The sequence below is a fragment of the Streptomyces sp. NBC_01298 genome, assembly GCF_035978755.1.
Classification (GTDB): Bacteria; Actinomycetota; Actinomycetes; order Streptomycetales; family Streptomycetaceae; genus Streptomyces.
On sequence record NZ_CP108414.1, the window covers coordinates 6,263,598 to 6,373,924 of the forward strand.

The 110,327-nt window shown below is 72.5% G+C and carries 107 protein-coding genes, 1 tRNA gene, 1 other RNA gene, 2 pseudogenes and 1 riboswitch (2 of these 112 cut by a window edge); of the genes and pseudogenes, 53 read left to right on the forward strand and 58 right to left on the reverse strand.

The window, feature by feature from the left end; translation table 11 throughout:
- On the forward strand, positions 1–266 hold the 3' end of the coding sequence (locus OG730_RS28430; protein WP_327306900.1) for a pirin family protein. 406 nt of this gene lie to the left of the window's left edge; only the last 266 of its 672 coding nucleotides appear in the window; its start codon lies off the left edge, out of view; its stop codon occupies positions 264–266.
- Positions 267–317: 51 nt separating this feature from the next.
- On the opposite strand, the gene OG730_RS28435 is transcribed toward OG730_RS28430, so the two are convergent.
- Positions 318–1,145 (reverse strand): serine hydrolase domain-containing protein, encoded by an 828-nt coding sequence (locus OG730_RS28435; RefSeq protein ID WP_327306901.1) that lies wholly within the window; start codon positions 1,143–1,145, stop codon positions 318–320.
- A 51-nt stretch (positions 1,146–1,196) separates the two neighbouring features.
- Between OG730_RS28435 and OG730_RS28440 the strand changes: the two genes are divergently transcribed.
- Positions 1,197–1,613, forward strand: coding sequence for a MerR family transcriptional regulator (locus OG730_RS28440; protein WP_327306902.1), 417 nt, complete (start codon positions 1,197–1,199; stop codon positions 1,611–1,613).
- Positions 1,610–2,644, forward strand: a complete 1,035-nt coding sequence (locus OG730_RS28445; RefSeq protein WP_327306903.1) for an aldo/keto reductase — start codon at positions 1,610–1,612, stop codon at positions 2,642–2,644. The genes OG730_RS28440 and OG730_RS28445 overlap by 4 nt, the downstream gene beginning before the upstream one ends.
- Before the next feature lie 111 nt (positions 2,645–2,755).
- On the opposite strand, the gene OG730_RS28450 is transcribed toward OG730_RS28445, so the two are convergent.
- The 3 genes from OG730_RS28450 to OG730_RS28460 all read right to left on the reverse strand — a co-directional run bounded on the left by OG730_RS28450 (position 2,756) and on the right by OG730_RS28460 (position 5,750).
- Positions 2,756–3,601, reverse strand: a complete 846-nt coding sequence (locus OG730_RS28450) for a DUF4429 domain-containing protein (RefSeq protein WP_327306904.1) — start codon at positions 3,599–3,601, stop codon at positions 2,756–2,758.
- A 73-nt stretch (positions 3,602–3,674) separates the two neighbouring features.
- Positions 3,675–4,826 (reverse strand): alpha/beta hydrolase, encoded by a 1,152-nt coding sequence (locus OG730_RS28455; protein WP_442815216.1) that lies wholly within the window; start codon positions 4,824–4,826, stop codon positions 3,675–3,677.
- A gap of 264 nt (positions 4,827–5,090) precedes the next feature.
- On the reverse strand, positions 5,091–5,750 hold the full coding sequence (locus tag OG730_RS28460; protein WP_327309453.1) for a TetR/AcrR family transcriptional regulator: 660 nt from the start codon (positions 5,748–5,750) through the stop codon (positions 5,091–5,093).
- A 90-nt stretch (positions 5,751–5,840) separates the two neighbouring features.
- Between OG730_RS28460 and OG730_RS28465 the strand changes: the two genes are divergently transcribed.
- Both OG730_RS28465 and OG730_RS28470 read left to right on the forward strand, forming a co-directional pair.
- Entirely contained in the window at positions 5,841–7,457 is a 1,617-nt protein-coding gene (locus OG730_RS28465) for an MFS transporter (RefSeq protein WP_327306905.1), read from the forward strand.
- A 262-nt stretch (positions 7,458–7,719) separates the two neighbouring features.
- The gene (locus tag OG730_RS28470) at positions 7,720–8,241 is read left to right on the forward strand and encodes a peptidase inhibitor family I36 protein (protein WP_327306906.1); all 522 of its coding nucleotides are present in this window, start codon (positions 7,720–7,722) and stop codon (positions 8,239–8,241) included.
- On the opposite strand, the gene OG730_RS28475 is transcribed toward OG730_RS28470, so the two are convergent.
- Positions 8,222–9,091, reverse strand: coding sequence for a potassium channel family protein (locus OG730_RS28475; protein WP_327306907.1), 870 nt, complete (start codon positions 9,089–9,091; stop codon positions 8,222–8,224). The genes OG730_RS28470 and OG730_RS28475 overlap by 20 nt on opposite strands.
- 71 nt (positions 9,092–9,162) lie before the next feature.
- On the reverse strand, positions 9,163–11,895 hold the full coding sequence (aceE, locus tag OG730_RS28480; protein WP_327306908.1) for a pyruvate dehydrogenase (acetyl-transferring), homodimeric type: 2,733 nt from the start codon (positions 11,893–11,895) through the stop codon (positions 9,163–9,165).
- Positions 11,896–12,331: 436 nt separating this feature from the next.
- Between aceE and OG730_RS28485 the strand changes: the two genes are divergently transcribed.
- The 6 genes from OG730_RS28485 to OG730_RS28510 all read left to right on the forward strand — a co-directional run bounded on the left by OG730_RS28485 (position 12,332) and on the right by OG730_RS28510 (position 16,935).
- Positions 12,332–12,757: a DUF3052 domain-containing protein gene (locus OG730_RS28485; RefSeq protein WP_327306909.1), complete on the forward strand. Its 426-nt coding sequence runs from the start codon at positions 12,332–12,334 to the stop codon at positions 12,755–12,757.
- 183 nt (positions 12,758–12,940) lie between these two features.
- Positions 12,941–13,399 carry a peroxiredoxin gene (locus tag OG730_RS28490; protein WP_327306910.1) on the forward strand — a complete coding sequence of 153 codons (459 nt, stop codon included), beginning with the start codon at positions 12,941–12,943 and terminating at the stop codon, positions 13,397–13,399.
- Between the two features lie 161 nt (positions 13,400–13,560).
- Positions 13,561–14,136: a TerD family protein gene (locus tag OG730_RS28495; RefSeq protein ID WP_254385430.1), complete on the forward strand. Its 576-nt coding sequence runs from the start codon at positions 13,561–13,563 to the stop codon at positions 14,134–14,136.
- Positions 14,137–14,332: 196 nt separating this feature from the next.
- Positions 14,333–14,908 carry a TerD family protein gene (locus OG730_RS28500; RefSeq protein ID WP_327306911.1) on the forward strand — a complete coding sequence of 192 codons (576 nt, stop codon included), beginning with the start codon at positions 14,333–14,335 and terminating at the stop codon, positions 14,906–14,908.
- A 25-nt stretch (positions 14,909–14,933) separates the two neighbouring features.
- A complete protein-coding gene (locus OG730_RS28505; protein ID WP_327309454.1) occupies positions 14,934–16,049 on the forward strand; it encodes a DUF475 domain-containing protein in 1,116 nt (371 codons plus the stop codon).
- 145 nt (positions 16,050–16,194) lie between these two features.
- Positions 16,195–16,935 carry a TerD family protein gene (locus OG730_RS28510; RefSeq protein ID WP_267039314.1) on the forward strand — a complete coding sequence of 247 codons (741 nt, stop codon included), beginning with the start codon at positions 16,195–16,197 and terminating at the stop codon, positions 16,933–16,935.
- 36 nt (positions 16,936–16,971) lie between these two features.
- Here OG730_RS28510 and OG730_RS28515 read toward each other — a convergent pair whose 3' ends face one another.
- Positions 16,972–17,751 carry a TerD family protein gene (locus OG730_RS28515; protein ID WP_327309455.1) on the reverse strand — a complete coding sequence of 260 codons (780 nt, stop codon included), beginning with the start codon at positions 17,749–17,751 and terminating at the stop codon, positions 16,972–16,974.
- Between the two features lie 193 nt (positions 17,752–17,944).
- Here OG730_RS28515 and OG730_RS28520 point away from each other — a divergent pair, with 193 nt between their 5' ends.
- From OG730_RS28520 to OG730_RS28535, 4 genes are read left to right on the forward strand one after another with little or no spacing between them, the layout of a single operon-like run.
- Positions 17,945–19,111, forward strand: a complete 1,167-nt coding sequence (locus OG730_RS28520; RefSeq protein WP_327306912.1) for an HpcH/HpaI aldolase/citrate lyase family protein — start codon at positions 17,945–17,947, stop codon at positions 19,109–19,111.
- Positions 19,112–19,119: 8 nt separating this feature from the next.
- The gene (locus OG730_RS28525; protein ID WP_442815039.1) at positions 19,120–21,741 is read left to right on the forward strand and encodes a phosphoribosyltransferase; all 2,622 of its coding nucleotides are present in this window, start codon (positions 19,120–19,122) and stop codon (positions 21,739–21,741) included.
- Complete coding sequence (locus OG730_RS28530; RefSeq protein ID WP_327306914.1) at positions 21,738–22,568, forward strand: HAD family hydrolase; 831 nt, start codon at positions 21,738–21,740, stop codon at positions 22,566–22,568. The genes OG730_RS28525 and OG730_RS28530 overlap by 4 nt, the downstream gene beginning before the upstream one ends.
- 19 nt (positions 22,569–22,587) lie before the next feature.
- Positions 22,588–23,247, forward strand: a complete 660-nt coding sequence (locus tag OG730_RS28535; protein WP_327306915.1) for an O-methyltransferase — start codon at positions 22,588–22,590, stop codon at positions 23,245–23,247.
- Positions 23,248–23,250: 3 nt separating this feature from the next.
- Here OG730_RS28535 and OG730_RS28540 read toward each other — a convergent pair whose 3' ends face one another.
- From OG730_RS28540 to OG730_RS28560, 5 genes and pseudogenes are all read right to left on the reverse strand, one after another.
- Positions 23,251–23,463, reverse strand: a complete 213-nt coding sequence (locus tag OG730_RS28540) for an FmdB family zinc ribbon protein (protein WP_327306916.1) — start codon at positions 23,461–23,463, stop codon at positions 23,251–23,253.
- A 325-nt stretch (positions 23,464–23,788) separates the two neighbouring features.
- The gene (locus OG730_RS28545; RefSeq protein WP_442815040.1) at positions 23,789–24,790 is read right to left on the reverse strand and encodes a sugar kinase; all 1,002 of its coding nucleotides are present in this window, start codon (positions 24,788–24,790) and stop codon (positions 23,789–23,791) included.
- Positions 24,787–25,404 carry a bifunctional 4-hydroxy-2-oxoglutarate aldolase/2-dehydro-3-deoxy-phosphogluconate aldolase gene (locus tag OG730_RS28550; protein WP_327306917.1) on the reverse strand — a complete coding sequence of 206 codons (618 nt, stop codon included), beginning with the start codon at positions 25,402–25,404 and terminating at the stop codon, positions 24,787–24,789. The genes OG730_RS28545 and OG730_RS28550 overlap by 4 nt, the downstream gene beginning before the upstream one ends.
- 65 nt (positions 25,405–25,469) lie before the next feature.
- Positions 25,470–26,382: pseudogene (locus OG730_RS28555) on the reverse strand (enolase C-terminal domain-like protein).
- A 164-nt stretch (positions 26,383–26,546) separates the two neighbouring features.
- Positions 26,547–27,239 (reverse strand): FadR/GntR family transcriptional regulator, encoded by a 693-nt coding sequence (locus OG730_RS28560; RefSeq protein ID WP_327306918.1) that lies wholly within the window; start codon positions 27,237–27,239, stop codon positions 26,547–26,549.
- A 90-nt stretch (positions 27,240–27,329) separates the two neighbouring features.
- On the opposite strand from OG730_RS28560, the gene OG730_RS28565 reads away from it, so the two are divergent.
- Both OG730_RS28565 and OG730_RS28570 read left to right on the forward strand, forming a co-directional pair.
- Entirely contained in the window at positions 27,330–27,722 is a 393-nt protein-coding gene (locus OG730_RS28565; RefSeq protein ID WP_327309457.1) for an MFS transporter, read from the forward strand.
- Positions 27,707–28,210 (forward strand): MFS transporter, encoded by a 504-nt coding sequence (locus OG730_RS28570; RefSeq protein ID WP_327306919.1) that lies wholly within the window; start codon positions 27,707–27,709, stop codon positions 28,208–28,210. The genes OG730_RS28565 and OG730_RS28570 overlap by 16 nt, the downstream gene beginning before the upstream one ends.
- A 9-nt stretch (positions 28,211–28,219) precedes the next feature.
- Here the strand turns inward: OG730_RS28570 and OG730_RS28575 are convergent, their stop codons facing one another.
- Together OG730_RS28575 and OG730_RS28580 are read right to left on the reverse strand one after the other, a co-directional pair.
- The gene (locus OG730_RS28575; protein ID WP_327309458.1) at positions 28,220–28,768 is read right to left on the reverse strand and encodes a DUF4383 domain-containing protein; all 549 of its coding nucleotides are present in this window, start codon (positions 28,766–28,768) and stop codon (positions 28,220–28,222) included.
- A 258-nt stretch (positions 28,769–29,026) separates the two neighbouring features.
- A complete protein-coding gene (locus OG730_RS28580) occupies positions 29,027–30,274 on the reverse strand; it encodes a hypothetical protein (protein ID WP_327306920.1) in 1,248 nt (415 codons plus the stop codon).
- A 116-nt stretch (positions 30,275–30,390) separates the two neighbouring features.
- Here OG730_RS28580 and OG730_RS28585 point away from each other — a divergent pair.
- Positions 30,391–30,465, forward strand: a tRNA-Val gene (locus OG730_RS28585).
- A 55-nt stretch (positions 30,466–30,520) separates the two neighbouring features.
- Here OG730_RS28585 and OG730_RS28590 read toward each other — a convergent pair.
- Entirely contained in the window at positions 30,521–30,661 is a 141-nt protein-coding gene (locus OG730_RS28590; RefSeq protein ID WP_327306921.1) for an integrase, read from the reverse strand.
- A gap of 138 nt (positions 30,662–30,799) precedes the next feature.
- Here OG730_RS28590 and OG730_RS44350 point away from each other — a divergent pair, with 138 nt between their 5' ends.
- Complete coding sequence (locus OG730_RS44350) at positions 30,800–31,078, forward strand: YrhB domain-containing protein (RefSeq protein ID WP_442815217.1); 279 nt, start codon at positions 30,800–30,802, stop codon at positions 31,076–31,078.
- A gap of 56 nt (positions 31,079–31,134) precedes the next feature.
- Here OG730_RS44350 and OG730_RS28595 read toward each other — a convergent pair whose 3' ends face one another.
- The gene (locus OG730_RS28595) at positions 31,135–31,494 is read right to left on the reverse strand and encodes a hypothetical protein (protein ID WP_327309459.1); all 360 of its coding nucleotides are present in this window, start codon (positions 31,492–31,494) and stop codon (positions 31,135–31,137) included.
- 850 nt (positions 31,495–32,344) lie between these two features.
- Positions 32,345–32,908, reverse strand: a complete 564-nt coding sequence (locus OG730_RS28600; RefSeq protein WP_327306922.1) for a hypothetical protein — start codon at positions 32,906–32,908, stop codon at positions 32,345–32,347.
- Positions 32,909–33,470: 562 nt separating this feature from the next.
- Here OG730_RS28600 and OG730_RS28605 point away from each other — a divergent pair.
- Together OG730_RS28605 and OG730_RS28610 are read left to right on the forward strand one after the other, a co-directional pair.
- Entirely contained in the window at positions 33,471–34,193 is a 723-nt protein-coding gene (locus OG730_RS28605) for a hypothetical protein (RefSeq protein ID WP_327306923.1), read from the forward strand.
- Between the two features lie 427 nt (positions 34,194–34,620).
- Positions 34,621–34,854, forward strand: coding sequence for a DUF2277 domain-containing protein (locus OG730_RS28610; RefSeq protein ID WP_327306924.1), 234 nt, complete (start codon positions 34,621–34,623; stop codon positions 34,852–34,854).
- A 16-nt stretch (positions 34,855–34,870) separates the two neighbouring features.
- Here OG730_RS28610 and OG730_RS28615 read toward each other — a convergent pair whose 3' ends face one another.
- The 6 genes from OG730_RS28615 to OG730_RS28640 form a co-directional block, all read right to left on the reverse strand.
- On the reverse strand, positions 34,871–35,776 hold the full coding sequence (locus tag OG730_RS28615; RefSeq protein ID WP_327306925.1) for a universal stress protein: 906 nt from the start codon (positions 35,774–35,776) through the stop codon (positions 34,871–34,873).
- Between the two features lie 143 nt (positions 35,777–35,919).
- Entirely contained in the window at positions 35,920–36,444 is a 525-nt protein-coding gene (locus tag OG730_RS28620) for a hypothetical protein (protein ID WP_327306926.1), read from the reverse strand.
- 655 nt (positions 36,445–37,099) lie between these two features.
- Positions 37,100–37,714 (reverse strand): DedA family protein, encoded by a 615-nt coding sequence (locus OG730_RS28625; protein WP_327306927.1) that lies wholly within the window; start codon positions 37,712–37,714, stop codon positions 37,100–37,102.
- Between the two features lie 160 nt (positions 37,715–37,874).
- Entirely contained in the window at positions 37,875–39,527 is a 1,653-nt protein-coding gene (locus OG730_RS28630; protein WP_327306928.1) for an alkaline phosphatase D family protein, read from the reverse strand.
- Between the two features lie 144 nt (positions 39,528–39,671).
- Positions 39,672–40,334 (reverse strand): HNH endonuclease family protein, encoded by a 663-nt coding sequence (locus tag OG730_RS28635; RefSeq protein ID WP_327306929.1) that lies wholly within the window; start codon positions 40,332–40,334, stop codon positions 39,672–39,674.
- Between the two features lie 329 nt (positions 40,335–40,663).
- Complete coding sequence (locus tag OG730_RS28640) at positions 40,664–40,870, reverse strand: hypothetical protein (protein ID WP_327306930.1); 207 nt, start codon at positions 40,868–40,870, stop codon at positions 40,664–40,666.
- Positions 40,871–40,975: 105 nt separating this feature from the next.
- Here OG730_RS28640 and OG730_RS28645 point away from each other — a divergent pair, with 105 nt between their 5' ends.
- Positions 40,976–41,428 (forward strand): VOC family protein, encoded by a 453-nt coding sequence (locus tag OG730_RS28645; protein ID WP_327306931.1) that lies wholly within the window; start codon positions 40,976–40,978, stop codon positions 41,426–41,428.
- 534 nt (positions 41,429–41,962) lie between these two features.
- On the opposite strand, the gene OG730_RS28650 is transcribed toward OG730_RS28645, so the two are convergent.
- Together OG730_RS28650 and OG730_RS28655 are read right to left on the reverse strand one after the other, a co-directional pair.
- Positions 41,963–42,649, reverse strand: a complete 687-nt coding sequence (locus tag OG730_RS28650; protein ID WP_327306932.1) for an HAD-IA family hydrolase — start codon at positions 42,647–42,649, stop codon at positions 41,963–41,965.
- 132 nt (positions 42,650–42,781) lie between these two features.
- The gene (locus OG730_RS28655; protein WP_327306933.1) at positions 42,782–44,098 is read right to left on the reverse strand and encodes a peptidoglycan-binding protein; all 1,317 of its coding nucleotides are present in this window, start codon (positions 44,096–44,098) and stop codon (positions 42,782–42,784) included.
- Positions 44,099–44,298: 200 nt separating this feature from the next.
- Here OG730_RS28655 and OG730_RS28660 point away from each other — a divergent pair, with 200 nt between their 5' ends.
- Positions 44,299–46,359 carry an MDR family MFS transporter gene (locus OG730_RS28660; RefSeq protein WP_327306934.1) on the forward strand — a complete coding sequence of 687 codons (2,061 nt, stop codon included), beginning with the start codon at positions 44,299–44,301 and terminating at the stop codon, positions 46,357–46,359.
- Between the two features lie 21 nt (positions 46,360–46,380).
- Here the strand turns inward: OG730_RS28660 and OG730_RS28665 are convergent, their stop codons facing one another.
- Positions 46,381–46,968, reverse strand: coding sequence for a GNAT family N-acetyltransferase (locus tag OG730_RS28665; RefSeq protein ID WP_327306935.1), 588 nt, complete (start codon positions 46,966–46,968; stop codon positions 46,381–46,383).
- A gap of 105 nt (positions 46,969–47,073) precedes the next feature.
- Between OG730_RS28665 and OG730_RS28670 the strand changes: the two genes are divergently transcribed.
- A complete protein-coding gene (locus OG730_RS28670) occupies positions 47,074–47,469 on the forward strand; it encodes a nuclear transport factor 2 family protein (protein ID WP_327306936.1) in 396 nt (131 codons plus the stop codon).
- 91 nt (positions 47,470–47,560) lie between these two features.
- On the opposite strand, the gene OG730_RS28675 is transcribed toward OG730_RS28670, so the two are convergent.
- Positions 47,561–47,965 carry an antibiotic biosynthesis monooxygenase family protein gene (locus tag OG730_RS28675; RefSeq protein ID WP_327306937.1) on the reverse strand — a complete coding sequence of 135 codons (405 nt, stop codon included), beginning with the start codon at positions 47,963–47,965 and terminating at the stop codon, positions 47,561–47,563.
- Between the two features lie 221 nt (positions 47,966–48,186).
- Between OG730_RS28675 and OG730_RS28680 the strand changes: the two genes are divergently transcribed.
- Positions 48,187–50,145, forward strand: a complete 1,959-nt coding sequence (locus tag OG730_RS28680; RefSeq protein ID WP_327306938.1) for a bifunctional glycosyltransferase 87/phosphatase PAP2 family protein — start codon at positions 48,187–48,189, stop codon at positions 50,143–50,145.
- 425 nt (positions 50,146–50,570) lie between these two features.
- Here OG730_RS28680 and OG730_RS28685 read toward each other — a convergent pair whose 3' ends face one another.
- Both OG730_RS28685 and OG730_RS28690 read right to left on the reverse strand, forming a co-directional pair.
- The gene (locus OG730_RS28685; protein WP_327306939.1) at positions 50,571–50,921 is read right to left on the reverse strand and encodes a DUF6193 family natural product biosynthesis protein; all 351 of its coding nucleotides are present in this window, start codon (positions 50,919–50,921) and stop codon (positions 50,571–50,573) included.
- Between the two features lie 158 nt (positions 50,922–51,079).
- Entirely contained in the window at positions 51,080–52,324 is a 1,245-nt protein-coding gene (locus tag OG730_RS28690; protein ID WP_327306940.1) for a cytochrome P450, read from the reverse strand.
- A 275-nt stretch (positions 52,325–52,599) separates the two neighbouring features.
- Here OG730_RS28690 and OG730_RS28695 point away from each other — a divergent pair, with 275 nt between their 5' ends.
- A complete protein-coding gene (locus OG730_RS28695) occupies positions 52,600–53,769 on the forward strand; it encodes a steroid 3-ketoacyl-CoA thiolase (RefSeq protein WP_327306941.1) in 1,170 nt (389 codons plus the stop codon).
- Positions 53,770–53,910: 141 nt separating this feature from the next.
- On the opposite strand, the gene OG730_RS28700 is transcribed toward OG730_RS28695, so the two are convergent.
- The 7 genes from OG730_RS28700 to OG730_RS28735 all read right to left on the reverse strand — a co-directional run bounded on the left by OG730_RS28700 (position 53,911) and on the right by OG730_RS28735 (position 62,135).
- Complete coding sequence (locus OG730_RS28700) at positions 53,911–54,315, reverse strand: aggregation-promoting factor C-terminal-like domain-containing protein (protein ID WP_327302285.1); 405 nt, start codon at positions 54,313–54,315, stop codon at positions 53,911–53,913.
- A gap of 363 nt (positions 54,316–54,678) precedes the next feature.
- Positions 54,679–55,527, reverse strand: coding sequence for an ECF transporter S component (locus tag OG730_RS28705; protein ID WP_327306942.1), 849 nt, complete (start codon positions 55,525–55,527; stop codon positions 54,679–54,681).
- The gene (locus tag OG730_RS28710) at positions 55,524–57,449 is read right to left on the reverse strand and encodes an ATP-binding cassette domain-containing protein (RefSeq protein WP_327306943.1); all 1,926 of its coding nucleotides are present in this window, start codon (positions 57,447–57,449) and stop codon (positions 55,524–55,526) included. The genes OG730_RS28705 and OG730_RS28710 overlap by 4 nt, the downstream gene beginning before the upstream one ends.
- 7 nt (positions 57,450–57,456) lie before the next feature.
- The gene (locus tag OG730_RS28715; protein WP_327309460.1) at positions 57,457–58,581 is read right to left on the reverse strand and encodes an energy-coupling factor transporter transmembrane component T; all 1,125 of its coding nucleotides are present in this window, start codon (positions 58,579–58,581) and stop codon (positions 57,457–57,459) included.
- 251 nt (positions 58,582–58,832) lie between these two features.
- On the reverse strand, positions 58,833–59,513 hold the full coding sequence (locus tag OG730_RS28725) for an SCO2322 family protein (protein WP_442815041.1): 681 nt from the start codon (positions 59,511–59,513) through the stop codon (positions 58,833–58,835).
- Positions 59,513–60,769, reverse strand: coding sequence for an SCO2321 family membrane protein (locus tag OG730_RS28730; RefSeq protein ID WP_327306944.1), 1,257 nt, complete (start codon positions 60,767–60,769; stop codon positions 59,513–59,515). Before OG730_RS28730 ends, OG730_RS28725 begins: the two co-directional genes overlap by 1 nt.
- A gap of 158 nt (positions 60,770–60,927) precedes the next feature.
- A riboswitch (cobalamin riboswitch) is annotated at positions 60,928–61,039 on the reverse strand.
- Between the two features lie 31 nt (positions 61,040–61,070).
- Positions 61,071–62,135 (reverse strand): Strvi_7410 family MBL fold metallo-hydrolase, encoded by a 1,065-nt coding sequence (locus OG730_RS28735; RefSeq protein WP_327306945.1) that lies wholly within the window; start codon positions 62,133–62,135, stop codon positions 61,071–61,073.
- Positions 62,136–62,400: 265 nt separating this feature from the next.
- Between OG730_RS28735 and OG730_RS28740 the strand changes: the two genes are divergently transcribed.
- From OG730_RS28740 to OG730_RS28750, 3 genes are all read left to right on the forward strand, one after another.
- A complete protein-coding gene (locus tag OG730_RS28740; protein ID WP_327306946.1) occupies positions 62,401–63,879 on the forward strand; it encodes an aldehyde dehydrogenase in 1,479 nt (492 codons plus the stop codon).
- Entirely contained in the window at positions 63,879–64,112 is a 234-nt protein-coding gene (locus tag OG730_RS28745) for a ferredoxin (RefSeq protein WP_327306947.1), read from the forward strand. The genes OG730_RS28740 and OG730_RS28745 overlap by 1 nt, the downstream gene beginning before the upstream one ends.
- A 153-nt stretch (positions 64,113–64,265) precedes the next feature.
- Positions 64,266–64,850 (forward strand): hypothetical protein, encoded by a 585-nt coding sequence (locus OG730_RS28750; protein WP_327306948.1) that lies wholly within the window; start codon positions 64,266–64,268, stop codon positions 64,848–64,850.
- Between the two features lie 38 nt (positions 64,851–64,888).
- Here OG730_RS28750 and OG730_RS28755 read toward each other — a convergent pair whose 3' ends face one another.
- Positions 64,889–65,557 (reverse strand): TetR family transcriptional regulator, encoded by a 669-nt coding sequence (locus OG730_RS28755; protein ID WP_327306949.1) that lies wholly within the window; start codon positions 65,555–65,557, stop codon positions 64,889–64,891.
- A gap of 260 nt (positions 65,558–65,817) precedes the next feature.
- Here OG730_RS28755 and OG730_RS28760 point away from each other — a divergent pair, with 260 nt between their 5' ends.
- The 3 genes from OG730_RS28760 to OG730_RS28770 all read left to right on the forward strand — a co-directional run bounded on the left by OG730_RS28760 (position 65,818) and on the right by OG730_RS28770 (position 69,066).
- Complete coding sequence (locus OG730_RS28760) at positions 65,818–67,185, forward strand: glycosyltransferase family 4 protein (protein WP_327306950.1); 1,368 nt, start codon at positions 65,818–65,820, stop codon at positions 67,183–67,185.
- Between the two features lie 61 nt (positions 67,186–67,246).
- Positions 67,247–67,981, forward strand: a complete 735-nt coding sequence (locus OG730_RS28765; RefSeq protein ID WP_327306951.1) for a class I SAM-dependent methyltransferase — start codon at positions 67,247–67,249, stop codon at positions 67,979–67,981.
- Positions 67,978–69,066 (forward strand): prenyltransferase, encoded by a 1,089-nt coding sequence (locus tag OG730_RS28770; RefSeq protein ID WP_327306952.1) that lies wholly within the window; start codon positions 67,978–67,980, stop codon positions 69,064–69,066. Before OG730_RS28765 ends, OG730_RS28770 begins: the two co-directional genes overlap by 4 nt.
- A 75-nt stretch (positions 69,067–69,141) precedes the next feature.
- Here OG730_RS28770 and OG730_RS28775 read toward each other — a convergent pair whose 3' ends face one another.
- On the reverse strand, positions 69,142–69,315 hold the full coding sequence (locus OG730_RS28775; protein WP_327306953.1) for a hypothetical protein: 174 nt from the start codon (positions 69,313–69,315) through the stop codon (positions 69,142–69,144).
- 102 nt (positions 69,316–69,417) lie between these two features.
- Positions 69,418–69,720 (reverse strand): hypothetical protein, encoded by a 303-nt coding sequence (locus tag OG730_RS28780; RefSeq protein ID WP_327306954.1) that lies wholly within the window; start codon positions 69,718–69,720, stop codon positions 69,418–69,420.
- 127 nt (positions 69,721–69,847) lie between these two features.
- On the opposite strand from OG730_RS28780, the gene OG730_RS28785 reads away from it, so the two are divergent.
- Positions 69,848–70,492, forward strand: coding sequence for a hypothetical protein (locus OG730_RS28785; protein ID WP_327306955.1), 645 nt, complete (start codon positions 69,848–69,850; stop codon positions 70,490–70,492).
- Positions 70,493–70,567: 75 nt separating this feature from the next.
- The gene (locus tag OG730_RS28790; RefSeq protein WP_327306956.1) at positions 70,568–70,996 is read left to right on the forward strand and encodes a hypothetical protein; all 429 of its coding nucleotides are present in this window, start codon (positions 70,568–70,570) and stop codon (positions 70,994–70,996) included.
- On the opposite strand, the gene OG730_RS28795 is transcribed toward OG730_RS28790, so the two are convergent.
- The 4 genes from OG730_RS28795 to OG730_RS28810 all read right to left on the reverse strand — a co-directional run bounded on the left by OG730_RS28795 (position 70,993) and on the right by OG730_RS28810 (position 74,908).
- On the reverse strand, positions 70,993–72,003 hold the full coding sequence (locus tag OG730_RS28795) for an LLM class F420-dependent oxidoreductase (RefSeq protein ID WP_327306957.1): 1,011 nt from the start codon (positions 72,001–72,003) through the stop codon (positions 70,993–70,995). The genes OG730_RS28790 and OG730_RS28795 overlap by 4 nt on opposite strands.
- Before the next feature lie 103 nt (positions 72,004–72,106).
- Positions 72,107–72,937, reverse strand: coding sequence for a hypothetical protein (locus tag OG730_RS28800; protein WP_327306958.1), 831 nt, complete (start codon positions 72,935–72,937; stop codon positions 72,107–72,109).
- Between the two features lie 148 nt (positions 72,938–73,085).
- Positions 73,086–74,090: an N-acetylmuramoyl-L-alanine amidase gene (locus tag OG730_RS28805; protein WP_327306959.1), complete on the reverse strand. Its 1,005-nt coding sequence runs from the start codon at positions 74,088–74,090 to the stop codon at positions 73,086–73,088.
- Positions 74,091–74,266: 176 nt separating this feature from the next.
- Complete coding sequence (locus OG730_RS28810; protein ID WP_327306960.1) at positions 74,267–74,908, reverse strand: class I SAM-dependent methyltransferase; 642 nt, start codon at positions 74,906–74,908, stop codon at positions 74,267–74,269.
- Positions 74,909–75,118: 210 nt separating this feature from the next.
- Here OG730_RS28810 and OG730_RS28815 point away from each other — a divergent pair, with 210 nt between their 5' ends.
- The gene (locus OG730_RS28815) at positions 75,119–75,742 is read left to right on the forward strand and encodes a hypothetical protein (RefSeq protein WP_327306961.1); all 624 of its coding nucleotides are present in this window, start codon (positions 75,119–75,121) and stop codon (positions 75,740–75,742) included.
- A 12-nt stretch (positions 75,743–75,754) separates the two neighbouring features.
- Here OG730_RS28815 and OG730_RS28820 read toward each other — a convergent pair whose 3' ends face one another.
- Both OG730_RS28820 and OG730_RS28825 read right to left on the reverse strand, forming a co-directional pair.
- On the reverse strand, positions 75,755–77,644 hold the full coding sequence (locus OG730_RS28820; protein ID WP_327306962.1) for a serine/threonine-protein kinase: 1,890 nt from the start codon (positions 77,642–77,644) through the stop codon (positions 75,755–75,757).
- Between the two features lie 86 nt (positions 77,645–77,730).
- Positions 77,731–78,615 carry a LysR family transcriptional regulator gene (locus OG730_RS28825; protein WP_327306963.1) on the reverse strand — a complete coding sequence of 295 codons (885 nt, stop codon included), beginning with the start codon at positions 78,613–78,615 and terminating at the stop codon, positions 77,731–77,733.
- Positions 78,616–78,692: 77 nt separating this feature from the next.
- Here OG730_RS28825 and OG730_RS28830 point away from each other — a divergent pair, with 77 nt between their 5' ends.
- Both OG730_RS28830 and OG730_RS28835 read left to right on the forward strand, forming a co-directional pair.
- Complete coding sequence (locus tag OG730_RS28830) at positions 78,693–79,418, forward strand: CTP synthase C-terminal region-related (seleno)protein (RefSeq protein WP_327306964.1); 726 nt, start codon at positions 78,693–78,695, stop codon at positions 79,416–79,418.
- Between the two features lie 85 nt (positions 79,419–79,503).
- Positions 79,504–80,499 (forward strand): hypothetical protein, encoded by a 996-nt coding sequence (locus OG730_RS28835; protein ID WP_327306965.1) that lies wholly within the window; start codon positions 79,504–79,506, stop codon positions 80,497–80,499.
- On the opposite strand, the gene OG730_RS28840 is transcribed toward OG730_RS28835, so the two are convergent.
- Positions 80,484–80,930 carry an ATP-binding protein gene (locus tag OG730_RS28840; RefSeq protein ID WP_327306966.1) on the reverse strand — a complete coding sequence of 149 codons (447 nt, stop codon included), beginning with the start codon at positions 80,928–80,930 and terminating at the stop codon, positions 80,484–80,486. The genes OG730_RS28835 and OG730_RS28840 overlap by 16 nt on opposite strands.
- Positions 80,931–81,014: 84 nt before the next feature.
- Here OG730_RS28840 and OG730_RS28845 point away from each other — a divergent pair, with 84 nt between their 5' ends.
- Together OG730_RS28845 and OG730_RS28850 are read left to right on the forward strand one after the other, a co-directional pair.
- On the forward strand, positions 81,015–81,863 hold the full coding sequence (locus tag OG730_RS28845) for a helix-turn-helix domain-containing protein (protein ID WP_327306967.1): 849 nt from the start codon (positions 81,015–81,017) through the stop codon (positions 81,861–81,863).
- Positions 81,823–82,083: a DUF397 domain-containing protein gene (locus OG730_RS28850; RefSeq protein ID WP_327306968.1), complete on the forward strand. Its 261-nt coding sequence runs from the start codon at positions 81,823–81,825 to the stop codon at positions 82,081–82,083. The genes OG730_RS28845 and OG730_RS28850 overlap by 41 nt, the downstream gene beginning before the upstream one ends.
- 19 nt (positions 82,084–82,102) lie before the next feature.
- Here OG730_RS28850 and OG730_RS28855 read toward each other — a convergent pair whose 3' ends face one another.
- Positions 82,103–82,489 carry a hypothetical protein gene (locus tag OG730_RS28855; RefSeq protein ID WP_327306969.1) on the reverse strand — a complete coding sequence of 129 codons (387 nt, stop codon included), beginning with the start codon at positions 82,487–82,489 and terminating at the stop codon, positions 82,103–82,105.
- Positions 82,490–82,823: 334 nt separating this feature from the next.
- Here OG730_RS28855 and OG730_RS28860 point away from each other — a divergent pair, with 334 nt between their 5' ends.
- Entirely contained in the window at positions 82,824–84,842 is a 2,019-nt protein-coding gene (locus tag OG730_RS28860; RefSeq protein ID WP_327306970.1) for a serine/threonine-protein kinase, read from the forward strand.
- Positions 84,843–84,873: 31 nt separating this feature from the next.
- Here OG730_RS28860 and OG730_RS28865 read toward each other — a convergent pair whose 3' ends face one another.
- Positions 84,874–85,419: a hypothetical protein gene (locus tag OG730_RS28865; RefSeq protein WP_327306971.1), complete on the reverse strand. Its 546-nt coding sequence runs from the start codon at positions 85,417–85,419 to the stop codon at positions 84,874–84,876.
- A gap of 143 nt (positions 85,420–85,562) precedes the next feature.
- Between OG730_RS28865 and OG730_RS28870 the strand changes: the two genes are divergently transcribed.
- Positions 85,563–87,689 carry an acyl-CoA dehydrogenase family protein gene (locus tag OG730_RS28870; RefSeq protein WP_327306972.1) on the forward strand — a complete coding sequence of 709 codons (2,127 nt, stop codon included), beginning with the start codon at positions 85,563–85,565 and terminating at the stop codon, positions 87,687–87,689.
- A 48-nt stretch (positions 87,690–87,737) separates the two neighbouring features.
- Positions 87,738–88,925, forward strand: a complete 1,188-nt coding sequence (locus OG730_RS28875) for a thiolase C-terminal domain-containing protein (RefSeq protein ID WP_327306973.1) — start codon at positions 87,738–87,740, stop codon at positions 88,923–88,925.
- A gap of 570 nt (positions 88,926–89,495) precedes the next feature.
- Here the strand turns inward: OG730_RS28875 and OG730_RS28880 are convergent.
- Positions 89,496–90,749: an amidohydrolase family protein gene (locus OG730_RS28880; RefSeq protein WP_327306974.1), complete on the reverse strand. Its 1,254-nt coding sequence runs from the start codon at positions 90,747–90,749 to the stop codon at positions 89,496–89,498.
- Between the two features lie 180 nt (positions 90,750–90,929).
- Here OG730_RS28880 and OG730_RS28885 point away from each other — a divergent pair, with 180 nt between their 5' ends.
- Entirely contained in the window at positions 90,930–92,240 is a 1,311-nt protein-coding gene (locus tag OG730_RS28885) for a cytochrome P450 family protein (protein ID WP_442815042.1), read from the forward strand.
- A 92-nt stretch (positions 92,241–92,332) separates the two neighbouring features.
- On the opposite strand, the gene OG730_RS28890 is transcribed toward OG730_RS28885, so the two are convergent.
- Positions 92,333–92,710 carry a response regulator gene (locus OG730_RS28890; protein WP_327309462.1) on the reverse strand — a complete coding sequence of 126 codons (378 nt, stop codon included), beginning with the start codon at positions 92,708–92,710 and terminating at the stop codon, positions 92,333–92,335.
- A 312-nt stretch (positions 92,711–93,022) separates the two neighbouring features.
- Between OG730_RS28890 and OG730_RS28895 the strand changes: the two genes are divergently transcribed.
- From OG730_RS28895 to OG730_RS28905, 3 genes are read left to right on the forward strand one after another with little or no spacing between them, the layout of a single operon-like run.
- Positions 93,023–93,895, forward strand: a complete 873-nt coding sequence (locus OG730_RS28895) for an enoyl-CoA hydratase ChsH3 (RefSeq protein WP_327306975.1) — start codon at positions 93,023–93,025, stop codon at positions 93,893–93,895.
- 48 nt (positions 93,896–93,943) lie between these two features.
- Complete coding sequence (locus OG730_RS28900) at positions 93,944–95,020, forward strand: Zn-dependent alcohol dehydrogenase (protein WP_243330408.1); 1,077 nt, start codon at positions 93,944–93,946, stop codon at positions 95,018–95,020.
- A gap of 24 nt (positions 95,021–95,044) precedes the next feature.
- A complete protein-coding gene (locus OG730_RS28905; protein WP_327306976.1) occupies positions 95,045–95,989 on the forward strand; it encodes a 3-oxoacyl-ACP reductase in 945 nt (314 codons plus the stop codon).
- A gap of 58 nt (positions 95,990–96,047) precedes the next feature.
- Here OG730_RS28905 and OG730_RS28910 read toward each other — a convergent pair.
- Positions 96,048–96,341, reverse strand: a pseudogene (locus tag OG730_RS28910) (HAD-IA family hydrolase); the annotation flags it as partial.
- A 138-nt stretch (positions 96,342–96,479) separates the two neighbouring features.
- A complete protein-coding gene (locus OG730_RS28915) occupies positions 96,480–97,625 on the reverse strand; it encodes a hypothetical protein (RefSeq protein WP_327306977.1) in 1,146 nt (381 codons plus the stop codon).
- Between the two features lie 611 nt (positions 97,626–98,236).
- On the opposite strand from OG730_RS28915, the gene OG730_RS28920 reads away from it, so the two are divergent.
- The 4 genes from OG730_RS28920 (at position 98,237) to OG730_RS28935 (ending at position 101,919) form a co-directional block, all read left to right on the forward strand.
- Positions 98,237–99,118 (forward strand): Nif3-like dinuclear metal center hexameric protein, encoded by an 882-nt coding sequence (locus OG730_RS28920; protein ID WP_327306978.1) that lies wholly within the window; start codon positions 98,237–98,239, stop codon positions 99,116–99,118.
- Entirely contained in the window at positions 99,115–99,858 is a 744-nt protein-coding gene (locus tag OG730_RS28925) for a zinc ribbon domain-containing protein (protein ID WP_327309463.1), read from the forward strand. Before OG730_RS28920 ends, OG730_RS28925 begins: the two co-directional genes overlap by 4 nt.
- The gene (locus OG730_RS28930) at positions 99,858–101,330 is read left to right on the forward strand and encodes a bifunctional RNase H/acid phosphatase (protein ID WP_327306979.1); all 1,473 of its coding nucleotides are present in this window, start codon (positions 99,858–99,860) and stop codon (positions 101,328–101,330) included. The genes OG730_RS28925 and OG730_RS28930 overlap by 1 nt, the downstream gene beginning before the upstream one ends.
- Before the next feature lie 205 nt (positions 101,331–101,535).
- A complete protein-coding gene (locus OG730_RS28935) occupies positions 101,536–101,919 on the forward strand; it encodes a hypothetical protein (RefSeq protein WP_327306980.1) in 384 nt (127 codons plus the stop codon).
- Between the two features lie 67 nt (positions 101,920–101,986).
- On the opposite strand, the gene rnpB is transcribed toward OG730_RS28935, so the two are convergent.
- Positions 101,987–102,396, reverse strand: an RNA gene (rnpB, locus tag OG730_RS28940) — RNase P RNA component class A.
- 76 nt (positions 102,397–102,472) lie between these two features.
- Here rnpB and OG730_RS28945 point away from each other — a divergent pair.
- Both OG730_RS28945 and OG730_RS28950 read left to right on the forward strand, forming a co-directional pair.
- Complete coding sequence (locus tag OG730_RS28945) at positions 102,473–103,285, forward strand: MerR family transcriptional regulator (protein ID WP_327306981.1); 813 nt, start codon at positions 102,473–102,475, stop codon at positions 103,283–103,285.
- Positions 103,282–104,118 (forward strand): hypothetical protein, encoded by an 837-nt coding sequence (locus tag OG730_RS28950; RefSeq protein WP_327306982.1) that lies wholly within the window; start codon positions 103,282–103,284, stop codon positions 104,116–104,118. The genes OG730_RS28945 and OG730_RS28950 overlap by 4 nt, the downstream gene beginning before the upstream one ends.
- Before the next feature lie 90 nt (positions 104,119–104,208).
- Here OG730_RS28950 and OG730_RS28955 read toward each other — a convergent pair whose 3' ends face one another.
- The 5 genes from OG730_RS28955 to OG730_RS28975 all read right to left on the reverse strand — a co-directional run bounded on the left by OG730_RS28955 (position 104,209) and on the right by OG730_RS28975 (position 108,843).
- The gene (locus OG730_RS28955) at positions 104,209–104,808 is read right to left on the reverse strand and encodes a hypothetical protein (protein ID WP_327306983.1); all 600 of its coding nucleotides are present in this window, start codon (positions 104,806–104,808) and stop codon (positions 104,209–104,211) included.
- Positions 104,805–105,977, reverse strand: a complete 1,173-nt coding sequence (locus OG730_RS28960; protein ID WP_327306984.1) for an MAB_1171c family putative transporter — start codon at positions 105,975–105,977, stop codon at positions 104,805–104,807. The genes OG730_RS28955 and OG730_RS28960 overlap by 4 nt, the downstream gene beginning before the upstream one ends.
- A gap of 1 nt (position 105,978) precedes the next feature.
- Positions 105,979–106,680 carry a hypothetical protein gene (locus OG730_RS28965; RefSeq protein WP_327306985.1) on the reverse strand — a complete coding sequence of 234 codons (702 nt, stop codon included), beginning with the start codon at positions 106,678–106,680 and terminating at the stop codon, positions 105,979–105,981.
- A gap of 162 nt (positions 106,681–106,842) precedes the next feature.
- A complete protein-coding gene (locus OG730_RS28970; protein ID WP_327306986.1) occupies positions 106,843–107,355 on the reverse strand; it encodes an XRE family transcriptional regulator in 513 nt (170 codons plus the stop codon).
- 582 nt (positions 107,356–107,937) lie between these two features.
- Positions 107,938–108,843 (reverse strand): helix-turn-helix domain-containing protein, encoded by a 906-nt coding sequence (locus tag OG730_RS28975; protein ID WP_327306987.1) that lies wholly within the window; start codon positions 108,841–108,843, stop codon positions 107,938–107,940.
- Between the two features lie 92 nt (positions 108,844–108,935).
- Between OG730_RS28975 and OG730_RS28980 the strand changes: the two genes are divergently transcribed.
- Positions 108,936–110,327, forward strand: the 5' portion of a protein-coding gene (locus OG730_RS28980; RefSeq protein ID WP_327306988.1) for a TerD family protein. It continues 54 nt past the right edge of the window; 1,392 of the gene's 1,446 nt are visible here — the first part of the coding sequence; the start codon lies at positions 108,936–108,938; its stop codon lies beyond the right edge, outside the window.

Here is a 110,327-nt window from a genome sequence, read left to right on the forward strand (position 1 = left end):
GGATCGCCGACGGCACGCCCTACGCCGTGCCGGCCGCCGGGGCCGTCCTGCACGTACGGCGTCCCGGCGCGGGCGAGCGGGTGGCCGTACCGGCCGCCGGGCGGGTGTACCTGCACGTCGTACGGGGAGACCTGCGGCTGGACGGCGGATCCGCGGACGGCGCCGAGGAACTCAGCCCCGGGGACTCGGTGCGGATCACCGGCGAGCCGGAGCTGGAACTGGTCGCCGGCTCGCCGGCCGAGGTGCTGATCTGGGAGTTCGCGTAGACGTGGCCCGTAGGCGCAGGTCCCGCATTTCCCGTAGGACCCGCAGGGGCCTCAGCGGGTCCTGAGCTCGGCGAGCACCGCGTCGGTGAACGGCGGCCAGGCCTCGACCGCCCAGGGCCCGAAGGCGCGGTCGGTCAGCGCCACGCAGGCGGCGCGGGCGTCCGGGTCCACCCACAGGAAGGTCCCGGACTGCCCGAAGTGCCCGAAGGTGCGCGGCGAGGACCCGGCGCCCGTCCAGTGCGGGGCCTTCCCGTCGCGGATCTCCAGGCCGAGACCCCAGTCGTTGGGGGACTGGTGGCCGTAGCCGGGCAGCACGCCCTTGAGCCCGGGGTGGACCACGGAGGTGGCCTCCGCGACGGTGCGGACGTCCAGCAGCCGGGGCTGCTGGAGTTCGGCGGCGAAGCGCAGCAGGTCGGAGACGGTGGAGACGCCGTCCTTGGCGGGCGAGCCCTCCAGGCTGCTCGACCCCATGCCCAGCGGCTCGAAGACGGCCTCGGCCAGGTACGCGGCGAAGGGGATCCCGGTGGCCTTCGCGATGTGGTCGCCGAGCTCCTCGAAACCGGCGTTCGAGTACAGCCGGCGCTCCCCGGGAGGGGCCGTCACCCGGTGCTCGTCGAAGGCCAGGCCGCTGGTGTGGGCGAGCAGGTGGCGCACGGTGGAGCCCACGGGCCCTGCCGGTTCGTCCAGCTCGATCGCGCCCTCCTCGTAGGCGACGAGGGCGGCGTAGGCGGTGAGCGGCTTGGTGACGGAGGCCAGCGGGAAGCGGTGGTCCACCGGGCCGTGCGTACCGAGCACGGTCCCGTCGGAGTCGACCACGGCCGCGGCAGCGGTCGGAACCGGCCAGTTCTCGATGATGCGCAGACTCTGCAAGCTCTCCATGCGGCCGAGGGTACTTGCTTGGAGTGCACTCCAAGGATTTAGCGTGGAGTCATGAGCCTGACCCAGACCCCCCTGCAGACGCGGACGCGGTACACGATCAGCGAGGTCGAGGCACGGACCGGTCTGACCCAGCACACCTTGCGCTGGTACGAGCGGATCGGCCTGATGCCGCACGTGGACCGCTCGCACTCGGGGCAGCGGCGGTTCACCGACAAGGATCTCGAATGGCTGGGTTTCGTCGGGAAGTTGCGCACCACCGGAATGTCGGTGGCGGACATGGTCCGGTACGCGGAACTCGTCCGCGAGGGCCCGCACACCGCCGACGACCGGCGGGAGCTGCTGGAGCGCACGCGCGACGAGGTGCGGACGCGGATCGCGGAACTGACCGACGCGCTCGCGGTACTGGACTACAAGATCGATACGTATGCGATGTGCACCACCGTCGCGGGAGAGGCAGACCGGACATGACCGGAAACACGGCAGGCGACACGGCACGGATCGAGCAGGTCGAACTGGGCGCGGGCGGACCGCTGGTGGGCGTCCAGGGGCTCGGCTGCATGGGCATGAGCGAGTTCTACGGGGAGACGGACGAGGCGGCGGCCCGGCAGACCCTGGACGCGGCACTGGACGCCGGGGTCACGCTCTTCGACACCGCCGACATCTACGGGCGGGGCGCCAACGAGGAGTTCCTCGCGCCGTTCGTGGCCGCGCACCGCGACCGGATCACCCTCGCCACGAAGTTCGCCATAGAACGGACGGACGACCCGCAGTACCGGGCGGTCCGCAACGACCGCGCCTACATCCGCGGCGCTGTGGAGGACAGCCTGCGCAGGCTGGGCACCGAGGTGATCGACCTCTACTACATGCACCGGCGCGACCCGGCCGTCCCGTTCGCCGAGTCGGTGGGCGCGATGGCGGAGCTGGTGAAGGAGGGCAAGGTGCTCCACCTCGGGCTCAGCGAGGTGACCGGCGCCGAGCTGCGCGAGGCGCACGCGGTGCACCCGATCGCGGCGCTCCAGTCGGAGTGGTCGCTGTTCAGCCGGGACGTGGAGCGCAGCGCGGTGGGCGCGGCGGCGGAGCTGGGCGTGGCCTTCGTGCCGTACTCCCCGCTCGGGCGCGGCTTCCTGACCGGGTCCTTCGCGGACGCGTCGGCGGATCTGACGGCCGATGACTTCCGCAAGTACCAGCCCCGGTTCACCGGTGACAACGCGAAGACGAACGGGGAGCTCCTGACCCCCGTCCGGGAGATCGCGGCGGCCCGCGGGGCCACGCCGGCGCAGATCGCCCTGGCGTGGGTGCAGCAGCGGGCGGCGGTGCACGGCCTGACGGTCGTCCCGATCCCGGGCACCCGCAAGCCCTCCCGCCTCGCGGAGAACACGGCGGCGACCCGCATCACCCTGACGACGGCGGAACTCGCCCTGCTGGAACCGATCGCGGCCCAGGTCGCGGGCGACCGCTACCCGGACATGAGCGCGACCTCGGTGGCGCGCGAGGGGTAGGTCTTTCAGCCGTCCGGCGTTTGAGGACCGGGGTCTGGGGCGGAGCCCCGGGGAACGGGCGAAGGGCGGGTTGGGGACAGCCCCGCAGGGCCGGGCCGATGTCCCGTGGGGTCAGGCCCCGGCCGTGAACCGGTCCCGCAGGGCCCGGTACTCCGCGTCCGTGAGGAGCCCCGCACTGTGCAGCTCGGCGAGATGCTGGATCCGCTCCCAGGACCGCGGCCCGGACACCCCCGCGCCGGAGGCGACAACGGCCCGCGCCCGCAGAGCCGCCAGCACGGCCGCCGCGAACGGCAGCGACTCGTGCACGCCCCCGTACCCGACACCGAACACCGCGGAGGCGAGATCGTGGTCGGGCCGCGGATCACCGGCGCCCTCGCGGGGCAACAGCCGCAGGTGGCCTCCGGGCCGTTCCGGGGAGTGCCAGACCAGCCCGGCCAGGGCGGCCAGCGGATACCGCTGGTCGCCCGCCTTCCACTTGGCGCTCGTGGCCCCGGTGCGCGACCAGCGGAGGGTGACGGCGCCGCCGTCGAAGGAGAGCCGGGCGTCGTACGCCTTCAGCGTGGCCGGCGGCTCCGGGGCGCGGACGAGGAACCGTTCGGCCGGCTCGGCGGGTCCCAGCCGTTCGCGCAGGGCCTCGGTGAAGGCGGCGGCACGGCCGGCCTCGCCCCCGCCACCCGGCAGCACCAGCCGGTACGGATCGCAGACCTCCCGCAATTGCCCGGCCGCGGCCTCCATCAGCGGGTCCGCTCCCACCCGTACGCGGGCGTGCAGCACCAGGGTGTCCCGCCGCCCCACGGTCAGGTCCACCCCGGACAACGCCTCCAGGGGAATCCGGCGTTCTCCCAGGGCGTGCCAGAGTCTGGGCGTTCGAATCCCCCGTGCGAAGCGGATGATGAGCGAGTCCGTGGTGCGGTCGAACTCCCAGACGGCATGGTTTCCGGCCAGTACGTCACCCATGCGGCACATCGTAAAGGGGCGCACCCCCGTGCGTCCCCCCGCTGCGCGGTCCGATTTCGGGTCGGCCGAGCGGTCAGGCGCCGTCGGAACCGGAAGTTCCGCGTCGGCAGGAGTCGTCCCCGGCGGCGCACACGGTAGAACCGAACGCACCGGTTCCGATATTGGCGAAGTTGTCCAGGGATTCGGTCCCTGGCTCGAAGTAGCCGGTGTGGCTCTTGGCTCCGGCCGCCGACAGGACCCGCGCGCCGAACTCCCCGGAGACCGGATCCACGCCGTGGCCCAGGCCGCCGAACTCCAGGTGGGGCACGTCGGCGATCCAGTCACCGGCATCGCGCATCGCCCACACCCGCGCGGAGGTGCCCAGCTCGGCGGCGTTCCCGGCGCGCATGCCGGGGCTGCCGGCCACCACGATGTCCGTGACCCGGGGCGGCAGTTCGTGCGCCGCCACCCCGCACACCACCGAGCCGTAGCTGTGGCAGAACAGCGCCACGCTCGCCCGTCCCGGCAGCCCGGAGGTCAGTGAGCGCAGCCTGGCCGCGCCGTCCACGGCCAGTCGCCCGGTCGCCGCGTCCATACCGACGCCGGTCGGGGCGGTGTAGCCGGCCCAGGCGATGACCGCGGTCCGGCCGCCGGGGGCGGCCGCGCGCTCGGCCTCGTACAGGGACTCGGCCATGCCGACCGGTGCGGTCAGCCGGCGCACCGAGCGTTCGAAGGTGAGCGCGTCGGTGTCGACCCCGGGGACGACCACCGAGACCCGGCGGGCCTCGCCGAGGTCGCCGAAGACCTCCGCGACGAGGGCGCCGCCGGTGGGGTCGAAGACGAGGATCTGCCGGCCGGGCTCGGCGAGGGACTCGAAGCGGTGGGAGCGCCGGGCTGCGACGGCACGGTCGGAGGGGGCCAGCGTGATGTCGCGGGCACGGGTGTCCTCGACCCGCGCGGCCTGCTTCAGGGCCATTCGGTTGGCCCGGTAGCGGACGTCGGGCGGCACGCCGTCGAGATTGCCGACCACCAGCGGATGGCCCTCGGTGAGCCGGGCGCGCTGGGCGCCGTCGAAACTCCTGAAGAAACGTGCCACCACGGGCGCCGGGGCGTCCGCGGCGGGCAGGGCCCGGCCTTCGAAGTGCGCGTGCGCCCAGGACGCGAGCGCGGCCTGGCGCGGGGACGGGTCGTCCGCGGTCCGGTAGACGGCCGTCCAGCCGGTGGTCGCGAGCATCAGGAAGACCACCGTCAGCGCGAGCAGCGCGCGCAGGGCGGCCGGGCGCGCGGGGGCGTCGGCGGAGAGGGCGTGGGCGGGGCCGGGCAGGTTCACTGCCTCCACCCTAGGAGACCGTCGCGGGTGGCTGCGCGCCGGGTGACGGGAGTCACGGCCGATCGTGGGACACCCGCCTGCGGGTGCTCCCGTACGGGACCGCGCGCGGGCGACCGGGCCCGTACGGGTGTTCGCCGTACCCCTACGGGTCTTCGCCCGGCCGGGTGCGAACCGCCCAGGTCAGGCGGGCCGGCGCCAGTCGGAGGTCAGCGCCGGGCCGATCTGGTCGAGGTAGACCTCGGTCATCCGCCGGATGGCGGCCACGCTGGTGTCCTCGCCCTGCCCCCAGAGGCGGCCGGTGACGCGCATCACGCCCGTGAACGCGGCGACGGCCACCCGCGGGCGCGGGTCGGCGTCCACGTCCAGGCCCTCGCGCTCGGCCAGCAGCCGGGCGATCCGCTCCTCCAGCTCGGTGGAGCGGCGCAGGTGCACGGCGAGCAGGGCCGGGGTGGACTCGATCAGCTGATAGCTGCGCATGTACAGGTCGATGGGGACCAGGTCCGAAATGGCCTCGTCGACGGTGTCCCAGGCGGCGAGCACGGCCGAGCGCATCGCCTCGAAGGGGCCCTCGGCGGGCGGGCGGGAGTCCAGCGCCGCGACGAAGTGCGATTCGACCAGGTCCTGGACGGCGAAGGCGACCTCTTCCTTGTTGGCGAAGTACCGGAAGAAGGTGCGCTGGGAGACGTCCACGGCGTCGGTGATCTCGTCGACGGTCGTCTCCTCGTACCCCTGGGCGATGAAGAGGAGGAGGGCCGCGCGCAGCAGTGCGTCGCGCGTGCGCTGTTTCTTGCGCTCGCGCAGTCCGGCCGGCGGTGCGGACGCGGGCCGCTGATCGGTCATCACGGCCGTCAGGCTACCTGTGACCGACCTGACAGTGCTGTCTGACGAACCGCCCTGTGAAGTGTCAGTCGCTGTCACTAATCTGTCCGCATGACTAGTCAGATCACCGTCGACGGCGGGGACGCACGCTCGCTCACCAAGGAACCGGGCCCCTCGCCGGCCCGTACGGGCCTCCGGGGCCACCCGTGGCTCACCCTGTTCGCCGTCGCGATCGGCGTCATGATGGTCACCCTCGACGGCACGATCGTCGCCGTCGCCAACCCGGCCATCCAGAAGGACCTCGGGGCCTCGCTGGCCGACGTCCAGTGGATCACCAACGGCTACCTGCTCGCCCTCGCGGTCTCCCTCATCACCGCGGGCAAGCTCGGCGACCGCTTCGGCCACCGGCAGACCTTCCTCATAGGCATCGCCGGCTTCGCCGTCTCCTCGGCGGCCATCGGGCTCTCCAGCGGAGTCGAGCTGGTCATCGGCTTCCGCGTCGCGCAGGGCGTCTTCGGAGCGCTGCTGATGCCCGCCGCGCTGGGCCTGCTGCGCGCGACCTTCCCGGCCGAGAAGCTCAACATGGCCATCGGCATCTGGGGCATGGTCATCGGCGCCTCCACCGCCGCCGGGCCGATCGTCGGCGGCCTGCTCGTCGAGAACGTGAGCTGGCAGTCCGTCTTCTTCATCAACGTGCCCGTCGGCATCCTCGCGCTCGCCTTCGGCCTGTTCATCCTGGTCGACCACCGGGCGGAGAACGCCCCGCGCTCCTTCGACGTCCTGGGCATCCTGCTGCTGTCGACGGGGATGTTCTCGCTGATCTGGGCACTGATCAAGGCCTCCGAGTGGGGCTGGGGAGACACCAAGACCCTGGCCTTCCTCGGCGGGTCCGTCCTGTGCTTCGTGGCCTTCGCCCTCTGGGAGAACCACGTCGCCGAGCCGCTGATCCCGCTCGGGATGTTCCGGTCGCTGCCGCTGTCCGCGGGCACGGTGCTGATGGTCCTGATGGCCTTCGCCTTCATGGGCGGGCTGTTCTTCGTCACCTTCTACCTGCAGAACGTCCACGGCATGAGCCCCGTCGACAGCGGCCTGCACCTGCTGCCGCTGACCGGGATGATGATCATCGGGTCGCCGCTGGCGGGCATCGCCATCACCAAGGTCGGCCCGCGGCCGCCGCTCGTCGCCGGCATGATCGCCACCGCCGTCGCCTGCTTCGGGATGGCCCAGCTGACCCCCGGCACCTCCACCCCCACCATGTCGCTCTGGTTCGCCCTGATGGGCCTCGGGCTGGCGCCCGTCATGGTCGGCGCCACCGAGGTCATCGTCGGCAACGCCCCGCTGGAGCTCTCGGGCGTCGCCGGCGGGCTCCAGCAGGCCGCCATGCAGGTCGGCGGCAGCCTGGGCACGGCCGTGCTCGGCGCGGTCATGGCGAGCAAGGTCGGCGGCGTCTTCGAGGACAACTGGGCCGGGGCCGGGCTGCCGCCGCTCACCCCGGAGCAGGCGGACCTCGCGGAGAAGGGCATCCAGGTCGGCATCGCCCCGATCCCGCCGGAGGCACCGCAGCAGCTCGCGGCGACCATCACGGGGGTCGCCCACGACACGTTCGTGGCAGGGATGAGCACCGCCTTCACCGTCGCGGGCGTGGTCGCGGTCCTCGCCGCGGTCGTGGCCGGCTTCACGAAGCGCGGCGAGAACGCGGCGGCGGGCGCGGGCGCGGCCCACATCTAGCCCCGCCCGGCGGCCCGCCGGTGCACGGTGTCCCGCTGGCACCGTGCGGCGGGCCGCGCGGTGGCGGAGGTCCCGGAGGCCGCGCAGGCGTCAACTCCGGGGCCGCGAGAGCCCCGCCGGACGGTTCCGGCGGGGCTGTCGCCTATCCGGGTGGACCCGCTCGCGGCCCCTTCCGCCGGGACGTCCGCGCAGGTCAGCGTGGTGCCGACGGAGCCTTCGGAAACGGTCCGGGGCCCGTACGTCCACCAGGAGTTGACCCGTCATGCGTACGTGGAGCACCAGTTTCTCCAGTTTCTCCGGGCGCACCGCCGCCACGGCCACCGCACTCGCCGCCACCCTGCTGATCCCCGGCACGGCGGAATCCGCCCACGCGGCGGCCCGCACCCCGAGCCTCACCCCGACGCAGGCCCAGGCCCAGGCCCAAGCCCAAGCCCGTGCCGATGGTCCGGCCGTCACCCGGGGTTCCGGTCGGCCGCGGGGGCGGGCCGCCGGGCCGCCGGCGCTCGGGGCCTGCGCCACCGGGCAGTTGTGCCTGTGGGCGAAGCCGGAGTTCAAGGGCGCCCGGACGACCCACGAGCTCAGCACCCTCGACATCAACAGCTGCACCGCCCTGCCCGCCGGGACCACCGCCCAGTCCCTCACGAACCGGACCGGCCGCCCGGTCACCACCTACCAGTCCGCCGAATGCGCCGAGACCGGCGAGTTCCAGACCTACCCGGGTGACGGGGTGTGGCTGCCCCAGTCGCCCTACCAGGTCAGGGCGTTCAAGGTGTGGGAGCGCTGACGGCGGCGCCGTCGCCGGCCTGGACCGGCCCGCCCTGGACGCCGACCCCGGCGCCCGGGGCGGGCTCCAGGGCGGGCCCGGGCTCCCGGGCGGCCCAGGGGGCATCCGCGACCCGGCCCGCCCCCGGGCCCCCGCCGAGCAGCGCGACCTCCGCGCGCAGCGCCCGTACCTCCGCCGTCAGTTCGGAGATCGCCGCCGTCTGGGCGCGCTCGACCAGGTCGTCGCGTTCGAAGCGGGAGATGAACCAGGCCGCGATGTTGGCAGTCACCACACCCAGCAGCGCGATGCCGGACAGCATCAGCCCGACCGCCAGCAGCCGTCCGAGGCCGGTGGTGGGGGAGTGGTCCCCGTAGCCGACCGTCGTCATCGTGGTCACCGACCACCACAGCGCGTCCCCGAGGTTCTTGATGTTGCCGTCGGGGGCGTCCCGCTCCACGCTCAGCACCGCCAGCGAGCCGAACATCAGCAGCCCGACCACCGAGCCCGCCACGTAGGTGGTCAGCCGGATCTGCGGGGCCATCCGGGCCCGCCGCCCCACCAGCATCAGGGTGGAGACCACCCGCAGCAGCCGCAGCGGCTGGATCATCGGCAGCACCACCGCCATCAGGTCCAGCCAGTGGGTCCGTACGAAGGCCCTCTTCGAGTGCGCCAGGCCCAGCCGCACCAGGTAGTCGGCGGCGAAGGCGGCCCACACCACCCACTCGGCGTGCTTGCAGGCGCCGTGCACCGCCGGGCTCGCGTCGGGCAGCACGATGGGCACCGCGTAGGCCACGGCGAATCCCAGGGCGAGCACCAGCAGCGGCATCTGCGTCCGGCGTTCCCACCGGGCCTGGGGGGAGGGTTGCTTCATGCGGAGCATCGTAAAGAACGCGTAAGGGGCGCCGGGACAGGTGTCCCGGCGCCCCTACGGAAGAGTGACGGCTACGCGTCGCCCCCGGCCGCGCCCGGGTCGGCCGCCCGGACGTCCAGCAGCTGGTACCGGTCGATCGCCTGCTTCAGCGCCGAACGGTCGATCTTGCCCTCCTTGGCCAGCTCGGTCAGCACCGAGAGGACCACCGACTGCGCGTCGATGTGGAAGAAGCGCCGGGCCGCGCCCCGCGTGTCCGCGAAGCCGAAGCCGTCCGCGCCCAGCGAGGTGTACGGGCCCGGGACCCAGCGCGAGATCTGGTCCGGGACCGCCCGCATCCAGTCGGAGACCGCCACGAACGGACCCTCCGCGCCGGACAGCTTGCTCGTCACGTACGGGACGCGCTGCTCCTCCTCCGGGTGGAGCAGGTTGTGCTCCTCCACGGCGACCGCGTCGCGGCGCAGCTCGTTCCAGGAGGTCGCCGACCAGACGTCCGCCTTGACGTTCCACTCGGCGGCGAGGATCCGCTGCGCCTCCAGCGCCCACGGCACCGCCACGCCCGAGGCCATGATCTGCGCCCCGATCGCTCCCGTGGTGCCCTCGGAGATCCGGTGGATGCCCTTGAGGATCCCGTCCACGTCCACGCCGGCCGGCTCGGCCGGGTGCTGGATGGGCTCGTTGTAGACCGTCAGGTAGTAGAAGACGTCCTCGGCGTCGGGGCCGTACATGCGCCGCAGGCCGTCCCTGACGATGTGCGCGATCTCGTACCCGTACGCCGGGTCGTACGCCACACAGCCCGGGTTCGTCGAGGCCAGCAGCTGGGAGTGGCCGTCGGCGTGCTGCAGGCCCTCACCCGTCAGGGTGGTCCGGCCGGCGGTCGCGCCGAGGACGAAACCGCGGGCCAGCTGGTCCGCCATCTGCCAGAACTGGTCACCCGTGCGCTGGAAACCGAACATCGAGTAGAAGACGTAGACCGGGATCAGCGGCTCGCCGTGCGTCGCGTACGCCGAACCCGCGGCGATCAGCGAGGCCGTGCAGCCCGCCTCCGAGATGCCGTCGTGCAGCATCTGGCCGGTCGGCGACTCCTTGTACGCGAGCAGCAGGTCGCGGTCGACCGCCTCGTACTGCTGGCCCAGCGGGTTGTAGATCTTGGCGCTCGGGAAGAACGCGTCCATGCCGAAGGTGCGGTACTCGTCGGGGGCGATCAGCACGAAGCGCTTGCCGATCTCCTTGTCCCGCATGAGGTCCTTCAGGATGCGGACGAAGGCCATGGTGGTGGCGATCGACTGCTGTCCCGAGCCCTTCTTGGCGGCCGCGTAGGTGGCGTCGCCCGGCAGCTGGAGCGGCTTCGCGCGCACCACGCGGGTCGGCACGTAGCCGCCGAGGGCGCTGCGGCGGTCGTGCATGTACTGGATCTCGGGGGAGTTGCGGCCCGGGTGGTAGTACGGCGGCGCGCCGTCCTCCAGCTGGGCGTCCGTGATCGGGATGTGCAGCCGGTCGCGGAAGCGCTTGAGGTCGTCGGCCGTCAGCTTCTTCATCTGGTGGGTCGCGTTGCGGCCCTCGAAGTTCGGGCCGAGCGTCCAGCCCTTGACCGTCTGCGCCAGGATCACCGTCGGCTGGCCCTTGTGGGCCTTGGCCGCCGCGTAGGCCGCGTAGACCTTCTTGTGGTCGTGGCCGCCGCGGCCCAGGTGCTGGATCTGCTGGTCGGTCATGTTCTCGACCATGGCCCGCAGCCGGTGGTCGCCGCCGAAGAAGTGGTCGCGGATGTACGCGCCCGTCTCGGTGGCGTACGTCTGGAACTGGCCGTCCGGGGTCGTGTTCAGCTTGTTGACCAGGATGCCGTCGCGGTCCTGGGCCAGCAGCGGGTCCCAGGAGCGGTCCCAGATCAGCTTGATGACGTTCCAGCCGGCGCCGCGGAACTGCGACTCCAGCTCCTGCATGATCTTGCCGTTGCCGCGGACCGGGCCGTCGAGGCGCTGCAGGTTGCAGTTGACGACGAAGGTCAGGTTGTCGAGGTGCTCGCGGGCCGCGATCGAGAGCTGGCCGAGCGACTCGGGCTCGTCCATCTCGCCGTCGCCCAGGTACGCCCAAACGTGTGACTTGGAAGTGTCCGCGATCCCGCGGGCCTCCATGTACCGGTTCATCCGGGCCTGGTAGATCGCACCGAGCGGACCGAGGCCCATCGAGACGGTCGGGAACTCCCAGAAGTCCGGCATGAGCCGTGGGTGCGGGTAGCTGGAGAGGCCGTACGGGGCCTTCGACTTCTCCTGGCGGAACGCGTCGAGCTGCTGCTCGGAGAGCCGGTCCAGGAGGTAGGCGCGGGCGTAGATGCCGGGCGAGGCATGGCCCTGGAAGAAGATCTGGTCGCCGCCGTCGCCCTCGTCCTTGCCCCGGAAGAAGTGGTTGAAGCCCACGTCGTAGAGGGAGGCGGAGGAGGCGAAGGTGGCGATGTGACCGCCGACGCCGATGCCCGGGCGCTGGGCGCGCGAGACCATGACGGCCGCGTTCCACCGGGTGGCGTTGAGGACCTTGCGCTCGATCTCCTCGTTGCCGGGGAAGAAGGGCTCGTCCTTGGTGGCGATCGTGTTGACGTAATCCGTGGAGCGCATCTCGGGCACGGCCACGCGCTTCTCGCGGGCCCGCTCCATCAGCCGCAGCATCAGGTAGCGGGCGCGCTCACGGCCCCGCTCGTCGACCGCGGCGTCCAGGGAGTCGAGCCATTCCTGCGTCTCTTCCGGATCGAAGTCCGGTACCTGACTCGGCAGGCCACCAATGATGATCGGATTGCGATCGGATGCGGAAGCCACGCTGTTCCTTCGCTGTCGGGGGAGTCGTGCCTTGAGTCTCGCCGCCTCCCATGGTCTTACGCTCGGAAGAAATCGTCATCTTTACCGCTGGGTAATCCCTGGAGTCTGGGGGGATTGTGCCTGCCGCGCTGACGACAACGCCCAAACCGCAACCTTACGCCCATGTCGATCACCCTCTTCGCAAGGCCGTTCGTCCCTCAAACAGGTGCGAAAGTCCCCGGGTCGTGCCGAATGAGGTGGAATGGTGTGGGATGAATCACCAGGGGTACATGCGGAAGGGCTGAAAGTTGCGGCGAGACGGCCGCAATCGTCACCGTTTCGACGGTCTCGGCGGCCGGGTACTTGCGCGATCCGCCGCGCCCGTGTGGACTACGCCCATGCTGCGCGTACGCGCGCCGCCGAAGAACATTCACCGAACATGAGCAGGAGGCACCCCGTGAGCGCGACCGCGGACCACGCGGAGAACCTGGCCGCCAGGCTGGGTTTCCAGTCCGAACAGGTGGTCCAGGAAATCGGCTTCGACGACGACGTCGATCAGGAATTCCGTGATGCCGTAGAGGGTCACGTCACCGAACTCGTCGATGAGGACTACGACGATGTCGCAGACGCGGTTCTGCTGTGGTTCCGGGAGGACGACGGCGACCTGACGGACGCCCTGGTCGACGCGACCGAGCTGGTCGAGGACGGCGCACTGATCCTGCTGGTGACCCCCAAGACCGGCAAGGACGGTTTTGTCGAGGCCAGTGACATCAGCGAGGCCGCCGAGACCGCCGGCCTTTCGCTGGCGAAGGGTCTCCCCGTCGGCAAGGAGTGGACCGCCACCAAGCTGGCGACTCCGAAGACGGCCAAGTCCAAGCGCTGAGCCGCGCCCCGCAGTCATGCGGACACACGCACCCCGCCCGCCGGAAGCTTCCCGGTGGGCGGGGTGCGTGCGTTTCACGGCGGGCCGGGCGGGGCCGGATCCGCGGCGGACCCATAAGCTGAGATCACCCGAACAGCCCAACGCAGGGATGCGGGACGAACGCGGGACGAAGGGATGCGACAGATGGCGATCGAGGTCGGCAGCAAGGCCCCGGACTTCGAGCTCAAGGACAACCACGGCAGGGCCGTGCGGCTCTCCGACTTCCGGGGGGAGAAGGCCGTCGTGCTGCTCTTCTACCCCTTCGCCTTCACCGGCGTCTGCACCGGCGAGCTCTGTGAGCTGCGCGATCAGCTGCCGCGCTTCCAGAACGACGACGTGCAGCTCCTCGCCGTCTCCAACGACTCCGTACCGACCCTGCGCGTCTTCGGCGAGCAGGAGGGGCTGGAGTACCCGCTGCTGTCGGACTTCTGGCCGCACGGGGAGGCCTCGCGCGCCTACGGCGTCTTCGACGAGGAGAAGGGCTGCGCGGTGCGCGGCACCTTCGTCATCGACCGGGACGGCATCGTGCGCTGGACCGTCGTCAACGGGCTGCCCGACGCGCGTGACCTGAACGAGTACATCAAGGCCCTCGACAGCCTCTGAGTCGGTACCGCAGGCTCTTGGGCGCGGTGCCGACAGGCACGCGGGCCCGTTCGCCTGGAATAAGCCCGTACAGGCGGGAACCCGTCACTAGGATCGAAACGTTGATCCGATAGCAATCGCACGACGGGGCCCCGCCCCACACAAAACCTTATGGAGGACCCGTGGGAGTCAGCCTCAGCAAGGGCGGCAACGTCTCGCTGTCCAAGGCCGCGCCGAACCTGACCGCGGTCATCGTCGGTCTGGGCTGGGACGCTCGCACCACCACCGGTGTCGACTTCGACCTGGACGCCAGCGCGATCCTGACCAACGACCAGGGCAAGGTCGCCAGCGACGCGAACTTCGTCTTCTTCAACAACCTGAAGAGCCCCGACGGCTCGGTCGAGCACACCGGTGACAACACCACCGGTGAGGGCGAGGGCGACGACGAGGCGATCAAGGTCAACCTCGCCGGCGTGCCCGCCGACGTGGCCAAGATCGTCTTCCCGGTCTCGATCTACGAGGCCGAGAGCCGCCAGCAGAGCTTCGGCCAGGTCCGCAACGCGTACATCCGCGTCGTGAACCAGGCCGACAACGCCGAGCTCGCCCGCTACGACCTGTCGGAGGACGCCTCGACGGAGACCGCCATGGTCTTCGGCGAGCTCTACCGCAACGGCGCGGAGTGGAAGTTCCGCGCCATCGGCCAGGGCTACGCCTCGGGCCTGCGCGGCATCGCGCAGGACTTCGGCGTCAACGTCTGAGCCTGCTCGACGCGAGCAGTCGTTCCATCGTCCGTCCGGCGCCGTGCACTCGTGTGTACGGCGCCGGACCGGCTTTACGGCCCTACCGCCGTACCGTCACGCCGCCTTACCGCCTCACCGACCGTACGGTCACACCGCCTTACCGCCGTACCGTCACTTCGCCACACCGCCACCGTCGTCCGGGGAGGACCACAACATGGGCGTCACACTCGCCAAGGGGGGCAATGTCTCCCTCTCCAAAGCCGCACCGAACCTCACCCGGGTTCTGGTGGGCCTCGGATGGGACGCGCGCTCGACCACGGGCGCGGACTTCGACCTCGATGCCAGCGCACTCCTGTGCAGCAACGGCCGGGTGCTCGGGGACGAGTACTTCGTCTTCTACAACAACCTGAAGAGCCCCGAGGGCTCCGTCGAACACACGGGGGACAATCTCACCGGCGAGGGTGAAGGCGACGACGAGTCGATCATCATCGACCTGAGCAAGGTCCCGGCCGGCGTGGACAAGATCGTCTTCCCGGTCTCGATCCACGAGGCCGAGGCCCGCCGGCAGAGCTTCGGCCAGGTCAGCAATGCCTTCATCCGCGTGGTGAACGAGGCGGACGGCCAGGAACTCGCCCGCTACGACCTCTCCGAGGACGCTTCCAGCGAGACCGCGATGATCTTCGGCGAGGTCTACCGGTACGGGGGCGAATGGAAGTTCCGTGCGGTGGGGCAGGGGTACGCGTCGGGGCTCCGCGGCATCGCTCTAGACTTCGGGGTCAACGTTTCGTAAAGCCGTACAACACGATGGGATGCCAGTGGTTCTGAAAACCTTCGGCTGGTCGTTCGCAGTCACTGCGCTCGGACTGGTCGCAGCGGTGCTCTACGGGGGGTGGGAGGCCTTCGGGGTCGTTGCGATCCTGACCATCCTTGAGATCTCGCTGTCCTTCGACAACGCGGTGGTCAACGCCGGAATCCTGAAGAAGATGAATGCCTTCTGGCAGAAGATCTTCCTCACCGTCGGTGTTCTCATCGCCGTGTTCGGCATGCGCCTGGTCTTCCCGATCGTGATCGTGGCGATCAGTGCCAAGATCGGGCCGATCGACGCCGTCGAACTCGCGGTGCGCGACCAGGACAGGTACAAGCAGCTCGTCACGGACGCCCACCCGTCCATTGCCGCCTTCGGCGGAATGTTCCTGCTGATGATCTTCCTCGACTTCATTTTCGAGGACCGGGACATCAAGTGGCTCGCCTGGCTGGAGCGTCCGCTCGCCAAGCTCGGCAAGATCGACATGCTGTCGGCGTGCATCGCGCTGATCGTCCTGGTCATCACCGCGATGACCTTCGCCGTCAACGCCCACCAGCACGGCGGCGTGCACGTGGACAAGGCGCAGACCGTCTTGATCTCCGGCATCCTCGGCCTGATCACCTACATGATCGTCGGCGGCCTCTCCGGCTACTTCGAGAACAAGCTGGAGGAAGAGGAGGAGCACGAACACGAGCTGGAGGAAGAGGCGAAGAAGAGCGGCAAACCCGTCTCGGTCGTCGCCATGGCCGGCAAGGCCGCGTTCTTCATGTTCCTCTACCTCGAAGTCCTCGACGCCTCCTTCTCCTTCGACGGGGTCATCGGCGCCTTCGCCATCACCAGCGACATCGTGATCATGGCGCTCGGCCTCGGCATCGGTGCCATGTACGTCCGGTCGCTGACGGTCTACCTGGTCCGCCAGGGCACCCTCGACGACTACGTCTACCTGGAGCACGGCGCGCACTACGCCATCGGCGCGCTCGCCGTGATCCTGCTCGTCACCATCCAGTACGAGATCAACGAGGTCATCACCGGTCTCGTCGGCGTCGTGCTGATCGGATGGTCCTTCTGGTCCTCGGTGCGCCGCAACAAGCGCCTGGAGCTGGAGGGTTCCACCGCCGAGGCATGATCACGGCGGTAATGCGGAACGCTCAAGTGCGGGGCGGTCCGGCGGGTCCACGGACCCACCGGGCCGCCCCGTCCGCATGCCGGCACCGGATGCCGGCATGCCTGCGGGGGGCCAAGCGGGCCAAGGGAGCAGGGGGGTTGTGGGGATGGGATTCTTCGACGGCATCAGGGGCAGCCGCGGCACGCAGTTCCAGTCGGGCAGTGCCTCGTCGAACGCGATCGAGCTGACCAAACGCCATCCGACGGTATCGCTCACCAAACAGGGGGCGGTGCACGGCAATCTGCGCGTGAACCTCTCCTGGCGGATGCGCACCTCGGACATAGGCGGCCGCAGCACCGGCCAGAGCGGGCAGCTCTTCCGGCATCCGTTCAAGCTGTTCAAGCCGGACATGGTGCAGGCGCACACCCAGGGCATGGTCAATGTAGACCTCGACATCGGCTGCCTCTACGAACTGACCGACGGCACCCGGGGCGTCGTCCAGCCGCTCGGGAACCTGCACGGGGACATCAACAGCCCGCCGTACGTGAAGCTCAGCGGGGACGACCGGTTCGGGGCGCCCTCCGGCGAGACGATCTTCGTCAATCTCGACCACGCCGAGGAGATCAAGCGGCTGCTGGTCTTCGTGTACATCTACGACCAGACCCCGGCCTTCGACCGGACGCACGCCCTGGTCACCCTCTACCCGATCACCGGGCCGCGCATCGAGATCCCGCTGGAGGAGCGCCACCCGCACGCCCGCTCCTGCGCCGTCGTCTCCCTGGAGAACGTCAAGGGGGAGCTGATCGTGCGGCGCGAGGTCACCTTCGTGTACGGGTTCCAGGCCGAGCTCGACCGGCTGTACGGGTGGGGGCTCCAGTGGGGCCGGGGCTACAAAACCAAGACCTGACGGGGCCGCCGGGGCGGCCCCGCCCGGCCGCGCCGGTCACCGGCGGATGAACTGCGGGCCCTGCGCGGGCAGCCGGAAGGACGGGTCCCCGCCCGGAGCCGGCACCGGGGCCTGGGCCACCGGCTGCGGGTAGCCGTAGGCCGGCTGGGAGACCGGCGGAGCCTGGGTGGGGGGCGCCAGGGCCGTCGTGGCGGCCTGCGCCGGGGGCTGGGGCTGACTCTGGGCCTGGGCCTGCGCCTGTCCCTGTGCCTGTTCCTGGGCCTCGGCGGCGTTCTCGTCCACGGAGATCCCGTGGTCGGTGGCCAGGCCGACGAGCCCGTTGGAGTACCCCTCGCCCAGCGCGCGGAACTTCCACGCGTCGGCCCGCCGGTACAGCTCGCCGCAGATCAGGGCCGTCTCGGCGCCCGTCTCCGGCCGCACGTCGAAGTAGGCCAGCGGTTCGGCGCCGCCGGTCGCGGTGGCGTCGTAGAGCAGGATCCGCAGGTCGTGGACCCGCTCGAAGGGGACGTCCTCGGCGGAGGCGACGACCAGGATCCGGTCCACGGCCGGTGTGACGGCCCGCAGGTCCGCCTGTACGGCATCGGTGATCCCGTCGCCCAGCTGCTTCTTCCCGAGCCGCCAGACGGCCCCCGAGGGGTGCCGGGGCTGGTTGTAGAAGACGAAGTCCTCGTCCGAGCGCACGCGCCCGTCCGCCCCGACGAGCAGCGCGGAGGCGTCCACGTCGGGCACGTCGGGCCCCCCGGTCCAGCGCAGCACCGCGCGGACCGCCAAGGCGGCCACGGGGATGTTGGAGCCCTTCTGCATCGCGTGCGTCATGGCGGTCATCCTGCCCTCCCGGGCGGGAGCGGGACAATGCGGCCCCCCGTAGACCTTGTCCGGATCGCGAGACCTGGGCATGGTGCAAGAGGGTTACCTGGATTTCATGTGCTTGAGGAATTTTTGACTCACGTTCGTACGTACTATTACCGGCCACGCCAGATCGGCCGCCGAGCCTGTACGGGGGAAGCACATGCGTCACTTCGGGCATATTTCGCCCACCGTCCGCAAGGACCTCTTCCACCAGGAGCCGGCAGAGTTCAGCGCCGCCTCCCCCGCCGCCACGCTCGCGGCCGCGCTGGGAGCCACGCTCTACAGCCCGGCCACCCGGCCCCAGCTCGCCCGTGACATCCGCAAGCAGTCCGGCCTCGGGGTCGTCTCCATGGTCCTCTGCCTGGAGGATTCCATCAGCGACGCGGACGTCGTCGGGGGCGAGGAGAACCTCGTCCGACAGTTCGCCGCCCTCCACGAGGACCCGGCGGAGCTCCCGCTGCTCTTCATCCGCGTCCGGGAGCCCGAGCAGATTCCCGACCTCGTGCACCGGCTCGGCGGCTCGGCGGCGCGACTGGCCGGATTCGTCCTTCCCAAGTTCAGCGAGAGCCGGGGGGTCGCCTTCCTCGACGCCGTCGCGCAGGCGGAAGCCGCGAGCGGACTGCCCCGCCTGTACGCGATGCCCGTCCTGGAGACCCCCGAGCTGCTCCACCTGGAGACCCGGGTCGAGGCCCTCGCCGGGATCTCCCGCACGGTCAACAAGTACCGCGAGCGGGTCCTGGCGCTGCGCCTCGGCGTGACCGACTTCTGCTCCGCGTACGGGCTGCGCCGCACCCCCGACATGACGGCCTACGACGTCCAGATCGTCGCCGGGGTGATCGCCGACGTGGTCAACGTGCTCAGCCGCGCCGACGGCACCGGCTTCACCGTCACCGGCCCCGTGTGGGAGTACTTCCGCAGCCAGCAGCGCCTCTTCAAGCCGCAGCTGCGCCGCAGCCCCTTCCTGGAGGAGGGCGTCGAGGAGCTGCGCACCGCGCTGATCGAGCACGACCTGGACGGGCTGCTGCGCGAGATCGAGCTCGACCGGGCCAACGGGCTGCTGGGCAAGACCTGCATCCACCCCGCCCACGTCACGCCGGTCCACGCGCTCTCGGTGGTGTCGCACGAGGAGTTCAGCGATGCTCAAGACATCCTGCGCCCCGAGAGCGGAGGCGGCGGAGTGATGCGTTCCGCCTACACGAACAAGATGAACGAAGTGAAGCCCCACCGGGCCTGGGCCGAGCGGACCATGCTGCGCGCCGAGGTCTTCGGTGTGGCGAAGGAGGAGGTCGGCTTCGTCGATCTCCTCACGGCCGGGCTCCAGGTGTGAGCGGGCCGTTGACTGCGAAGAAGGGCAAGAAGATCGAAGCGGTGTGGTCGGGAACGTGGGTCGCGGACCGGCTGGGCGTGAGCCTGGCGGACGGGACGGGTGACGGCCCGCGGCTGGACGAACTGCTCGGGCTGGCGCTGCGGCGCAACCCCAAGCGGGCGCACCTGCTGGTCTCGCGGGTGCTGGGCAAGCACGTCCCGCAGTCCCCGGCGGCCGTGTACGCGGCCGGGTACGGGCTCGGCGAGCGGGTCCGGGAGCTGCTGGGCGAGGAGGCGGCCTCGGCCGTGGTCCTGGGCTACGCGGAGACCGCGACCGGGCTCGGGCACTGCGTGGCCGACGGCCTGGGCAGCGCCCCGTACCTGCACTCCACCCGACGCCCCGTGCCCGGCGTGGAGGCCGCCGGAGGCTTCGAGGAGGCGCATTCGCACGCCACCTCGCACCTGCTGCTGCCCGAGGACCCGAAGCTGCTGGCGGGCCCCGGCCCGCTGGTCCTCGTCGACGACGAGTTCTCCACCGGCAACACCGTCCTGAACACCATCGCCGACCTCCACGCCCGCCACCCGCGCGGTCACTACGTGGTCGTCGCCCTGGTCGACATGCGCTCCCCGGCCGACCGCGACCGCCTCGTCGCGTTCGCGGAGCGGCTGGGCGCCCGAGTGGACCTCATATCCCTGGCCTCGGGCACGGTCTCCCTCCCGGAGGGGGTGCTGGAGAAGGGCCAGGCGCTGGTCGAGCAGTACGAGGCCTTGGCTGCCTCGGCTGCCTTGGCCGCCTCGGCGGCTGCGGGCGCTTCGGGCGAGGAGCAGGCCGCGACGCTCGCTGATCCGCAAGCCGGGGGAGGGCAAGATCAGCCCCTGCGGCGTGTGAGCAGCGGGGTCCGGGGCGGCGCCCCGGCAGACGACCCGCACCCGATCACCCGCGTGGAACTGGACTGGCCGGCCCGAATACCCGACGGCGGCCGCCACGGCTTCACCCCGGCGCACCGTGCGGCCCTGGAGGCGGCGCTGCCCGCCATGGCTACCCGGCTCAAGGCCGCGCTCGGCGACGGCCCCACGCGGGTCCTCGTACTCGGCAACGAGGAGCTGATGTACGCCCCGCTGCGCCTCGCGCAGGCCCTGGAGGCGTCCGGCGACGCGGCGGCGCCGGTCGAGGTGCGCTTCTCCACCACCACCCGCTCTCCGGTGCTCGCCGTGGACGACCCCGGCTACGCGATCCGCACCCGGCTCGTCTTCCCCGCCCACGACGACCCCGCCGACGGCCCCGGAGACCGGTACGCCTACAACGTCGCCGCCGGCACGGCGGGCGCCGGCTTCGACGCCGTGGTCGTCGTCGTGGACTCGGCCGGGGACACCGCGGAACTCCGTACCGGCCTGCTCGCCGCCCTCGCGCCGCACACCGGCCGGGTCGTGCTGGCGGTCATACCTTCGTACGTACCCGACCGGCAGGAGCCGATCATGACCGAGCCCCCGCGCGAAGCGCCGGGCGGACCTCTGGGCGAACCGCTGCGCGGGCCCGCCTTCTCCTCCTACGCCGCCGAGGACGTGGGCTGGCTCCTCCAGGACCTCTCCGACGTCGAGCTCGAGGCCCCGACCGAGGAGCGCGAGGAGGCCATCCAGGCGGGCGGCGCGCACTACGCGGAGTCCCTGCCGGTGGAGTTCCAGCCGTCCCCGGAGTACCAGCAGCTCTACCAGAGCGCGCTGACCGCCTCCGCCGCCCGGATGGCCCGCGCCGTCGGCACCGTCACCGAGACGGTCCTCGCCGAGCGCTCGCCCTCCCCGGTCCTGGTCTCCCTGGCCCGCGCCGGCACCCCCGTGGGCGTGCTGATGCGGCGCTGGGCGCAGGCCCGGCACGGCCTGGACCTGCCGCACTACGCCGTCTCCATCGTGCGCGGCCGCGGCATCGACGCCAACGCGCTGCGCTGGCTGGCCGCCCACCACGACCCGGCCGACATCGTCTTCGTCGACGGCTGGACCGGCAAGGGCGCCATCACCCGCGAACTGCGCGAGGCCCTGGGCGAGTTCGAGGGCTTCAACCCGGAGATCGTGGTCCTCGCCGACCCCGGCTCGTGCGTGGAGACGTACGGCACCCGCGAGGACTTCCTGATCCCCTCCGCCTGTCTCAATTCCACCGTTTCCGGGCTGGTCTCGCGTACGGTTCTCAGGTCCGACCTGGTCGGGCCCGCCGATTTCCACGGCGCGAAGTTCTACCGCGAGCTCGCCGGGGCCGATGTCTCCGTCGCGTTCGTCGACACCGTCTCCGCGCACTTCGAGGAGGTGGCCGAGGCCGTGGACGCCGAGGTCAAGGAGCTCCTCGCCGCCGACCGCACGCCGACCTGGGTCGGCTGGCAGGCCGTCGAGCGGATCAGCGAGGAGTACGGGATCCACGACGTGAACCTGGTGAAGCCCGGCGTCGGCGAGACGACGCGGGTGCTGCTGCGCCGGGTGCCGTGGAAGATCCTCGCGCAGCGCGGCGCCGGAGCCGACCTGGACCACGTACGCCTCCTCGCGGAGCAGCGGGGGGTGCCGGTGGAAGAGGTCGACGGCCTGCCGTACAGCTGCGTAGGACTCATTCATCCCCGATTCACGCGCGGCGCCACGGGCGCCGACGGAAAGGCTGTGGCCACCAAGTGACCGTTCTCGTAGCCAGTGACCTCGACCGTACGCTCATCTACTCGGCGGCCGCTCTCGGCCTGACCATGCCCGACCCGGTGGCCCCGCGGCTGCTGTGCGTGGAGGTGCACGAGAGCAAGCCGCTGTCGTACATGACGGAGACGGCGGCGGGGCTGCTGGCGGAGCTGTCCGCCGACCCGGGCGCGGTGTTCGTGCCGACCACCACCCGGACCCGCAAGCAGTACCAGCGCATCCGCTTCCCCGGACGGCCGGCGAAGTACGCGATCTGCGCCAACGGCGGCCAGCTGCTGGTGGACGGGGTCCCGGACCGGGACTGGCGCCGCCAGGTCGCGGCTCGGCTGGCTGCGGAGTCCGTTCCGCTGGAGGAGATGCACGCGCACCTGATGTCGGTCACCGACCCGGCGTGGCTGCGCAAGGCGCGGGTGGCGGAGGACCTGTTCGCGTACCTGGTCGTGGAACGCGCGCTGGTCCCCGCCGAGTGGATCAAGGCGCTGACGGAATGGTCCGAGGCGCGCGGCTGGACGGTCTCACTCCAGGGCCGGAAGATCTACGCCGTCCCGCGGCCGCTGACCAAGAGCGCGGCCATGCACGAGGTGGCCCGGCGCACGGGGGCCACGAGCACCCTGGCCGCCGGCGACTCGCTGCTGGACGCGGACCTGCTGCTCGCGGCGGACACGGCCTGGCGGCCGGGCCACGGAGAGCTGGCCGACGCCGGCTGGACGGCGCCGCACGTGACCGCGCTGACCCAGGCGGGCGTCCTGGCCGGCGAGGAGATCGTGCGCGCGTTCACCCGCGAAGTCGCGCGACTCGCCCCGCCCGCCGCCTGACCTTGGGCACACTGGCCCCATGACCAAGGGCAACAGCACGAAGATCACAGACGAGCTCTACCAGTACGTGCTCGCGCACAACCCCCCGCTGGACGAGGTCCAGCGGGGGCTGGTGGCGACCACGTACGAGGTGTTCCCGGACTCGGCCGGAATGCAGTCGGCGCAGGAGCAGGGGCCGCTGCTGGCCTTCCTGGTCCGGCTGACCGGCGCCCGGCACATCGTGGAGATCGGCACCTTCACCGGCTTCTCCTCCCTGTCGATGGCGCAGGCCATGCCCGCGGACGGACGCCTCATCGCGTGCGACGTCTCGGAGGAGTGGACCGCGTACGCGCGCGAGGCCTGGGCGAAGGCCGGGGTCGCGGACCGCATCGACCTGCGGATCGCACCCGCGATCGAGACGCTGCGCGCGATGCCGGCGGAGCCGCACATCGACCTGGCGTACATGGACGCGGACAAGCAGAGCCAGATCGCCTACTGGGAGGAGCTCGTGCCCCGGCTGCGCCCGGGCGCGCTGCTCGTCACGGACAACACGCTGTTCCACGGCTCGGTGCTGGACCCGGAGGCGACCGGCGGAGCGGCGGGGGTCCAGGCCTACAACGAGCACGTCGTCGCGGACCCCCGCATGGAATCGGTGCTGCTGGCGATCTCCGACGGCATCACCCTGTCCCGCAAGCGCTGACCGCTACCCGCAGCCGCCCCCACCACAGCAGCCTCCGCCACCGCCCATGGGCGCGGCGGGGGCCGCACTGGTCCCGCCGACGGCGACGGCGGAGAGCAGCCTGACGGTATCGGCGTGCCCGGCGGGGCAGTCGGCGGGCGCGGAGGAATCGGCCATGGGACGGCTGACCTCGAAGGTGTCTTCGCAGGTCCGGCAGCGGAATTCATAACGGGGCATGCGGTACAGGCTACGCAGGTGTGGCGGGCCTCCGGAATCCCCGGGCTTCGGATCGGGGGCGCGGGCGGCGGGTGGTGCGCGGGTGCGGTTGGGTCGGCCCTGCGGGGCGAGGTCCCCTACCCGCCCTTCCACCGTTCCCCGGGGCTCCGCCCCGGACCCCGTTCCTTTCAGCCCGTCCGGCGTTTGAGGACCGGGGTCCGGGCAGGGCCCGGGGAACGGTGGAAGGGCGGGTAGGGGACAGCCCCGCGCGGCGCCACCCACCCCGGGACCGGCGGGGCCGGGGCACACCCCCGTGTCACCCCGGCTCCGCCGGCGGATCAAGGGCTCAGCGGACCACCGTGCCCGCCGGGGCGGACAGGAGCCCGAGCTCCGCTCGGGTGGGGGCGCCCTCCCAGTCGCCGCGGGAGGCCACCGCGAAGGCGCCCGTCGTGACCGCGCGGTCCAGACGGGCCTCCGGGGTGGACCCGTCGAGGAACGCCGAGAGGTAGCCCGCGACGAAGGCGTCCCCCGCGCCGACCGTGTCGACCGCGCGGACCGGCCGGGCGGGGGCGTGGACCTCCGAGCCGTCGTCCCCGTAGGCCGTCGCGCCGGCCGCGCCGAGCTTGACCACGACCTCGCCGACCCCGAGGGCGAGCAGTTCCTTCGCCTGGAGGGCCGGGTCGGCCGGGGCGTCGGAAGGCAGGCACAGGGGGAGCTCGTCGTCCGAGGCGATGAGGACGTCCACCGAAGGCACCCACGCGCGGAGCACCGCCGCCGCCTCCTCGGAGGACCACAGCCGGGACCGGAAGTTCACGTCCAGGCAGACCAGCGCCGAGTGCTCGGCGGCGAGGCGCAGCGCGAGGGCGCAGGCCGAGCGGGCGGAGCGGGAGAGGGCCGGGGTGATCCCCGTCAGGTGCAGGACCTTCGGCGGGGCCGCGGTGAAGGCCCGCTCCAGGGAACACGCCTTGAGGCGGGAGCCCGCCGAGCCCGCGCGGTAGTGGTGCACCCGCGTGACCTCCGGCAGCCTGGGCTCCGCGAGCATCAGGCCGGTCGGGGCCCCGCCGTCGTCGCGGGAGGCTCCGCAGACGTCGACGCCCTCGGCGCGCAGGGTCCGTAGGACCAGCTCACCGGCTTCGTCCTCGCCGACCGCACCCGCCCAGCGGACCGCGTGCCCCAGCCGGGCCAGGCCGATCGCGACGTTCGACTCGGCGCCCGCGACGGAGACGTCCATGCTTCCGCCCAGCCGCAGCGGGCCGCTGCCGCGCAGGGCGAGCATCGTCTCCCCGAAGGTGAGCACCTCGGGGGCGGTGCCGGGGGCGGCTTCGGGAGTGATGTCGGGCCCGGTCACGCGCAGACCGCCTTGAACTCCGCCGCCCGGCGCCGCAGCGCGAGCAGGTCGCCGCCGTCGGCCGCGTCCCCGATCAGCGGGGAGCCGACGCCGACCGCCACCGCGCCGGAGGACAGGTACTCGGCCGCGGCGGCCGCGTCCACCCCGCCGACGGGTACGAACGGCAGGTCGGGGAAGGGGGCGCGCAGGGCCCGCAGGTACGCCGGTCCGCCGATCGAGCCCGGGAACAGCTTGAGCGCGGCAGCCCCCGCCGCGTCGGCCGCCATGACCTCGGTCGGGGTGATGACCCCGGCCAGTACCGGCAGTCCCTGCCGGACGGACTCGTCCACGCCGGCGCCGAGGCCCGGGGTGACCATCAGGTTGGCGCCGGCCTCGGCGGCCCGCTGGGCGTCCTCGGCGGTGAGGACCGTACCGGCCCCCAGCCAGGCCCCGTCACCGAGTTCCTTTCGGGCCCGGCCGATGACGTCCAGCGCGTCGGTCCCGCTGAGGGAGACCTCGATGAGCGGGACGCCCTCCTCGACGAGGGCCATGACGGTGCGGAAGGACGCCTCCGCGTCCCGTCCGCGGACGATGGCGACGAGCCGCTCCTGTCGCAGCGCTGCGCCGAACTCCATGGGAATGCCTGCCTTCTGAGGTGAGGGGGGGAGGGGAGGGGATGTCGCCGGGTGGTGGTGGGGGCTCACCACTCGGCGAAGGAATCGTCTTCGTGGCGCCACACCGGATTGCGCCAGGCGTGGCCCTTCTTGTCGGCGGCCCGGACGGCCGCCTCGTCGACCTCGACACCGAGGCCCGGCCGCTCGGTGCGGACCAGGGAGCCCGCGTCGAAGCGGAACGGCTCGGGGTCGGTGACGTAGTCGAGGAGCTCGGCGCCCTGGTTGTGGTGGATGCCGATGGACTGTTCCTGGATGAGGAAGTTCGGGGTGGTGAAGGCGACTTGGAGGCTGGCCGCCAGGGCGACCGGCCCCAGCGGGCAGTGCGGCGCGATCTGGGCTCCGTAGACCTCGGCGAGGGAGGCGATGCGGCGCAGCTCCGAGATGCCGCCGGCGTGGGAGATGTCGGGCTGCAGGATCGCGACGCCGGCCTGTAGCGGCGCGAGGAACTCCCTTCGGGACAAGAGCCGTTCGCCCAGCGCGATGGGGATGTTGGAGGCGTTCACCAGATCGGGGACGGCCTGCGTGTACTCGGAGAGGACCGGCTCCTCGACGAACATCGGGTCGTACGGGGCCAGCAGGGGCAGGATCCGGCGGGCGTTGGCGGGGGAGACCCGGCCGTGGAAGTCGAGCCCGAAGTCGCGGTCGGTACGCCTTGCCCTTGATGTCCCACAGCGCCTGGTCGAGCCCGGCGACGGCGGAGGACAGGACGGGGCCGCCGCGGTAGAAGCCGCCCTTGGTCATGACCTGCCAGTGGTCCTCGATCCGCATCGGGTCCTGGCCGATCAGGTACTCGGACAGCACCTCCACGGCCGCGCGCACCGGCTCGGCACGCCCTTCGACCACGGGTTCGCCCCAGCCGACGACGCCCTCGTCGGTCTCTGCGCGCACGAACATCCAGCGCGGTGGGGCCATGAACGTTTCGATGCGGGTGATCTTCACGGCTGACGGTGTCCTCTCCTGGTGGGGGCGGCAGGACGGTGTCTGCGGGTATGACGGGTATTGCGGGTACTACGGGGGCTACGGGCCGGTCTGCGGGGCGGCCTGCGGGCTTGGACTACGGGTTCTACGGGGTTGGTCTGCGGGTTCTACGGGTTCTACGGGTTCTACGGGTGGTCGCGCTGCGCCATGTCGAGGAGGTCGAGCACGGCCCGGTGCGCCCCGTCCGGGTCCCCGGTCCGGACCCGGTCGACCACGGCCCGGTGGATCGCGTGCGGGTGCTCGAAGTCCGCCTTGTGCACCGTGCGGTCGCGTTCCACGAGGGCCGGGATGATCACGCGGTACATCTGCGCGAAGAACAGGTTGTGCGAGGCGGTCAGCAGCGCCAGGTGGAACGAGGCGTCCGCCCGTACGTGCAGCACCGGGTCGGAGTCGCTCGCCGCCATCGCGGTCAGCGCCGCGTCCAGTGCGGCCAGGTCCTGCTCGGTGGCCCGTACGGCGGCCAGCGCGGCGGCGGCCGGCTCGATCGAGCGGCGCAGTTCGAGCAGGTCCGAGAAGAAGCAGTCGGGCGCGCCGGCCGCGAGCTTCCAGCGCAGCACGTCGGCGTCGAAGAGGTTCCAGTCGGCGCGCGGGCGCACGAAGGTGCCGCGCTTCTGGCGTGCGTCGAGCAGCCCCTTGGCCATGAGCACCTTGATGGACTCGCGGAGCACCGTCTGGCTGACGTCGAGCTCCTCCATGAGGCGGGGGAGGTCGAGCGTGGATTCCTCGTCGTAGGCGCCGTCGAAGATCCTGCGGGCCAGCTCCTCGACGGCGGCCTTGTGGATCCCGCGGCCGGCGTAGGCGGCTTCGCTGCTGCTCATTCCGGTTTCCCTCTCCCTGCCAGGGCTTTCGTACCTACTTGCCGCCCCGGCAAGGCATAGATTTGCACAAGTAATCGTTAATTAGCAATTATTGCGTCGCGTTACCGGAACACCTGGTTCCGGCAGGGCGCCGCACCGCCAGGCGCTGCTCCACGCTTCTTCTCGGGCTTCGCCTGGACCTACGCCCTCGCCCAGATCCCAGGCGGCCGCCTCGTCGACACGTTCGGGCCGCGCCTCGTCCACGCCTGGGCGCTGATCGGCTGGTCGGTCATGACCGCCCTCGGCTCGCTCGCCAAGGGCTTCGGCTTCCTCTTCGCCAGCCGGATGGGCCTGGGCCTCTTCGAAGCCCCCGCCTTCCCCTGCAACGGGCGCGTCGCCGCCTCCTGGTTCCCGCGCGCGGAACGCGGCCGGGCGGTCGCCGGCTACACCTCGGGGCCGCTTGAAGGAGGAGGGGTATCGGCCTTGGCGTGGCCTTCCCGCTGATCGCGTGGATGGCCGCCACCCTCGGCTGGCGCCATGTCTTCTGGATCCTCGGCGGCATGGGCATCGCCTGGGCGCTGGTGTGGGTGAAGGTCATCCGCAACCGCCCCGAACAGCACCCCAAGGTCGGCGAGTGCGAACTCGTCCACATCACCGAGGACGAGGCCACGCCCGACAGCTCCGCCCGGGCGCGGGAGACGGGCGCCTTCCGCCGGGACATGGGCTTCCTGCTCCGCCGGCGCCGCATCTGGGGCGTCTTCCTCGGCCAGTTCGCCATCGCCTCGACGCTGTACTTCTTCCTGACCTGGTTCCCGACCTACCTCACCAACGAGCGCGGACTGAGCCTCGGCAGGGGCGGCCTGACCGGAGCCCGTCTTCGGCAACCTCGCCGGCATCGTCATCCCGATCGTCATCGGCGGCGCCCCGTCCTTCCTCTTCCTGGTGGACAAGGTCGAACGCATCGAGGCGTAGGCCGCCGTCGGCCGCCGTAGGCCGCTCTCCTACGCCGGCCTGCCGACGGGCCTCCCGCCCGTCCGTGCGCCCGCCCGTGCCCGCTGCTCCCGAGCCGCCTGCTCGGGGTGGCGGGCACGCCAGTACGGGTTGTCGTGCGGCAGGGCGCTGCCCACCCGCCCGTACATCCCGAACCACATCAGCATCACGCCGACCACGAAGCTGAACAGCACGTTGGGGATGTGGAAGGCCAGGAAGTTCGCCTTCGTGTCGAGCAGCGCGAGGTTCACGAACCCGCTCGCGATGAACAGCACACCCAGCACGATGTTGAGGGTCGAGGCGAAGCTGCCGCCGATGACCATCCCGGCGAACAGCAGCAGCCCGAAGCAGATGGACAGCACGCTCAGCGCGCCGTTGGTGTTCAGCGCCAGCACCGTGTCCCCGCCGGTGTCGAAGAAGCCGATCCGGTCGATGAGCCCCAGGATCCCGAAGACCACCAGCAGCAGTCCGGTCAGGCCGGCGCCGACCCGGTAGACCTTGCTGAGGCGGTGATCGCTGGGCAGGTGCTCGTCGAGGCTCGCGTTCACGGGACGCATCATGCGGTGCAGGATCCCGGGCGAGCTCCGGGGCGGCGGCGCGGTCCCGTACGGCTCGTGGGCCACGTAGGGCGCGTAGTGCTCATGGGGTTCGTGACACCCGTAGAGCGCATGGGGCGCGTGGGGCGAGTGCGGCTCCTGCGACTCCTGCGGTGTGTGTGAAGGCTGGGCGGCCATGGCGCACTCCTCTGCTCCGGTTGGCCCCTCCAGCATCCGCCGATGCCCTCACCCGGACAAGTCAGGCCTTCCGGCCATATCGGATCAGCCGTGGCCGCGCTCGGTCCGGATGTCCGTCACGCCCCGCTGCACGGACGACCGTACGGCCTCCATCTCCTGGAGGAAGGCCCAGTAGTCGGGGTGGCGGTCCTCCAGCGCGGCCAGCGCCCGCGCCACCCGCGCCACCGCGTCGTCCAGCGGGCGCGCGTGCCGGTCCTCGGGCACCGTACGGCCCTCCATCACCAGTCGCTGCGCGTCCCGGATCGCGAACCGGGTCCGCTGCACCTCCGCCTGCGGATCCCGCGCCACCGCCTCCAGCCGCGTCAGCCGGTCCTGCGCCGCCGACACCGCCTCGTCGGTGGCGTCCAGCGCGGCCCGTACCGCCTCGACCAGGGCCGCTACGACGGCCCACTGCTGCTGGTCGCGCGCCCGGCCGGCCTCCGCGAGCCGCTCCTCGGCCCGCGCCACGTCCCGTACCGCCTGCTCCGGGACGTGCTGAAGGTCCTGCCAGCAGGCCGCGCTGAACCGCCGGCGCAGCTCGCTGAGCACCGGATCCACCCGGTCCGCCCGGTTGCGCAGCGCCTGCGCCCGGGTCCGCAGGCTCACCAGCCGCCGGTCGATCTCCGCGGCCCGCTCCGGGAGCCGCGCCGCCTCGGCCCGTATCGCCTCGGCATCACGCAGGATCCGCTCCGCCCGCTGCACGGTCTCCTGCACACCGTGCTGCGCGGCGCCCTGGTTCAGCTTGGTCAGCTCCGGCCCGAGCGCGGCCAGCCGGGCGGCCAGGTCATCGGCCTGCAAGCCCTTCCCGCGCACCTCGTCCAGCGCCGTGCTCGCCGCGAGCAGCGCGGCCCTGGCCCGCTCCCGGGCGGGCGCCACCCGCGCCAGCTGCGTCTCGGCCCGGTCCAGCAGCGGCTGCAGCCCGAGCGCGAACCGGTCGAGCTCGCCCTTGACCCGGACCAGCTCCTCCTTGGCCCGCGTCAGCTCCTCCCGGGCCCGCGTCGCGGCGGACGCCTCCAGCTCCACCCGATCGAGATCGTGCGCGTCGACGGCATTGATGTAGACGTGACTCACCTGGTCGATGCGCTGCCCGAGCGCGGCGAACCCCTCACCCACCCGGCGCGCCTCCGGCGAGCCGTCCGCGGCCGCGATCGTCTCGATCGAGATCCGCAGATCCCGCTGCGCGGTGTCCAGCTCGTAGAACGCCGCCGCCGCGGCGTCCTTCGCCGCCTGAGCATCCGCCCGCCGACTCTCGTCCCGCCCGCCGCCGAACCACCGCCGGGGTGCCGTCGTCACAGTCGCCTCTCCCGTACCCGGTCCGTCCGCAATTCCCCTGCCCCGGTCCATTCTCCCCCACGGGAACGGGTTTGCGTGGGGGGTACGCACTCCATGTAGGCTGTCCACTCATCCACGGGTGCGTAGCTCAGGGGTAGAGCGCTGCTCTTACAAAGCAGATGTCGGCGGTTCGAAACCGTCCGCGCCCACCAGCACAAAGGCCCCCTGCCGATCATGGCAGGGGGTCTTTTGCATCCAGATCTGACATCAATGGGAGCGGACTGGGAGCGTCGCCCGCCCCCTGAGCAGCCGGTCCATGTGCCCGATGGCCTCGCGCTGCGTGTCCTGCACGACGTGCGCGTAGACGTTCATGGTGACGGCGATCTGCGAGTGCCCGAGGATCTCCATGACGACCTGAGGCGGAACGCCGGCAATCGACCTGATAAGGCGCCCTGCCGACTTGACTCGGTCTTCAACCGACCTCAGATGGTTCGTAGACTCGCGCAGTGATTACATCCGAGCGGGCCCGAGAGATCGTTAACGCGCATCTCGCACGGATGCAGCCGTACCCCCCCCGGGGAGGAGGGCGTGACCGCTGTAGTCATCCATGTGAAGGAGCATCGCTTCGGGTGGGAGTTTGGGTATCAGAGCTCCAGATACGCGCAATCGGGAAGTTCACGAGACATGTGGGTCGGGACCGGGCCCATCGTTGTTGACCGACGCGACGGCCGCCTGGAGGAGCTTGGCGGCAGGCAGTTCGGCGACACGGTGGCTGAGTACCAGCGCGTTTACGATCAAGAGACGTCTACTGGCGGAAAGCCCTGACCGTGCCTGCCGGAGCGAAGCCCGCAGGTCAAGCCTCAACCCGCCCCACCACGCTCCTAAAGCGGTGACTCCCTGACAACCAGCGGCAGTGGCCAGCCAGCACAGGCCACTAGTGTGCTGCCGTCCTCGGTGAGGAAGAGCAGGGTGGTCCATGTCCGGTCGGCAGAATCGATCAGCCCTACGCGCACCGGCCGGCTGTGTTCGCGGAGGAGCTGCACTGCTCGTTCCAGCCCAAGAGGTTCGACTCCGTGCATCCGCATGCGCTGAAGCCGGTGCCCGAAGACACCGACGAGCCGTTCTGCGGGCTGCGCCCTGTCTCCCACGCTGTAGGTGGCGCCGCTACGGAGGCAGGCCAGAGCAAGCGCGGACGCCTCGTCGCCAACGGACAACAGCCTTTCCAGCACATGCCGTTCCATGGTCACCCCACCGGGATCCTGCGGTACAGCAGCCAAGTGCCGCAACCCCAGCGATCGCCCGCGTCCGGTAGCGCCCCTCCGGGGCCTGGTAGCGGCCGGTATGGCCGTCGATGACCGGTCTGGCTAGAGCTACGGATCAGATGGCCAGCCGTACCCGGTCCGCGGTCGCTGCCACGACGGTTTTCTAAACTCGTGCGGCGTAGCCGCTACGATCGACCCATGACGTCACATCAGGCGGATGCCTCGTAGATCCCCGCGCGAGCTGAGGGCCACCGCGCCCGAAAGCCAAAGCCATGCGGTTAATACGCTGCTCATCAGCACGTGTCCTGGGCCGCCGACATGTACTGCCGTGCACGCATACCTCTTCGTCGATGGTCTCGACGTAGTGGCACGCAGCGATAGCAGAATGGCCGGCCTGGATCCGAGGCAACTCCTCCGCCCAGGCGGCCCGCTCTATCCGACGGATGGGCCGCGCAAGGTGGACATTGCAGCCGAGGAGCAGCCCGAGCCAGGGCCGGGCAGGCTAGCCATCCGAATCAAGCTCCGCGGCGAGATGGTCATCTGGTCCGACGTTATGTACCCGGGCCCCGTTGGCGGGGCCATTGAGGAAGTTCGCTTCCGCCTGCGGCAGTACCTGGGCGAGGTCGAACGAGCATACGCGGCATTGCAAAGCCAGCCCTGACCGCAGCCGAGCGCCCTCCCCGGGCCGTGGTCGGGCCGTGGGAGGGCGCCCAGTGGTGACCAGCGTTGACAACTGGCGACAACTCAGCCGCAGGTCAGCGCGTTGATCGGTATCTCAGCCGCAGGTCGGGCGGTGGGGCGTCAGTTGTGGCTGACCTGAGCAGCGGAGTTAGGCGGCGCGCGGGTTGGCCGGCGGGAGGAGCGGCTCATGATGGTGCCAGATGAGGTAACGGTCTCCGTGTAGAAGTCCCGCTGAGCCCCACTCGATCCTCATCACGCCCTGTTCCATCGAGCAGGCGTAGGCCACGATGATCAGCTGGAGCTCGGGCGGGAGGAGAGCCACGTCGGGATGCACGTGCTCCTCGTCGAACTCTTCCATGTCGAGGTCGAGTGCCAGCTGCATGGGCTTCGGCCCGTGGCGCCGGATGAGATCGGCCCGGAGGCCGTATGCCTTGCGGAGTCGCGCTTCGGTGACTGGGACGTCCTTTTTCGCGTAGAGGATCGGGAGGATGGCATTGCTGCCGACGATCATCACCGTCCGCCCCTGAAGCCGTCGAGAGGTCGCCTCGTGGATCGGTGTCAGACCAGCCGCGAGCGTTTCGTACTGCGCCGCGTGGAGCCCATGGCCGTACGCTTCCTGTGTGCGAGTGCGCACCTGTTCATGAGCGTGACGCGCCCTGGCGTGGGCTTCCACTAGGCAGGCCGGGATTGTCTCGGCCAGCTGGCCCGCCACTGCGCCGAACGTTCCTCTGGCCCAAAGTGATACTGAAGTCACTATGCGTCGCCCTCCCCCTGCGTTGTCGGAACGCTGAGCTGCACCCTCACCACGGTGTGGGTGGGGGGTGAGGCGTGCAAGAGGGCATGGGTGCACAGGCCGCGCACGGGGGTGATGGCTGACATCCACGGATGACATCAACGAGGGTGGACGCCTGTGGCCCAGGGTGACCGCGCAGGGGTGTGGCAGGCAGGCCGGAGTCAGCCGCGGCAGGGTCTGGGCGAGCTCACAAAGCAGATGTCCGCGGTTCGAAACCGTCCGCGCCCACCAGCACGAAGGCCCCCCGCCGATCATGGCGGGGGGTCTTTTGCGTCCACATCTGACACCAACGCGAGCAGCGCCGACCGGCATGGTGGGGGTCGGTGTGAGAGGCGTGGGCGGTTCCTGGTCATGGCCGCGGTGTCCGGTGTTCCGATTCTCCTCTTCCTGTTCTTCGGATTGCTGTTCCCCGAGTGTCCTGACGGCTACCACTGTTGAGAGCCGGCTCGTACCGCTGGTCACGGGCGGCATGATGTCCTCCGTGACGAACAGCGCAGACCTGCATCCTGACCGGATACCGGGGTACGACGGTGGCCCCCTCACGCACGGGGTGGGGTTCCTGGAGGAGCCCCTGTTCTGGCTTGGGCACCTCTACTCGTGTGTCCATTCCGAGGAAGCCGAAGAACTGCTCTTCGGCGCCGACTACGACGCGGCGGGCGAGTTCCAGCGGCAGTTGTGGGAGCGGGCCGAGTGGCCGGCGTTCACCATTCCCCTCGCCGGTGATCACCGTCTGCACGTCGTCTATCGCACCTTCACGGACGAGGCCGGCACCGACTACCTCCTCCACCATCCCGACTGGGAGGAGGCCGAGCAGCTCGCCCAGGACGACGGGCATTTCATGGGGCCGGGCCTGTCCTGGCCCGAGCTGGTGGCCGCCGCGGACAACGCGCTGCCCGGCGGGAGCACCACCGACCCGCACGCTCGGCTGCTCCTGCTGCTTCCCGCGCTGGGTGACGACGAACTGCCCGACGAAGCCGTGGGCCGGCTAGTGGCCGCGCTGCGTGCCTGTACGGGCGTGGAGGACCCCGAGGCCCTCGGAGTCCTCCTCCTGGATGCCCAGGGGGCGCCGGGCCCCGCGCGCTGGACGACGGACGGACGCGGGTGCGCCGTCAACGACGGTGAGTACTCCAGCCGCAACCCCGCCAACCACTTTGCGCTGCCGGCCGATCGGCTGTCCCGGGTGGCCGCCGCGCTGCTGCCTTGACCCGCACGAGCCCCTCCTCCTCCCCCCCCGGCGGGATGGGGTTCACGGCTGAGGCTTCCCTGAGCCCCCGGCGCGTCACCGTGCGCCCTTTCTGCTCCTCGTAGCTTCGGGCACGGTGCAAGGGGTGCTCACGTCGGGTGAGCGGGCGGGAGCGGGGTGACGCAACCGAAGTGCGGCGCGGTGACCAAGCGCGGAGGCCGGTGCCGGAACAAGGCGATCGTCGGGAGCGGCCAGTGCGCCAAGCACCAAGGGCGCTGGACCCGACAAGGGAACGCTCAGGCAGAGGCAAAGCAAGCCAAGGCCACGATGCAGGAGCTGCGGAAGAAGAAATGGGGCTGGTGGTGAGCGGCCACTGAGGTCCATGGCCGACATCGGCGCGGGTGCGGAACGTCGGCTCCGGGCGTTCGGGGCGCGGGATAGTGGGGGTATGTGCCGATCGATTAAGACGTTGCGTCCGCCCGCCATTCCGGAGAAGGCGACCGAGGAGGAGATCCGGGCCGCCGCCCTGCAGTACGTGCGGAAGGTGTCCGGCTTCAGGGCGCCCGCCGCGCACAACCAGGAGGTCTTCGACGCCGCTGTTGACGCTGTCGCGGAGGCTACGAGGGACCTGCTGGAGGGGCTGCACGTGAGGGGAGCGGGAGCGGGCGTGTCCGCGGGGTGAGGGGCCCGGCGGGTGGTCAGGCGGCGGCCGGGACGGCGCTCTCCTCCAGGGGGACCACCGCGACCGGGCACCCGGTGTGGAGCAGTACCGCGTTGGTGACGGAGCCCAGGCGCGGGGAGAGCGGGCGCTTGCGGTGGCGGCCGATGACCATCAGGTCGGCGGCCCGGGAAGCGGCGACCAGGTGGCCGGCCGCGTCGCCGGGCGCCGACAGCTGCTCGATCTCCACCTCCGGGAACCGTTCGGCGTACGGACGCAGGTGTACGGCTGCCAGGGCCGCGACCTCGTGGGCGTTGGCGGTCTCCCTGTGCGCGGCCGCCGGGCCGATGGCGCCGGCCGCGGTGAAGGTCCGGCCGGGCCGGGCGTGCGCGACGACGACCTGGAGCCGGGCCCCGCGCCGGGCCGCCTCGCGGAAGGCGAAGTAGGTGGTGCTCGCGTCGGGGGCGGCGCTGTTGAGGCCGAGTACGACCTGCCCGTACGGGTCGTGCAGCGGCGGCTCGGTGCGCGGGACGACCACCACGGGGCAGGCGGCCTGGCTGGCGCAGGCGATGCCGTTCGAGCCGAGGAGCAGGCTGGCGAAGCCGCCGCGGCCGCGCGAGCCGAGGACCATCACCTGGGCGTCCGCACCGAGCTGGGGCAGTACCCGGTCGGGGGCGCCGGGGTACGAGGCGTACTCGATCGGGGGGAGTCCGGCGCGGCCGCCGAGGGCCTCGCGGACCCGGATCAGGACGGGGTCGTCGTCGAGGCCCGGCTCGGCGAAGCCGCCGGACAGGGCTGCGCCGATGGTGTTCATGTAGAGGCGGGCGTGCACGATCCGCAGCGGGGCACCGGTCATCAGGGCCTGGGAGACGGCCCATTCCAGGGCCCGGTTGCCGTTCGCGGAACCGTCGACGGCGGCGATCACGGGGCGCGGGCTCTGGTCCATGGCGGGCTCCTCGGGGGCAGCGGTGCGTGGACTCAGCCTTGCGGGAGGGAGCTCCCGGCGGGAGTGGGGAAGGTCCCGAGTGGGGCGGGACCATCGGCCACTCCCGTGCCGGCGGCTCGGGTGGGCGGGGGCGTCGGGTCGCCTCAGGAGGCGTGGCCCGTACGGCGGCGCAGGATCCAGGCACCGGCGCCCAGCGCGCCGGCCACGAGGGCGCCGCCGATGGCGATCTGGCCCGGGCTCATGGAGCCGACGCTGCCGCCGAGTCCACCGCGGGCGGCGCCCGGGGTGATGTTCAGCGCCACCGTGACGCGTTCGCCGCCGGGGCCGCCGCACTCGAAGGTGACGGGGTGCGAGCCGGCGCTGATGTTGCGGGAGGTGGTGGCGGAGCCGAAGAGGTTGGTGGCCTCGGCGTTGCCGGGGGTCAGCCAGACGTCGCCGAAGGCGCGGGAGGTGGCCTTGCCGGTCCGGGTGCCGCAGCCGGTGACGTTGAGGCTGACCCGGCCTCCGGGGGCGACGTTGGCCGGGGAGACGCTGCCGGAGGGCTGGGCCTGGGCGAGGGTCGGGGGCGCGGCCGCGGCGAAGGCGACGGTCGCGGCGGCGACGGCCAGCAGGCGGGGGAGGGGGCGGTAGCGGCGGGGGCTGTGGGGGCTGTGGGGGGTGGCGGGCATGGAGAGGACTCCTCGGGCTCCGGGAACGGCGCGGCGCGGATTCGGGTATGCACCGTTCTCTGGACGCTAGGAGCCCGGCGCGGCCGCGGCGATCGCTGCCGGGTGAACGGGTGAGCGACTGCTCCGCCCGGGGGAGCCGGGGCGGTGTGGGTGGGGCGGGTGGGATGAGTGGGGCGGGTGGGACTGGGACCGGGTGCTGGTCGCGGGTGGGGAGGCCGGGGGGATCGGCGCGGGGGCCGGCTGCGGGGCCGGCGGAGGGTGGGTGGCCGTGGCGATCGCTGCGGGGTGACCGGCTGAGCCCGCGATCCGCGCGGAAGGCGGGGGCGGGGGAGCGGGGAGGGAGGGCGGCGGCGGGGCCGTCGAGGGCCGGGGCCGGTCCGGGCTCGGGACGGCCGAGGTGGAGTGCTGCGGGAGTGGGCCGGGTCGGCTGGGTGGGCGTGGGCCGGGGCCGGGCCCCGGGTTCGGGACAGTCGAGGTGGAGTGCCGAGGGCGTGGGCCGGGTCGGCTGGGTGGGCGTGGGCCGGGGCCGGGCCCCGGGTTCGGGACAGTCGAGGTGGAGTGCTGAGGGAGTGGGCTGGGTCGGCGGGGTGGGCCGGGCCGGCGGGGTGGGCGGGGCCGGGCCGAGATGTCGATCCACCAGCCCGTACGGGCGGAGTCAGGCGGCGGGGGTGGGGCGGCGGACTACGAAGGCCGCCAGGGAGCCGGCGGCGAAGAAGGCGAGCAGGGAGATGGCGCTGCCGAGCCAGGTGGTGCCCAGCCATTGGGTGCCGAAGTAGCCGAGGGCGATGCTGTAGCCGGCCCAGGCGATGGCGGCCAGGAGCGACCAGGGCAGGAACTCCCGGACCGTGCGGTGGGTCTTGCCCGCGCCGAGGGAGACCACCGAGCGGCCGGCCGGGGCGAAGCGGGCGACCACCACCAGGGCGCCGCCGCCGCGCGCGAGGGCGGTGCCGAGGCGCTCGTGGGCCCGGGTGAGCCGGCGGGAACGGGCGATGGCCCGGTCGAGCCGGGCCCCGCCCCGCCGGGCCAGGCGGTACGCGGCCATGTCGCCCAGTACCGAGGCGGTGACGGCCGTCGCCAAGAGGGCCAGGATGTCCGGCACCTGGGACTGTACGGGCACGGGCCCCGCGGCCGCGGCCGCCGCGGCAGCCGCGGCGGTGACCACCAGCACCCCGCTCGGCAGCACCGGCAGGAACACGTCGAGCAGGATGGACAGCGCCACGAGGGCGTAGATCCACGGACTCGAAGTCAGCGAGCCCAGAGTCTCAAGCAAAACGGGACTCCCCAGTCCGGTTGACGTGCCTCGGCGTGAGGCGCCGCGACGTCGCGGGGGAGCGGCAGGGGCGGCTGACAGCGGAACAGCGTACGCCGGGTGTCCACGGACCGGACGCCCGGGGCTGTGCTCCGGCGTGACGGGTCCGCCCCGCCGCGCGTCAGTGGGGCGGTGTGAGGTCGCGGTCCAGCACCGTCACCAGGCGGGGGCCCTTGCGGGCCTGGTCCAGGCGCAGCCGTGCGGAGCGCCCCGACAGCGCGAGCGTCATGAGCTGGTTGCCGAAGAACGGGCCGCCCGTACGCCGCCAGCTCAGCGGAGGCCGGCCCGTCCGGCCGTGCCGGGAGAAGCCCCGGCCCAGCCACCGGCCCAGCCGCGACCAGCCCAGCCGGAAACCCCATTTCACGGCCGTGTGGATGGAGTTGTGGACCGGGGAGCAGGTCAGCTGGAACACCTGGGCCGTGCTGGGTATTCGGGGTTCCGCCACGTACGCGTGGTGCACGTCTCCCGAGAGCACGCACACCGTCGCCGGCGCCCGGGGGCCCGTGCCCACCTCCTCGATCAGGTCGCTGAGCATCGCGAAGGACTCCGGGAACGCCGCCCAGTGCTCGAGGTCGCTCCGGCGGCGCAGGTCCTCGCCGATCCGGGCCCATCTCGGACCCCGCTCCCCGCGGCACAGCGCGGCGTTCCACACCTCCGCGTCGTGCACGAGCGGGGGCATCAGCCAGGGCAGTGACGAGCCGATGAGGAGGTGGTCGTACCCCCCGTGTCCGGCCAGGGCGTTCTCCCGGAGCCACTGCCGCTCCGCGGGATCGAGCATGGCCCGCCCGTCCTCGGCGAGCACCCGGGCGGCCCGGGTGTCCACCATCAGCAGCCGGGACCGGCCGAAGTCGCGCCGGTAGCTCCAGCGCACGGTGGCCGGGTCGGCGTCCGCCGAGGTGGCGAAGGCCCGTAGGACGTCGGTGCCGTCGGGGGTCGCCCGGACCGCCTCGAACACGGGATCGGCCGCCCGTTCGGCGGGGGAGAGGTTGCCGAGGTGCTGGTACACCCAGTACGACATGAGGCCGCTGACCACCCGCTCCTGCCACCACGGGGTGGCACGCATCTCCGCCAGCCACGCGGCGCTGGTGTTCCAGTCGTCGATGACGTCGTGATCGTCGAACATGTGCAGGCTCGGCACGGTGGAGAGCAGCCAGCGGATCTCCGGATCGAGCCAGGACTCGTAGTAGAGCCGGGTGTACTCCTCGAAGTCCGCGACCTGGGCGCCGGGGGCCTCGCGGAGGTCCCGCCGGGCCGCCAGCCACCGGCGGGTGGAGCGGGAGAGCTGGTCCGCGTACACCTGGTCGCCGAGGAGGAGCAGGACGTCGGGCCGCACCGCCTCCGGGTCGGCGGCCAGAGCGGCGGCGAGGGTGTCGAGGGCGTCGGGGCCGTGCGGTCCGCGCCGGTCGGCCGGCGGGGCGGCCTGGCGGCAGGAGCCGAAGGTCAGGCGCAGGTCGGGAGCGGCCGTGGAGCCGGGCCGTCGCGCGGGCGGGGTGGTGATGGTGCTCACGGGGAACGGGCTGTCGGGCAGCGGCCAGACCCGGAGACCGTCGAGGAGGACCTCGTAGCCGGTGGTGGAGTCCGGGGTGAGGCCGGTGACGGTGATCAGGGCGTAGTGGTGGCCGGCTATCTGGAAGGTGTGGACGCTCCCGCCGGAGCCGTCGGCGCAGCGCACTTCGGCGGTGCACGGGCGGTCCGCCTCGATCCACAGTGTGGCGGAGTCGCCCGTGTCCCAGTCGACGTGGCGCAGCAGCGGTCCCAGGCGCAATGTCCCCATGCAACTCCCCCTCCTTCATCCGGCATTGCCGTTCGGTCACCGTACGACGGGAAGGGGGTGGTCCACCTCCCCCTGGCGGGGGAAAGATCTTTGGCCAGGGGTGGGGGCGCGGGGGTGGCCCGGGGTGTGCGGGCGTGGGTGGTGTCAGCAGGCGTTGAGGATGTTCACCAGGGCCGTCTTCTCGGTCGAGTCCATGCTCAGGGCCCAGTACTGCTTGACCTCGACCCACATGCGCGCGTACGTGCAGCGGTAGGCGGTGCGCGGCGGCAGCCACTTGCCGGGGTCGAGGTCGCCCTTCGCCTGGTTCACGTTGTCGGTGACCGCGATGAGCTGGGGGCGGGTGAGGTCGTTGGCGAACTGCTGGCGCTTGGCGGTGGTCCAGGAGTTGGCGCCGGAACGCCAGGCTTCGGCGAGCGGGACCATGTGGTCGATGTCGATGTCCGAGGCGGCCGTCCAGGTGGCGCCGTCGTACTCGGAGTACCAGCTGCCGCTGACGGCCGCGCACGCGGAGTCCTGGACCACGCCCGAGCCGTCGCGCTTGAGGACGGTCTCGCGGGTGTTGCAGGTGCCGGAGACGGTGCTCCAGTGCGGGAAGAGGTCGCGGCTGTAACCGCTGGTGGTGCCTTCGGTCTTCGGGGTGACCGTGGCGAGGTAGGAGCGGGCGGCCGCGGCGCTGATGGGGGTGGGAGGGGAAGCGGCGGCGGTGGGGGCGGCGAGGAGGGTGGTCAGCGAGGCGGCCGCGAGCATGGAGGCGAGCGCGCCGAGTCGACGCGCGTAGACGGAGGGCGTGGAGGATGCGGAGGGCATGAGGGCTCCTGGGAGGGGGAGGGGGAGGCGTGGGCTTGGGCGGTGGGGTGGGTGAGCTGTGGGGCGTGGCCATGGTGGCCGCGCCGGGTTTCGTGGGGGTGGGCGTCAGGTGACAGTTTGAAGGCATGAGCATGTCATGACGAGGTGAGTGACGGGCTTCGGGGTGGGGGGAGTTGGGGATTTGGGTCGGGTTGGGTGGCGGTGGGGTCAGTGTCCCGGCCCGTTCCTGGACGCTGTGGCTGCGGTCCTGGTGGCCTCGGTTGCGGCCGCAGCGGGCATGGCGACGGCGCCGCGCCCGGTCGTTCCGGGGGCGGCGCCGTGATCCGGAATCAGAGTCCGCTGGTGAAGGGGCTGTTGTGGACGGCGTTGGATCCGTAAGTGGTCCGGTCCCTGCGCAGCTGCTCGGTGCGCTCCAGCTCGATCAGCAGGCCGTCCGCCGATTCCGCGCGGTGGCGTCGTTCCCTGCGCATCACTTTGGCGACGGCGTACAGCCCGGTGATGCCCATCAGGGCGAAGAGAGCGATCAGTTCGGTCATGGCATTTCCCCCGTTGTCCCGTGCTCCACCTGCGCATACCGCTGATCCGGTGCGCCACGGCCGACCGTACCTCGTGTTGTCAGACCTGCCTGCGAGGCTGGGTTCATGGAGACCACGCTGCAACTGACCATCGACTGCGCCGATCCGCGGGTGATGGTGACGTTCTGGACCGAAGCGCTGGGCTACGTGCCGGAGCCGGCGCCGGACGGGCACGCGACCTGGCGCGCGTACTGGGAGGGCATGGGGGTGCCCGCGGAGGAGCTGCCCGAAGGGGTGGGGGAAGTGCCGGAGTCGATCGTGGATCCGTCCGGGCGGGGGCCCCGGGTGTGGTTCCAGCAGGTTCCGGAGTCCAAGACCGGCAAGAACCGGGTGCACTTGGATGTGAAGGTCAGCGGCGGACGTGGTGTCCCGATGGAACTCCGGATGCGGAGGGTCGACGACAAGGTGGCGCGGCTCACCGGTGCGGGGGCGACCGTGCTGCGCGTGCTGGACGAGTTGGAGACGCACTACGCGGTGGTGCTGCAGGATCCCGAGGGGAACGAGTTCTGCGTCGCCTGAGCCGGTGATGGGCTGGGCTGGGCTGGGCTTGGTCGGTCTGGACAGGTCGCGTGGGTCGGCCCGGAGGGACGTGTCCAGCCCGGTGCCGGGGCGGAGGGTCGCGGGGCGGAGTCCTGTCGCCCGCCGACCAGTGGTCGGAATCCGCTCTGGACCATGGGGGGGGGCGTCAGTCCGTACCCCGGTGCGCGCCGGCCTCCGTCACCTCGCGTTCCCTCGCCGCGAACGGTCGGCCCCGAAGGGTTCGCCTGCGGCGGAAGGTCGGCCGCGACGCTACGGTCTGCGGTCCATTCGCTCAGTGGGCCGGCGGCATGGATTTCGGTCTTGATCCGAGCGGCCGCCTGGGCCACCCGCTCGGGAGCCGGGCCGGGCCCGGGCCGGGCCGGATGCGAGGCGCGTGCGCGGGACGCGATCGTGCGAGGCCCCGCACCTCACTGACCCGGCCCGTCCTTCGAGGGGGGGCATGCGGTCGTGCTGGTAGCGATCGAGCACGTCCCGCCGCCCGACCAGGGCATGTCGCTGGTCGGGCTGTCGGGGTCAGGCCGTCTGGAGGGTGAGGGTGATGGAGCCGTCGGGGGAGGCGGTGACGGCGACGGCGGTCAGGTCGAGGACGTGGGCGGTCGGGCCGTGGGCGGCGGCGCGGGGGCCGACGCCGATGACCCGCATGCCCGCGGCCTGGCCCGCGGCGATGCCGGCGGCCGAGTCTTCGAAGACGATGCAGTCGGCCGGGTCCACGCCGAGGGCGGCGGCGCCCATCAGGAAGCCCTCGGGGTCGGGCTTGCTGGCCTGTACGGACTCGGCGGTGACCCGGATCTCGGGCATCGGCAGCGCGGCGGCCGTCATCCGGGCCGTGGCCAGGGCCGCGTCGGCGGAGGTGACCAGGGCGTGCGGCAGGGTGCTGAGGGCGGCCATGAAGGCGGGAGCTCCGCCGATCGGGACGACGCCCTCGGTGTCGGCGGTCTCGCGGGCGAGCATCACCGCGTTCTCGGCGAGGTTCTCCTCCATGGGGCGGTCCGGGAGGAGGATCGCCATCGTGGCGTAGCCCTGGCGGCCGTGGACCACCTTGAGGGCTGCCTCCGGATCCAGGCCGTGGGCGACGGCCCAGTCGTACCAGCAGCGCTCGACCACCGCGTCCGAGTTGACGATGGTGCCGTCCATGTCCAGGAGCAGGGCCTTGGCGGTCAGGACGGCGGGGGTGGTGGCGGTGGTGGTGCTGGCCGGCATCGGAGAGGCTCCAGACGGGACGGGAAAGAGAACAAGTGGTTCCGTCCACCGGTCAGGGAGTGAGGACGGAACCACTTTGTTCCTGAACAATACAAAACGCGGAGGGGTGCTCGCCACCCGATGCGGTGTGTTCTATCCCTCCAAGGCGCGACGGGTCGCCGGACCGTAGACGCCCCAAGGGTCCTCGTCGATGCCGTTGTACGCCTGGAAGGTCGATACGGCCGCTTCCGTGCGGTTGCCGTACCGGCCGTCGTACTTCCCGTGGTAGATGCCCTGCGCCGCCAGCAGGCGCTGGAGCTTCTCCACCTCGGGGCCCGAATCCCCGTACTGGAGGGTCGGCGCGTGTGTCGGGGGGCGCGAGGTCGGCGAAGAGGACCGGCTCGGGGTGGGCGACGGGGCGGCCGAGGGGGAAGACGTACGGCTCGGGGTGGGGGAGGCGGAGGGGGACGGCGAAGCGGACGCCGACCGGGAGGGGCTGGGGGAGGGCGACGGGGACGGCGACGGCGAGGGGCCGACGCTCTCGGCCGGCCGCGCCGGGGCGACCTGGGTGAGGCTGGTCAGGGGTGCGGAGGGCTTCGCGTCGACGAGGGTGGCCTCCGGCGAGGCGGAGTCCGAGGCGGCCCTCAGCGCGATGACGGCCACGCCGATCAGCACGATGGCGGCCGCCGCGGCGGGGAGCGCGCGTATGCGGCGCCGCGGGGGTCTGGACGGGTACGGCCCGCCCGTACGGTCCATGCCGCGCGTGCCGTAGGCCGGGCCGGCCTGGTTTTCCGTGTGGGCCTCGGGGGACCCGTATGCGCCGTAGGTCGCGGCCGTCCCGGAGGGGCCGTACGCCGGGACGGGGCGCAGCTGCATCGTTTCTTCGGGTAGCGACGCTACGGGTGTTCCGTACGCCGGAGTCCCGGCCCCCGCCGGGAGCGGCGCGGCGCGGGGCGGGCTGGGCGGCGGCGGGGTGCCGTTCGGCCCGGCCGGGCCGGGGTACGAGGATGCGGCGTCCGCCGGGCCGGGGTACGACGATGCGGCGTCCGCCGGGCCGGGGTACGACGATGCGGCGTCCGCCGGGCCGGGGTACGACGTGGTGGGCCCCGAGCCGGGGTAGGCCGAGAAGGCGGCCGTCCCGCCGGGGTGGTGCGGCGGGTTGCCCGTCGGCGCGGGGTACGCAGCGGGGCCTGCCGAACCGGGGTGAGCGGCGGCGCGTCCCGAGGCGGGGTGGGCCGACTCTGGCTGTGCGGCGGGGCCTGCCGGTTCGGTGCGGGGCGGGCCGGGGCGCGCGGCGGCGCCTCCTGGGGCGGGGTGGGTCGATTCGGGGTGTCCAGCGTTGCCTGCCCGGTCGCTGCGGGGCTGTGCGTCGGCCGTGTGGCCCGGGTGCGGCGTGGCGTCCACCGGGTCGGTGTGTGACGGCGGAGCAGCGGCCGGGTCGGGGTGGGTGACGTAGGGGCGGACGCGCAAGGGTTGGAAGCCTCGTGCGCAGTCGCAGGCTCCTTCCGTCGTGCCGCAATCCGGACAGTGCTCAGTGCTCACTCGAATCCCTCCCCTGGCCGCTGCCTGCGATTATGCAGACCCCCGGTAACCCGCCCAACCCGCCCGAGAGGCCATAACGGGACACACCACTCAGGATGGAGGAGTCGATCAGGCCCGAGGAGGAGCCGATGGTGCAGGACGTGACCACGGAGCCCGACCCGCGTAAGCGGACATCCGGCCCCAGCGCCGAACACGCCTCACGTGAGGTGCTCGTCTCCATCGGCGCGCTGCTGCTGGGACTGCTCATCTCCTCGCTCGACCAGACGATCGTGTCCACGGCCCTGCCGACGATCGTCAGTGATCTCGGCGGGATGTCGCACCTGTCGTGGGTGGTCACCGCCTACATGCTCGCCTCGACGGCCGCCACGCCGCTGTGGGGCAAGCTCGGGGACCAGTACGGGCGCAAGAAGCTCTTCCAGTCCGCCATCGTGCTCTTCCTGATCGGGTCCGCCCTGTGCGGCCTGGCACAGAACATGCCGCAGCTCATCGGCTTCCGCGCGCTCCAGGGACTGGGCGGCGGCGGTCTGATGGTGCTGTCGATGGCGATCGTCGGGGACATCGTCCCGCCGCGCGAACGCGGCAAGTACCAGGGGCTCTTCGGCGCGGTCTTCGGAGCCACCAGCGTGCTGGGTCCGCTGCTGGGCGGATTGTTCGTGGACCACCTGTCGTGGCGCTGGGTCTTCTACATCAACCTCCCCATCGGTCTCGTCGCCCTCGTCGTCATCGCGGCGGCCCTGAAGATCCCGGTGCGTTCCGAGAAGCACACCATCGACTACCTCGGCACCTTCCTCATCGCCTCCGTCGCGACCTGCCTGGTGCTCGTGGCCTCGCTCGGCGGCACCTGGGGCTGGAGCTCCCCGGAGATCCTCGGGCTCGCCGCCCTCGGCCTCGTCCTGCTGATCGCCTTCGTCATCGTCGAGCGGCGGGCCGTGGAGCCCGTGCTCCCGCTCAAGCTGTTCGGGATCCGGACCTTCACCCTCTGCTCGCTGATCAGCTTCATCGTCGGCTTCGCGATGTTCGGAGCGATGGTCTACCTGCCGACCTTCCTCCAGGTGGTCCAGGGCGTCTCCCCGACCATGTCGGGCGTCCACATGCTGCCGATGGTGCTCGGACTGCTGATCACCTCCACCGTGTCCGGCCAGATCGTCAGCCGCACCGGACGCTGGAAGGTCTTCCCGATCGCGGGCACGGCCCTGACCGCGGTCGGACTGCTCCTCCTGCACCAGTTGGAGCGCACCAGCTCCACCTGGGAGATGAGCGTCTACTTCTTCGTCTTCGGCGCCGGCCTCGGACTGGTCATGCAGGTGCTCGTCCTCGTCGTGCAGAACTCCGTCAGCTACGCCGACCTCGGCGTCGCCACCTCCGGTGCCACCTTCTTCCGCTCCATCGGCGCCTCCTTCGGCGTCGCCATCTTCGGCACGATCTTCACCAACCGGCTCGACGACAAGCTGGCCGGTGCGCTCAAGGGGATCCCGCTGCCCCCGGGGCTGGACACGAGCAAGCTCGAGGCCGACCCGCGCGCCATCGGCGCCCTCCCCGCGGCTCTGCGACCGCGCGTGCTCGACGCCTACGCCACCTCCATCACCGACGTCTTCCTCTACGCGGCGCCCGTGGTGCTGGTCGCCTTCGTCGTGGCCTGGTTCCTCAAGGAGGACAAGCTGCGTGCCTCGGTGACGGCTCCCGACGTCACCGAGACCCTGGCCTCCAACCCCGTCCACCGCTCCTCGCGGGAGGAGGTCGCCCGCGCCCTGACGACGCTCGGAACCCTCCAGGGCCGCAAGCACGTCTACGAGAAGATCACCGAGAAGGCCGGCTACGACCTGCTGCCCGCCGCCAGCTGGCTGCTGCTGCGGATCAACAAGTACGGCAGCGCGGACCCGGCCGTGCTGGCCGAGAGGACCATGGTGCCGCTGCGGGCCATCACGGACGCGGGCCGCCAGATCGAGGGGCGGGGGCTCGCCGTCCGCGACGGCCTGCCGCTGGTCCTGACGGCCAAGGGGCGCGAGAGCGCGCTGAAGCTGTCCGCCGCGCGGGAGGAGTCGCTCGCCGAGCTGCTCGGCGACTGGTGGACCGCGGACCGCCCCACCGACCTGTCCGAGCTGGTCGCCGAGATCAACTCGGAGCTCTGCGGTTCCGTCGACGAGGAGCCCTACGAGACCTTGCCCCGCCGGGACCACTCCGCCAGGTGAACCGCCGAGCCGGGTGAACGGTCAGGCCAGGCGCTTCTCGAACCAGTGCTCGGCGTAAGGGCCGGAGCTGTACGCGGGTATCTCCGCGTACCCGTGGCGCGCGTACAACGCGCGGGCCTCCACCAGGTCGGACCGGGTGTCCAGCCGGACCCGCTCGGCGCCCAGCGCGCGGCCCGCGTCCTCCAGGACCCGGAGCAGTGCCGCCCCGCCACCCGTACCGCGGGCGCGCGGGTCCACGTACACCCGGGTGAGCTCGGCGGTGACGGGGTCCAGGAGGCGTATCCCGCCGCAGGCGAGGGGCCGGCCGTCGAGTCTGCCGACCAGGAACCGGCCCGTCGGCGCCGCGAGATCGTCGTCCGGGAAGTCCAGGAGGCCCTGGTCGATCTCGGCCTCGGTGACGGACCGCCGCCAGTACCGGCCGGCGACCTCCGCGTAGTACGCGCGGCGCAGCAGCGTGGCGTCCGGGGTGGTGAACGGCTCCGCGGTGACCTGCCAGGTCCCGCCCGCGGGCGGGGTGATGGGAGGCGCCGCGGGTGTGGGCGCGGGCGACGTCGTGGTCGTGGGTGGAGTCGTGGGTGCCGTCGTGGGGAGCGTCTCTCTGCTGGTCATGACGTCATTGTGGAGCCGTCTCCGGCCGCCCGCGCTGGAATATCCACAGGGCCGGGCCGATGATAGGAAAAGGGTCAAACCGTACGCACGAAAGGCGTGACCGTCATGTCGGAGCATCCTGACTGTGCCCTGATCCGCCGCGGCTACGAGGCATTCGGCCAGGGCGCCATGGAGAAGCTGAGCACGATGATGACGGCCGACGTCATCCAGCACGTCCCCGGCGGCAGTCCCATCTCCGGGCACCACAAGGGGCGGGAAGCCGTCCTCGACCTCTATCGCCGGATGGGCGAGGAGACGCACGGCACCATGCGGCTCCACTTGGACAAACTGCTCGCGGACGGCCGTGGCCACGTCATGAGTTTCCACACAACGCGCGCCGATCGCGGAGACCGCGGGATCGAGATCCACGAGGGCATCTTCTTCACGATCGTCGGGGGGAAGATCAGCGACCTCGACGTCTGCATCGAGGACATCGGCGAGATGGAAGCCTTCTGGGCCTGAGCCGGACACGCGGTGAGAGGGGCCCGGAGCCAGCCTTGGCTCCGGGCCCCTCTCACCGCGTCAGGCCTGTGCCAGACCCGTCGGACCTGTGTCAGCCCTGCTTCGGCGCCGCCTGCTGCACGACCTCGAACGACCATACCGACGAGCCCGTGGCAGCAGGCTTCGGCCGCTCCGCGCCGCCACCGCCGCCGCCCGCGCCGCCACCGGCACCGCCCGCGCCGCCACCGGCACCGCCCGCGCCGCCACCGGCACCGCCCGCGCCGCCGCCCTGGTGGGCCGCCTTCATGGGCCCCTCCATCCACGCCTGGAAGTCCTCCTCGGAACGCCACCGCGTGTACACGAGATACTGGTCGGTGCCCTCGACGGGCCGCAGCAGCTCGAACCATTCGAAGCCGTCCGAGTTCTCCACGGAGCCGGCGCGGGAGGCGAACCGCTGCTCCAGAACCTCGCGCTGTTCGTCCGGGACGGTGAGGGCGTTGATCTTCACGATGCTCATGCCCGCCATCCTAGGTATCGCGCGGGGGATATCGTCGTCCCGGTAAATGAAGCACGCGGGATGAAACGCAGTACGAAACGCGGCAGCCAGGCGAAGTCAGGGTTGCAGTCAACAGGGCGGGAGGCCGGCGAGGCGTGGCTAACGCGGCGGAGCACAGTGGTGCGAACGGACATGCCGGGGTCATAGGCGGTAGCGGCGGAAGACTCGGGGCGGCACGCCTCATGCTGTGGGCGCTGGCCCTGCTGCTCGCCGTCAGGCAGGCCGCGGTCGTGCTGCGCGTGCCACCGGGCGAGTGGCTCAGCGGCTTCCACCTCCCGGGCAGCCTGCCGGGCTCGCTCTACACGAACGGCCAGTTCACCGGGACCCCCTTCGCGGGGCTGGTCCTGAAGCCGCTCCTGGGCCTCGCCGCGCCCTCGCTGGAGGTGGCCTGGACCTGCGTGACCCTGTTGCTGGTCGCCGCCGTCGGGCTGGTCGCCGCGCGCGCCCTGCCCGACCCCGTGCCCCGGCGCACCGCGCTGCTCGCCGCGCCCGTGCTGGTCGCGCTGATGATGGTCTCGCTGCCCGTCCGCGAGGCCGCGCTGCCCGGGCAGACCGCCGTGCTGCCGGTGCTGCTGGTGCTCCTCGCCGTGTTCCGGGTCCCGAGCGAGCGACCCTCCGGGTTCCTGATCGGCCTGGCCGCGGCGCTCCAGCCCGCACTGTTGCTCTTCGCTCCGCTGCTGTGGCTGTCCGGACGCCGGACCACCGCCCGCTCGGCGGCCCTGGCCTTCGCCGGTGCCACCGCGCTGTCCTGGGCGGCCCTGCCCAGCGACTCGTGGACGTACTGGGTCCAGCACCTGGCCGGCACCGGCCTCGGCGGCGCACCCGACGGCCTCGCCAACCAGTCCGTGCACGGCGCGCTGCTGCGCCTGGGCCTCTCCGGCCCCGGTGAGATCCTCCTCTACGTCGCCCTCGCGGCCCCGATCGTCTGGATCGGCCTGCGCCGCGCCGCCCGCTACGCGCGCGACGGCCAGCTGCTGCTCGCTGTCGCGATCACCGGCTGCGTGGCCGTCGCCGTGTCCCCGACGGGCTGGCGCCACCAGCTGCTGTGGGTGCTGCTCGCGGTCGCGGGCAAGGTCGGCAAGCGGGCCGCCGACCGGCCCGTGTGGCCGGTGGCCGTGGTCCTCGCCATGACCCTGCCGAGCGACGTGCTGCTGCCCAACCTGGTCGCGCTGGCCCCCGTACGGGACAACGTGCTGCTGCTCGCGGCCCTCGCGGCGGCCTGCGCGGTGCCGTTCCTGCCGCGCTCCTCCCCGCACTGGCGCGAGCCGGTCCCCACGGCCTACGGCCGGCCCGCGCCCGCGCGGTGGGCGCGGGTGCCGCTGCTGCCGTTCTGGCGGCGGGTGCTGTCGCGTCCGAACCTGTTGCTGGAACTGCTCCTGATACGGGTCGGGTACTCGCTCTACTCGCACATCCGGGCCGCCGCCCCCACCAGCCGCACCCTCGCGGAGGGCAACGGCAGCCAGATCCACGGGATCGAGAAGGCGCTCGGCATCGACATCGAGCACGCGGTGAACCACGCGGTCGTCGGGGCGCCCTGGCTGGAGGCGTTCTTCAACTTCTACTACACCTCCTTCCACTTCGTGGTCCCACTGGCGATACTCGCCGTCCTGTACTGGCGCCGCCCCAAGGACTACCGCTGGGCGCGGGCCTCGCTGGGCCTGGCCACCGTGCTGGCGCTCATAGGCTTCTGGCTGTATCCGCTGGCGCCGCCGCGGCTGATGCCCGGGCTGGGTTTCGTGGACACCGTGCACGGGGTGCAGGATCTGGCGAACCCGAGCTACGGGGCCATGACCGCGATCTCCAACCAGTACGCGGCGATGCCCTCGCTGCACTTCGGGTGGTCGCTGTGGTGCGGGATCGTGATCGTGATGATCGCGCCGAAGCGGTGGCAGAAGCTGCTCGGCGCGCTGCATCCGACGATCACTGTGTGCGCGATCGTCGCGACCGCCAACCACTGGGTGCTTGACGCGGTCGGCGGCGCGGTGGTCGTCGGAGCCGGGTTCGGGCTCGTCTACGTGCTGTCCGGTCCTCGGGGGGATGCCGTGCCGGCGGGGGTTTCCGTACCGCGGCCGCGGCGGCCCGAGCGGGTCGGGGCGGGGTCCGCGGGGTCCGCGGGGTCCGCGGAGCGGACTCGGGCCTAGCCTGCCGTGCGGCTACGACGAAGGGGTGCCGGGGCGGTGTAGCAGCCCGCCCCGGCACCCCTTCGCGATGGATCGCCGCGTTCTGTCAGGATCCGCCCGCGGGGTGGCTTCCGCCACTCGGGGGGCGTGCATGGAGGGGGGCCGGGCCCTGCGGGGCTGTCCCCTACCCGCCCTTCGCCCGTTCCCCGGGCTCCGCCCGGACCCGTTGCCGCGTGCGGCGCCGTTGCGGGGGGCCAGCCCCCGGACCCCCGCTCCTCAAACGCCGGAGGGGCTGGATTGGGCCGGGGTGGGTTGGGATCGGCCCGGGGTGGGTTGGGTTCGGCCGGGAGCGGGTTGGGATCGGCCCGGAGCGGGCTGGGTTCGGCCGGGAAGGGGCTGGGTTCGGCCGGGAAGGGGCTGGGTTCGGCTGAGTGGGGGCAGCCGGGCTATTCGGCCGGGAGGTTGGCCACGACCAGGGCTATCGCCGCCCGGGCCGTGTCGGCTTCGCCCAGGACCGTGGTTTGGCGGGGGCCGCGGACGCGGAAGCGGCCGTCGGGGAGGGGTTCCACTGCCGGGGCGGTCACGGCGAAGGGGTGGCCCGCGGAGGCGCTGAACCACAGCGTGAAGTGGCTGGTGTACGGGTAGAGCCGGCGTAGTTCCGGCTCCTCGCGGGCGGCCTCGATGAGGGCCAGGACCCCCTGGCTCATGGGCTCGGACCCATCGCCGAGATCGACCATCCGCTGCCACGTCGTGGGCAGCCGCTGCCAACGTCTCGCGCTGGGGTCATCGAGGTTCATCCGGGCAGTCTGGGGGCCGGTTCGGGGCCAAGGCAATGATCTCGCAGGCAGCGAGACGGTAACGAACGGTGACCCGCGAGTAACAACCGAGGGACGGCAGGGGCCGGGCGTGGGAGGTGAGGCCCCTGCCGTCCTGGATCACGGGTCAGCGGTGACCGTCAGCCGTGGCTGACCCGGAGTTCCTTGATGCCGTTCAGCCAGGCCGCGCGGAGCCGGCGCGGACCCTCGCCGACGAGGCGCAGGTCGGGCAGGGCGTCGGCCAGGGCGTTGAACATCAGGTCGATCTCCATGATGGCCAGCGACTTGCCGAGGCAGAAGTGCGGGCCGCCGCCGCCGAAGCCCAGGTGGGGGTTCGGGTCGCGGGTGATGTCGAAGGCGTCGGGGTTCTCGAAGACCTCGGGGTCGTGGTTGGCGGAGGAGTAGAACATGCCGACGCGGTCGCCCGCCTTGATCTTCTGCCCGCCCAGTTCGGTGTCCTGGGTGGCGGTGCGCTGGAAGGAGACCACGGGGGTGGCCCAGCGGACGATCTCCTCGGCGGCGGTCGAGGGCCGGGTCGCCTTGTACAGCTCCCACTGCTCGGGGTGGGTGAGGAAGGCGTGCATGCCGTGGCTGATGGCGTTGCGGGTGGTCTCGTTGCCCGCGACGGCCAGCAGGAGGACGAAGAAGCCGAACTCGTCGGAGCCCAGGTTGCCCTGGCCCTCGGCGGCCACGAGCTGCGTGACGATGTCCTTGGCCGGACACTCCTTGCGCTCCGCCGCCAGGTTCATCGAGTAGCCGATGATCTCCGCCGCCGCGTTGCCGCCGACCTCGGCGGTGATCGCGTACTCCGGGTCGTCGTACGCGATCATCTTGTTCGACCAGTCGAAGATCCGGGACCGGTCCTCCTGCGGTACGCCGATCAGCTCGGCGATGGCCTGGAGCGGCAGCTCGCACGCGACCTGGGTGACGAAGTCGAAGCTGCCGTCGGCCGAGGCCGCCAGGGCCTCCGCGACGATCTTGCGGGCCCGGTCGCGCAGGGCGTCCTCCAGCCCGCGGATGGCCCGCGGGGTGAAGCCGCGCTGCACGATCTGGCGTACGCGGGTGTGTTCCGGCGGATCCATGTTCAACATGATCAGCCGCTGGGCATCTATCGCATCACGCTGGATGTGCTCGTTGAAGCGGATGATCGCCGTGTTCGTGGTCGAGGAGAACAGCTCCGGGTGCGTGGAGATGTACTTGACGTCCGCGTGCCGGGTGACGGCCCAGTAGCCCTCGTCGTCGAAGCCGGTGACGCCCCGCGGCTGCGGGCACCACCACACGGGTGCGGTCTGCCGCAACTGCGCGAACTCGGGGTAGGGGACCCGGTCTTGGAGCACGTCCGGGTCGGTGGCGTCGAAGCCTTCGGGCAGCGCGGGGCAGGTCATCGGGCGACTCCAAAGTCTGACGGCCCATCAGAAGTTGGCTTGAAGGTAGTAACGAGTTCTAGAAGTGACAAGGGGCCCCGCGCCAACTGTTGCGTGTGGAATCCGTGTAAGCCGCGTGCAAGACCCTTGCGTACCGGGTGTTCTGGTCATAAGACTGCGGGGAGAACTAGAACGCGTACTAGTTCGGGTGGGGCGCCGGGACGGCCCGCCCGTCAGCTGAGGCGCGCTAGCCGATGCGCGCTGTGCGCTACGCAGGAGCAGGAGAGGACGAGCTCATGGCCGCGGAACCCGTCATCGTCGAAGCCGTACGCACCCCGATCGGCAAGCGCGGGGGCGCGCTCGCCAATCTTCACCCCGCCTACCTTCTCGGCGAGACCTACCGCGAGCTCCTCGCCCGCACCGGAATCCAGCCCGACTGCGTGGAGCAGATCGTCGGCGGCACCGTCACCCACGCCGGCGAGCAGTCGATGAACCCGGCCCGCAACGCCTGGCTGGCCATGGGCCTCCCGTACGAGACCGCCGCGACCACCGTGGACTGTCAGTGCGGCAGCTCCCAGCAGGCCAACCACATGGTCGCCAACATGATCTCCAGCGGTGTCATGGACATCGGCATCGCCTGCGGGGTCGAGGCCATGACCCGCGTCCCGCTCGGCTCCGGCTCCAAGCACGGCCCGGGCAAGCCCTTCCCGGACGAGTGGAACGTCGACCTCCCGAACCAGTTCGAGGCCGCCGAACGCATCGCCCGCCGCAGGGGCCTGACCCGCGAGGACGTGGACCGCCTCGGCGTCCTGTCCCAGGAGCGGGCCGCCGCCGCGTGGGCCGAGGAGCGGTTCAAGCGCGAGACCTTCGCCGTGCAGGTGCCCACCACCGAGGCCGAGCAGGCCGCCGGTCAGGGCATGTGGCGGCTCGTCGACCGCGACGAGGGCCTGCGCGACACCTCCATGGAGGGCCTGGCCCGGCTCAAGCCGGTCATGCCGACCGCCGTGCACACCGCGGGGAACTCCTCCCAGATATCCGACGGGGCCGCCGCCGTGATGTGGGCCTCGCGCAAGATGGCCCGCGCGCTCAAGCTGCGGCCGCGCGCCCGGATCGTCGCCCAGACGCTGGTCGGCTCCGACCCGCACTTCCACCTGGACGGGCCGATCGACGCGACCCGGGCCGTGCTGGGCAAGGCCGGGATGTCGCTGAAGGACATCGACCTCGTGGAGATCAACGAGGCCTTCGCCTCCGTCGTCCTCAGCTGGGCCCAGGTCTTCGACCAGGACCTGGAGAAGGTCAACGTCAACGGCGGCGGCATCGCCATCGGTCACCCCGTCGGTGCGACCGGGGCCCGGCTGATCACCACCGCACTGCACGAGCTGGAACGCCGGGACAAGGAGTTCGCGCTGATCACCATGTGCGCGGGCGGGGCGCTGGCGACCGGCACCATCATCCAGCGGCTGTAGCAGGCACTGCTGCGCCGCCTTTGGACCCAGTGGGATGGGATCGCGAAGGCCCCGGTGGCCGGACCTGGGGAGGTCGGCCGCCGGGGCCTTCGCATGTGCTGCTCTCGCTGTTCTTGCTCTTCGTCTGCTGCCGCTGGTGGTTTAGTACCAGTGGTGGTTCTGCCAGAAGGTCCAGGCGCCGGCGGGGCTGCCGTAGCGGGAGTTCATGTAGTCCAGGCCCCACTTGATCTGGGTGGCCGGGTTGGTCTTCCAGTCCGAGCCAGCCGAGGCCATCTTCGAGGCCGGCAGGGCCTGGACCAGGCCGTAGGCGCCCGAGGAGGAGTTCGTGGCGGTGTGGTCCCAGCCGCTCTCACGGGAAACGATGTTGTTGAACGCCGCGAACTGAGCCGGGTCCTTGATCATCTGCTGGGCGATCGCCTTGGCACTCATCGGGGCGGCCTGCGCGGGAACCGCGGCCAGCATGGAACCGGCGACACCCAGGGCGAGGACGGTACCCGCGAGGGTCTTCTTCGAAGCGGCGATGCGGCGGATGACGACGTTGGACACGGACGGACCTTTCGACGGGGACAAGGACTGCCGCAGCGGACATGCCGGAGCATGCGTGAGCCACTCACGTGAAGGAGAGGGGATCGTCGGCGGGAGCGGGGATCCGGGGGACCTCCGTCCGCCCTGCGACTCATCCAGTTCTACGGGGGTCCGGGGCGGCTGGCAACGCCCCCTCTTACTAGTGGCCCTCGCAGCCGGGGCGCAACGGCCCCCTGCGGGGCGGGTGGGCATCACCGCTGGTGAGGGCCCACGGGTGGGGGTGGCTAAGGGACGTTTAAGGACTACTATCCCGCCTCGTATGTGACCTAGGTCCTGTGGGGCGGGTCACCGCCGGAAACGTCGGATCTCACCCTCCGTGGCCGGTCATGTCCCCTTCGGGGGAAGGCGGGCGGGTTGATCCGGCCCCGGATCGAAGGTCACGGGGGCGTCGAACGCCGCTTTCCGAGTGGCCCGCCGCAATGCCTTCAGCAGGGTCGCGCCGAGCGTGAGCGTCAGTACGACGGTCAGCGCGGCCCGGCCCAGGTCCCAGCCCAGCGAGGTCACCAGGCAGTACGACAGGAAGCGCGCGAGGTTCGCCGCGACCGGCTGCCCGGGGTGGAAGGAGATGCCCTGGTCCATGCCCTGCAGGATGATCCAGCCCTGCAGGTTCATGATCGTGCCGTACGCGAAGGAGCCGAGGAACCCGTACAGCGCGAGCATCGCCAGCTCGGCCCGCCCCCGGATCCGGTCCGCACCCGGCAGCAGCCCGGCGCCCAGCGAGAACCAGCCCATCGCCAGCATCTGGAACGGCATCCACGGCCCGACACCGCCCGTGAGCAGGGCCGACGCGAACATCGTCACCGCGCCCAGCACGAATCCGAAGCCCGGCCCGAGGACCCGGCCGCTCAGCACCATCAGGAAGAACATGGGCTCCAGGCCGGCCGTACCGGCGCCGAGCGGGCGCAGCGCGGCCCCGACCGCGGCCAGTACGCCGAGCATGGCGACGGCTTTGGCGTCCATCCCGTCGTCGGAGATGGTCGCGACGACCACACCGACCAGGAGGGGGAGCAGGGCCGCGAAGAGCCAGGGGGCGTCCTGGGCATGGGCGAAACCGGACTGGCGGTCGGCGAGGAGCGGCCAGCCGAAGCCGGCGAGACCGATGAGGGTGACGAGGGCCAGGGCGGTGGCGGCGCGGGGGCCGATGCGGAGGGGGCGGGAGCGGGGGGTGCTCATGAGGATGCTCCGGGCGATCCGGGCGCTCTGGGCGATCCGGGCGCTCTGGGCGAGAGGGCCGCCTCGACCTGGGAGACCGTGAGCCAGTGGCCCGGGGCCAGGATCTTGGCCACCTGCGGGGCGAAGGCGGGGGAGGAGACCACGACCTCGGCGGTCGGGCCGTCCGCGACGATCTCGCCGCCGGCCAGGATCACCACGCGGTGGGCCAGTTCCGCGGCGAGCTCCACGTCGTGGGTGGCCAGGACGACGGCGTGGCCCTCGGCGGCCAGCCCGCGCAGGATCTCCACGAGACGGGCCTTGGCGGCGTAGTCCAGTCCGCGGGTCGGCTCGTCCAGGAGCAGGAGGGCCGGGCGGCCGGTCAGGACCAGCGCCAGGGCGAGGGCCAGGCGCTGGCCCTCGGACAGGTCGCGCGGGTGGGTGTCGTCGGGGACGTCGGGGAGGAGCGCGGCGACCAGGGCACGGCAGGTGCCGGGCGCCTGGCCGGCGTCGTGGTCGGCGGCGGTGCACTCGGCGGCGACGGTGTCGGCGTAGAGGAGGTCGCGGGGCTCCTGGGGGACGAGGCCGACGCGGGTCACCATCTCGGAGGGCGGCGTGCGGTGGGGGGTGCGGCCGCTGACCGTGATCTGGCCGGTGGTGGGCTCCAGGGTGCCGATGAGGGTGGCGAGGAGGGTGGACTTTCCGGCGCCGTTGCGGCCCATGAGGGCGATGGTCTCGCCCTTCGCGACGGTGAGGTTGATGTCGCGGAGGACTTCGGCGCGGTCTCGGCGGAGGGAGACGGCCTTGACCGTGGCCGGGGTCGTCCCCGTCGTCCCCGTCGCCTCCGTCGCCCCCGTGGTCTTGTTGGGGTCCGCCGGGGCCGGGGCCGGTGGCCGGGGGGTGCGGAGGCCGTGGCGGCGCAGCCGGGCGAGCAGGCCGGGGCGGGGGCCCTGCGGGCGGCCGTCCCCTACCCACCCTTCGCCCGTTCCCCGGGGCTGCGCCCCGGACCCCTTACGGGGCTGCGCCCCGGACCCCTTACGGGGCTGCGCCCCGGACCCCGCCGGGGGCTCCGCCCCCGACCCCGCCCGGGGTTCCGTCCCGGCCGCCGGGGTGGGGTGTGGCTGCGGTGTCTGGTTCAGGCGGGTCCGTAGGGGGGTGGACTGGCGGCGGGCGTCTCGGATGGAGAGGGGGAGGGGGGACCAGCCGGCCAGGCGGCCCAGGGCCACCACCGGGGGGTGGATCGGGGAGACGGCCATGATGTCGGCGGGGGTGCCCAGGACGGGGGGTGCGCCCGGGGAGGGGAGGAGCAGGACCCGGTCGGCGTACTGGACCACCCGTTCCAGGCGGTGCTCCGCCATCAGGACGGTCGTCCCCAGGTCGTGGACCAGGCGTTGCAGGACGGCCAGGACCTCCTCCGCCGCCGCCGGGTCGAGGGCCGATGTCGGCTCGTCCAGGACGAGGACACGGGGGTGCGGGGTCAGGACCGAACCGATCGCCACCCGTTGCTGCTGGCCGCCGGAGAGGGTGGCGATGGGGCGGTCGCGGAGTTCGTTCAGGCCGAGCAGGTCGAGGGTTTCCTCGACGCGGCGGCGCATGACCGAGGGCGCGAGGCCCAGGGATTCCATGCCGTAGGCGAGCTCGTCCTCGACGACGTCCGTCACGAAGTGGGCCAGCGGGTCCTGGCCGACCGTGCCGACCACGTCCGCGAGTTCCCGCGGCGGGTGCGTGCGGGTGTCGCGGCCGGCGACCGTGACCCGGCCCTTGAGGGTGCCCCCGGTGAAGTGCGGGACCAGGCCCGAGACCGCCCCGAGGAGGGTGGACTTGCCGACGCCGGAGGGGCCGACCAGGAGGGTCAGCTCGCCTTCCGGGAGCGTGAAGTCGGCATGGGAGAGGGAGGGGGCGCTCGCGCCCTCGTACGTCACCGATACGTCCTCGAAATGGATCACGGGGGTCTTACGCCTCCTTCGGGGGAGAGGGGGGTGCCGGGGGGAGCGGGGCCACCAGGGCCGGGAGGAGGCCGATCAGGATCGCCGCCGCCGGCCAGAGGGGGAGGGTCGGGACGACGAGGGGGACGACGCCCGGCCGCAGGGCCGCCGGGTCCACGGACGCGGCGCGGATCAGCAGCGCCGCGACCGCCGCGCCCGACCCGGCGACCAGCCAGGCCCGTACGCCCCACCGGTCCGGCCGGTACCGGGTCCGGATCGACCGGCGGCCGCCCAGGCGCAGCCCGGCCAGGGCCAGGGCGAGGGAGACGAGGAGGAGGACCAGGCCGTACTCGGCGCCCTCCGCCGCCAGCAGCCCGTACGTACCCGCGCACATGCCGAGCAGCCCGCCGAGCGTGAGCACGTTGGTGGTGTGGCGGACGGCGGCGGGAACGTGCGCGGTGCGGCCGTAGCCCCGCGCGTCCATTGAGGCGGCGATGGCCACGGAACGTTCGAGGGCGCCCTCCAGGACCGGCAGGCCGATCTGGAGGATCGCCTTGATCCCGCCCGTGGGGCGGCCGCGCAGGCGACGGGCCGTACGGAGCCGGACCACGTCCGCGACCATGTTCGGCGCGAAGGTCATCGCGACGACCACGGAGACGCCGACCTCGTACAGCGCCGCGGGCAGTGATTTCAGCAGCCGCGCCGGGTTCGCGAGGGCATTGGCGGCGCCGACGCAGATGAGGAGCGTGGCCAGCTTCGCTCCCTCGTAGAAGGCGAAGACGAGCTGCTCGGCGGTGACCCGGCCACCGAACCGGACGCCCCGCGCCCAGGCCGGGAGCGGGATCTCGGGGAGGGTGAGGAGGAGGTGCGTGCCGGGGATGGGGGAGCCGAGGAGCACGGAGAAGAGGACGCGCAGGCCGATGACGAAGAGGCCGAGCTTGACGAACGCCCCGTAGGACCGGGCCCAGGGGGCATCGGTGCGGCGGGCCGCGACCACGTACCCGGTGACGCCGATGATCAGGCCGAGCAGGAGCGGGTTGGTGGTGCGGGAGGCGGCGGTGGCGAGCCCGAGGGCCCACAGCCACCAGGCACCCGCGTGCAGGGCGTTGCTCCGCGTGGCCTCGGGGGCGTGCCATTTCTTGTACGTCGGCACCCGCGGGCTCCCGGTTGCCCGGCCGGGGGCATTCGGGTGGGGCGGGGTCGGGACTTCGGGTGCCGCGCCGTGGTGGGTGCGCGCGGCCTGCGGCTGGGCCGGGTATCCACCCGCACCACCCGTGCGGGAAGACGGGCGGGTGCGGGTGCGGGTGGCCCTGGTGGGCGGTTGCCCGCCGTCGGCGACCGGCCCGCCGTTCGCGGGCCCCACGGGCCCCACGGGCCCCACGCCCTTCGCCTCGGGACCGTCCGTCATCGGGTGCGGCGGCGGCGGGACTGCCAGAAGGCGGCCGCGGCCAGGGCGGCCACCGCCGCGATGCCCGCGAAGAGGCCCGCCGACGGGCCGCCGCTGCCGTCGGACTCGGCGGCCGGCTTGGCCGGGGCGGTCGCCGTGCCGGCGGCCGAGTCCGCCACCGGTTCGCCGCAGCCCTGCTTCGGGTAGCCCGAGATCGCGCACAGCAGTGCCGCGCTGTTGTAGCGCAGCGGCTTCGCCACCTCCGCCAGTGCCTCGGCCGTCGTGGCGTCCGGGCCGACCTGCGCGCACGCCGTCCGCGGGGCGTCCTGCGGCGGGGTCTCGCCCGCCTGCGCCTCGGCGGGCGTGCCGAAGTCGACGACCAGCGCGATCCGCTTCTTGCCCGCCACCGGGGCGGTGGCCGAGCAGATGGCCGCGAAGTCGGCGTCCGCGCGCGGCGGGGCGGCCTGATCGGCCGCGTCCTTGCTGACCACGAAGTGGAAGCCCTGCACGGAGCCGTCCGCCGGACGCAGTGAGGAGGGGCCCTGGGTGGCGTACGCCCAGGTGCCGCCCGCGCCGTCCCAGAACGACCAGTAGCGGTAGGTCGAGGCCAGGGCGGGGGACGCGGCCAGCACGGTCATGGCCAGGGTCAGGACGATGCCGGTGACGAGGGCCGGCAGCGACGGGCGGCGTCCGCGCATCAGAGCTGGTTCTTCTTCCGGCGGCCGCTCAGCACGATGCCGATGCCCATGCCGGCCGCGGCGCCCGCGAGGATCATCCACCAGACGTTGCCGCCGCCGGAGTCCTTCTCCTTGTCCTTCTTCTCCGCCGGCTGCTCCGACGCCTTCGCGGAGGCGTTCTGCGGCGCCGGGCCCGTCGCGTTCAGCGCCGCGACCAGGTCGGTGCCGCCGAAGGCCTTCGGGTCGGTGCCCGTCGCGTGCGCGGCCAGGATCAGGGTGCCGAGGCCGGCCGGGTTGCCCTTGGACCACTCGGCGGAGTTGGTCTTCAGCCACTCCAGGGCGCCCGCCGCGGACTGCTTGTGCCCGGCCGCGGCCAGGGCGATCACCGCGTCGGCGGTGTTGCCGGTGTCCGGGGTCGGCTGGTCGGCGCCCGGGGTGAGGGCGGTCAGGTGGCCGTCCTTCTTCAGGGCCTGGGCCAGGTATCCGGCCGCGCCCTGGGCCGCCGCCGCCGGGTCACCGGCGGTCGCCGGGCAGGCGAGGGCCGCCGCGGGGGTGCCCGTAGCGGACGGGGGCGAGACGAGTGCGCCCTGGCCGAGGCCGGCCAGTACGGCGGCGGCCGTCGCGTCGGCGTTGGCGGGGAGCTTGCCGTCGGCCGTCGCCTGGTAGGCGAAGGCCCCCCGGTCGGCGGCCGGCTCGGACGAGCAGCCGAGCTGGAAGGCGAGCAGCCCCTCGTACGCGGACTTGCCGGCCTTCGACTTGACCTCGGCCGGCTTCTCGCCCGCCGCGGCCAGCGCGCTGATCACCACGGCGGTGGAGCTGGCCTCGCTGGGGGAGCCGGGGACGTAGGCCCAGCCGCCGTCCGCGTTCTGGACGGACTTCAGCCAGTCCGTGCCCTTCTTGACCACAGCGTCCTGGCCGCCGAGCGCCTTCAGCGCCTGCACGGCCACCGCGGTGGCGTTCGTGTCGAGCATCAGCTTCGCGTCGCACGCGGCTGCCGGGTCCGCGCGGAAGGAGGCGAAGCCGCCGTCGGCGCACTGCTGGCCGACGAGCCAGTCCACGGCCTGCCGTGCGGGCTTCAGGCCCACCGTGTGCTGGGCGAGCAGCGCGAAGGACTGCCGCCACACCCCGTCGTACGTCGGATCGTTCTTGCCGAAGAGCCCGGAGGGGACGACGGGTGCCGGGGACGGCGTGGCGACATCGGCGAGGGCCGCGGGGGCCGCGCCCACGCAGAGCACGGCGGAAGCGGCGAGCGTGGCGGCGCTGCGACGGACGTTCATGGCGGGGCGGGTGCCTCTCGTGCTGGGGACCCGGAGGCAGGCAGCACAGCGGCGGAGGCTGGTACCGGGCTCCGGCTCCGTTTACCTCGACGGTGCCGGCCGCCGGAGGACCCGGCGGCACGAGCCGCGCACCTCACGCACGGGGCAATCCGGCTCCCCGCCCCGAAGCTGGCCGGGCGGGTCACGGTTGCGGGTCAGCGCCGGATTCGCACCGGCTTCCCCCCGTACGGAAGTGTGGACGACGCCCATACTCTACCGGCCCGTAGCCCCGGGGCCGGGTGGCGCCGCCCACCCGCACCCCTTACACGGCGCGGTACGTCACGGGGTCGCTGCCCGGCACCGCCTCCGCGCGGCCCTGTTTCACCAGGCGCCGCAGGTGGGCTTCCGCTTCCGAGACGGCGATGTTGCGGGAGCCGTACGGGATCTGCTCCCAGGGCCGGTTCCACTCCATCCGCTCCGCCAGCGCCCACGGGGTCAGCGGCTCGGCGGCGAGCAGCGCGCGCAGCCCCGTCAGCCGCTCCTCGTGGTGCTCCAGGAGTTCCCGTACGCGGCCCTGTGCGTCGGTGAAGGCGTACTGGTGGGCCGGGAGCACCTCCGCCGGCTGGAGGCGGCCGATGCGTTCGAGGGAGTCGAGGTAGTCGCCGAGGGGGTCGGTGACCTGCTCGGAGGAGGGGTCCTCGTAGAGGCCGATGTGCGGGGAGATCCCGGGCAGCAGGTGGTCGCCGGAGAAGAGGCGGCCGTTGCCGGGGAGGTTCCGCGGGTGCTTCTCCTCCAGGTGCAGGCAGACGTGGCCGGGGGTGTGCCCGGGGGTCCAGACCGCCCGCAGCCGGCGGCCGGCCAGCGGCAGCAGTTCGGCGGGCACGATCTCCCGGTCGGGGACGGCGGCCCGCAGTCCCGGGAGGGTGCTCATGCGGCCGCTCGCGCGGGCGGCGCGCAGCGGGGCGATGTGCTGTTCGGGGGCTCCGGAGGTGGCCAGCTTCTCGGCCATGTAGTCGAACCAGACTCCGGGTTCGGAGGACCGGGTCCGCACCACGATCTCGGTGTCGGCGGCGTGCATGGCGATCCAGGCGCCGGAGGCCTCGCGGACCTGGCCGGACAGGCCGTGGTGGTCGGGGTGGTGGTGGGTGATGACCACGCCGTGCACGTCGGCGACGGCGATGGAGAGGGCGCCGAGGCCGGCGACGAGGGTGTCCCAGGACGCGGGGTCGTCCCAGCCGGTGTCGATGAGGACCGGGCCGCGGTCGGTGTCGAGGACGTGGACGAGGGTGTGGCCGAGCGGATTGTCGGGGATGGGGACTTTGATGCCCCACACGCCGCCGCCGTGATCGGTGACGTGAGGTGCCACGTCCGGGGTGTCCTCTGACATCAGGGGCTCCGCTCTAACGGGAACAGGTCCAACGGGAGTTCAACGGGAACAGGTCTAACGGGAACAGGTCCAACGGGAACAGGTCTAACGAGAACGTGTTGCATTAGTCGCCCAAGTCGACCACTTATACCGGTTCCTGACTAGTCGTTGGATCTTCGGGCTGTCGAGTGTGCGCCGATGCGCGGGCGGTTCGGTCAGCTCCGTGGACTCCTAGAACTAGAACTGGTATCAGTTCTGGAACGCCAAGCCGCAGGAGGCATCAGCCATGACCGAGCTCGTGGAACACGGAAAACTGTTCATCGGCGGTGAGTGGACGGATCCGCTGGGCTCCGACACGATCAAGGTCGTCTCGCCCCACACCGGGCAGGTCATCGGCAGCGTCCCGCACGCCTCGAAGGCCGACGTCGACCGGGCCGTCGCCGTGGCCCGCAAGGCCTTCGACGAGGGCCCCTGGCCGCGCACCACGCTCGAAGAGCGGATCGCGGTGGTGACCAGGATCAAGGACGCCATAGCCGTCCGGCACGAGGAGATCGCCCGCTCGATCAGCTCCCAGAACGGGTCCCCGTACTCCTGGAGCATCCTCGCCCAGGCCCTCGGCCCGATGATGGTCTACGACGCCGCGATCACCGTCGCGCGCGACTACCCCTACGAGGAGTTCCGCCAGGGCGTCCTCGGCCCGATCCTCGTCCGGCGCGAAGCCGTCGGTGTGGTCGCCGCCGTCATCCCGTGGAACGTCCCGCAGTTCGTGGCCGCCGCCAAGCTGGCGCCCGCGCTGCTCACCGGCTGCACGGTGATCCTCAAGCCGTCCCCGGAGGCGGTCCTCGACTCCTACATCCTCGCCGACATCGCCCGCGAGGCCGGGCTGCCCGAGGGCGTGCTGTCGATCCTGCCCGCCGACCGCGAGGTCAGCGAGTACCTCGTCGGCCACCCGGACGTGGACAAGGTCGCCTTCACCGGCTCCGTGCCCGCCGGCCGGCGGGTCATGGAGGTCGCCTCGAAGAACCTCACCCGCGTGACCCTCGAACTCGGCGGCAAGTCCGCGGCCGTCATCCTCCCGGACGCCGACCTCGACACCGCCATCGCCGGGATCGTCCCCGCGGCCTGGATGAACAACGGCCAGGCCTGCGTGGCCCAGACCCGCGTCCTCGCCCCGCGCAGCCGCTACGAGGAGATCGCCGAGGCGCTCGCCGCCGCGGCCTCCGCGCTGGTCGTCGGCGACCCGATGGACCCCGCGACGCAGCTCGGCCCGCTGGTGGCCAGGCGGCAGCAGCAGCGCTCGCTCGACTACATCCGGATCGGCCAGGAGGAGGGCGCCAAGGTCCTCTCCGGCGGCGGACGTCCGGCCGGCTCGGACCTGGACCAGGGCTGGTACGTGGAGCCGACCCTCTTCGGAGACGTCGACAACTCGATGCGGATCGCCCGCGAGGAGATCTTCGGCCCGGTCGTCTGCCTGATCCCGTACGGGGACGAGACGGAGGCCATACGCATCGCCAACGACTCGGAGTTCGGGCTCAGCGGCAGCGTCTGGACCGGCGACGTGGAACACGGCATCGACTTCGCGCGGCAGGTGCGCACCGGCACCTTCAACGTGAACACCTTCAGCCTGGACATGCTCGGGCCGTTCGGCGGCTACAAGAACAGCGGCGTCGGGCGGGAGTTCGGCCCGGAGGGGCTGGGCGAGTACCTGGAGCACAAGATGATCCACCTCCCGGCAGGGTACGTACCCCCCGCGGCCGGTGCGTGATGGGTGACCGCTGGCACGTCGAGGTGGACCGGGGGGTCTGCATCGGCTCGGGCATGTGCGTGAACCACGCCCCCGAGGGCTTCGCCCTCGACTCCGCGCGGCAGTCGCATCCGCGGGCGGCCGAGACGGACGCGAGCGAGCCGGTGCTCGCGGCGGCGGAGGGCTGCCCGGTCGAGGCGATCACGATCGCCCTGCTGGGCACCGGCGAGGCGGTGTTCCCGCCGGAGGAGTGAGGGGACCGCCGGGGGGCCGGGGCCGGGGAACGGTTTCCGGCCCCGGGCCCCTGGCCCTGCAATTCCGCTCCCTCCCACCTGTCGGGGCGTGTGAAACTGCTGCGACGGCCAGGGGTCGGACCCCGGTCGGATCCGGCGCATGGGGGGATGGGCGTGAGCGGGACCGATGAGCTCGCGGCGGACGGCGAACCGGCCGAACGGGCTGGATGGGCATGGATCGAACCGGTCGAAGCGGCGAAGGTCCGCAGGTACGGCTGGGTCAAATGGGTTGCCGCCGCAGCCGTTGGTGTGGGGGTCCTGGCCCTGGGCAGCCAGTTGTTCCCCGGGCATTTGGTGGGTGAACGGGGAACCGGGAACGACGGACCGGATCCCACGCGCGAGATGGTGCTGGCGGACTACACGGCCGTGGCGTCCGCGCTGCGCCTCCCGTCGGACCTCGCCGAGGACAGCCTGGTGGCCGAAGCCTTCGGTGCCTGTGCGGCCGCGTGGAGCAGCTACCAGACGGTCACCGGTGAAACGGTGCACGAGGTCTCGGGCGCACTGGTCGACCGGGGGTGGGACATCACGGATATCCGAGACGACCCGGTCCCGATGGTGTCGCTGTCCAAGGGCCGCTGGCGCCTCACCGTCTTCAACGAGATGCCGAGCGGTCCGGCGCGCTTCGGACTGGTCGCGTCCCACCGGACCTCGTCCTGCGACGAGCAGTGGGAGGGGCCTCTCCGCGACATGGCCGGTTAGGAGTCCGCCCGGCCTCCGGGCTCGCCCCAACAGTCAGATCAGGACTTTTTCGGGGACTTCGGAGAGGCCGCCGTCGCCGGCTCCGGGGCCGTGAGGTCGATCAGGCGGCAGACCGTTTCGATGTCTATCTTCACCTGGGCGATCGACGCGCGGCCCGAGAGCCAGGTGATCAGGGCCGAGTGCCAGGTGTGCTCGATGACCCGGACCGCGGAGAGCTGTTCCGCCGTCGGCGGGGCGTCCAGCCCCATCGCGTCCAGGATGATCGCCGTCGTGAGGCGGGACACCGTGTCCACCTCCGGGCTCACGCTGCGGTCCGCGAAGGTCAGCGCACGCACCATCGCGTCCGCCAGGTGCGGCTCCCGCTGGAGGGCGCGGAAGGCGCGCATCAGGGTCTCCGCGACCCGGGCCGCGGGCTCGTCCCCGGCCGGCGGGCGCTTGCGCAGCGTTCCGTGCATGTGCTGGAGCTGGTCCTGCATGGTCGCGACGAGCAGGTGCACCTTGGAGGGGAAGTACCGGTAGAGGGTGCCCAGGGCCACGCTGGAGGACTCCGCCACCTCCCGCATCTGCACCGCGTCGAAGCCGCCCCGGCTCGCCAACTGGGCGCTGGCGTGCAGGATCCTCCTGCGGCGTGCCTCCTGGCGCTCCGTCAGGGGCGGAGACGCCGGTGTGGTGACGGCTGGGGTCACGGCCTTCGCTTCCGCTGTCATCTGTCCCGTTCCGGTTCCAAGGCGTTTCAGTTCCAGGGCGTTCAGGTCTGCGCCGGAGCGACCACGCGCGCTGCCCCGGGCTGTCGTGCGCCCCAGCATGGCAGGCGCCCGATCCGTGGCGCGAATCACCCGCCACCCCTCTTACGGTGTGGTTTCCGGCCGGTAGATTCAATGCTCTTCAACGGATCAAGTCTGAAACTTGTTCTACATTATCCGAGCGGTTACGCTCCGGCGAAAGTGCAGGGAGAAGGGGGCCGAGAGTGACCGCAGAGGCCATGGTGACGAGCCCTCTCACGGGTCCGGCCGCCGACGGCGGCCGCCCGTTGCGGATCGCACTCCTCACCTATAAGGGGAACCCGTTCTGCGGTGGCCAGGGCGTCTACGTCCGCCACCTGGCGCGCGAGCTCGTGAAGCTGGGGCACCGCGTCGAGGTCATCGGCGCGCAGCCCTACCCGGTGCTCGACACCGACGCCCTCACCGGCGCCGGCGCCACCCTCACCGAGCTGCCCAGCCTGGACCTCTACCGCAGCCCCGACCCGTTCCGTACGCCGGGGCGCGACGAGTACCGCGACTGGATCGACGCCGTCGAGGTCGCCACCATGTGGACCGGCGGCTTCCCGGAGCCGCTGACCTTCTCGCTCCGCGCGCGCCGTCATCTGGCCTCCCGCGCGGGCGAGTTCGACGTCATCCACGACAACCAGACCCTCGGCTACGGGCTGTTGGCGGACCTCGGCGCCCCGCTGGTCACCACCATCCACCACCCCATCACCGTCGACCGCAAGCTGGACCTGGCCGCCGCCAAGGACCGCAGGAAGCGTGTCTCCGTACGGCGCTGGTACGGGTTCACGCGCATGCAGGGCCGCGTGGCCCGGCGGCTGGGCTCGGTGCTCACCGTCTCCGGCTCCTCCAAGAAGGAGATCGCCGAGCACCTCGGTGTCCGGGACGAGCGCATCCACGTCGTCCACATCGGCGCCGACACCGACCTGTGGTCGCCCGACGCCTCCGTGGCGGAGGTGCCCGGCCGGATCGTGACCACCTCCAGCGCCGACGTCCCGCTCAAGGGGCTCGTGCACCTCGTCGAGGCGCTCGCGAAGCTCCGTACAGAGCAGCCCGACGCGCACCTCGTCGTCGTCGGCAAGCGCGCCGAACGGGGACCGGTGGCCCGCGCGATCGAGACGTACGGACTCCAGGACGCCGTCCGCTTCGTCAAGGGCATCACCGACACCGAGCTCGTCGACCTCGTCCGCAGCGCCCAGATCGCCTGCGTGCCCTCGCTGTACGAGGGCTTCTCGCTCCCGGCGGCCGAGGCCATGGCCACCGGCACCCCGCTGGTCGCCACCACCGGCGGTGCGATTCCCGAGGTCACCGGCCCCGACGGCGAGAGCTGCCTCGCCGTGCCGCCCGGCGACGCGGGGGCGCTGGCCGCCGCGCTGGGCCGGCTGCTGGGCGACCCCGAACTGCGCACCCGGCTCGGCGCCGCCGGCCGCGAACGGGTGCTGTCCCGCTTCACCTGGGCCAAGGCCGCCGAGGGCACCGTCGTCCACTACCGCGCCGCCATCGAGCGCGCGGCGGCGGGCGCGAGAGCCGCCAAGGCGTCAAAGGCCCCGCAGGCCGCGACGACCCGGTGACCTCCCCCTTCCGTCCGATGCAGTTCCCCTCCCCACCCCGCGACCGCGAAGGCAGGACCACGTGCTGACCGTCGATTTCTCCCGGTTCCCGCTCGCCGCAGGCGACCGCGTACTCGATCTGGGCTGCGGCGCAGGCCGGCACGCCTTCGAGTGCTACCGGCGCGGCGCCCAGGTGGTCGCCCTCGACCGCAACGGCGAGGAGATCCGCGAGGTCGCCAAGTGGTTCGCCGCGATGAAGGAGGCCGGCGAGGCCCCGGCCGGCGCCACCGCCACCGCGATGGAGGGCGACGCCCTCGCGCTGCCCTTCCCCGACGACTCCTTCGACGTCGTCATCATCTCCGAGGTGATGGAGCACATCCCCGACGACAAGGGCGTCCTCGCCGAGATGGTCCGCGTCCTGAAGCCCGGCGGACGCATCGCCATCACCGTGCCGCGCTACGGCCCCGAGAAGATCTGCTGGGCGCTCTCCGACGCCTACCACGAGGTCGAGGGCGGCCACATCCGCATCTACAAGGCGGAGGAACTGCTCGGCAAGATGGAGTCCGCGGGCCTCAAGCCGTACGGCACCCACCACGCCCACGGCCTGCACTCGCCGTACTGGTGGCTCAAGTGCGCCTTCGGCGTCGACAACGACCAGGCGCTGCCCGTCAAGGCGTACCACAAGCTCCTGGTCTGGGACATCATGAAGAAGCCCGCGCTCACCCGGCTCGCGGAGCAGGCCCTGAACCCGGTCATCGGCAAGAGCTTCGTCGCCTACGCCACCAAGCCGCACCTCCCCGTGGGTGCCGCGCAGTGAGCTCTCCCGGGCGCACCGCACCCGAACACCTGGTCCTGGACGGCGTACTGACGGCCGATCAGGCCGCCGCCACCGTCGCCGGGATCCTCGCCGCACAGCGCGCCGACGGGGCCATACCGTGGTTCCGCGGGCACCACCTCGACCCGTGGGACCACACCGAGGCCGCGATGGCCCTCGACGCGGCGGGCGAGCACGAGGCCGCCGCGCGGGCCTACGACTGGCTGGTCCGCCACCAGAACGACGACGGCTCCTGGTACGCGGCCTACGCCGACCGCGAGGACGGGGTCGACACCCGCGAGCCGCAGGACGCGAGCCGGGAGACCAACTTCGTCGCGTACCTCGCCGTCGGCGTCTGGCACCACCACCTGTCCACCGGCGACGACGCCTTCCTCGACCGGATGTGGCCCGCCGTGTACGCGGCCGTCGAGTTCGTCCTGCGGCTCCAGCAGCCGGGCGGCGAGATCGGCTGGAAGCGCGAGCCGTCGGGAGAGCCCGTCACGGACGCGCTGCTCACCGGGTCCTCCTCCATCCACCAGGCACTGCGCTGCGCGCTGGCCATCGCCGAGTACCGGGGCGATCCGCAGCCGGACTGGGAACTGGCCGCGGGCGCCCTGGGGCACGCGATACGCCGGCACCCCGAGCGGTTCCTCGACAAGTCCCACTACTCCATGGACTGGTACTACCCGGTCCTCGGCGGGGCGCTGACCGGCGCGGAGGCGAAGGCCCGGCTCGAGGAGCGGTGGGAGGAGTTCGTCGTCCCGGACCTCGGCGTACGGTGCGTGCTGCCGAACCCCTGGGTGACCGGCGGGGAGTCCTGCGAACTGGCCCTCGCGCTGTGGACGACGGGGGAGTCGGACCGGGCCCTGGAGATCCTGCGCTCGATCGGCCACCTGCGGGCCGACAACGGCATGTACTGGACCGGGTACGTCTTCGACGACGGGGCGGTCTGGCCCGTGGAGCAGACCACCTGGACGGCGGGCTCGCTCCTCCTCGCGGTGGCCGCCCTGGGCGGCGACGAGGCCACCGGCACGGTCTTCGGCGGCCTGACCCTGCCGGCCGGCCTGGAACCGGACTGCTGCGGCTGACGGCCGACGGCTGACGGCTGATGGGAGCGGGCACGGGCGCAGCCCGTGCCCGCTCCCGCATCCACGCCGCACGCGTCAGCGCACGGCGGCGTAGCTCTCGGGGTCCTGCGCACGTTCCTCGGTGGAGACGGCGAACCGGATGGCGCGGAGGGGCCCTCCCGGGGCCGCCGCGGCCCGGTGCGGCGCGGCGGGCGCGGTGGGCGCGGAGCGGGCGGGCGAGGCATCCTCTGTCGCCGTGTACTTCTTCACAAGGGCCCCCCGGGCGAAGTCCGATCAATCAACTCTCGCCCGTACGACCCGCGGCCGGCGCGGATGGTTGCCCTCGTGTCCCGGATTTCCGGAAGGGACGACCTAGCGGCGGTAGAGCCGGCCCGCGACGGCGTGGCCGATGACCAGGTAGGCGACGGCCGCGATGCCGTAGCCGATCACCACCTGGACCCAGTCGCGGTGGAAGGTGAAGAGGTCGTAGGACCAGCCGGCCAGCCAGCTGGCCGCGTCGTGGATGAAGTCGACCAGTGCGTTCCCCTGGTTGGCGTCCAGCAGGTACAGCAGGATCCACAGGCCGATGATGAAGGCCATGACGTCCGCCACGACCGCGACGGCACGGCCGGCCTGGCTGCTTCCTCTGGTGCGCACTCGCGTGTGTGAGGTCATGCCGCGCTTCTGGCCGCTCCCCGGCGCGCTAAACCCTGCCGGGCCAACCCGAACGGGTCCCCCGGGTCGCGGAGTCGGGTGGCCGGGGTGAGGCTGCGGGAGACGCCTCAGTCCCCGGAGGAGACCCGTGTCCCTACCCACCACAGCCGTCCGCTTCCGCCGTGCCCTCACGGCGGTGCTCCTGTCCTGCGCCCTGCTCGGCGGTGCGACCGCCTGCGGTTCGGGCGGCGGCGACAAGGCCGCCCCCGGTCAGGCCGACGAGGTTTCGGTGGCCATGGCCGCGTTCGCCGAGGCCGACGCCGCGGCATCCGCCGAGGACGCGGAAGCGGCCGCCGCCACCCCCTCGCCCAGCACCCCGGCGGAGAAGCAGAAGTTCGCCAAGACCCGCTTCGTCGCCAACGCGGGGCTCGCGGCCGGTGCCACCTACCAGTGGATCATCAAGCCGTACAAGGCGGGCAAGTTCAAGAAGGGCGCCAAGGGCCGCACCTTCGCCCTGGTCAAGGCGGGCCTCGCGGGCGCCTTCGCCTACAACCGGCTGAAGGCGGCCAGCGAGAACGCCAAGGGCGACCCGCTGCTGTCGAAGGCCGTGGGCCCGCTGACGGCGGGGATCGACTCCCTCAAGGGGCTCGGCACCAAGCTGCGCAAGGGCCAGGCCGGCGACGCCGACATCGGCGCCTTCGAGAACGTCATCAACAGCGTCAAGGAAGCCGGCAAGAGCGCGGGCGCCACGGTGACCGACAAGGTCCCGAGCGCGGGCCAGCTGACCGGCTGACGCGGTCCCCGTGCAGCGGGCCGGACCGGAATCCTCCGGTCCGGCCCGCTGTCGTTTCCCTGTTTGAATGGTCCGATGATCGAGTTCGTGTTCCTCGCCGGCGTCGCCGCCGCGACCGGCTGGCTGCTGCGCCGCAAACACCACCGGCGCCGGGCCGCGGGATCCCCGGCCGGGATCCCGTCGATGGCCCGCCGGCCCGCGGGCAGCGGCCGCTGGCGCAGCGGCCGGGTGTACGCCGACCCGGGCGCGGCCCGCTGGGTGCCCGGCCGGGGCGAGCCCGTGCCCCTGACCGGCGCCCGGGCCACCGGCGTACGGGTCCCCTCCGTGCGGGAGGGCATCTCCATCAACCCGGGCTCGCGGATCGTGACCTGTGAGTTCGAGGGCGGCGAGGGCATGGAGATCGCTGTGATGCCGCTGGACCTGCGGGAGCTCCTGACGGCCGTCCCGGAGACGGCCCCCGGGTCCCTCCTGGCGCCCCTTCCGGAGGAAACCCCGGATTCCTAGGTGTTCAGCTCCGCCAGGACCCGCAGGGTGTGCGGGTCGGGGGCGGTCAGGAGCAGGTCGGTCACCGGGCCCTTGCGCCACAGCTCCAGGCGCTCGGCGATCCGCTCCCGCGGTCCGACCAGGGAGATCTCGTCCGCGAACGCGTCCGGGACGGCCATGACGGCCTCTTCCTTGCGCCCGGCCAGGAACAGCTCCTGGATCCGCCGCGCCTCCTCCTCGTAGCCCATGCGGCCCATGAGGTCGGCGTGGAAGTTGCGTGCCGCGTGGCCCATCCCGCCGATGTAGAAGCCCAGCATCGCCTTCACCGGGAGGAGTCCCTCCGCGACGTCGTCGCAGACCTTCGCACGCGCCATCGGGGCGATCATGAACCCCTCGGGGAGTTCGGACAGCGAGGCCTGGTAGACGTCGGTGCGGGTCGGCGACCAGTAGAGGGGGAGCCAGCCGTCCGCGATGCGGGTGGTCTGGGCGATGTTCTTCGGGCCCTCGGCGCCGAGCAGGATCGGCAGGTCGGGCCGCAGCGGGTGGGTGATGGGCTTGAGCGGCTTGCCGATGCCGGTGCCGTCCGCGCCCCGGTACGGGTGGCTGTGGAAGCGGCCGTCCAGTGCGACCGGGGCCTCGCGGCGCAGCACCTGGCGGATGACGTCCACGTACTCCCGGGTCGCCGTCAGGGGGCTGGAGGGGAAGGGGCGCCCGTACCAGCCTTCGACCACCTGCGGTCCGGACAGGCCGAGGCCCAGCATCATCCGGCCGCCGGACAGGTGGTCCAGGGTCAGTGCCTGCATGGCGGTGGCGGTCGGGGTGCGGGCGGCCATCTGCGCGATGGCGGTGCCCAGGCGGATGCGCGAGGTGTGCGCGGCGATCCAGGTGAGCGGGGTGAAGGCGTCCGAGCCCCAGGCCTCGGCGGTCCACACGGAGTCGTAGCCGAGGTTCTCGGCTTCGGCGGCGAGGTCGAGGTGGTCCGGATTGGGGCCGCGGCCCCAGTAGCCGAGTGCGAGTCCGAGGCGCATGTGACGGTCCCCTCCACGAATCTGACGATGCGTCAGGTGACTGTAGGGCAACGGCCCCCCGCCCGGAAGGGCGGGGGGCCGTTGTGCGTGCACGCGTGCGGGATCAGCCGCGCTGGATGCCCGAGGTGTCGTTCAGGACGCCACGACGGCCGTCCTGGGTCTGGGCGATCAGGGTGGCCGGACCGCGCTGCTCCACGGCCAGGTACCAGGTGCCGGGCGCGAGCTCCGCGATCGGGGCGGGGTTGCCGTCCTCGGCGAAGAGCGGTCGGGCCACCGGAACGGCGAACCAGAACGGCGTGAAGTCCGCCGCCGGGGCCGGCTGCGGGACGGCGTCCTGGGGGGCCTGCGGGGCCTGGTGCTGCTGCTCGTGGCCGCCGCCGTAGGGCGGGACCGGCTGCGGGGCGGCCCCGTACGGCTGCGGCTCCTGGCCGCCCGGGTATCCGTACCCGGCGCCCGGCTGCTGCGGCTGGCCGCCGTACGGCGGGACGGCCGTGGTGGCGGGCTTCGGGTCCGGCACCAGCTGCCCGGCGAGCGCGGGCACCTTCGCGCCGAAGAGGGTCACGCCGGCCAGTACGGCCGTGGCGAGGAAGCCGATGACGGCGCCCGCGCCGAGGTCGGCCCCGGTCGGGCAGGTGATGAGGCCCCACAGCGCGGACCAGGCGGCGGCGACGGAGAGCACCGTGCCCCAGGCCTGGAAGGGCAGACCCAAGAGCTGGCGCCCGGCGGGCTGCAGGCGGGCGGCGACGAGCAGGCCGACGGCGATGAACGCGAGCAGGAAGATGCTCGGCAGCGCCAGCCGGTACACGTCGGTGTCCCACGCGCTCGGTGCGTCGACGTTGGGCGCGGAGTAGAAATCGAGGAACGAGGCGATGAACAGCAATGCCGCTGCTCCGATCACCACGCCGTCGCCTCGTGTGAGGGATCGGATGTTCACGTCTTAGGTGTCCTTCTCGGTCTCGTCGTCTCGTGGTGCCCTGGGCGCCCGCCGTGACGCAGGGGGCGGGCGGCACCATGGTACGGAGCTTCGCCGCGGCCGAGAGGATCGGGGCTGCGGGCCGTCCGGAGGGACGGTCCTGGTGGCCCTACCCGCCGAGGAAGCCTACGATGCCGTCCGCGATGCCCTGGGCCGCTTTCTGGCGCCACTGCGGACTCGACAGTTGTGCCGCGTCCTTGGCATCACGCATGTTGCCGCATTCGATGAACACCTTGGGGCGGGTCGAGAGGTTCAGTCCGCCCAGATCGTCGCGCACGACCAATCCGGTACCGCCGCCGAGGTAGTTGGCGGGGGCGGAGCCGGTGGTCCGGGCGAAGTTCCCGGCGATCCGCTCGCCGAGCTGCCGGGACGGTCCGATGATCTTCGCGGTGTCGGCACTGCCGCCCTTGACCTTGGCGGGGAGGATGACGTGGAAGCCGCGGCTCCCGGCCGAGACCCCGTCCGCGTGGACGGAGACCACGGCGTCGGCGGCGGCCTCGTTGCCGATCCGGGCGCGCTCGTCGATGCACGGGCCGAAGGGGCGTTCCTTGCCGGCCTCGTGGGTGAGGACCACCTTGAGGCCCTTGGCCTCCAGGACGGTGCGCAGCCGACGGGACACGTCCATGCTGAACTCGGCTTCCATGTAGCCGGAGTTGGTGGTCGTGCCGGTGGTGTCGCACTCCTTGCGGTTGGTGCCGATGTCCACCTGGCGGTTGATCTCGGTGGTGTGCTTGAAGTTGCCCGTGTTGTGGCCGGGGTCGATGACGACGGTGCGGCCGGCGAGCCCCTTGGCGGCGGAGGCGGCGGGGGCGGCGCTCGCGCCCGGTCCGGGGGTCGGCGCCGCCGAGGCGGAGGATGCGGCCGAGGCCGAAGGAGCGGCCGACGCGGAGGATGCGGCGGCCGAGGCCGCGAGCGGCATCACGATCCGGGGCGGCCGCGAGTCGTCGCGCGCGCCCCCGCTCAGCACCTCGGTCAGTACCCACCCGGCCAGAACGGCCGGGGCGATCGCGGCCGCCGCGACGACCAGGGTCGACCGGCGGGCGTACCAGGGCCGGTCCGGACTGATGGACGTCGAGGACTCGGGGAGCGGCGGGGAGCTTTCGTCGTAGCGCACCCGGCGATGCTAGACCGGCGGTCGGTCGGGTGTACGGACCGTGGGCCATCCGGGGGCGCGGTGAGGTTATATGCCGGGGCGCACCCTGAGACCTGCCCTGAGACCTGCCCCGGGGCGGGCCCCGAGACCTGCCCCGAGGCGGGCCCCAGGGCGGGCCCCGATACGGACCCCGAAGGTCAGATGCCCGCGCCCGTGCGGCGCAGCACGCGCAGGGAGTCCGTCACCGCGACCTCCTCGAAGGCGCCCGAGGTCAGGGCGCGCAGGTAGACGCGGTACGGGGCCTGGCCGCCGTCGGCCGGGTCGGGGAACACGTCGTGGATCACCAGCGTGCCGCCCTCGGCGAGGTGCGGGGCCCAGCCCTCGTAGTCGCCCGTGGCGTGCTCGTCGGTGTGGCCGCCGTCGATGAAGACCAGGCCGAGCTTGCCGCCCCAGGCCGCGGCGACCTGCGGGGAGCGGCCGACGATCGCGATGACGTGGTCCTCCAGGCCGGCCTTGTGCAGGGTCCGGCGGAAGGTGGGCAGGGTGTCCATCAGCCCGACCTCCGGGTCCACGACGCTCGGGTCGTGGTACTCCCAGCCGGGCTGCTGCTCCTCGCTGCCCCGGTGGTGGTCCACGGTGAGCGCGCTCACCCCCGCCTCGCGGGCGGCGTCCGCGAGCAGGATCGTGGAGCGCCCGCAGTAGGTGCCGACCTCCAGGAGCGGCAGCCCGAGCCGCGCCGCGTCGGCGGCCGCCTCGTACAGGGCGAGCCCTTCCCCTACGGGCATGAACCCCTTGGCGGCCTCGAAGGCGGCGAGGGTCTCCGGCTTGGGGCTGGCCATGGTGTTCCTCCTGCGGGGGTGGGTGGCGTCCGGCCTGGATCGGCGCACGTCGGCGGCCCATGGTGCCTTACCCGCTGGTAGGACGCCATGCCCGGGCCCGCCCGCGGTGCGTGGGGTCGGGCCGACCCGCGCGGCGACATGAGCGCCTGTCGATCCATCCTTCGACAGTTTTACTTGTCATGTAGGCCCTTCGGCAGGTAAACATGTCACATGGACTATTCGACTCCGATCCCGACCCCCGACCGGAACGACGAGGACTTCTGGGCCACCGTCGCGGCCCTCGTGGAGCCCGCCTGGAGCGAGCCCGCCGAGGACGAGGCGGTCGCCATGGACGACCAAGTGCTCGACGCGGTCCGCCCGCTGGCGCAGCGCATCTCCACGCGCGCACAGGCCTACCGCGCCGAGGGCAAGCCCTTCGATCCCGCCCTGATGGCCGCCCCCGACGTGCAACTCGCCATGCTGCGGGCGCTGTACGAAGCCAAGCGGTCCGTCGACCGGATGGCGGAGAGCGCCGCGACCGTCGCCGGCCGCAGCGGGGCCAGCTACGCGCAGCTCGGCGCGGCCTGGGGCGGCATCAAGCGCCAGTCCGCCCGCCTGAAGTGGCCGCACGCGGTGGCGAAGCGGTCCGCCAGCGAGTCCATCCCGCTGCGCTACGCGGGCGGCACCGCCGTCATCCACCACGACCCCGACGCCGACGCCTGGTGGTACACCGCCGCAGCCGCGGACGGCCGCGACGAGGAGTCGGAGGCGGTCCACCCCACGTACGCCGAGGCCATCGCCCGGGCCACCGAGTTCCTCCTGGGCGCTGCCCCGCAGGACGGGTCGGCTTCCTGACCCCCCTTCCGGTCAGCGGCCGAACAGGCGGGAGAGGGGGCCGGTCCCCGGGCCGCCGCCCCGGCGGCGTTCGCGCAGGGCGCGGCGCAGGTCCGAGCGGGTGTCCGTGACCTCCTGGGTCAGCCAGTCACCGCTGCCGAAGACGAAAGGGAGCCGGTGCAGCAGCGGGCCGATGAGGTGCAGGGCGCGCTCGGGGTCCCCCGCCTCGCCGATGCTGCGGATCACGCGGTGCGCCACTTCCGGGTCCCCGTGCTCCACTAGCTCCTCCACGTCCGGGAACAGCCGCAGGTACAGCGGTGCGGCCGCCGCGAAATCACCGACCAGCCACGCGTCGTGCGCCAGCCGGCGCCGTACGTCGAGCAGGACCGGCCCGTCGGCGGGCAGGGCCCGCTCCAGGTCGGGCAGCAGCGGCCCCAGCAGGGCGCGTTCGCTCTCGGCCCGCTCCGGGGTGCGGGCGTCCCACTGGCCGTCGCGGTCGCGGGCGCCCCGCTGCATCGCCGAGGCCAGGTGGTACCGGGCGGTCACGGTCACCGGGTCGTGGGGGCCGAGCACCCGGACGGCCTGCTCGATGATCTCGCACAGCTCTCCCTCGTGCCGGTGGCCGTCGCCGGGGCCGTGGGCCGCGGCTTCGCCGACGTACGCGACGCGCGCGGTGATCGTGTCGGGGTGTTCCAGGCCGAGGACCCGCATCATGCGCGGAAGGAGGCGCTCCAGCTCGATGCCGGACTGCCCGCGCACCCGCACCGCCCGGTGGTACGCGGCCCGTACGGTCAGCGGGTCGTTCGCGCCGAGCTCCTCCGCCGAGTCGGCGGCCAGCATGCCCAGCCGCTCCACGAGGTCGGCCGGGCCGTCGGCCAGCAGCCGCTCCAGGCGCCGCCGCAGCAGGGCCCGGACGGGATCGTCGGCCGGCTGCGCCGCGAGGACGTGGACGGTCGGGGAGTAGGACGGCGCCGGGGGCGCGGAGGCGGGTGCAGGGACAGGATCGGGGACGGAGGCGGGTGCCGGTTCGGGTGAGGGGGTGAGGGCCCGTGCGACCGGCGGCGCCGATCCGGCCGGTTCCGCCGCCCGTGGGTCCCGGGTGAGCTCCGCCAGGCGCCGCCCCACCTCGTGCGCGTCGGCGGGACGTTCGCCGGGGTCCTTGGCGAGCAGGCCGAGTACGAGTGCGTCCAGGCCGGGGGGCAGCCCCGGCCGGCGCGAGCCGGGGGAGGGCGGTTCGGCCGTCAGGTGTTGGGCGAGGAGTTCGTGCATCTCGCGTGCGGGGAAGGGGCGTTCACCGGTGAGCAGCTCCATCAGTACGCAGCCCAGTGCGTACAGGTCGCTGCGCCCGTCCACGGGGACCCCGTTCGCGCCACCCGTCCAGCGCTCCGGGGCCATGTACGGGAAGGAGCCGATGATCATGCCGGTGCCCGTCAGTTCCGTACCGGGCCCGCCCCGAGCCTTGGCGATGCCGAAGTCGAGGACCTTCGCCACGCCGTTGCCGACGACCATCACATTGGCCGGCTTGATGTCCCGGTGGACGATCCCGGCGTCGTGCGCGGCCCCGAGGGCGTCCGCGATCTGCCGAGCCCAATGCAGGGCGTCGGTCAGGGGCGGCACGCCCTCGTCCAGGATCTCGGCGAGGCTGCGTCCCCGCAGCAGCTCCATGACGAGGAACACCGTGCTGCGCCCCGCGCGTTCGGTGCGGCCGAAGTCGTGGATGGTGGCGATGTGGGGATGGGCGAGGCTCCCGGCGAGGCTGGCCTCCCGCTCGAACCGGCGGGTGTCCTCGTACGTCAGCGGGTACCCGATCTTGACGGCGACCCGACGGCCCACCCGGCGGTCCGTGGCCCGCCACACCTCGCCGAACCCGCCCCGGCCGAGCAGCTCCTCCAACTCGTACCGGTCTTCGATCAGTTCCCGCACCCGCTCGTCTCCCCACCACGATCCCGGCCCGCCGGGACGAAGCCTATGTCCGGCGGCGGTGTGCGCGGCCGGCTACGGGGCGCCGGCTACGGGCGGCCGGTGAGGAGAGCCGCCAGTGCCGCCGCGTGCGGGGGCGGGGCCGTGGGGTGGAGGAGTTCCGTGCGGTGGACCAGGCGGGGGGCGCGGACCGGGATCGCCGTGGTGCCGGGGAAGGTGGCGGCCAGGGAGAGGGGGAGAGCGGTCAGGCCGTGCCCGGCGGCGGCCAGGGCGGCCAGCGCGTGCGGGTCCGTGCCGTGGTGGCGGATCCGGGGGTGGAAGCCGGCGGTGTGGCTGACCTCGCGGAGCCGGGCGAGGGGGACCGCGGTACCGGGGGCGTCGATCCACTGCGCCTGCGCGAGGTCGGGCAGCCGGACCGAACTCCGGCGCGCCAGGGGGTGGGTGTGCGGGAAGAGCACGGCCAGAGGTTCTTCGGTGACCGCGAGGGTGACCGTGGGCCCGAGGTCCGGCAGCGGGAGGGGGTCGCTGGGCGCGGCCACGCCGTCCACGAGGCCGAGGTCGGCACGGCCGGTCAGGACCGCTTCGAGCACGGAGTCCCGGGCCAGGGTGTGCAGGTCCACCTCCACCGGTCCCGCGGCGCGCAGCCGGGCCAGGGCCCGGGCGAGCGCGGGGCCGAAGGCCGCGGGGGAGCAGGCGAGCGTCAGCCGGGCGTCGGGGGCCCGGTGCAGCCGGGCGATGTCGGCGCGGGCGGCGTCCAGGCGCAGCAGCAGCGCGGGGGCGTGTTCCATCAGCCGGTCCCCCGCCTCGGTGGGGGCGACGGGCCGCCGCTCGACCAGCCGGGCGCCCAGGTCGGCTTCGAGGGCGGCGATGTGCTGGGAGACGGCCGACTGCGTGTAGCCGAGGACGGACGCGGCGGTGGAGAAGGAGCGGTGTTCGAGGACCGCGACGAAGGTGCGGAGGAGATGCGGATCCATGGGCATCAGTATCGCTTATGCGGGTAGTGCGGATCATCGTTGGACGTGATGGGCCGGCGGCTCGGAGGATGGTCGTCATGAACGCGAACCACCCCACCTCGCCCGCCCGCATCGCCCTGATCGCGGACCGCTCCGACGCCGTACGCTCCCACGCCCGCGTCCCCGGCCTGCTGGAGGCGCTGCGCGAGCGCGAGGGCCTGGACCTGGACGCCTACTGGATCCCCACCGAGGAGGCGGGCGAGGGCATGGACGGCTTCGACGCCGTCTGGGTCCTGCCCGGCAGCCCGTACCGCAGCGAGGACGGGGTGCTCACGGCGATCCGGGACGCCCGCGAGAACGGCATCCCCTTCCTCGGCACCTGCGGCGGCTTCCAGCACGCCCTGCTGGAGTTCGCCCGTACGGTCTGCGGGCTGGACCGGGCCGCCCACGCCGAGAACGACCCGGCGACGGCCGAGGCGGACGCGGTGGTCGTCCCGCTGGCCTGCTCGCTCGTGGGCCACGAGGGGACCGTACGGGTCACCCCCGGCTCCCGCGCCGCCCGGTTGCTCGGCGCGGACCGCACGCAGGCCCGCTACCACTGCGACTACGGCCCCAACCCCCTCCACCTGGACCTCCTCCGGGCCCACGGCATGACCTTCACCGGCGCCGACGAGTCCGGCGACATCCGCATCGCCGAACTGGCCGGACACCCCTTCTTCCTGGCCACCCTCTTCCAGCCCGAACTGGACGGCGACGGCACCCGCGCCCACCCGTTCGTGGCGGGCCTGGCGTCGGCGGCCGTCGAGCACGCGCGCGGCCGCTGACCGCGGGGAGCGGAAGGGAGTGTTCCTTACCGGAGGCGGGGGAACGACACTGCTCCGGAGCGCCGCGTGATACCGGGGGGTATTCATGGGAACGGACCTGGCATCGATGGTCGTTGACGTGCTGACGGGAACGGCTACGGGTTTCGGGCAGCAGGCCGCGTCGGAGATCGCCCGCATGGCCAGGCAGCGGCTGTGGTCCACTCCGCGGGGCCAGGCGGCGCTGGAGGGGCTGGACGCCGGTACGGACGGCCCCGAGGTGCGCGGGGAGGCGGAGGCGGTGCTCCGCGAGGAGATCGAGGCGGATCCGGTCCTCCGCGACGCCCTGACGGTGCACGTGAACGCATCGACGAACCAGGCGACGGGCATCTTCATGCAGGGCGCCAAGGTCCGCCGCAGCCAGATATCGCTCGGGTCGATCACCATCCACAGGCCGAACACGACCGCCGGCCTGCTGGGTCTGGCGGTGGCCCTCCTCGTCGTGGTCGCCCTCGCCTATTACGGGGGCTCGCAGTTCCTCAAGGAGAAGGCGCCACGGAGCAGTGGGGGCAAGGCGTTGTGGGCGCGGGAGCTGAGCGCGGACGAGGCCGAGCGGGTGATACCAGGTGTGTCGGACCTGCCGGGGGCGTGGGAAACCAGCGAGGTGCACTCGGTGGGGGCGGGCCGCGAAGGCACGTGCCACTCGGGCTGGTCGGACTACGACTCGACCGCGAAGGACGCCGAGGGTCGTTCCGACCTGAGCGTCCGGTTCTCCTTACGCACCTGCCCGGACGCGTCGACCGCCTTCCGGAGGTACGACGAGCTGGTCACCGAACGCGACAATCCGGGCAGTCGGAAGGAATTCCTCTTCGATACACGGAGGTTGGGCGACGAGAGCGCGACGACTGCGTACGTCGTTGCCGACGAGCCCCTCGCGAACCCCGCCCAGATCGGCCGACACCTGATGTGGAGGGCGTACGTCGGGACCGTCGTGATCGTGATGCACTACGGGCCCGTGCGCGAGGGGGTCGGGTCCGAACGTCAGGCTGAGGAGTTCATGCGGATCGTCTGCGACCGCGCCCTGTTGGCTCAGCCGCGCCGCTGACCCGGAGCGGGGCGTGGTGGGGTGGCGTCGCACTCGAACCACACCGTCTTGCCGGTGGAGTTCGGGTCCGTGCCCCAGCGGTCCGTCACCGCCTCGACCAGGAGCAGGCTGCGGCCGTCCTCGCTCAGCTCCCCGGCGCCGGTCGGGGGGTGCGGGGGCGCCGGGCAGCCGTCCGAGACCTCCACGCGCAGCCCGCCCGGCCGGCGCAGGATGAGGACCACGCAGCCGCGTCCGGGTACGTGGCGCACGACGTTGGCGACCAGCTCGGTCAGCGCGAGCTCCGCGGCGTCGGCGAGGGCGTCGAGCTCCCATTGGGCGAGGAACATCCGCAGGATGCGGCGCATGTGGCCGGCGGAATGGTCACCGACGGTGAAGCCCATGCGATAGCTGGCGTCAACTTGTCCCGCTGAGCAGTCAGTTGTGAGATTCATGGCACCAGACTGGAGCGGCGTGGTTACGCTCGGCTATGGACCGAAACGAACGCCGCCCGGCGTGTACTTGGGGGTGACCGCTCCATGGTCAACATCCGCAGTCTCGACCCCAGCGCCTCTCCGCTGGACTACTACGGCGCCGAACTGCGCCGCCTGCGGGAGGCCGCGGGGCTCAAACAGGGGCAGTTGGGCGACATCATCTTCTGCGCGGCCTCACTGATCGGACAGATCGAGACGGCGAGGAAGGTCCCGACCCGGGACTTCTCGGAGCGCGTCGACGCGGCCCTGGGTACGGGCGGGGTGTTCTCCCGCCTGGTGGGGCTGGTGCTGCGGAGCCAGCTGCCGACCTGGTTCCAGGCGTACGCGGAGATGGAGGCGAAGGCGGCGTACATCTCCACCTTTCAGGCCCAGCTGATCTATGGGCTGCTCCAGACGGAGGCGTACGCGCGGGCCGTACTCGGCGTGCGGCACGAGAAGGGCCTCGACGCGCAGGTGGCCGCCCGCATGGAGCGGCAGCGGATCCTGGAGCGCGAGCACCCGCCGCTGATGTGGGTGGTGCTGAGCGAGGCGACCCTGCATCAGGAGGTCGGCGGCCGGGAGGTGATGCGAGGCCAACTCGCCCGCCTGTTGGGTCTGTGGGACCGGGAGTGGGTGCGGGTCCAGATCCTGCCCTTCGAGGCTGGCGCGCACGCGGGGCTGCCGGGCACCTTCAACCTCCTGCGCTTCGAGGACGACCCGGACATCGCCTACACCGAGGACTTCATCCAGGGGCACATGACGGCCAATCCGGCCGCTCTCAGGGAGGGTTCGCTCCGTTACGATCACCTGCAGGCCGCCGCGCTCTCCGTGGAGAAATCGGCGGAACTGATCGCCCGCGTAATGGAGGAACGCTATGGACACCATCCAGAACCTGACGGGCGCACGGTGGCGTAAGTCCTCGTACAGCAGTGACACCGGCGGTGATTGCGTCGAGTGCGCCCCGCTCGGCGACGCGGCCTGGCGCAAGGCCTCGTACAGCGGCGACACCGGCGGCGAGTGCGTGGAGATCGCCCCCCAGCCCTGCCGCATCGCCGTCCGGGACTCCAAGGTCCCCGACGGCCCCGCCTTCACCGTCGCCCCGGCCGCCTTCGCGGAGTTCGTCCGCAGCCTCTGAGCGACGGAGCGGCGACCGGTCAGCGCGCCCGGCTGTTCAGGACGCAGTTCGGGTAGTCGTTGTCCGGATCGCCGATGGCGGTCCAGAGTTTCAGGGCCTTGCCTTGCCGCAGGGCGGCGTAGGAGTCGGGCTTCCGCTCCGTTTCGGGGTGGGTCTCGCTGTAGCCCACGGCGTGCGCGGTGTCGAAGGTGACGGTGAGGAAGCTCTGCTCCTCGTTGGAGCTCTGCTTCCAGGTGCCTGTTCCGGACCAGGTCAAACTGTCGTACCAGTCGACGGCTACGCAGACCTCGTCGGCGAGGAACGTGCCGTCCCGGCTCAGCGAGAGGGTGCCGCCGTCGGCGTCGACCCACGTGGTCGTAAAGGCGGCCGGCTCCAGGACGACCGGGTCGCCTTCGGGTGGCGGCATGACGGTGAGTCTGCCGCAGGCCGTCAGGGCTAGGGCTGCGGCGAGCGAGATCAGCGTCGCGGTACGACAGGAACGCGGCACACTCCACCCCCGGTGAGTTCCGCGGGCCGCGTGCGCGACCGATGGGCTCAAGAACTCATGTCGCACCCTCGCACAGGGATTGAACGCGTTCAAGTCGTCATCGTCGGCCTCTCGGATCGCCTCATTCCGCCCGCGTTCCTCTCGCCCGTCCGGCCTCGCTTTCGGGGGTCGAACGAACTGGCCCTAACCTGAGGTGAGTTCGACGGGGCGGACCGGACGGCCGCCCGCAGGGGAGCACCGGGGGACGGGCAGCATGGGCAGCGGCAGTGATGACAACCTCGACGGCGGCATAAAGCCCCTCGCGCCCGGGGATCCGAGCCGGATCGGGCCGTACCTGCTGCTCGGGCGCCTCGGGGCCGGCGGGATGGGCCGGGTGTTCCTGGCCCGGTCCGAGAGCGGGCGTACGGTCGCGGTGAAGGTGGTGCACGAGGAGCACGTGGCCGACGCGCAGTTCCGGGCCCGCTTCCGCCGCGAGATCGACGCCGCCCGGAAGGTGGGCGAGCGGTACACCGCGCCCGTCCTGGACGCCGACCCCGACGCCGAACGGCCGTGGGTCGCCACCGGATACGTACCCGGGCTCTCGCTGGAGCAGATCGTGCGCCGGTACGGCCCCCTGCCCGTGGAATCCGTACACGCCCTCGCGGACGGGCTGCTGCACGCGCTGAAGGACATCCACACCGCCGGGATCGTGCACCGCGACCTCAAGCCGTCGAACGTGATGCTGACCGTCGAGGGCAGCCGGGTCATCGACTTCGGGATCTCGCGGGCCCTGGAGACCTCCGTCGAGTCGCTGCTCACCAGTACCGGCATGGTCGTCGGCTCGCCCGGGTTCATGTCGCCCGAGCAGGTGCGCGGGCAGCGGGCCGGGGCGAAGAGCGACGTGTTCACGCTCGGCTGCGTCCTGATGTACGCGGCCACGGGCGAGCTGCCCTTCGGGCACGGCGCCAGCAACCAGCACGCGGTGATGTTCCAGATCGTGGAGGGCGAACCGGCCCTGGAGCGGGTGGCGGACGCCCCGCTGCGCGCGCTGATCGGCCGCTGCCTGGTCAAGGGCGTGGAGGAACGGCCCGGCGTGGACGAACTGCTGGCGGACCCGGAGCGGGTCCGTCCGGCGGCGCGCGGCGGGGCGTGGCTGCCGCCCAAGGTGGTGGAGCGGCTGGCCCGGCAGGCGGCGCGGCTGCTCGACGCGGAGGCGGTACCGGTCGCGGAGGCGAAGCCGGAGCCGGAGCCGGTGCCCGCGCCCGTCGGGGAAAGGGGAGCGGGCGATGCGCGGACCCCCGACCGGGGGACGCTCGGGCTGCGGCCGGAGGCGGGAGCCCCGGGAGGGCAGGGAGGGTCCGGCGAGCAGGTGCTCGGGGTGGCGGCTGCACCGGCCACCGGTCCGGCCGCCGGAGGCGGTACCGGCGGAGCTGCCGGAAAGGGCGAACGGCGCCGGGAGCGGAGGCGGTTGACCGTCGCGGTGCCGGTGGTCCTGGTGCTCGGCGTCGGCGGGGGCACGGTGGCCCTGCTCCAGCCGTTCGGCGGCGGTGGCGGCGGGGCGCAGGCCTCGCCCCCGGCGAGCGGTGCGCCCGTGACGCCCGGCGCCTCCTCCGGCGCCTCCTCCGGCTCCCCTTCGGCGGCGAGCGGTTCGCCGGCCCCGGGTACGCGGAACCCCGAGAGCCCCCAGGCCGCGCAGAGCCCTCCCGTGCCGGCCCCGGACGGGCAGGCCGCCGCCGGGCAGGGCGCGGCGGCGGGCGCGGGCACCCCCGGCGGAGGCTCCGGCACCCCGGGCGGCGGCGCGAACCAGGGCGGCGGGGGCGGCCCGGCCGCCGGGGGCACCGGAACGGGCACCGGCCCGAGCGCCACCCCGGGGGGAGCGGCGTCGGGCTCGGGCTCGCCGAGCGGCGGCGGATCACCGAGTGGCGGCGGGTCGCCCAGTGGCGGCGGCTCCGGCGGCGGCGACGCGGTGCCCTCGTACTTCGCCGGGACCTGGACCTACAAGGGCGACTTCAACATCGGCCAGCCGGGGACGGTGATCATCACCCGGTCCGGGGCGGTCCGCCTGATCAACGAGACCCAGATGGGCCACTGCGAGAACATCGCCAAGGTGACCTCGCTGACCTCCGGCGGGACCCGGATCAACATCGGGGCGGCGGCGGTGGACAAGTCCAAGTCCGCCAGCCAGTTCTGCGGGGTCCTGGACCCCTCCTTCTTCACCAAGAGCCTGCCGTCCGGCCTCCAGCACAACGTCGGCCCCTCGCACGGCGAGGGCTACTACTACGAACGCTCCTGACCGGGCGCCGCCGCCCGCGACACCGCGGCTGTCATCGCAGGGGCGCGTCCGCGGGGAGCCCGAAGTGCCGGCGGGCGAGGGCGGCGGGATCGGACCAATCGCCGTGCTCCACGCGGCGGGCCTCGTTCAGGGCCTGCTTCGTGAACCAGCGCCTTTCCCAGTCCCCCCGCTCAGCGCCGTCCGGGCCCTGGTCCTTCGCCCGGACCCGGCCGCCGTCCAGCTCGACGATCCAGGTGCCCACCTGGCCGAAACGCGCGTCCACCAACGCCGTACCCTCGCGCCCGAAGCCGTTGCAGTCCGCGACCAACCCGACTCTCGACACGCCGTTCCCCGGCATCGGGGTGACCTCGATGATCCGCACGTCGCAGAACAAGCGGACCCCCCACCCCGGCTCCCCGTATTTCTCCGTCGTGGACCATTGATCGTTCAGGGTCGTGGCCAGGTCGTCCTGGATCACCGGACGCATCGTGCGCACGAACTCCGGGTCCACGGGCTGGAGCGGAGGCGGCGCCGCCGCAACGCATCCCGTCGACGCCAGCGCCAGCAACGCTCCCCACAGTCCCGTTCCTCGTCTCATCTCCTTCCAGACGTGCCGCACCCCTGTTCGGTTGCGCCTCGGCCCGATCCGAGTGGGGGCCGATGACCCGTGCTCGCCACAAGCGAGAACACGTTTCAGTTCTGACCTTCCGTCAGAATGCAACGTGTTCTAGTCTGCCGCGCATGGGCATCGGAATCACACAGGAACAGCGGGAGTTGGCCGAGGCCGTACGCGGCTGGGTCGCGCGGGCCGTGCCGCCCGAGGAGCTGCGCAAGCTCCTCGACACCCCGCCGCAGACGGGCTCGCGGCCCGCCTACTGGGACGGGCTGCTCGCCTCCGGGCTGCTGGAACCGCACCTGGAGGGCGGCAGCCTGCTCGACCTCGCCGTCGTGGTGGAGGAGGCCGCCCGGGCGGCGCTGCCCGGGGCGTACCTGCCGAGCGTGCTGGCCTCCGTACTCCTGGACCGGGCCGGGGCCGAGCCCCTCGGCGGGCGGGTCGGCGCCGTGGCGCTCGGGCCCGGGGACCTGACCGCCGTCGCCGTGGAGGGCGGCTACCTCCTCGACGGGACCGCGCCGCCCGTGCTGGGCGCGGGCGAGGCCGACCTCGTGCTGCTCGCCGCCGAGACCGCGCACGGAACCCGCTGGTTCGCCGTCGACGCCGCCGCGCTGGACGTCCGTACCCAGGACGGCGCCGACCCGACCCGGCCCACCGCCGAGGTCCGCGCCCGCGGGGTCACCGCCGGGCCGGGCGCCCTGCTGGAACTCGACGCGGCCCTCGTACGGGACCTCGCCTGCGTGCTGTTCGCCGCCGACGCCTGCGGCACCGCCGCCTGGGCGCTGCACACCGCCGCCGAGTACGCGAAGGTGCGCGAGCAGTTCGGGCGGCCCATCGGGCAGTTCCAGGGGATCAAGCACCTGTGCGCCGACATGCTGGTGCGCGTGGAGCAGGCCCGGGCGCTCGCCTGGGACGCCGCGCAGGCCACGGAGGAGCCGGCCGAGGTGCGCTCGCTGGTGGCCGCGCTGGCCGCGGGCACCGCGCTGGACGCCGCGTACTCCTGCGCCAAGGACTGCGTCCAGGTGCTCGGCGGCATCGGCTTCACCTGGGAGCACGACGCCCACATCTACCTCCGCCGGGCCCTCGTCGCCCGCCAGCTCCTCGGCCCCGGCGACGGCCACCGGGTCCGCGCCGTCCGGCTCGCCGCCGCGGGCGCCCGGCGCGAGCTGCGGCTGGAACTGCCCGCGCGGGCCGAGACCCACCGCGCGAAGGCCCGTAGCGCCATCGCCGACGCGGCCGGGCTCGACCCCGCCACCGCACGCCGGGTGCTGGCGCCCACCGGGTACGCGGCCCCGTACCTGCCGGCCCCGTACGGGCTCGGCGCCGGACCCGTCGAACAGCTCGTCGTCCAGCAGGAACTGGCGGCCGCCGGGGTCAAGGTCGCCGACCTCGGCATCGCCACCTGGGTCGTACCCTCGCTGCTCGCCTACGGGACCCCCGAGCAGCAGGAGCGGTACCTGCTCCCCACGCTGCGCGGGGACGTCACCTGGTGCCAGCTCTTCTCCGAGCCGGGGGCGGGCTCGGACCTGGCCTCGCTGCGGACGAAGGCGGAGCGGGCGGAGGGGGGTGGCTGGATCGTCAACGGGCAGAAGGTGTGGACCAGTTCCGCGCAGAGCGCCGACTACGGGATCCTGCTGGCCCGGACGGATCCGGACGCCCCCAAGCACAAGGGGCTGGGCTATTTCGTGGTCGACATGAAGACCCCCGGGATCGACATCCGGCCGCTCAAGGAGATCACCGGCGAAGCCCTCTTCAACGAGGTCTACTTCGACGACGTGCCGCTCCCGGCGGACGCCCTGGTGGGCGCGGAGGACGGGGGCTGGAAGGTCGCCCGCAACACCCTCGGCAACGAACGCGTCCACATGGCCGACCAGATGACCTTCGACACCGGCCTGGAAGCGCTGCTCGCCCGCTCCGCCGAACTCGAAGGCGGGTACCGGGTCCGGATCGGGGCGCTGGCCGCCGAGGCGCACGCCCTGGCCTGCATCGGGCTGCGCACCACGCTCCAGCAGGTCTCGGGGCTGGAGCCGGGGGCGGGCGCCTCCGTACGCAAGCTGGTGCAGACCCCGCACCAGCAGAAGACCGCCGAGCTCACGCTCGAACTGCTGGGGCCGGCGGGCGCGGTGAGCGAGGGTGCGGGGAAGCGGGCGGTGCACGGCATGCTCATGTCCCGCTGCCTGACCATCGCCGGAGGCACCACGCAGGTCCAGCTCAACGTCGTCGCCGAGCGGATTCTCGGCCTTCCCAGGGACTGACTCAAGGACTCAAGGACTCAAGGACTGAAGGGCAGTGGGGATACGGATATGAAGTCGTACATCGTGGGCGTCGGCATGACGAAGTTCGAGAAGCCGGAGTCGAGGGACTGGCAGTACTGGGACATGGCGAAGGAGGCCGGTGACGCGGCGCTGGCCGACGCGGGCATCGACTACGGGCTGGTCGAGCAGGTGCCGGTGGGCTACTGCTTCCAGGCCTCCACGGCCGGGCAGCGGGCGGCGTACGAGCTGGGGCTGAGCGGGGTACCCGTCTACAACGTCAACAACAACTGCGCGACGGGCTCGACGGCGCTGATGATGGCGCGGCAGTTCGTCGAGGGCGGGATCAACGACTGCGTGCTGGCGCTGGGCTTCGAGAAGATGAAGCGCGGCGCGCTGGGGGGCGGGGCCGACGGGGGAGACTTCAAGACCTCGCCGGTGGCCCGGCACTACGGGATCATGGCCGCCGGGCACGGCTTCGAGATGTCCCCGCCGACCGCGCAGATCTTCGGCAACGCGGCGCGGGAGCACATGAAGCTCTACGGGACCACGGCCGCGCAGCTCGCGGCGGTGGGCGCCAAGAACCACCGGCACTCGGCGAACAATCCGAACGCGCAGTTCCAGGACGTGTACACGGTCGAGGAGATCCTCGCCGCGAAGGCCATCCACGAGCCGCTGACCAAGCTCCAGTGCTCGCCGACCTCGGACGGGGCGGCCGCGGCCGTGGTCGTCTCGGAACGCTTCGTGGAGCGGCACGGGCTGGGGGAGCGGGCGGTGGAGATCGTCGCCCAGTCCATGACCACCGACACGGAGGCGTCCTTCGCGTCCGGCTCCTGCATCGACGTCGTCGGCAAGCCGATGTCGGCGGCGGCGGGACGGGCGGTGTTCGCGGCGTCCGGGCTCGGGATCGGGGACGTGGACGTCATCGAGCTGCACGACTGCTTCTCGATCAACGAGCTGCTGACGTACGAGGCGCTGGGCATGTGCGAGGACGGCGGGGCCGGGCCGCTGGTGGAATCCGGGGCGACGACGTACGGCGGGCGGTGGGTGGTCAACCCGTCGGGCGGGCTCATCTCCAAGGGCCACCCGCTGGGCGCGACGGGGCTCGCGCAGGCGGCGGAACTCGTGTGGCAGCTGCGGGGCGAGGCGGGGCCCCGGCAGGTGTCCGGGGCGAGGGTCGGGCTGGCGCACAACATCGGGCTGGGTGGTGCGGCGGTGGTCACCCTGCTGCGACGCTAGCCCGCGGGTGGCTGGGCGGCGTTGCCGGGGACGCTGTCCCCGGGCCCCTGCGCCTCAAGCGCCGGCGGGGCTGGGGTTGGCCTGGGCGCGGGGTGGCTGTGGGTGGGGGGTCGGTGCCGGGGGCGGGGTGGGGTGTCGGCCTGGACTGCATGATTTAGGCGCCCTGCCCCCTACTTCGACAGTGATTCCGAGTAGTGCGCCACAAATCACGCTTTACGTCCCGGCCAACACCCCACCCCACCCCCGTCCCCGACCCCGGTACGCAGCCCCCGACCGGGGTCGTTCTTTCAGCCGTCCGGCGTTTGAGGACCGGGGTCTGGGGCGGAGCCCCAGGGGTCCGGGCGCAGCCCGGTACCCCTGCTTTCAGCCCGTCCGGCGTTTGAGGACCGGGTCCGGGCCGGCCCGGGGAACGGTGGAAGGGTGGGTAGGGGACTTCGCCCCGCAGGGCCAACCCCCGGGGCGGTAGCCCCAGGGGCCGGGCCGCCAGGCCGAGGCTGCGGGGGCAAGGCTCCCCGGGGGGCCAGGGCCCGGTCGGGGCAGGGCCGCGTAGGGCGGCCCGACCGGGGCCGGTCAGACGCGTGCGGGGCTCAGCGGGGCCAGGCTCGGCATCAAGCGCAACGCGTTGTCCCGGTTGATCCCCCGCAACTGCACCGCACTCAGCGCGGAATCACCCGCCAGCGCCGGCAGCGCGACATCCGTGACCATCTCCGAAGGACACGCGGGCCAGTCACTGCCGAAGAGGATGCGGTCGGGGGACGCCATCGCCAGGAGGGTGCCCGCGGGGGACATGGGCCCGGCCGTGTCGTAGTAGAAGCGGAGCAGGTGGTCCCGCACCATCGCCGGGTCGACGGGCGGGGTGAGCGCCCCCGCGAAGGCCTGCACCCGGGTGGCGATGTGCGGGAGGAAGCCGCCCGCGTGCGGCAGGATCACCGACAGGTTCGGGAACCGGTCCAGGGTGCCCTTGTGGATCATGTTCAGCGCGGCCCGCGTGGTGTCCAGCAGGAAGTCGCACAGGAAGTGCGGGATCCCCGGCACGGCCACCGCCCCGGGCCCGCCGCCCGCCCCCGGCCCCCGGCCCGCGCCGGGTCCGTGGCCCCCGCCGGGTCCGTGGCCCGCGCCGGGCCCGGAGTTCGCCCCCGGTCCGTGGCCCGCGCCGTGGCCCGTGTCCGGTCCCGGTCCGTGGCCCGCGCCGGCGTTCGCCCCTGGCCCCCGGCCCGCGCCGGGCCCGCCGCCCGCGTCCGGCCCCATCCCCCCGCCGAGGCCCGGGCCAGGGCCCGCGCCAACCCCCGGCAGGTTGTGCGGATGGGTGTCCACCACCGCGGAGCGTTCGTTCAGTTCCGCGAAGAGGGGGTCGTAGGAGGGGTCGCCGAGGTAGACGCCTCCGTAGTTCGCCGTCACGTTCACGCCCACCGCCCCCAGCTCGTCGAGCCCCCGCCGCAGCGCCCAGCGGGCGACCTCCGGGTCGTCGAGGAAGAGCGGGGCGTGGAACGCGAAGCGGCCCGGGTGGGCTTCAGCCACCTCCGCCGCCGCCCGCAGGGTGACGGCCGTGGCCTCGCGCAGTTGGGCGGACGTCGCGTAGCGCGCCGGCAGCATCGGCTTGAGGACGGCGGTGGCGATGCCCGCGCGGTCCATCAGGGCCAGGGCCGCCGCCGCGTCCCAGCGCGCCCACGGGGGAAGGGCCTTGCGGTTCGCCAGGCCCTGGCCCTCGGCCCACTCCAGCCACTGTGGTGCGCAGAAGTGGTGGTGGACGTCGATCCTGCTGTCACTGCCGTCGTCCGGCGGGGACGGGGACAGGGACGGGGTGGTGTCTGCGATGTCCGGCATGGTGGGGACCTTATGGCGGGGCCGCGCGGGTCATCGCGGGACGGCTCGGGGACCCGGCCGATCCGCTCAGGCGGGCGTAGTTTCGGGCCCGAACGGGGTAACGGGCGTTATGCGGGGCGCGGGCCGAGGCAGTGAGCTGGCTGGACAGTCGAGCCCCGAGCCCCACGAGAGGTCTGAGCCGTGACGACCGAACCCGCAGTGGCCGTGAGTGACGGCCTTCCCGTCGGCGAGGCCCGGGCGGCCGTGTCCATGGGCACGCCGGAGTACCGTACGTGCCCCTACCCGGTCTACCGGTCGCTGCGCGAGCAGGCGCCCGTCTGCAAGCTGACCACGCACCACGGGGTGGACACGTATCTCATCACCCGGTACGAGGACGCCCGCCTCGCGCTGTCCGATCCGCGCATCGGCAAGGACATGCACGAGGGCATCGAGATCTACCACGCGGTCTTCGGGGACAAGTGCGACGCTCTCGACGACAACCTGATCTTCGCGGACCCCCCTCGGCACACCCGGCTGCGGCACATCGCCCACGAGGCCTTCACCCCGCGCCACGTCAAGCTCCTGCGCCCGCGCATCGAGCAGCTCGCCGGCGAACTGCTGGCCAAGTGCCCGACGGACACCCCCGTCGACCTGATGGCCTCCTTCGCCCTGCCGCTCCCCGTCATGGTCATCTGTGAACTGCTCGGCATCGTCGGGGACGAGCGCACCGACGTCCTGAAGTGGTTCGGGCAGGTGACGCGCTCCCGGTTCAGCAAGGACGCGGCCGACGACCTGGCCGCGGCCGAGCACTGGCTGCGGACCTACTTCCTCGGCCTGGTCGCCCGCAAGCGCGCGCGGCCCGCCGACGACTTCCTCACCGTGCTGATCCAGACGGAGCACGAGGACGGGGCGCTGACCGACGACGAGCTCGTCTCGATGATGTGGGTGCTGCTCTTCGCGGGGCACAAGACGACCACGTACCAGATCGGCAACGCCGTCTTCTCGCTGCTCTCGCACCCCGACCAGCTGGCGCTCGTACGGGCGGACCGGGGGCTGCTGCCCCAGGCGGTCGAGGAGCTCGTCCGTTTCGAGTGCTCCGTGGAGACCTCCACGTTCCGCTACGCGCTGGAGGACCTGGAGATCGGCGGAGTCGCCATCGCGCGGGGGTCGCTGGTCCAGATCGCGATCTCGTCGGCGAACCGCGATCCGGAGAAGTTCGCGGAGCCGGACACCCTGGACGTGACGCGGAAGGGGGTGCAGAGCACCCACCTCGGTTTCGGCTACGGACCCCACTACTGCCTCGGCGCCCCGCTGGCCCGGATGGAGCTGGAGACGGCGCTGACGGCCCTGCTCGACCGGTTCCCCGACATGGTCCTGGCGACGCCGGAGCCGGGCCACGAGGAGTGGCTCAAGGGGCCGTTCCCGGCCTTCCGTGGGCTGGAGAGGCTGCCCGTCGCCCTGGACCCCTCGCGGACCGTCGACGACTGGACGGCGACCACCAGCTCCGGTTGACCGGTCCGGCCCACACCCCGTCCGGCCCACACCCCGCCCGCCCCGCGGATCCTCCCGGAGGATCCGCGGGGCGGGCGCATGTCCGGAAGGGCTTACGAGGCCTGCGGCGCTTGCGGTGTCTCCAGTGCCGGGTCGACCACCGACTCCCCCCGGGAGGCGCGGCGGACGGCGTCCGCGAGGTCCTCGACCGGGCCGTCGCGCAGGACCAGGCCGGCCGCGCCGGCGGCGAGGGCGGCCTCTGGCAGGCCGGGATGGGCGGAGCCCGTCAGGACCAGGACGCGGCATTCCGGATCCTCCGCCAGGAGCGCGGGGACGCGGTCCACCGACTCCGTCAGCGCCACCGCCGGGCGGGCCAGGGGCGAGGCCACGACCTCGATGTCCGGCTGGAGGCCGAGGAGGACCGCCAGGGCCGGGTTCGGGGGGTCCAGGAGCACCCGCAGGGATCGGGCGGGGCGCTGGGCAACGGGCATCTCATCCACCCGGCCAGGGTAGGGGCGAAGTGTCCCGTGCCAGCGCAACGCGCCGCACGCGAAGTGTGGCTGACAGATCGTCAGGAGTCTTCCCAAGTGCTGGGGCGTGCGTTATACATTCCTTCACCGGGCAACCTAGAACGCGTTCTAGAGTGCCGGGTCCCGCATACGACCTCGGTGCGGCCGACGGTGCGGACGGCCGCGCCGAGGTCTTCCACGGCACCGCGCTTCCGCACAGCAGGTGTCCCCCAGCAGGTGCCCCACAGCAGGTGCCCCAAAGACGGTGTTTCCAACACAGGGAGCAGCACGCCCATGCCGATCGATGCCGCCAAGGCCCTCGCCGCCGAACCCCGCAAGGGGAACATCGCCTGGGACCACAAGGACATCCAGCTCTACCACCTCGGACTCGGCGCGGGGACCTCCCCGAACAACCCCGGGGCCGCCACCGACCCCGACGAGCTGCGCTACACCCTGGAGTCCAAGCTCCACGTGCTCCCCAGCTTCGCGACCGTCGCGGGCGCCGGGATGGCCATGATGGGCGGCCTCGCCGCCCCGGGCATCGAGGTCAACCTCGCCAACGTGCTGCACGGCAGCCAGTCCATCGAGCTGCACCGGCCCATCCCGGTCAAGGGGGAGGCCGCCTCCACCGCCACGGTCGCCGCGGTCTACGACAAGGTCAAGGCGGCGGTGATCGTCCTGCGCACCGAGGTCGCGGACGCCGACGGGCCGCTGTGGACCTCCGACGCGTCGATCTTCGTACGCGGTGAGGGCGGCTTCGGCGGCGACCGCGGCCCCTCCGTCAAGGCCGAGCAGCCCGAGCGGGCGCCCGACCGGGTGGAGGAGCGGAAGATCCGCGAGGAGCAGGCGCTGCTGTACCGCCTCTCCGGCGACTGGAACCCGCTCCACGCGGACCCCGAGTTCGCCAAGATGGCCGGCTTCGACCAGCCGATCCTGCACGGCCTGTGCTCGTACGGAATGACCCTGAAGGCCGTGGTCGACACCCTCCTGGACGGCGACGTCTCCCGCGTCCGCGCCTACCGCACCCGCTTCGCCGGGATCGTCTTCCCCGGCGAGACCCTGCGGATCCGGATGTGGCAGGAGCCCGGCCGCGTCCTCGTCACGGTGAGCGCCGCCGACCGGGACGACGCGCTGGTCCTCGCCGACACCGTCGTCGAACACTCCTAACCCGTCACCCGTCAGAGACACCGTCAGGCAGACCGAAGGAGCCGCACCGTGCGCGCAGCACTGCAGAGCGAGATAGGCCAGGACAAGCTCGAGGTCGTCGAGGACATGCAGGCCGTGGGCTTCGGCCCCGGCAAGGTCAAGATCCGCGTCAAGGCCACCGGCCTGTGCCACTCCGACCTCTCCGCGATGAGCGGCGTCCTCCCGCAGCCCGCCCCCTTCATCCCGGGCCACGAGGGCTCCGGCGTGATCACCGACGTCGGTGACGGGGTCACCAGCCACAAGATCGGCGACCGGGTCCTGGTCTGCTGGCTCCCGCCCTGCGGGCACTGTCCCTCCTGCAAGCGCGGCCAGGGCCACCTGTGCCTGGAGGCCTTCGGCAACGTGGCCACCCCCAACTTCCAGCGCGGCGACAGCAGCATCTTCGGCTTCGCCGGCACCGGCACCTTCGCCGAGGAGATGGTGGTCCCGGCGGGCTGCGCCGTACCGATCCCCGACGACGTGCCCTTCGACATCGCCGCCCTGATCGGCTGCGGAGTCACCACGGGCCTCGGAGCCGCCATCAACACCGCGAAGGTGGAGGCCGGTTCCTCGGTCGCCGTCATCGGCTGCGGCGGCGTCGGCATCTCCGTCATCCAGGGCGCCAAGGTCCAGGGCGCCGCCCAGATCATCGCCGTGGACCCGGTGGCCTCCCGGCGCGAGGCCGCGCTGCGCTTCGGCGCCACCGAGGCGGTCTCCCCGGAGGAGTTCGCCGACGCCAAGAACCGGATCACCGCGGGCGAGGGCTTCGACTACGTCTTCGAGGTCGTCGGCAAGTCCGCGACCACCAAGACCGCCTACGACATGACCCGCCGCGGCGGCTCCGTCGTCGTGGTCGGCGCGGGCGCGCTCGACGACAACTACTCCATCAACATGTTCTCCCTCTTCTTCGACGAGAAGAAGATCCTGCCGTCGATGTACGGCGGCGGCGACGTGCTCCGCTCCTACGAGCGCACCATCGCGCTGTGGCGGGCCGGCCGGGTGGACCTGGCGGGCCTGATCACGCACCGCGTGCAGCTCGCCGAGATCAACGACGCGCTCGACCAGATGCGTACGGGCGTGGCCCTGCGCACCTGCATCGAACTCTGACCCGTTTCGAGAGGAACCGTACGGATGTCACTGCCACTTGAGGGACTCGTCGCCATCGTCACCGGGGCGGGCCGCGGCCTCGGCCGGTCCGAGGCGATCGAACTCGCCCGGCTCGGCGCGAGCGTGGTCGTCAACGACTTCGGGCAGCCCGGCCGCGACGGCTCCGGCGAGGCCTCGGCCGCTCCGGCGGAGGAGGTCGCGTCGGAGATCCGCGCCGCGGGCGGACAGGCGGTGGCGCACCTGGGCGACGTGGCCGACTTCGAGCAGGCGCGCGAGCTGGTCGAGCTGGCGGTGAACAGCTTCGGCAAGCTCGACATCCTGGTCAACAACGCGGGCATCCTGCGCGACCGGATGGTCTTCTCGATGTCGGAGCCGGAGTGGGACTCGGTCATACGGGTCCACCTCAAGGGCCACTTCAACACGACCCACTTCGCCTCCGTGCACTGGCGCGAACGCTCCAAGGCGGCGGGCGGACCGGTCTACGGCCGCATCATCAACACCTCCTCCGAGGCCTTCCTCGGCGGCTCGGCCGGCCAGCCCAACTACGCGGCGGCCAAGGGCGGCATCGTGGGCCTGACCACGTCCACCGCCCTGGCCCTCGCCAAGTACGGGGTCACGGCCAACGCCATCTGCCCGCGCGCCCGTACCCGTATGACCGAGGACGTCTTCGCGGGCTTCCAGGTCCCGGAGGAGGGCAAGCTCGACGCCCTCGCCCCCGAGCACGTCTCCCCGCTCGTCGGGTACCTGGCCTCCCCGGCCTCGGCCAAGGCCAACGGGCAGCTGTTCGTCGTCCACGGCGGCATCGTGGTCGTCATGGAACGCCCCAAGGTGGCAGCGAAGTTCGACACCACCAAGGAGTCCTTCTCCTACGAGGAACTCGACGAGGTCCTCACCCCGCACTACGACTCCCGCCCCGCGAACGAAACCTTCGCGGCGGCGGAAGTCCTCGGCCTCAAGCACGACGGCTGACACAGAGCCCGCGGGGCGGTGGGTCCTCGGGCCCGCCGCCCCGCAGGCGCGCCTGCCCTTACGGCGCCACTGCGAAGGCCAGCGGCCCGCGCAGGTCGGCGGGCTCCCGGTAGTGCACACCGGTCATCCCGAGCGCCACGGCGGCCTCGATGTTCTCCAGCCGGTCGTCGATGAACAGGCACCGCTCCGCGGCCGCCCCCGCCCGCCCGGCGGCGATCTCGTAGATCTCCCGGTCGGGTTTGGCCACGCCCACCCGGGCGCTGCTGACCACGTGATCGGCGAGGTCCGCCAGCCCCAGCGCTTCCAGGTCGTCCTCCAGGTCGAGGGTCGCGTTGGTGACCAGGACCAGGGGCGTGCCCGAGGCCAGTAGAAGCGGATCACGTTGTCGAGGTCGCAGAGGACCGCGTCGTAGGGCGTGGCGGTCGGCGCGGGGTCCGTCGTGGAGTTCGTCACCGGGCCTGGATAGCAGACGCCCGGACAGCGGGGGCGATCACCCCAAGGGGGCCTGCTGCAAGGGGACCGGGCGGGCGGGGGCCGGGGGGAGGGGGATGGGGTCCAGGCGGATCGGCGGGGGCGGGGAGAGCGGGAGGGCCATGCCCAGGAGGCCGCACGGGACGTCGGGGGTGGCGTACGGGAGGTGCAGGCGGCCCTGCGGGGTCCAGCGGCCCGTTCCGCCGAGCCAGCCGGCCGGGGCGCCGAGCCGGAACACGTGCCGGTCGGCGGGGCGCCACAGGGCGAGCCCCGCCACGGAGCCGCCGTAGCCGTCGCCGGCCTCGTCCACCCGGAGCGCCACCCCGCAGCTCTCCGGCATCAGCACCTGCCCCGGCTGCACCGCGAACGGCGTCGCCGTGGCCCCGACGGCCCGCAGGCACTCGGGGAAGCGCACCGGCCGGGCGCTGCCCAGCACCCCCCAGCCGAGCCGGGGTTCGCCCGGCGCGTCCGAGCGGATCAGCAGCAGCCCGCTGTCGGCGTCGGCCAGCAGCAGCCGGTCGTCGCTCGCCTCCGCGATCTGGAGCAGCGGCGAGATCTCCCCGCCCCGCCGCAGGTCCACGGCCACCGCCTTGGTCACCGGCCCGGCCGGGCCGTCCAGTTCGCGGTCCAGCGCCAGCAGTCGGCCGGTCCGGTCCAGCCAGACCCCGCCCGAGCACCGCCCCGGGATCCGGGCGACCCGCTCCGGCCCGAAGGGAACTCCGGCCACCTGCCAGACCGTGGTCGAGCTGGCCCCCACGGCCAGGGCGAAGGCCCCGTGCCCGTCGGGGGACGGGGGCAGCAGGGTGATCCGTACGCCCTCGGGCTCCGTACCGTCCTCCGGCGCGATCGCGCCGAGCTGCAGTTCCCCGGTCCGGGGCCCGGATCCCGCGGCGCCCCCGCCCGTCGGGTACAGCAGCGCGAAGGCGTGCCGCTCCGCCACCCGTCGGCGGATCAGCACCCGCCCGTCGGTCAGCGGCAGCACCTCGCTGTCGGCCTCCTCGGGCTGGGCGAGGGGCAGGGGCACCGCGTACGGCTCGGGCCCGGTCAGCGTCCAGCGCTCCGGGTAACGAGCCTCGCCGTCCCCGGCCAGCCGGGCGGCGTAGGACCCGTCGGCGGCGATGGTGAACGGGGTCGCGCTGGTCTTCTCGATGGCACAGACAGTCATCTGCGGACACCTCCGCCGAGGAAAGTAGTGATCGCGCTTCCCTTCGGACAACGCGACAATCCCCGCTTCACACATACGGGTGGCGGAGTGACGATTCAGCTGAGGTGGGGGAGGCGATTGTGCTGTGCGATATCGGGGTGTTTAGGGCGAGAGGGCTGGTTAGGTGTACCTAACCGCTTTTGCCGATCTTTCGGATCTTTCAGTGTTTCGCCCCCGCCCCGCCCCCGCCCCCTCCCCATCCTCAGGAGACGTTCCATGTCCCTCCGGCGCCGCGGAGTCGGGCAAGGAAGTCGCGGCCGGAGGCACCGAGAAGAAGGCCGCGGCCCAGGGCGGCAAGGACTTCACGATCCTGAAGGACTCCGGCATCCCGCGCCCGCGGAACCAGCAGGCCGAGGACCTCGCGGTGGAGGCCGGCGTCTACGGGGCCAAGGACAAGACGCCGGGCCGGGGCACATCAAGCAGATGGGGAGGCGTCCGCACTCCGAATTCCGGAACGGGGTCACCGACTCGGCCGGGCCCGCGTGGGTTCGGTCGGCGGCCGTCGAGGGCGGGACCGTTGGGGGGAGGCTGGTCCTGATGGTGCCGGTCGCCACGGACGGTAGCCTTGGCCTGTGCCCCGTCTCTCTGAAGTCATCGCCGCGCTGGACGCTCTGTGGCCCCCCTCGCGGGCCGAGGCGTGGGACGCCGTCGGGACCGTCTGCGGCGACCCCGACGCCGAGGTCTCCCGGGTCCTGTTCGCCGTCGACCCCGTCCAGGAGATCGTCGACGAAGCGGTGAAGCTGGGTGCCGACCTGCTCGTCACCCACCACCCCCTCTACCTGCGGGGCACCACCACCGTCGAGGCCGGCACCTTCAAGGGCCGCGTCGTGCACACGCTGATCAAGAACGACATCGCGCTGCACGTCGCCCACACCAACGCCGACACCGCGGACCCGGGCGTCTCCGACGCCCTCGCCGGCGCCCTCGACCTGCGCGTGACCGGCCCGCTCGTGCCCGACCCGAGCGACCCCAAGGGCCGCCGCGGCCTGGGCCGGCTCTGCGAACTGGACCGGCCCGAGACCCTGCGCGAGTTCACCGCGCGCGTCGCCGCCTGGCTCCAGCCGACCGCGCAGGGCATCCGGGTGGCCGGCGACCCCGACGCGATGATCCGTACGGTCGCCGTCAGCGGCGGCTCCGGCGACAGCCTCTTCGCGCAGGTCCGGGCCGCCGGTGTCGACGCGTACGTCACCGCCGACCTGCGCCACCACCCGGTGTCCGAGGCCCGCGAGCAGAGCCCGCTCGCCCTCGTCGACGCCGCCCACTGGGCCACCGAATGGCCCTGGTGCGAGCAGGCCGCGGCCCAGCTCGACGCCATCTCCGAGCGCAACGGCTGGGGTCTGCGGACCCACGTCTCGCGCACGGCCACAGACCCGTGGACGGCGCACGCGCCGTCCGTGACATCCCCTTCGACGTCGTCTTCGACGTCCCCTTCCCTCCCTGGAGCCCCCAACTGAACGCCGAGCCCGCCGACCAGATCCGACTTCTCGACGTCCAGGCCCTGGACGTCCGGCTGTCTCAGCTGACCCACAAGCGCAAGATGCTCCCCGAGCACGCCGAGGTCGACTCGCTGACCAGCGACCTGGCCCAGCAGCGCGACTTCCTCGTCGCCGCCCAGACGCAGGCCACCGACGCCGCCCGCGAGCAGACCAAGGCCGAGCAGGACGTGGACCAGGTGCGCCAGCGCGCCGCCCGCGACCAGTCCCGCCTGGACACCGGCGTCGGCATCTCCGCCCGCGACCTGGCCAACCTGCAGAGCGAGGTCGTCTCCCTCGCGAAGCGCCAGGGTGACCTGGAGGACGTGGTCCTGGAGGTCATGGAGCGTCTGGAGGGTGCGCAGGAGCGCGTCACCGAACTCACCGACCGGGTCGCCTCCCTGGAGACCAAGCTCGTCGACGCCACCGCGCGCCGCGACGCCGCCACCGGCGAGATCGACGCCGAGCTCGCCGGCATCGCCAAGGACCGCGAGGTCATCGTCACCACGATGCCGGCCGCGCTGATCGCCCTGTACGAGAAGATCCGCGTGAAGCAGGGCGGCGTCGGCGCCGCCCGCCTGTCGCAGCGCCGCTGCGAGGGCTGCCGCCTGGAGCTCGACCTCGCCGAGGTCAACGAGATCAAGGCCGCCGCCCGCGACCAGATCGTCCGGCACGAGAGCTGCGGCCGCATCCTGGTCCGCATGGCCGACTCGGGCATCTGATGCCGCGGTTCGTTGTGGAAGCCGACGGCGGCTCCCGGGGCAACCCGGGGCCCGCCGGGTACGGCTCCGTCGTCCTCGACCCGGTGACGGGCGAGACGCTGGCCGAGCGCGCGGAGTACATCGGCGTCGCGACGAACAACGTGGCCGAGTACAAGGGCCTCATCGCCGGGCTGAAGGCCGCCCGCGAACTGGACCCGGACGCGGTGGTCCTCGTACGCATGGACTCCAAGCTCGTCGTCGAGCAGATGTCGGGCCGCTGGAAGATCAAGCACCCGGACATGAAGCCGCTCGCGGCGGAGGCGGCGAAGGTCATGCCGCGCGCGCAGGTGACGTACGAGTGGATCCCGCGCGAGAAGAACAAGCACGCGGACCGGCTCGCGAACGAGGCGATGGACGCGGGCAAGCGCGGCAAGCAGTGGGAGCCGGCGAACTCCTCGGCCGCCCTGGACGCCTCGGCGGCCCGCACCCTGGCGACCCCGCCTCCGGCGGGCCCCGTGGGCGATGCCGCGGCGGGCGCCGCGGCCGTCCGCGCGGCCCTCGCCTCCGGCGCTGGTACGCGGACCCGCGCGGGCGCGGCCGCGGGCGGCGCGAGCCCCGCCTCCGCCCCGGCCGGGGCGGACACCCTCTTCGGGGACTTCCCCGAGACGGCGGCGGCTGCGCACCACCAGACCCAGGCGGCCCCGACTGCCGGGCAGCACACGACCGGCCCGGCCACCGGCACTGCCGCTGCTGCCACCGGCTCCGGCTCCGGCGCGGGTGCCGACAGCGCCACCGGCACAGCCCCCGCCTCGGCCGTCGCCACCGGCAGCGTCCCCGCGGCGGGGCAGGGCTGGGGGCCCGGCATGGGGCCGCCCGCCACCTTCGTGCTGCTGCGCCACGGTGAGACCGCGCTGACCCCGCAGAAGCGGTTCTCCGGCAGCGGCCGAGGCAGTGACCCGGAGCTCTCCGAGGCGGGCCGCCGCCAGGCCGCCGCCGTCGCGGAGTCGCTCGCCGCGCGCGGCACGATCGAGACGGTGATCAGCTCCCCGCTGCGCCGCTGCCGGGAGACCGCGCAGGCGGTCGCCGACCGGCTCGGGCTCACCGTCACCGTCGAAGAGGGCCTGCGCGAGGTTGACTTCGGCGCGTGGGAGGGGCTGACCTTCGCGGAGGCGCGCGAGCGCCACCCCGAGGACCTCCAGGCGTGGCTGGACTCCCCGAAGGCCGCCCCCACGGGCGGCGGCGAGAGCTTCGCCACGGCCACCCGCCGCATCTCGGCGACCAGGGACCGGCTGCTCGCCGAGCACGCGGGCCGCACGGTGCTCCTCGTCTCGCACGTGACCCCGGTCAAGATCCTGGTCCGCCTCGCCCTGGGTGCCCCGCCGGAGGCGCTGTTCCGCATGGAGCTCTCGGCGGCCTCCCTGTCGGCGGTCGCCTACTACGCCGACGGCAACGCCTCGGTCCGCCTCCTGAACGACACGTCCCACCTCCGCTGAGCCACCGGCCCGGCCGTACGACCAGGCCCCCCGCCCCGACCGGGCGGGGGGCCTCGCCGTAATCCCCGAGCCGCGGCGCTCCGCCGTTTGGTAGAACGGGGTCGCGTGAGGACAGCAGGAGGAGGGGCCGCCCGTGCAGCCGTACCCGTCCGGCTTCCGGTAGCACCCCCCCAGGAAGGCCCTGGGGTGCGACTGGAGGCTCTCCGTGTCCCGCACCGCCCACCACATTCCGCCCGAGCGCACCCCGTACGCCGCGCGGCGGCGCGCGGAGCGCCACGCCCGGGCCCCGCACCACACCGGGTTCAGCGGTCCCTGGCGCCGCGTAGATCTGCGCACCCTGCGCTACTGCGCCGCCGAGCTCCGCACCGCGGCGCAGGAGGGCCGGCGCCCGCGTCCGCGGGAGATCCGGCGCGCCTTCGACAGCTGGCGGTACTGCTGCGCCTTCGGGGGATCCCTGTCCGAGGCCGCCAACCTCGCCGAGCGCGCCGCCCGCGCCCGGGCCCGTACGGCCTGTCGGGCCGCGCTCCACGACCCCGAGACGGTCGTCGAGCCCTACCGGCCCCGCTACGGGGCCCACTGGGAGGCCTGACCGCAGGTGCGGGGTACGACGAAGCCCCCGTACCCGAACGAACGGGAAAGCGGGGGCTGTTCGACGGCAGACGAGCCGGCCTGTACGCCGGGTTCTGTCGCCCGGTGACCTCGCGGTCGCCGGGGAGACGGCCATCCATCTAGGACCGGCGTTGCCGCCGGTCTCGTGCGGTCTACCCGCGAACTCGGGCGGGCAGCCCTCGAACGTTCGCGCAGGGCCTGCCGTCCGAAAACGGCCGACCCCTCTTGACCTTGCTCCGGGTGGGGTTTACCTAGCCGCCTGAGTCGCCTCAGGCGCTGGTGGTCTCTTACACCACCGTTTCACCCTTACCGGGGGCCGAAGCCCCAGGCGGTCTGTTTTCTGTGGCACTGTCCCGCGGGTCACCCCGGGTGGCCGTTAGCCACCACCCTGCCCTGTGGAGCCCGGACGTTCCTCGGCGGGATCCGGGGATCCCGACGCGGCCGCCCGGCCGACTCGTCTGCCGTGTCGACCATGGTACCTGCACTGTGTAAGCGCTTGACCTTGACGCAGCGGCAAGGTTTCTACTGGGCTCATGCGCATCGGAGAGATCGCCGCGCTCGTCGGGGTCACCACCCGGGCGATCCGGCACTACCACCACGTCGGCCTGCTCCCCGAGCCGGACCGGCGCCCCAACGGCTACCGCGCCTACAGCGTGCGCGACGCCGTCCGGCTGGCCCGGGTGCGCCGGCTGACCGAGCTCGGGCTCAGCCTCGACGAGGTGCGCGACGTGCTCGCGGACGACGCGGGGCGCGAGCTCGCCGAGGTGCTGGCCGAGCTCGACACCGACCTCGCCCGCCAGCAGGCCGAACTGGCCGAGCGCAGGCGGCGCCTCGCCGTCCTGCTCGCCGCTCCGCCCGGGGAGGCCGAGCCGGTCTCGCCCGCGCTCGCGGAGCTGCTCGCCAAGGCGCCCGCGACGGCCTCGCCGTCCGCCGCGCTCGACCGGGAGCACCTGGGCCTGCTGGACGCCTCGGGCGCCGTGGGGGAGGAGCTCTACGCCGTGCTCGGGACGGTCGCCGCCGATCCGTCCGTGCTCGCGCTGTACGAGCGGCTCGACGAGCTCGCCGACGCGGAAGCGGACGATCCCCGGATCGGGCCGCTCGCCGCGGAGCTGGTGGCCGCGGTGCCCGCCGAGGCGGTCGCGGCGGTGACGGAGGGGACGACGCAGAGCGGCGGTGGGCCGCAGGAGATGCCGGGCTTCCTCGAGGCCCTGCTCGCCGAGTACGCCCCGGCGCAGGCGGAGGTCGTCCGCCGGGTGATGGGGGCCTTCACGGACACCTGGGCCACGCAGACGAAGCAGATGAAGCAGATGAAGCAGATGAAGCAGACGGAGAGGGGCCGGGAATGAGCGCGATACGCGCGGCACGGATCGGGGTGGCCGCGGTGCTCCCCATGGAGCTGGCGCTGGTGGTGTGCCTGGCGGCCGGGGTGCGCCCGCCCGGCTGGGCCCTCGCCGTCGCCGAAGCGGTGGTGCTGGGGGTCCTCCTGCTGGAGGCGGGCGTCCTGTACTCCCTGTACGCGGCCTCCCGCGCCCGCGGCGCCGACCCCGCCGCGGCCCGCCGCGAGGCCGTACGGGCCGTGGTCCCCGTCCCCGTACGCCGCCTCGTGCTCCACGAGCTGCGGGCCTCCGCCGCCCTGGCCCGGTGGGCGCTGCGGCGGCCCCCGCACGGGGTGCGGCCCGCAGACCACGCGGCCCCGTACACCGGGCCGCAGACGGCCATGATGTACGGGCTGGTGTTCGTGTCGCTGATCGAGACCGTGGCGCTGGCCTTCCTGATCCCCTGGCCGGCCGTCCACCGCGTGGTGCTCGTCCTCGACGTGTACGGGGTGCTGCTGATGCTCGCGCTGCACGCCGCCTGCGTCACCCGGCCGCACGTCGTGCGCCCCGACGGGACCCTGCGCATCCGCTACGGAGCCCTCTTCGACCTGACCGTCCCGCCGGACGCGGTGGCCTCGGTCCGGGTGGACCGGCGCTACCCCGAGGGGCGGCTCGTCAGCCTCTCCGAGGACGGGGTGCTCGACCTGATCGTCGGCAGCCAGACCACGGTCACCGTGGAACTGGCCCGGCCGCTCGCCTTCCGCCGCCCCCTCGGCGCCCGCGCCGAAGCCCGTGTCATCCGCTTCCACGCGGACGAACCCCGCGCGCTCGTCGAGGCGCTTCGGCAGCCCGCACCCCCGTGACGGGCTGCCGCGGCGCCGACGGTGTCCGCCGAGCGTGACAAGCCCGTCCGCGCCTGTCTTGTCGAAATCGGCACGGGCCGAGAACGGAGGCTAGCGGACCAGCCCGAAGGTCGTGGCCGCCATCGCCGCGCCCACCGCGGCGCCCGCGATGACCTGGGCGAGGGTGTGGTCCTTCAGCTCGACCCGGGACCAGCCGACGACTGCGACCAGCGGGTAGGCGAGCAGCAGCCAGGGCCCGTAGGTCATCGCGAGCATGGCGACGCTCCCGGAGGAGACGGCCGCGTGCACGCTGATCTTCCAGGCGGGGGTGACGGCGAGCAGGGCCGCGAGGGTGACCAGCATGGCCGCGATCAGCGCGATCATCGTGCGGGGCGAGCCGAGGAGCGCCATCAGCACGATGCCGGTGGCGACCGAGCCGATGATGAACACCATGACGACGATGCGCTGTTGCCGCTGGCCGACGTGCCGGTCGGCCCAGCGGCCGCGCCGGATGCCGTACTTGATGAAGGCCAGCGGGATGACGGCGGCGAACAGGCAGCCGAGGAGTCCCCAGCCGATCCCGGCGAGGCCGGCGGTGTGCCAGCCGATCAGGAGGGTGTCGAGGATGATCCAGGTCTTGGGGTCGAGCCCGTCGGTGATCAGACGGGCAGACCGGGACTCGGTGGGCCCGGGGTCGAGCGCGGTGGTCATGCGGTGGCCTCCTGGCCGGTCTCGGTGAGGAACGCGTCGGCCACGGAGGAGTGGTAGATCCGGGCGAGCTGGATGAGGCGCAGTACTTCGGTGGCGAAGTCGAGGTCGTCGATCCCGACGGCGGTCCCCGGCTCCTGGGCGCCGCGCGGCGGCAGGACGCCGCGGGCCTTGGCCTCGCGGGCCGCCCGCATCCGCAGGGCTTCGGCCGCCGGGCTCGTCGCCGGGTCGAAGCCGGCCTCCAGGGCCGCGCGGTGCGCGCGCTCGCGGACCTCTTGGGCGGTGTAGGCGTCCAGGGTGAGGGCGGCGTCGCGGATCTCGATAACCCGGCGGTACAGCCGCAGGCGCGGACTGCGCAGGAGGCCGGTCTTCAGGACGATGTCGGGGGAGACCGCGGTCAGGTCCTGCCAGAGCGGCTGGAGTTGCCGGTGGTGGCGGCCGTCCTGGACGGTGCGCCAGGCCACGCCGAAGGCGGGGATGCTGCTCCCGATGAGGATGAAGCCGATCGCCAGGTACTTCAGCGCGTCGGTGACGCCTTCGACCGCGATGTCGCTGGTCTCGTCCGTGAGTCCCACGAGGCGGCTCGCGATGTACCCGGCCCGCAGCAGGGTGTAGAGCACGCCGACGGCGGTCCCGATGCCCATGAGGCGGACGCCGGTCCGCAGCCACAGGGCGCTGGCGTGCCGGGCGCTGCCCCAGAAGAGCCCGGTGGCGGTGGCCATGGCGATGCCGAGGTAGACGACGAAGAGGAGGTAGTAGACCGTGGCCCAGCCGTTGCCGGCCGTCTCCTCGAAGAAGTCGGTCATTTCGTGGGGCCGTGGCACGAAGAAGGCGAAGAGCACCCCCATGGCCGTCATCGCGGTCAGGGCGGCGTAGTGGCGGACCCGCAGCCGACGGCCGGTCTCCGGGCGGGCGATGGCGACGACGAAGTCGACGACGGCGCCGGCCGCGATCATGCCCAGCCAGTGCTTGACGAGGGTGGAGAGGTTGTTGACCCCCGCCCAGTCGTCCAGGGTGCGCATCACGCCGGGGAGGCGGAGCGTCATGGAGACGGTCAGGGCGGCGAACGCCGCCCACAGGGCCCTCTGTTTGACCGACCGGACGGCTGAGGGGGCGCGCCAGAGCGTCACGGTCCAGAGCATGACCAGGATGGCGATTTCCAGGTGTTTCACTTCACGACCACGTGTTTCGAACGGGGTGCCCGAGGGCGTCATGGAGGCGTACGAGACGGTCCTCGGCCTCACTGTCGGTGGAGGTCGACTGCGTCGTGTGATAGCGCCCGGCCCGCTCGTGGATGAGCGTGGCCAGGGTCTCCGCCTGCCGCTCCTGCGGGCTGGCGAACTTGCTCCGCCCCATGAGGTGCGCCAGGCGGTCGATGTCGAGGCCGAGTTCCTCGTCGATCGATTCGGTCCTGCGCGCCACGCTCCGGATCCGGGCGGCCTCGGTGCGGATGATCGAGGCCACGGGCAGCTCGGGCCGGTCGATTCCGGAGACGGCCGTGTGCGTACGCGTCAGCAGGCGCTGGAAGTGTTCGGAGGCCCGGGCGATCTCCCGCTCCGAGGGCTGTTCGGGGATGTCGAGTTCGGGAGCGACATGGCCGAGCAGCATGTGCGAGATCTCGTGGAGGACGATCTGCACCTTGAGGATCTCGGCCGCGACGGCGTCGTAGAAGACGAGGTCGGCGACGTCCAGTCCGAGCCAGATCCCGCAGGGCAGGGCCGGGTCGGGGGGTCCGTCGAGGGGCAGCAGGATCAGCGGCCGGCCGCGCTGTGCGGCGATGCCCTCGCAGAAGGCCTCCAGATCGAACGGCCGGGGGATGACGAGCCGGTCCGCGACGGCGGCGCACTCCGCGTCGGCACGCTTCCACCAGCGCATGGTCGCCCTCCCCGCCGCTCGTCGCCCGGTCCGCACACCTGATCGGGTTTGAGGGTAACCGGAAGCACAGCAAGGGCTAAGGGGCGGCCGATCGGTGGCCGGAATATGGCTACCGGGGTGGAGCGCGTGGCCGATTCGCGCCTCAGGACTCCCCTTCGCGCGTCAGGATTCCTTGCCGCGACGGCGGCGGGGCTTCACATCCGGAAGCCCTTCGGCCTTCCGGAGCTGCTTGATCAGGCCGGTCACGGAGCGCATGGACCCGGCGGACAGCCCGCTCAGCCGGAAGGCCGCGGCCTTCACCTGCTCGTCCTCCAGGACCTGGGCGAACTCGTCGGCCGCCGCGGCCTTGCCCATCTCCTCGCGCAGCCGGGCGATCCGTTCCTCGATCCGCTGCTCGATCACCTGGGCGTTCTCGCCGTCGGCCAGGTACCCGACGGTGACGCCGAAGAAGTTGGCGATCGCGCGGATCGAGTCGATGCCCGGATTCGGGTTGTTGTTCAGGCGGATGGTCTGGACCGTGCCGTGCGAGACGGAAGGCCCGGACAGCTTCTTGGTGCCCTCGGCGATCTCTTGGTACGTGTACGGGCCCCGGCCGGCCGGGTGGATCGTCTCGATCAAGAAGCCGAGGCGGTCACCCATGGTGTCCCGCCGGCCGGTGGGGGTCTCCTCACCCATCACCGTCACTGCTCCCGTCTGCCCGTCCGCTGCTGGATCGTGTAGTCCAGTACTAAATCATCACCGGCATTATCTACCTGCCTAGATGGCTTTCGCCACACAGTGCAACGAATTCCGTCTACCCAGCTAGCGGACCCGTGGGAATGTGACCCACGCCATATTGCCCGCAGGGCGCCCCGCAGAGCCTTGACAGGGCGTGTGTACGGCGGCGTATCTTCGTCCAGCCGTCTAGCGCACTAGATGGATCGGCACTCAAAAGCTCGACGCACCGTGTCTAGCCGACTGAGTGGCCGAGCCGGTGGGCGAAGGCGGATGAGGAAGGGGCGCGGGCGCCGTCACGGCGTCCGGCTCCGGGTGCGGGGCCGCGTGCGGGGCGCTCGCTCGCGGGCTGAGGTACGGGGGTCCTCAGCCCGGGGCGGGCGAACCGCTCGCCGAGGGGAGCCGACGCCCGTCGGCGGGGCCCGGTGGAATCCAACGGGGGAGCCGCCGCCGGGCCGCGCGGTCCGGCCCCGACCCGGGACGCGATCCAAGGCGCGTCCCGGGTCGCGATGCGGGGCTTGGTCCGGGGTTTGGTCCGGGCCCCTAGTCGGTCAGCATCACGCTGCTGACCCGGCCCCGCATCCGGTCCAGGACCGAACCCGGTGCCAGCCCGCCGCGCAGCAGGACGAACCGGGACGGGGGCAGCCCCGTCATCGCCTTCACCTCGCGGCTCAGGTGCGCCTGGTCGTGGTAGCCGCACACGGCCGCCACCTGCGCGGCCGCCGTTCCCGCCGCCAGCAGCCGCAGCGCGTGCTGCAGTCGGAACACCCGGGCCATGGCCTTGGGGGAGAGGCCCACCTGCTCGCGGAACCGTGCCCGTACGGTACGGGCGCTCCACCCCGTCGCGGCGCTCACCCGGGTCAGGGAGCGGGTGTCGGCCCAGAGCCCGGAGAGGGCTCCGACGACCTCGGGCGCGCAGGAGGGGCCGGCGTCGAGCCGGGCGCAGAAGAGGGCGTCCAGCAGGGCGAACCGCTCCGTCCAGGAGGGGAGCGCCTGGAGCCGTTCGGTGAGGTGGTGGCCCTGCCGTCCGAGCACCTCCACCAGATCCACGTGGGCGTCCTCGAAGTGCCACATGGGGACGCCGAAGAGCCGGTAGCAGCCCTGCGGGGTCATGTTCACCTCCAGCCCGTGCACCACCCCCGCGTGCATTCCGATCGCCGGCACCGTGCGCGGGCCGCTGATCATGGCCCGGGCGGCCGGCCGCAGTTGGGCCGCGGCGAGGTTCTCCGTACGGGAGACCCACAGGCCCTCGGAGAAGCTGAACACCAGCGTCACGCAGCCGGTGGGCAGCTCCAGGCGGCGTCTCGGGGTGGTGAACTGGGTGTGGAAGCCCGTGTAGTTGATGATGAGCGGCCGCAGCGCGGGGGCCGGCTGCCGGCGGCGCGCCGATCGGCTTCCCGGGGTGGTGGCGGGCAGGGTGCGTACGTCGAAGGCGTCGATCGAGCCCATGGCCGTTTGCTCCTCCCGCTGTTGCGCGGCCGGTGATACCGCGCGGTCGGCCGATGATGGCAGGTCGCCGGGCTCGATGTCAGGATGCGTGCATGACAGAGATCATCAAGGGGGGAAACCTTCCGCTGGGCGGTGAGCCGATGCGCGTCGCCGTCGTACGCCGCGACGGCGGGCCCGGCTCGCCGGCGGTCGACGCGGCCGCGCTTCTGGTCGGGGCGGGCGGCAAGGTCAGGGGCCGGGGCGACCTGGTGTTCTACAACCAGCCCGAGCACGCGGCGAGCGCCGTACGGCTGTTGGGCGACGCCCGGGGGGACGGCGGGGTCACCGCCGACTGGCTGGAGATAGACCCCGGCCGCGTCGAGCCGTCGGTGGAACGGATCGTCGTCGCGGCGTCCTGTGACGGCGGGGCCTTCGGGGAGGTCGCTGATCTGTACCTGCGGGCGGTCTCCGAGGCCACCGGGGAGCAGCTCGCGCTGTACGCCGTGGAGGGCGCCACGACGGAGACCGCGATCCTGCTCGGCGAGTTCTACCGCAGGGACGGGGGATGGAAGTTCCGCGCGGTGGGGCAGGGCTACGCGTCCGGACTGCCGGGCCTGGCCGCCGACTTCGGCTTCACGGTGCCCGAGGACCCCGAGGGACCCGAGGACCCCGAGGGACTCGAGGACGGCGAAGACCGCGAGGAGGAGGAGCCCGCCACGGCGCCGTTCCCCGACCGGCTCCCGCTCCCGCCGCCCCTGCCGGAGCCCGCGGCGCCGGCCGTTCCCGCGGCCGTGCCCGCGCCGCCGGCCTTCCGGCTCCCGCCGGCGGAGTCCGCGCCGCAGCTGTCCGACGGCGTGGAGAAGACGACCGGCCCCGCCTCGACCGGCCCCGCCCCGGTCGCCGCCGCCCCGGCCGCCGCCGTGCCGGGCGAGGTGCCGTCGGGGCGGCGCAACGCGCTCCCCGCCGAGTTCGGGAAGGAGTTCCCGGAGGTCCGCTACTCCGGCCGGGGCCGCGAGGTCATCGAGGTCGACACCCGGCTTCCGCGCGGTTTCGTGGTGGTCGACCTGGTGAAGGAGGCCGAGGGGTACGTGCACGTCAACGTCCTGGACCGCGGCTCGGACCACGGCAGGCAGATCATGGTCAGCGTGCTCGACGACCTGCGCGGCCGGACCGTCTTCCGCCACGGGGGCAAAGCCGCGATCCGGCTGGAGGTGGACACCTACCTGTGCGCGTGGACGATCACCCTGCGCCCGGTGACGGTCGTCCACGAGCTCGACGAGCGGATCGAGGGACGCGGACCGGACGTACTGGCCTACTCCCGCTCCATCGACCACATCAAGGTCGGGAACCTCGGCAGGGGGGACGAGCGGGGCTACATGACGGTCCATGCCGTCCGGAACAACGACAACCGCGAGCTGGTCTTCGAGCGCGAGAGCCGCGGCCGCAACACCGTCGAGGTGCCCATGAGCCCGCGCCTCCTGGTGATCGACGCCCCCGGCGCCTGG

What these genes read in the sequence shown, in the direction of transcription:
- OG730_RS28850 (WP_327306968.1), top strand. Translation starts at nt 81,823, where the DNA reads ATGGACACCATCCAGAACCTGACGGGCGCACGGTGGCGTAAGTCCTCG.
- OG730_RS28490 (WP_327306910.1), top strand. Translation starts at nt 12,941, where the DNA reads ATGGCGATCGAGGTCGGCAGCAAGGCCCCGGACTTCGAGCTCAAGGAC.
- OG730_RS28675 (WP_327306937.1), bottom strand. Translation starts at nt 47,965, where the DNA reads ATGAGCATCGTGAAGATCAACGCCCTCACCGTCCCGGACGAACAGCGC.
- OG730_RS28590 (WP_327306921.1), bottom strand. Translation starts at nt 30,661, where the DNA reads ATGGAGATCCTCGGGCACTCGCAGATCGCCGTCACCATGAACGTCTAC.
- OG730_RS28730 (WP_327306944.1), bottom strand. Translation starts at nt 60,769, where the DNA reads ATGAACGTCCGTCGCAGCGCCGCCACGCTCGCCGCTTCCGCCGTGCTC.
- OG730_RS28550 (WP_327306917.1), bottom strand. Translation starts at nt 25,404, where the DNA reads ATGGAGTTCGGCGCAGCGCTGCGACAGGAGCGGCTCGTCGCCATCGTC.
- OG730_RS28680 (WP_327306938.1), top strand. Translation starts at nt 48,187, where the DNA reads ATGCTGTGGGCGCTGGCCCTGCTGCTCGCCGTCAGGCAGGCCGCGGTC.
- OG730_RS28890 (WP_327309462.1), bottom strand. Translation starts at nt 92,710, where the DNA reads ATGCCCGTTGCCCAGCGCCCCGCCCGATCCCTGCGGGTGCTCCTGGAC.
- OG730_RS28865 (WP_327306971.1), bottom strand. Translation starts at nt 85,419, where the DNA reads ATGAGACGAGGAACGGGACTGTGGGGAGCGTTGCTGGCGCTGGCGTCG.
- OG730_RS28875 (WP_327306973.1), top strand. Translation starts at nt 87,738, where the DNA reads ATGAAGTCGTACATCGTGGGCGTCGGCATGACGAAGTTCGAGAAGCCG.
- OG730_RS28470 (WP_327306906.1), top strand. Translation starts at nt 7,720, where the DNA reads ATGCGTACGTGGAGCACCAGTTTCTCCAGTTTCTCCGGGCGCACCGCC.
- OG730_RS28465 (WP_327306905.1), top strand. Translation starts at nt 5,841, where the DNA reads ATGACTAGTCAGATCACCGTCGACGGCGGGGACGCACGCTCGCTCACC.
- OG730_RS28735 (WP_327306945.1), bottom strand. Translation starts at nt 62,135, where the DNA reads ATGTCAGAGGACACCCCGGACGTGGCACCTCACGTCACCGATCACGGC.
- OG730_RS28835 (WP_327306965.1), top strand. Translation starts at nt 79,504, where the DNA reads ATGGGAACGGACCTGGCATCGATGGTCGTTGACGTGCTGACGGGAACG.
- OG730_RS28665 (WP_327306935.1), bottom strand. Translation starts at nt 46,968, where the DNA reads ATGACCAGCAGAGAGACGCTCCCCACGACGGCACCCACGACTCCACCC.
- OG730_RS28965 (WP_327306985.1), bottom strand. Translation starts at nt 106,680, where the DNA reads ATGCGCTGGTGGAAGCGTGCCGACGCGGAGTGCGCCGCCGTCGCGGAC.
- OG730_RS28615 (WP_327306925.1), bottom strand. Translation starts at nt 35,776, where the DNA reads ATGGACCAGAGCCCGCGCCCCGTGATCGCCGCCGTCGACGGTTCCGCG.
- OG730_RS28905 (WP_327306976.1), top strand. Translation starts at nt 95,045, where the DNA reads ATGTCACTGCCACTTGAGGGACTCGTCGCCATCGTCACCGGGGCGGGC.
- OG730_RS28685 (WP_327306939.1), bottom strand. Translation starts at nt 50,921, where the DNA reads ATGAACCTCGATGACCCCAGCGCGAGACGTTGGCAGCGGCTGCCCACG.
- OG730_RS28635 (WP_327306929.1), bottom strand. Translation starts at nt 40,334, where the DNA reads ATGCCCTCCGCATCCTCCACGCCCTCCGTCTACGCGCGTCGACTCGGC.
- OG730_RS28535 (WP_327306915.1), top strand. Translation starts at nt 22,588, where the DNA reads ATGACCAAGGGCAACAGCACGAAGATCACAGACGAGCTCTACCAGTAC.
- OG730_RS28620 (WP_327306926.1), bottom strand. Translation starts at nt 36,444, where the DNA reads ATGCCCGCCACCCCCCACAGCCCCCACAGCCCCCGCCGCTACCGCCCC.
- OG730_RS28855 (WP_327306969.1), bottom strand. Translation starts at nt 82,489, where the DNA reads ATGCCGCCACCCGAAGGCGACCCGGTCGTCCTGGAGCCGGCCGCCTTT.
- OG730_RS28515 (WP_327309455.1), bottom strand. Translation starts at nt 17,751, where the DNA reads ATGACGCACGCGATGCAGAAGGGCTCCAACATCCCCGTGGCCGCCTTG.
- OG730_RS28475 (WP_327306907.1), bottom strand. Translation starts at nt 9,091, where the DNA reads ATGAAGCAACCCTCCCCCCAGGCCCGGTGGGAACGCCGGACGCAGATG.
- OG730_RS28445 (WP_327306903.1), top strand. Translation starts at nt 1,610, where the DNA reads ATGACCGGAAACACGGCAGGCGACACGGCACGGATCGAGCAGGTCGAA.
- OG730_RS28970 (WP_327306986.1), bottom strand. Translation starts at nt 107,355, where the DNA reads ATGGGTGAGGAGACCCCCACCGGCCGGCGGGACACCATGGGTGACCGC.
- OG730_RS28440 (WP_327306902.1), top strand. Translation starts at nt 1,197, where the DNA reads ATGAGCCTGACCCAGACCCCCCTGCAGACGCGGACGCGGTACACGATC.
- OG730_RS28510 (WP_267039314.1), top strand. Translation starts at nt 16,195, where the DNA reads ATGGGATTCTTCGACGGCATCAGGGGCAGCCGCGGCACGCAGTTCCAG.
- OG730_RS28575 (WP_327309458.1), bottom strand. Translation starts at nt 28,768, where the DNA reads ATGATGCGTCCCGTGAACGCGAGCCTCGACGAGCACCTGCCCAGCGAT.
- OG730_RS28670 (WP_327306936.1), top strand. Translation starts at nt 47,074, where the DNA reads ATGTCGGAGCATCCTGACTGTGCCCTGATCCGCCGCGGCTACGAGGCA.
- OG730_RS28945 (WP_327306981.1), top strand. Translation starts at nt 102,473, where the DNA reads ATGCGCATCGGAGAGATCGCCGCGCTCGTCGGGGTCACCACCCGGGCG.
- OG730_RS28560 (WP_327306918.1), bottom strand. Translation starts at nt 27,239, where the DNA reads ATGAGCAGCAGCGAAGCCGCCTACGCCGGCCGCGGGATCCACAAGGCC.
- OG730_RS28640 (WP_327306930.1), bottom strand. Translation starts at nt 40,870, where the DNA reads ATGACCGAACTGATCGCTCTCTTCGCCCTGATGGGCATCACCGGGCTG.
- OG730_RS28435 (WP_327306901.1), bottom strand. Translation starts at nt 1,145, where the DNA reads ATGGAGAGCTTGCAGAGTCTGCGCATCATCGAGAACTGGCCGGTTCCG.
- OG730_RS28975 (WP_327306987.1), bottom strand. Translation starts at nt 108,843, where the DNA reads ATGGGCTCGATCGACGCCTTCGACGTACGCACCCTGCCCGCCACCACC.
- OG730_RS28520 (WP_327306912.1), top strand. Translation starts at nt 17,945, where the DNA reads ATGCGTCACTTCGGGCATATTTCGCCCACCGTCCGCAAGGACCTCTTC.
- OG730_RS28595 (WP_327309459.1), bottom strand. Translation starts at nt 31,494, where the DNA reads ATGGAACGGCATGTGCTGGAAAGGCTGTTGTCCGTTGGCGACGAGGCG.
- OG730_RS28810 (WP_327306960.1), bottom strand. Translation starts at nt 74,908, where the DNA reads ATGGCCAGCCCCAAGCCGGAGACCCTCGCCGCCTTCGAGGCCGCCAAG.
- OG730_RS28880 (WP_327306974.1), bottom strand. Translation starts at nt 90,749, where the DNA reads ATGCCGGACATCGCAGACACCACCCCGTCCCTGTCCCCGTCCCCGCCG.
- OG730_RS28870 (WP_327306972.1), top strand. Translation starts at nt 85,563, where the DNA reads ATGGGCATCGGAATCACACAGGAACAGCGGGAGTTGGCCGAGGCCGTA.
- OG730_RS28815 (WP_327306961.1), top strand. Translation starts at nt 75,119, where the DNA reads ATGGACTATTCGACTCCGATCCCGACCCCCGACCGGAACGACGAGGAC.
- OG730_RS28705 (WP_327306942.1), bottom strand. Translation starts at nt 55,527, where the DNA reads ATGAGCACCCCCCGCTCCCGCCCCCTCCGCATCGGCCCCCGCGCCGCC.
- OG730_RS28725 (WP_442815041.1), bottom strand. Translation starts at nt 59,513, where the DNA reads ATGCGCGGACGCCGCCCGTCGCTGCCGGCCCTCGTCACCGGCATCGTC.
- OG730_RS28780 (WP_327306954.1), bottom strand. Translation starts at nt 69,720, where the DNA reads ATGACCTCACACACGCGAGTGCGCACCAGAGGAAGCAGCCAGGCCGGC.
- OG730_RS28825 (WP_327306963.1), bottom strand. Translation starts at nt 78,615, where the DNA reads ATGGATCCGCATCTCCTCCGCACCTTCGTCGCGGTCCTCGAACACCGC.
- OG730_RS28845 (WP_327306967.1), top strand. Translation starts at nt 81,015, where the DNA reads ATGGTCAACATCCGCAGTCTCGACCCCAGCGCCTCTCCGCTGGACTAC.
- OG730_RS28840 (WP_327306966.1), bottom strand. Translation starts at nt 80,930, where the DNA reads ATGAATCTCACAACTGACTGCTCAGCGGGACAAGTTGACGCCAGCTAT.
- OG730_RS28830 (WP_327306964.1), top strand. Translation starts at nt 78,693, where the DNA reads ATGAACGCGAACCACCCCACCTCGCCCGCCCGCATCGCCCTGATCGCG.
- OG730_RS28695 (WP_327306941.1), top strand. Translation starts at nt 52,600, where the DNA reads ATGGCCGCGGAACCCGTCATCGTCGAAGCCGTACGCACCCCGATCGGC.
- OG730_RS28790 (WP_327306956.1), top strand. Translation starts at nt 70,568, where the DNA reads ATGATCGAGTTCGTGTTCCTCGCCGGCGTCGCCGCCGCGACCGGCTGG.
- OG730_RS28630 (WP_327306928.1), bottom strand. Translation starts at nt 39,527, where the DNA reads ATGGGGACATTGCGCCTGGGACCGCTGCTGCGCCACGTCGACTGGGAC.
- OG730_RS28540 (WP_327306916.1), bottom strand. Translation starts at nt 23,463, where the DNA reads ATGCCCCGTTATGAATTCCGCTGCCGGACCTGCGAAGACACCTTCGAG.
- OG730_RS28745 (WP_327306947.1), top strand. Translation starts at nt 63,879, where the DNA reads ATGGGTGACCGCTGGCACGTCGAGGTGGACCGGGGGGTCTGCATCGGC.
- OG730_RS28740 (WP_327306946.1), top strand. Translation starts at nt 62,401, where the DNA reads ATGACCGAGCTCGTGGAACACGGAAAACTGTTCATCGGCGGTGAGTGG.
- OG730_RS28950 (WP_327306982.1), top strand. Translation starts at nt 103,282, where the DNA reads ATGAGCGCGATACGCGCGGCACGGATCGGGGTGGCCGCGGTGCTCCCC.
- OG730_RS28500 (WP_327306911.1), top strand. Translation starts at nt 14,333, where the DNA reads ATGGGCGTCACACTCGCCAAGGGGGGCAATGTCTCCCTCTCCAAAGCC.
- OG730_RS28930 (WP_327306979.1), top strand. Translation starts at nt 99,858, where the DNA reads ATGCCGCGGTTCGTTGTGGAAGCCGACGGCGGCTCCCGGGGCAACCCG.
- OG730_RS28955 (WP_327306983.1), bottom strand. Translation starts at nt 104,808, where the DNA reads ATGACCACCGCGCTCGACCCCGGGCCCACCGAGTCCCGGTCTGCCCGT.
- OG730_RS28860 (WP_327306970.1), top strand. Translation starts at nt 82,824, where the DNA reads ATGGGCAGCGGCAGTGATGACAACCTCGACGGCGGCATAAAGCCCCTC.
- OG730_RS28795 (WP_327306957.1), bottom strand. Translation starts at nt 72,003, where the DNA reads ATGCGCCTCGGACTCGCACTCGGCTACTGGGGCCGCGGCCCCAATCCG.
- OG730_RS28660 (WP_327306934.1), top strand. Translation starts at nt 44,299, where the DNA reads ATGGTGCAGGACGTGACCACGGAGCCCGACCCGCGTAAGCGGACATCC.
- OG730_RS28915 (WP_327306977.1), bottom strand. Translation starts at nt 97,625, where the DNA reads ATGACTGTCTGTGCCATCGAGAAGACCAGCGCGACCCCGTTCACCATC.
- OG730_RS28610 (WP_327306924.1), top strand. Translation starts at nt 34,621, where the DNA reads ATGTGCCGATCGATTAAGACGTTGCGTCCGCCCGCCATTCCGGAGAAG.
- OG730_RS28690 (WP_327306940.1), bottom strand. Translation starts at nt 52,324, where the DNA reads ATGACCTGCCCCGCGCTGCCCGAAGGCTTCGACGCCACCGACCCGGAC.
- OG730_RS28460 (WP_327309453.1), bottom strand. Translation starts at nt 5,750, where the DNA reads ATGACCGATCAGCGGCCCGCGTCCGCACCGCCGGCCGGACTGCGCGAG.
- OG730_RS28755 (WP_327306949.1), bottom strand. Translation starts at nt 65,557, where the DNA reads ATGACAGCGGAAGCGAAGGCCGTGACCCCAGCCGTCACCACACCGGCG.
- OG730_RS28895 (WP_327306975.1), top strand. Translation starts at nt 93,023, where the DNA reads ATGCCGATCGATGCCGCCAAGGCCCTCGCCGCCGAACCCCGCAAGGGG.
- OG730_RS28650 (WP_327306932.1), bottom strand. Translation starts at nt 42,649, where the DNA reads ATGCCGGCCAGCACCACCACCGCCACCACCCCCGCCGTCCTGACCGCC.
- OG730_RS28450 (WP_327306904.1), bottom strand. Translation starts at nt 3,601, where the DNA reads ATGGGTGACGTACTGGCCGGAAACCATGCCGTCTGGGAGTTCGACCGC.
- OG730_RS28645 (WP_327306931.1), top strand. Translation starts at nt 40,976, where the DNA reads ATGGAGACCACGCTGCAACTGACCATCGACTGCGCCGATCCGCGGGTG.